The sequence below is a fragment of the Nocardiopsis sp. JB363 genome (genome assembly GCF_900143625.1).
Classification (GTDB): domain Bacteria; phylum Actinomycetota; class Actinomycetes; order Streptosporangiales; family Streptosporangiaceae; genus Nocardiopsis.
In genome coordinates, this window is the sequence record NZ_FRFF01000131.1 from 1 (window position 1) to 115343 (window position 115343).

Below are 115343 nucleotides of genomic sequence, written 5' to 3' on the forward strand. Positions count from 1 at the left end.
CGGGGAAGGAGGGAAACCCACCCCCACCCCGCCCAACAACCGGAAGGCTCTCGACCCCAGGCGCCCCCACCAACAACCCGACACCCGCCACGGTGACCAAGGCGGCGGCTTCAGTTCCTTCGGTCTTCTCGACACCGGAAATGACACTGTGTACCACTCCCTGCGTATCGGAGAGCGTGATCCGGGTGGTGAGGGACAGGAAGAGTACGTCGAGCCCCCTGAGCTTTCCCTCTTATGGGTACCTGAGCAGACCAACCTGATCCCGTTGTGCTTTCCGGCTCCGCCGCTGGATGTGGAGACCGTGAATTTACAGGCCGGGGTGTTCGGCACCTTGGAGGGCCCGCCGTTAGGGTGAGGCCCTTGGCAGGCTAGGACCCGGGCATGAAGGCCCATCACGCCTCCATGCTCGGGGCTCACGCGTGGCCGATGGAGTTCACGCGACCTGCTTCATCGGCCGGTGTCACCATCGATCAACTCACGGAGGATGTCGAGGTGACCGGCGTGACGACCGGTTTCCTCGATCATGTGCACCAGGGCCCACCTCATCGACGGCGCGGACCCGCCCGAGTGGGCCGGCTCCTCAAGGTCCGTACAGGCGCCGATGGCTCGATTCGCGGTGGCTATGACATCGCGGTATCCCTGAAGGACGCTCTCCGTGCTCTTGCGCTGATCGGCGTGGAAGGTGGCCGCCCAGTCATGGGGCTGCTCACCGAGGAAGAGTCGGCGTTCGACATGGGTCAGGTGTTCGATGAGACCGAGCAGGTTCGTGCCGGAGGCGACCCCTGGGACACGCACCCACTGCTCGGGAGCGTTCGCCACCTTCCCCAGGGCACTCTCTCGCAGGTAGTCCAGGAAACCGGTGAGGACCTCCTTCTCACCCGGGCCGGTCATGGGCGGCGGCCGGTCACGTCGACGATTCAAGTCAGGCATTGTGTCCGGCCACCACCACGTTGTCGATCACGCGTGCGGTCCGACCCTCTGGTCCTTGGGCGGTCCGGGAGCGTCGCTCGCACACGAGCGGCGACCAGTCGCCTCCCAGGTCGAGCGAACGCCACAGCTCCTCTGGCGTCGGATGGTCCTGACACTGCTCCCACGACCAGGGCGCACTGGAACCATGGTCGATGACGATCAGCAGCCCACCCTCGGTCACCGATTCCGACACCTGGCGCAGGATGGTGTCGCGGTCGATGTCCGCCAGGGTGTGGAAGTAGTTGGCGTAGACCAGGTCCCACGCCTTGGGCTCGGGCAGTGAGAGGGCCAGGTCGTGGTGCCGCGTGCGCAGGCGATCCGCCAGACCGGTGCGGCGGGCACGTTCGTTCAGCGTGGTCAGCGCCTGTTCTGAGATGTCGACGGCGGTGACTCGCCATCCCCTGGCGGCGAGCCAGAGCGCGTCTCCACCACGGCCGCAGGCGAGTTCGAGCGCCCTACGAGTGCCCGTGGTCGGTGGTACGAGAGTCGGATCCTCCATGAGCGCGGTGAAGGCCGGGCTCGGTCCGGGGCTCGGTGAGGAAGGATCCTCCTCGCGGTACCGGCCTTCCCAGAACTCACGGTCGGACGAAAGCGGTGCGGTTTCTGATTCCATGTCGCCATGTTGGGCGTCTCCGACCCTCGGAAGCACACCTTTGTGCAGATATGCAACGAACCCGTCCGCGCGAAGCCGACCGTTCAGTCCTCGTGCAGGTGGACGCGTTCGCCCTGGGCGCCGAAGACCACCAGGACCTCGGCGGATTCCCGTTCGGCGGGGTTACCGATCCAGTGCGGCGTACGGGTGTCGAACTCGACGGCCTCTCCGGCCTCCACCAGGAAATCCTGCTCACTGCCCAGAACCAGGCGGACGCTTCCCGAGAGCACGTAGAACCACTCGTGCCCTTCGTGTGTGCGCATCCTGGGCGCAGCGAGGGACCTGGCGGGTGGGTAGACGACCTTGTAGGCCTGGACCCCGCCGGCACGCCGGATGAGGGGGATGAACGTGAGACCGAACCGGCGTACCGGGTGCAGGTGTACGCGCGGATCGCCCACGCGGGGCGCGTCGACGAGTTCATCGATCGGGACCCGGTAGACCCGCGAGAGTGGCAGCAGCTGACCCAGGTTCGGCTGGACTCGGCCGGTCTCCAGGCGCGAGAGGGTGCTGGGGGTGATGTCGGTCCGTTGCGCCAGTGCGGTCAGGGTCAGCCCCGCCTGCTTGCGAAGGGCCCGCAACCGCGCGCCCACGGCGTCGAGCACCGCCCGGTCTTCGGCGTCGTGGTGCGCCGGTTCCCGACTCATGCTTCAGACGCCCAGAACCGTGGTTCCGCGTCCACGGTGGGCAGGTCGGCCGAGGCCAGCAGAGCCGGCTTCTCCGCGTCCGTGGATCCGGCGTCCGGGTGGTACACGACGAGTTGCAGGGTCTCGGCCCCGCCGATGCTCAACCGCTCCCGGTTGAGGCTGAGTTCCCCCACCTGCGGGTGATCGAAGCGGAGCTTGGTCCCGCGCTGCCCTCGCACTTCGTGGCGGGCCCAGAGATCACGGAAACGGGGACTGGCCAGGGACAGCTCTCCGGTCAGCTCGATGAAGCGAGGGTCGTCGATGTCACCGCCCACGACAGGACGGGGGTCGAGCGCACTGGCGAGCATGGCGACCTCTTCACACCGCAGCTCGGGCACTCGCCGCGCTCCGTAGTCGGGGATACCAGCCTGCTCGGGCGTGACCAGTTCGCGCCGAGCACGCAGGAACGCGCCCAGGGGATTCGATGTCTCGCTCATAGGTCCAGCCTAGAAAATTTCAGAGCGAAGAGAGGGGGTCCTGCCACACCCCAGACTCCGCGAGGCTCTGTTTCCAGAGCGTGACCGTTCCTAGTGTTCCCAACGAAGCGAACGGAACAGCTACTCCAAGGGGACGAACATGACGGTCACACTGATCACCGGGGCCAACAAGGGCATCGGTTTCGAGACGGCACGGCAGCTTCAGGCGGCGGGGCACACCATCTACATCGGGCTCGTGACGTCGAGCGAGGGGAGAAGGCCGCCGCCGAGCTCGGCGCACGCTTCGTCCGACCCGACGTGACCGACGATGCTTCGGTGGCAGCGGCACTGGCCACCATCGACTCGGCCGAGGGGCGGCTCGACGTCCTGGTGAACAACGCGGGCATCCTGCCGACCGGAGACCCGGACGGCCCCAAGGCCCTGCTGGCCTTCGACACCAACGCGGCGGGGGTCGTGCGCGTCACGGAGGCTGCGCTGCCCCTGCTGCGCCGGTCGTCGAACCCCACCGTGGTGAACATTTCGAGCAGCGCCGGATCCTTCTGGGCGGTGACCAACCCGGATCGGCCGGAGTTCGCCCTGCCGATCGCGCTCTACTCCGCGTCCAAGGTCGCGGTCACCATGTTGACCGTCCAATACGCCAAGGTCCACCCCGGCATCAAGTTCAACGCGCTGGAGCCCGGCACCACCGCGACGGACATGACCGCGGCCTTCGGGATCGGGAGGCCGGTGGAGGAGAGCGCCGAGGTCGTGGTGCGCATGGCGACCCTCGGCCCGGACGGCCCGACCGGAACCCTCCAGGACGAGTCAGGGGAGTTGCCCTGGTAATCGCCCAGCAGAACCGGCACGTGTGGCCACCGGAGCGGAACACCCCACCGACATGGGCTTGGACCGGAAGGTGTCGAAGTTCGGTCCATCCCCACGTGCATGGGGCTCACGTTTTGGACGAGGCCTGGGTTGCCGCCCGGGCCGGTCCATCCCCACGTGCGTGGGGCTCACTTCCAAGGGTCCCACGCTGTGTGGTTCGACGACGGTCCATCCCCACGTGCGTGGGGCTCACACCGCGAAATCCGCAGCGACGCGGCCGACCTCCGGTCCATCCCCACGTGCGTGGGGCTCACGGCGGCGAGCGGGTGGGTGCGCACGATGTCGCCGGTCCATCCCCACGTGCGTGGGGCTCACGTTGTTGCTGGTGCTCTCGGACATGCAAACCTCGGTCCATCCCCACGTGCGTGGGGCTCACTCCTTCGTGGCGGCCAGCTCGGTAGCGCGCGCCGGTCCATCCCCACGTGCGTGGGGCTCACTACTGGAAGTTCACGATGGACGACAATCCGGCCGGTCCATCCCCACGTGCGTGGGGCTCACCCCCTGGGACACCTACTAGGAGGACCCGTGGACGGTCCATCCCCACGTGCGTGGGGCTCACCGTTTGATCACACGGTCCGGCTCGAACGTCAACGGTCCATCCCCACGTGCGTGGGGCTCACTCCGCGTGCCCCATCCGCTCATCCATCAACACCGGTCCATCCCCACGTGCGTGGGGCTCACGGGTGTCTGCGGGCTCGGCTCGCAGACACCCCCGGTCCATCCCCACGTGCGTGGGGCTCACCTCCCGGGGCCGTCCCATGCACCGCCCAGCGCCGGTCCATCCCCACGTGCGTGGGGCTCACCCGCGCTGGTGACCGTCGCCCTGGTCGGGCTGCGGTCCATCCCCACGTGCGTGGGGCTCACGTGGGCTTGACCCAGTCGGCCGGGCGGTTCGCCGGTCCATCCCCACGTGCGTGGGGCTCACAGTTAACGACCTGCAACAACGCGGCATGTTATCTCCGCGTTATGTTCAGATCAGGCCGAGTTCCGAGCCGGGGTCACCTCTTCGACGCCGTCATGATCCCATATACCGATCCCTGACCAACGACACACAGAACCAGGTCACCGAGGGACTCGGGACAGCGCGGGTCAGGTCCGGGGTGGAACGGCGTGGGGGAAGTCCAATTCTTGGAGGGCGGTGCGCAACCGCTCGGCCGCCGCTTCCAGAACGTTCCGGTCCTCTTCCACCTCCACCGTGGTGAAGTCGAAATCGGACAGGTCCCAGACCGGGGCCACGTGGACGTGCATGTGCGGGACCTCGAAGCCCGCGATCACCATCCCGGCACGAGGGGCGTCCCAGGCCGCGCGTACACCCTGACCGATGGCCTGGGCCACCTCCATGCACTTGGCCAGGAGCGCGGGCTCGATAGCGGTCCAATGATCGACCTCGGCACGGGGGACGACCAGAGTGTGGCCCGGGCGGAGCGGGGCGATGGACAGGAAGGCCACGACCTCCGGATCCTTCCAGACGAAGTGCCCGGGTAGGTCACCGGCGATGATCTTCGAAAAGAGGGTCGGCATGGGAAGGCCCTTCTTGTCCGCGAGTGGCGTCCTCAAGGTTCTATCAGGGACCTCGGTCGATCAATCGAGTCCGATCCCGTGTTCGTCGACCAACGGTTGCAGCCACGCTTGGAACTCTCGGTCCGGGCGCACTTCCCACATACTCGGAACGGTGACGTCGAACTCCGACTCGACCCAGGCACGGAACAGAGCGTGGGCCTCCTTCGCCTCCTGTCCCTCGGCGTCGTCCTCATCATCGAACGCGTCCGGTTCGGCGCCGAAGGCATGGTCGACGAATTCCCGGTACCCGATCGCGACCAGCTTCAGGAAGTCGACGGGGTCGTCCGCGAGGCGGATCCCTTCGCCGCCTTCCGAGGAAAGCGCCACGAAGCGAGGCGCACCTGAGTCGTCGAACCAGAGCAGGGCGAGGCCGCCAGAGCCGTCGGTCTCCGCGAGCGGGATGAGGCGCTCGGCGCCGGGCGCCTCGGGGTCGAGCCACCCACGAACCGACAAACCCGCCGAGAACACCGGACCGAGTTGGAACTCTCCCGGATAGGGCGTGAGGAACGGGTCTCCCCCGGCGTCCTCACCTCCCCACCCCTGCGACTCCATGAACGACCACGCACGACCGAGTTGCTCGGGGAGGACGACACCGGGCGGGAGGGTCGCGGCCAGGCGCCCCTCGACGGCCGAAACCTGTGGAGCTTCGCCCGTCAAGTCGAAGACCGCGTCCTCCACGGCGGCGCGGGAAAGGACCAGGAAGGTCAACATGAACCGCAGTTCCTTGTCGCCTTGACCACTGATCAGGGCGACGTAGCGGTCTCCCCGTCGCCAGACCAGGACGGTCGTGTGGTTGAGCGTGGTGAGGACGACGTCCAGGACCGTGCAAGCGTGGGGGTCGTCCGAGACCTGGATGACGGTGGGTTCGCCCCAGGCCTCACGTGCTGCTCGCTCCATCGTGTTCGCCACCGGCTCGGCCTGTTCCAGCATTGCGGTGTGAAACTCACCGGTGGAGTCATCGAAGAAGTCCGGGCTGCGGAGCAACTCGATCTCGTGCAGGTCGACGTCATCGCTGGACGTGATGCTGATGTCGCCGATGCGGTGTTCGAAGGGGGTGTCGGCGTCGGTGTGCCAAGGTTCCACCAGCATCAGCTCGACCGCCTCGATCGCCTGTTCGGGGGAGGCGTCGGCGAACTCCTCGAACAAGTGCTCCTCCACGGCATCCTCGTTCCGTTCTCCCCTCTGGGGAAAGCCCTTCGTCGGCACCGTTCGTCCTTCCGGTTCTGCGTGGCCACGACCGTGGGAACCCTTGATGGAACCCGTGATCACGGCCCGGGTCCATCGACGATATCCGTGCCCGTGTCACCAGAGCCCGTCTCCCCTAGGCGCGGGGTCCTCGACGTCATGGCGACAAGGTCAACACCAGCTTGCCCACGTGACGACGTTCGTTCAGGGCGGCCTGGGCCCGATGCACCTCTGCGAGGGGGTATGTGCTGGCCACCACCGGGCTGACCGCCCCTTGACGGGCCAGGTCCACCAACCGACGAAAATGTGCCGGAGTGTGCATGCTGGAACCGATGAGGCGCAGTCTTCGCGTATAGATCCTTCGCACGTCCACCCGGGCTTCGTTGCCGCCCAACGCTCCACCGATCACCCATCGCCCACCGAGGCGCAGTCGGTCCATCCCCTCCGTGATGCCGTGGCCGCCGACGACGTCGAGCACCGCGTCGACACCTTCGGGTACCTGTTCCCACACACCCGTCGTGCCGCGATCCAATACCGTCCCGGCGCCGGCTTCACGAACCGATGCCAGCTTCGAGGAACTGCTGATGGCGATGACGTGGGCTCCCCGGGCCACGGCCAGCTGGACCAGGGCCAGGCCCAGGCCGCCGGAGGCGCCGGTGACCACGACCGTTTCACCTGCTTGCACTCCCCCTCGCTCCAACATCCCCAGAGCGGTTCCGTAGGAGGTCGGCAGACAGGCCAGTTCGACATCGCCGAGTGGGGAGTCCTGGACGAGGTGGACCCGATCCGCGGCCACCACCGTGTACTCGGCGTAGCCGCCGTCGCGTTCGCTGCCGAGCAGACCCACGGGTTCGGCGTGCTCACCGGGACCGTCATAGAGGGCCGGGTCCACCAGAACCCGTGCGCCGAGCAAGCCGGAGTCGACACCCTCACCGGTCAGCGCGACGGTGCCCGCGATGTCGGCCCCTTGAATCCTCGGGAAGTCGATCGCTCCGAGCCATCCGGCGCGGGCCATCGGTTCACCCGGCAGGCCGTAGGAGCCCTCCCGGGTCCACACATCGGTGTTGTTCAACGCAGCCGCGCCCACACGCACCAGGACCTCACCCGTTCCCGGCGTCGGGACCCGCACACGGGCCAACTCCAGGGCTTCGGGTCCGCCGTGTCTCAGCAGTCGAGCCGCGAGCATGGTCTCGGGGACGGTCATGAATTCGCCTTTCGTCGCGAGCGCACAGGTCCGTGACCTCCACATTCCCTATTCCAGGTCCCCGACTCCAGGGAATCCGGGATTACGGTGACGCGGGGCGTGTGATACGACGGATACACGTCGAAACACGGTTCGAGGAGGTGGTGGTGATGGGTCTGTACGCCTAGCCACTCGCCCGGAGGTTCCGGAATCACGAGTGGCGGGTTCCGAAAGGAACGAGATGTCCCGTACGGACAAGACCAAACCACTGTGGGTACGCCGGCGTGAACACGCTCCGTCGGCGATGCACGACCACCGATGGGGTGACTGCGACCTACCGCCCGCCCCGACCCGCGAGGAACCGACGACCCGCTGCCGGTGGGAGCACCCCGATTCCATGCTCTTTCGTCGCGGATGCTGCGCCGGGTGCCACAAGCGTGGATGCACCACCGAGTGGCAGGCCTTCAACAAGGAAGGCAACCGCAAGCGCCGCCACCGGGACCGGCTCCTGACCCTCCGTTCGGTGCACGAGGCCAACACCCGTTAGACGTTCCAGGACGCCCTCACGGTACTTCGCCGTGGGGGCGTCTCGTTTTCACTCGGACGTCATGGTCTGTCGGTTCACCGCCCCGTAGCATGTGCCCCGCGATCACCCCCGCTCGGAAGGACCCACATGCCCCTCAGGACCGCCGCTGTCGCCGCCGTGGCCCTTCTCGCCATCCCGTTTGCGCCCGCTGGACCCGCAGCCGCCGATGACACCTACTCCAGTTACGCCGAACTCGCCGCCAACGAGACCGAGGGCACCGACTACCGGCGTTCCACCCGTGAGGGCGGCACCGACGTCGCCCACATCGCCATCCACGGCGGCGGTATCGAACGTCCCACCACCGAACTCGCCGACCACGCCGCGCAATCCGGTGACCACGCCTTCGCCACGTTCGAGGGCATCAAGTCGACCGGCAACAGCATCCTGCACATCACCTCCACCCGCTTCGACGAGCCCATGACCGTCGACATCGTCGCCGACTCCGACTACACCGTCTCCTGGCACGGAGCCGCCGGGGACGAGTCCCTCACCTACGTGGGCGGTCTGGACACCGACCTGCGTGACGCGGTGCGCGAGGAACTGCGCGAGGCCGGGTTCGAGGTCCCCGGTACCATTCCCGATCACCTCAAGGGCGAGAGCCCCGACAACATCACCAACCGCAACACGAGTGGTGAAGGAGTCCAGCTCGAACTCACCCGTGGCCAGCGCGACGAGCTCATGATCGACCGCACCCCCACCGACGCCTTCGACGACTACGTCGCCGCCGTCGAACGGGCCGTTGCCCAGCGCTGACCCGATTCACGGCTGTCCGGTCACTCGCCCACCAACGGCTTGCCGAAGACGGAAGGTCGGAGTTCGCGCGGGCTCCTGCTGTCACTGGCTTCGACACAAAAGCGCCGGTCAAGGGTGGTCGAGGGCCGGGCGGGCGGCGGGCGCGGTGACGGTGGCGTGGTTGTCGCCGGTGAGCATCGCGACCCGGTAGCCCGCACCGCGCAGCCAGGACGACGGCGGTTCTGTCGGCTGAACCCGCCGTCCCGGGTGCCGTTCGTGATCGGCGCGACCCACGAGGCCTTCTCGCTCCTCTACATCGTGCTCCATGTTCTTGGATCGAGCCCGACCGCGTACACGTCTTCGCCTCAGAACTCCTCGTACGTGGCGGGGTCCTGACCCGCCAGGCGACCGTCCGGACGTCCCAAGGCCGTGATCGCCGCGACCTCGGTATCGGTGAGCGTGACATCGAGCGCGCCAAGGTTCTCGACTTGACGTTCGTCGGCTGCGGCTTTCGGCAGCGGGATGGCGCCACGCGCGATCTGCCAGGCGAGCACCACCTGCCCGGGTGTGGCGCCATGGTCCCGGGCGATCGCGCCGACGTCGTCACGATCGAGCAGGTCGTTGCCGCGCCCGAGCGGACTCCACGCCTGGGTGAGGATGCCGCGCTCGGAGTCGTAGGCGAGCTGCTCGCTCTGGGGGAAGTACGGGTGCAGCTCGATCTGGTTGACGTCGGGTAGTACGCCGGTGCGCTGCTGAAGGGTTTCGAGATGTTCGGGCAGGAAGTTGCAGACGCCGATCGCGCGGACGAGGCCACGCTCTCGCGCTTCGATCAGTGCCTCCCACGCCTGCACGTACAGTCCCTGCTTCGGATTCGGCCAGTGGACGAGGTAGAGGTCGAGGTGGTCGAGCCCGGTCCGGTAGACGCTCTCCTCGATCGTGCGTACGGCCGTGTCATACTCGTGGTGCCGACCCGGGAGCTTCGAGGTGACGATCAGGTTGTCGCGGTCGACGCCCGATGCACGAACAGCACGGCCCACCGTGCCCTCGTTCTCGTAGTTGAAGGCCGAGTCGAGCAGGGTGTACCCGTTGGCGATCGCACGGGAGATCCCGTCGACGCCTTCCGTTCCGTTGAGCTTGTACGTACCGAACCCGATCTCCGGCAGTTTGAGGCCCGAGTGCGAGGTGTGCGTGTTGGTCATGCGTCCCCCTGTTCCTGGTCGTGTCCTGTGTATCGGGCGTTACCCACCACGGCACGGTTCAGGCCTCACCCGGTGTGGCGGGACCCGGGGCTAACACCGGTGACACTGCCTCGTAGAACCGGCACAGCGGCCCGTCCCCACGGGCACCTCTCCTTCGACCGACCCGAATGGAACTCCTTCATCGAGACCATCCGTCCCACCGACCGATGAGTGTGGGGCGGTGGGCGACCTTCCACCCACCACCCCACGACCCCTACTCGATCACTACACCTCGGCCTCGACCTTGGGGCGGTCGCGGAACGCCACCCCCGTATAAACCGCGGTCCCCAACGCCACCGCTGCCAGCAGCACGAACCCGAAGGCGTACGCCCCCGACGCCTGGAACACCACGCCCATGACCAGCGGCGGGAAGTACCCACCGAGCCCACCGGCCGCGCCCACGAGCCCGGTGACGGTACCCACCCGGGCCGGTTCCACCAACTGCGCGACCAGGGCGAACACGCCTCCGGTGCCCAACCCAAGGAAGGCCGCCATCAGCACGAACACCGTCCCGGCCGCCAGCTCGGCCGGTGGGTGGAAGACCAGCGCGCCCGCCATGAGCGTGGTCCCGACGAAGGACACCATGCACACCCGCACAGGGCCGACCTTGTCGGAGAGGATGCCGCCCGCCGGCCTGGCCACGACGGCCACCAGGGCGAATCCGGCGGCGCGCAGGCCCGCCTCGGTCTGGGCGAACCCGTAGGCGTTGTGCAGCAGGGTCGGCAGGTAGGTGGAGAAGGCCACGAACCCGCCGAAGGCCACCGCGTACAGCAGGATGTTCTGCCAGGTCGCCCGCAACCCGAGGGCTCCGCGCAGACGCGGCATCAGCGGATCGGTGGAGGGCTCCCACCCGGGCGGGTTACGGCACACCACCAGCACGAGCACACCCATGAGCACCAGCGCCACGGCCATGAACACGTGTGTGCCCAACAACCCGATCTTCCCCGCCAGGTAGGGGGTGAGGAACGCCGACAGCGCCGTTCCGCCCATGCCCGCGCCGAACACACCGGTGGCGAACCCGCGCTTCTCGGCGGAGTGCCAGCGGCTGACGAACGGCACACCGACGGCGAAGGAGGTTCCCGCGATCCCCAGGAAGAACCCCAGCACCAGCAGCATCGGGTAGGAGTCCCCGACGAAGCCGAGCAGCAACACCGGCACCACCGAGACGAAGGCGACCGCCGCCATCATCACCCGGCCACCGTAGCGATCGGTCAAAGCCCCGACGGGGATCCTGCCCACGGCCCCGATCAGCACCGGAAAGGCGATGAGCGCGGAGGTCTCGGTGGGGCTCAGGTCCAGGCGCGCGGCGTAGTCGGGTGCCAGGGGCGCGATCAGGTTCCACGCCCAGAACATGAGCGCGAACGCCGCCGTGGCCAGGACGAGGTTGGTTCTGGCTCCGCTGTTCATGGCATCCGGCTCCCGTCCTCGACGTTCTCCCACCCGCGACGCCCGCGGCGTTCACCCATCCGGGTGTCCCGTGATCGGTACAACACGTAGGGCCGCCACAGGTAGCCGAGCGGCGCGCTGAACACGTGCACCAGCCGGGTGAACGGCCACAGCGCGAACAGCGCGAGGGCGGAGAGCGTGTGCGCCTGGAAGGTGAGCGGCGCGGCGGCCATCAGGGCCGGGTCCGGGTCCAGGACGAACAGCCCGCGGAACCAGATCGACACCCCTTCCCGGTAGTCGTAGTGGCCGATGACGTTGCCGACGATGGTGTTGGCCATGCCGGTGACGATCACCAGCCCGAGCCCCACGTACATGAGCTTGTCCATCCGGCTGGTGGCCCGGAAGACCGGTCCGACCAGGCGTCGGCGCAGGATGAGCAGGGTGAGTCCCACGACCACCGCGATCCCGGCGACCAGGCCGAGGCCGACGGCCATGACGTGGTAGAGCTCGTCGGTGACGCCCACGGCCGCGGTCCACGACTTGGGGATGAGCAGGCCCACGACGTGGCCGCCGATGACGGCGAGCATGCCGAAGTGGAACAGGGGGCTGCCCCAGCGCAGCAGCCGGCTCTCGTACAGCTGGGTGGACAGGGTGGTCCAGCCGAACTTGTCGTAGCGGTAGCGCCAGTAGTGGCCGACGAGGAAGACCGCCATGCAGGCGTAGGGGACGATGACCCACAACACCGTTTCGAGTGCGGTGTTCACGAGTGCACGCTCCTGGTTTCCGGAGGTGGGAAGGGGGCGAGACCGACTTCTTCGACGGGTGGCCCCTGGGCCACGAGTCGGGCGACCTTGTCGTCGATTCGGTCGGTCTTGGGCGGCAGAGTGGCGTTGATCGCCGTGACCGCGCCGGTGTAGAGGGAGTCGGCGTCGCGCAGGGCCAGGTGCAGCAGTTCCAGCCCGGCCCGGTACCGGTTCAGCAGACGCGTGCCGCCGACGGGGTCGACCGTGGCGGCGAACTCCAGGACCACGCACAGGTGGTCGGGGAGTTCGTCCTCGTCGAGGAGGAAACCGGCCCTGCGGTAGGCGTTGGAGAACGACAGCAGGGCGGCGCCGCGGTTACGGGTGTCCCCGTGCGCGTAGTAGGTCAGGTGCAGGCACGAACGCCGGTGCAGGTCGAAGGTGCCGACGTAGGTTTCGGCGAGTTCGGGCGGCGGTGTGGCGGCGAGCCACTCGATCACCCCGATCAGGTCCGCGCGCGGCGGGTCGGGCAGTTCCTCGGCCGCTTGTCGCAGCATCGGCAGGTCGGCCAGGAGCCGCTCGTCGGGGTGGGCCAGCACCAGGGCGGCGATCCTGTGGGTCAGGGCGCGTTGTCGGTCGGTGATGGGGTGGCGTCTGAGCGCCTTGAACAGGCTCATGTGTGTTCCCCCGACCGCCGGACCGAGGGCATCGGCAGCGCCACCTTGCCTCCGGTGAGCGGGCCGCCCTTGTCCGGTCCGCCGGCGCCGGGGCCGCCCATGCCGGGTCCGCCCTCGGTGTCCAGGCTGCATCCGGTGGCGAAGGCCTCCAGGGAGTGCGCCTGTTCGGTGTGCGCGGGCGGGATGACGTAGCGGTCCTCGTACTTGGCCAGTGCGAGCAGCCGGTACATGTCGTACACGCTCTCGCCGTCCATGCCCACGGCCTGGGGGATGCGCTCGTCGGTGTCACGTCCCAGGTTGATGTCGCGCATGTAGGAACGCATCGCGGCCAGGCGGCGCAGCGAGTCGGTGACGGGTCCGGTGTCTCCGGCGGTGAAGAGTTCGGCCAGGTACTCGATGGGGATGCGCAGGCTCTCGATGGCCGCGAAGAGGTTGTCGCGGCTCTCGGCGTCCTGGCCCGTCTCGGACACGGCGTCCACGACCGGGGACAGCGGCGGGATGTACCAGACCATGGGCATGGTGCGGTATTCCGGGTGCAGGGGCAGCGCCACCTTGTACTCGTTGATGAGCGAGTAGATGGGCGAGCGTTGGGCCGCCTCGATCCAGTCGCGCGGGATGCCCTCCTTCTCGGCGGCGCGGACGACCTCGGGGTCGTTGGGATCCAGGATCAGTTCGCGTTGGGCGTCGAGGAGGTCATGGTCGTCCTCCACCGAGGCGGCGGGCAGGACGGCGTCCATGTCGTAGAAGACCAGGCCCAGGTAGCGCAGCCGTCCCACGCACGTCTCGGCGCACACCGTGGGCATGCCGACCTCGATGCGGGGGTAGCAGAACGTACATTTCTCGGCCTTGCCGGTGCGGTGGTTGAAGTAGATCTTCTTGTAGGGGCAGGCGGTCACGCACTTGCGCCAGCCCCGGCAGGTGTCCTGGTCCACGAGCACGATGCCGTCCTCGCTGCGCTTGTAGATCGCCCCGGCGGGGCAGGCGGCGGCGCAGGAGGGGTTGAGGCAGTGTTCGCAGATGCGCGGCAGGTAGAACATGAAGGACTGCTCGAATTCGAGCTTGACCTTGTCGGAGACCTTGCGCAGGACGGGGTCGTTCTGGGCGAGTTCGGGGCCGCCGGCGAGGTTGTCGTCCCAGTTGGCGCTCCATTGGATGGCCATGTCGCGGCCGCTGATGAGGGATTTGGGCCGGGCGACCGGCGTGTGCTCCTGGAGCGGGGCGTTGGTGAGCGTCTGGTAGTCGTAGGTCCAGGGCTCGTAGTAGTCGTCGATGCCGGGCATCGTGGGGTTGGCGAAGATCGTGGTGAGGTTCTTCAGCCGCCCGCCCGAACGCAGGGACAGGCGTCCGTTGGGTTTGCGGACCCAGCCGCCCTTCCATTTCTCCTGGTCCTCGTAGGTGCGAGGGTAGCCCTGCCCGGGCCGGGTCTCGACGTTGTTGAACCACACGTACTCCATGCCGGCACGGTTGGTCCAGGTCTGCTTGCAGGTGACCGAACAGGTGTGGCACCCGATGCACTTGTCGAGGTTCATCACCATGGCCATCTGAGCCATCAGCTTCATTTGTGCTCCTCCCCCGTTCCGATCGACCGCATCAGTACTGCACCTCTTGCGAGCGCCGACGGATGACGGTCACCTCGTCGCGCTGGTTACCGGTGGGGCCGATGTAGTTGAAGGCGTAGCTGAACTGGGCGTAGCCACCGATGAGGTGGGTGGGCTTGACCAGCAGCCGGGTGATCGAGTTGTGGATGCCGCCGCGTTTGCCGGAGGTCTCGGCGCGGGGGACGTCGATGAGCCGGTCCTGGGCGTGGTGCATGTACACGGTCCCCTCCGGCATGCGGTGGGAGACGATGGCGCGGGCCACGACCACGCCGTTGCGGTTGACCGCCTCGATCCACTCGTTGTCGCGCACGCCGATCTTGTCGGCGTCGGCGCCGCTCATCCAGATGGCGGGGCCACCGCGGGACAGGCTGAGCATCAGCAGGTTGTCCTGGTACTCGGAGTGGATGGACCACTTGTTGTGCGGGGTCAGGTAGCGCACGGTCACGCCGAGTTCGCCGTTGTCCCCGATCTCGGGCTCTTCGAAGAGCCGGTGCATGTTCAGGGGCGGCCGGTACACGGGCAGGTTCTCGCCGGCCTCGGTGATCCAGTCGTGGTCGAGGAAGAAGTGCTGGCGTCCGGTGAGGGTGTGCCAGGGCTTCTTGCGTTCGACGTTGATGGTGAACGGCGAGTATCGGCGTCCGCCGCTTTCGCTGCCCGACCACTCGGGTGAGGTGAGTACCGACACCGGTGCGACCTGCACGTCGGCGAAGGTGATCTGTTTGCCCTCGCTCTCGGCGGACAGGTCGGCCAGTTCGGTGCCCACGCGCTTCTCCAGGGTGCGGAACCCCTGGGTGGCCAGGCGTCCGTTGGTGGTGCCCGAGAACGCCAGGATCGCTTCGCACATCTGGGAGTCGCGTTTGAGCGCGGGGCGTCCGTCGGCCGGCCCGCCGCGCACGGTGCCGTTGACCCGGCCCAGGTAGTCGATCTCCTTGTCGACGTTGTAGGTGATGCCCTTGGTGGTCACGCCGAGCTTGTCCGCGAGCGGGCCCAGCGCGCCGAGTTTGGCGGCGATCGCGGTGTAGTCGCGTTCGACCTCCACGAGCTTGGGCATGGTCACGCCGGGGATGGGCTCGCACTCACCGAACTTCCAGTCGCGGACGGTGCCGTTGGGGGTGGCCATCGCGTCGGGGGTGTCGTGGGTCAGCGGCACGGCGACCACGTCCCGTCGCGTGCCCAGGTGGTCGACGGCCAGTTCGCTGAAGCTGCGGGCCAGCCCGTGGAAGGCGTCGAAGTCGGTGCGGGCCTGCCAGGGCGGGGAGATGGCCGGGTTGAACGGGTGCACGAACGGGTGCATGTCCGTGGAGTTCAGGTCGTGTTTCTCGTACCAGGTGGCGGCCGGGAGCACCACGTCGGAGAAGACGGTGGTGCTGGTCATCCGGAAGTCCAGGGACAGCAGCAGGTCGAGTTTGCCCTCGGGTGCCTCCTCCCGCCAGTGCACGTCCCGGGGGCGTTGGCCCTCCGGTGCCTCCTCGGCCCGCAGAGAGGAGTCGGTGCCGAGCAGGTGCTTGAGGAAGTACTCGTTGCCCTTGGCGGAGCTGCCCAGCAGGTTGGCCCGCCACACGGTCAGGACCCGGGGCGCGTTGTTGGGCGCGTCGGGGTCCTCGCAGGCGAAGCGCATCCTCCCTTCCTTGAGTTCGCGGGGCACGTACTCGTTGACGGGGAGTCCGGCCTCGCGTGCGTCGTCGACCAGGTCCAGGGGGTTGCGATCGAAGGTCGGGTAGGAGGGCATCCACCCCATGCGCGCGGACTGGGCGATGACGTCGGCGGTGCTCATGCCCTCGAACAGGCCCTTGCCGAGTCCCGAGGAGACCTGGTCGGCGCTGAACCGGTCGTAGCGGTACTGGTCGCTGTGCAGGTACCAGAACGCGGTCTGCACCATGTGGCGGGGCGGACGCGACCAGTCCCCGGCCGAGGCCATCTGGTTGTAGCCGGTGAGGGGGCGGGTCTTCTCCTGGCCGACGTAGTGCGCCCAGCCGCCGCCGTTGACGCCCTGGCAGCCGGTGAGTGTGGTCAGGGTGAGGAAGGCGCGGTAGATGGTGTCGGAGTGGAACCAGTGGTTGGTGCCGGCGCCCATGATGATCATGGAGCGGCCCTTGGACTCCTCGGCGTTGGCGGCGAACTCGCGGCCGATCCTCTCGGCGCGGGCGGCCGGGACACCGGTGAAGGTCTCCTGCCAGGCCGGGGTGCCCGGCTCGTCGGGGTCGTCGTAGCCGGTCGGCCAGGTGCCGGGCAGGCCCTCGCGACCCACGCCGTACTGGGCGAGCAGCAGGTCGAAGACGGTGGTGACCAGGTGTCCGCCGACCCGGCGCACGGGTACGCCGCGGCGTGAGGGCGGGGCGTCCTCGGTGTCGAAGCGGGCCAGGTGGACCTCGACCGCCTCGCTCCCCTGGTCCTCGTACAGGGTGAGTCGGGGCTTGGTGTCACCGAGTTCGAGGTTCCACTTGCCCTCGCCCTCCTCGCCGTAGCGGAAGCCCAGCGAACCGTTGGGGACCACCGGCTCACCGGTCTCCTCGTCCAGCAGGACCGTCTTGAACGCGGTGTTCTCACCTTCCCGTCCCAGGTCCTGGGCGGTGAGGAACTTGCCGGCGCGGTAACCGTCGTCGGTCTCCTCCAGGCGCACCAGGAACGGCAGGTCGGTGTAGCGACGCACGTAGTCGTCGAAGTAGGGGGTGGTGCGCTCCACGAAGAACTCGCGCAGCACCACGTGTCCCATGGCCATGGCCAGGGCGCCGTCGCTGCCGGGTCGGGCGGCCAGCCACTCGTCGGCGAACTTGGTGTTGTCCGCGTAGTCCGGGGAGACCACGACGACCTTCTGGCCCCGGTAGCGGGCCTCGGCCATCCAGTGCGCGTCCGGGGTACGGGTGACCGGGACGTTGGAGCCCCACATGATGAGGTAGCCGGCGTTCCACCAGTCACCGGACTCGGGCACGTCGGTCTGGTCGCCGAACACCTGTGGGGAGGCGACGGGAAGGTCGGCGTAGAAGTCGTAGAACGAGAGCATCGAGCCGCCGATGAGCCCGTAGAAGCGGGAGCCGATCGCTTGGGAGACCATCGACATCGCCGGGATCGGGGAGAAACCGGCGACCCGGTCGGGGCCGTGTTCGGCGATGGTGTGCACGTGGGCGGCGGCCGTGATCTCCAGGGCCTCCTCCCAGCTCGCGCGCACCAGTCCGCCCTTGCCGCGGGCGCGCTTGTAGCGGGCGGCGCGTTCGGGGTCGCCGACGATGTCGGCCCAGGCCAGGACCGGGTCGCCGAGGCGCTCGCGGGCCTCGCGGTACATCTCCAGCAGCACACCGCGTACGTACGGGTAGCGCACGCGGGTCGGCGAGTAGGTGTACCAGGAGAAGGCGGCGCCGCGAGGGCAGCCTCGGGGCTCGTACTCGGGGCTGTCCGGGCCCACCGACGGGTAGTCGGTCTGTTGTCCCTCCCAGGTGATGATCCCGTCCTTGACGTAGACCTTCCAGGAGCAGGAGCCGGTGCAGTTCACACCGTGGGTGGAGCGCACCACCTTGTCGTGGCTCCAGCGGTCCCGGTAGAAGACGTCGGCGTCGCGGCCGCCGACGCGGTGGACGGTACGAAGGTCCTCGGACACCTCTTGGGGGCGGAAGAACCTGCGGGTGCGCAGGAGTGCGTCGGAGACCGGACCGTCCATACCGGGTGCGGGCCCGGTTTCGGGGTTTTCGCGCGGATTGTAGCGGGTCACTACTGAGGTCCTCTCTCCTTCGACGGCCGTTGACGACCGTCTCGGTGACCTGTTGCCCTTCCCACCCCACCAGTGGCTGTGGCAGTGGGGCCAAAGTCGTGAGTCCGGAATAGTCCCGCGAAGGTCTGTACTGGTGGGAGGACTTTGGTCCCGCCCCATCGCACGTGCATCCGCACACCCACGTGCTTTTTCACCGTCTACGTTGTATTTACAATCGGGACCGTGTAAACACAAGATGTGAACGACCACAGGCACCAAGGGCGAACGTCCGCCGGCAGCACGGGGATCGATCCCGGCGAGCATCGGGTCCTCGCCGACCCCAGCCGGGTCGCCGTTCTCCAGACCCTGCGCCGGTCCGACCGTCCGATGGACGTTCGGGAGATCGCCGAGGTGGTCGGGTTGCACACCAACACCGTGCGATCGCACCTGGCGCTGTTGACCGACCGGGGGTTGGTCCTGGCCGCCCCCGAGGACCGTGACCGGCCCGGACGCCCGCGCACCCTGTACACCCCGGCCGACGACGATGACCGGCGCGACTACCGGATGCTCGCCGAGGCGTTGGTCGCCCATCTGTCCGCCATGGACGGCGATCAGGCCGAAGCCGCGGTGCGGGCCGGCCAGGGCCAGGGAGAACGGCTGGTCGACTCCCGGGGGCCGCGCCCTCCCGTGGACGCCGACACCGCCCTCGCCGTGCTGACCGACTTCCTGCGCGAGACCGGGTTCCGGCCCCGTCCCTCCCCCGACGGCACCCGCGTCGACCTGCACCACTGTCCCTTCCGCGAGCTGGCCGAGGCCGCACCGGACGTGGTCTGCGGGGTCCACCTGGGCATGATGCGCGGTGCCCTGCGACGCATGCGCGCACCCCTGGAGACCGTGCGGCTGCGCCCCTTCGCCACCCCGGGACACTGCGTGGCCGAACTACGCGAAACGGAGGTGGAGGACCCTCCCGGGAGCTGAACCGCACTCCCCGACGTCTCTCATCCTCGAAGAAACGGCCCCCTTTTCCGTGCCGCCGGGAGCTCATCGCCCACCGTGCCCCGGAGCACACGCCCCCTGGGCCGGAACCGGCCGGCCGCGCACGCGGCCGTCCCCTGTTCGGAAACGGAGCCGTCATGCCCGCCACGTTCGTGCGTATCGAACGCCCCGACCGGCCACCGCCGCTGCCACGACAGGTGTCCTGGCACGCCCGCGCCAACGCGATCGCCCTGGTCTGGGCGTTGCTCGCGGTGTGCGCCGCCGCGTCCGCCGGCCCGCTCGGTCTGCCCTCCTGGTTGCCGGTGCACCTGTTCCTGCTCGGAACGGTCACCAACGCGATCATCACCTGGACCGAGCACTTCACGGTCGCGCTGCTGCGCCTGCCCGCGACCTCGGACCGCCATCAGGGCGTCCGGCTGGCCGTGCTCAACACCGGCGTCGTGGTCCTGGTGGTCGGAGCGACCGCCGCTCTGACGCCCTTCGCCGTGGTGGGGGCGGTGGCCCTCCTGGGTGTGGTCGTGGTGCACACCCTGGCCTTGGCGCGTGCCTCCCGCGGCGCGCTGGCCGGAAGGTTCGCCCACATCGGCGCCTGGTACACGGCGGCCGGCGCCTCCTTCGTACTGGGGGCCGCGCTCGGCACGATGATGCTGTTCGACGCCGCCGGGCCCGAGGTCCAGCAACGGTCGTTGGCGGCGCACGTCCACCTCAACCTGTGGGGCTGGGTCGGTCTGGCGGTGATCGGCAGCCTGTTCACCCTGTGGCCGACCATCCTGCGCACCCGCATCGTGGAGGGGGCGGGCATGGTGGCCCGCCGCGCCCTGGTCCCCGTCCTGGTGGGGTTGGTGGCGGGTGCCGTCGGGCTCGCCACCGGTATGCGATGGGTGGCTCTGGCCGGGATCGTGGTGTACGCGGCCGGGGTCCTGGTCTGCCTGGTACCCCTGGTACGCACCGGGCTGCGCAAACGACCGACGGGGGCCGCGGCCTGGTCGGTCGCCGCGTCCCTGGTCTGGTTGCTCGCCGCGCTGGTGGTGGACGTCCACACCTTGGCCGTACACGCCCCGCACGAGGTCCACGCCGTCCTGCAACCGCTGCTGCCGTTGTTCCTGGTGGGCTTCACCGGCCAGGTCCTCTTGGGGTCCCTGACCTACCTGCTTCCGGTGGTGTTGGGCGGCGGCCCCCGAGCGGTCAAGGCCAATACCGCCCTGTTGGGCCGAGGGTGGCCGGTCCGCCTGGCCACGCTCAACCTCGGTCTACCGCTGACCCTGGCCCCGGACCCGTGGGGCACCGCGGCGTGGGCGCTGGTGCTCGCGTCCGCCGCGACCTTCGTGCTGCTCGCCGCGGTGGCCGTCCTGCGCGCCTGGGAGGTGACCGCCTCCCCCGGGCTGGTGGGGACCGGGCTGGGCGCCGCGCTGACCGCGCTGGCGTTGGTGTTCGCCCTCGGTGTTCCCACCGACGAGGAATCCGCCGTCACCCCCACCGGTCGGACGAGCACCGTGGACGTGGCGCTCGGGGACATGGTGGTCGAACCGGGCACCGTCACCGTCGACCCCGGCGACGCACTCGTGTTGGAGGTGACCAACGAGGACGCCCAACCGCACGACCTGCGCATGGAGAACGGAACGCGCACCCCCGTGCTCGCGCCCGGGGAGAGCGCCACCCTGGAGGTGGGGGTGGTGGACGGTCCGTTGCGAGGGTGGTGCTCGGTGATGGGACACCGCGCCTCGGGCATGGAGATGACCGTGACCACCACCGGCGACGACCTTCCCCTCGCCGAACACGGCGAGGACGCCGGGCACGGGGAACACGGCACGGACTCCGCCGGGCTCACCGGGGAGCGGCTCGACCTGTCCGGGGAGTTCACCCGGGGCTGGGAGCCCGTCGACGCCGAACTGGACCCGGCCCCCGACACCGACGAGCACGAGGTCGAGATCCGGGTGAGCGAGTCCGAACAGGAGGTTGCGCCCGGTGTTCGACGACCGGTGTGGACCTTCGGCGACACGGCGCCCGGGCCCGTCCTACGAGGCCGGGTCGGTGACGTCTTCGACGTCACCCTGATCAACGACGGCACGATCGGGCACAGCATCGACTTCCACGCCGGGTCGCTGGCCCCGGACGAACCCATGCGCACCATCGCCCCGGGCGAGGAACTCACCTACCGGTTCACCGCCGACAAGGCCGGAGCGTGGCTGTACCACTGCTCGACCGCACCGATGAGCCACCACCTGGCCAACGGCATGTACGGGGCGGTGATCATCGATCCGCCCGACCTGGCCGAGGTCGACCGCGAGTACGTGCTGGTCCAGGGCGAGCTGTACCCGGGTGAGCCCGGTGACGCCGAGCAGACCGCGCGCATCCATGCCGGGCTGCCACAGGGGTGGATGTTCAACGGTGCCGCCATGGGCTACGACCACGCGCCGTTGGCGGCGCGGGTCGACGAACGTGTGCGGGTGTGGGTGGTGACCGCCGGTCCGGTGGGCGGCACCTCCTTCCACGTGGTCGGGTCGCGCTTCGACACCGTCTACAAGGAGGGCGCCTACCTGCTGCGCCCCGAGGACGACGGTGGCTCCCAGACACTCGATCTGGGGACGGCCCAGGGTGGTTTCGTCGAGACGACCTTCCCCGAGGCGGGGCACTACCCCTTCGTCGATCACGACCTGCGCCACGCCGAGGGCGGCGCCCACGGACACTTCGAGGTGGAGGAACCCTGATGGAGGAAGCGGTCTGGGCAGGGGTGCGTTTTCTACACGTGCTCTCGGCCATGTTGTGGGTGGGCGGACAGCTCACCGTGTCCCTGGTGGTCATGCCCCTGGCCCGACGGACCCTGGAAGGCGAACATCGATCCACGGTGCTCAGGGCGATCGGTAAACGCTTCGGGTCCCTCACGGCGGGGTTCTTCCTGCCGGTCCAACTGGGCACGGGGATCGCCCTGGCCTGGGGGGCCGGGGTGACCTGGGCCTCCCTGCTCGAACCCGGATACGGCCGGGTGCTGGCGGCGAAGTTGGTGCTGTTCTGCGTGGTGATGGTCGCGGCGACGCTGCACGGCGCGACCACCCGCACCAGGCCGCGCCTGGCCCGGACCATGGCGATGACGAGCCTGGTGACCTCGGTCGGCGTGGTCCTGCTGGCCACCCTGCTGCCGAGGATCTGACCGGGTGGAGCCCCGGCCCGATCCGGGTCGGGGCCTCTGAGCGTGCGGCGGGCCGAGTAACGGCGCCCTCCGCACGGCGGCCGGTTCCCGCGCGTGGCGGTCCTACTCGTCGTCGGTGGAGGCCACCGCGTGGACGACCACGTAGCCACCGGATTGCGGCTCCGGCACCTTCTCGTCGAGCCGGACGGCCTCATCGGACCGCAGGGTCTCCAACAGACGCTCGACGTCGTCCTCCTGGCCACGTAGCCGGAGTTTGACCCTGGACATGGTCCCCTCGATTCCCGAAGTGATGCGTGGACGGTGGGTGTCACGGGCGCTGACCCGCGCCCGTGACACCAGTGTAGAAAACAACCTACCGAATAGATAGGAAAATCGCCCGCTCCGGCGTGTGCTCGGCGAACACGCGGACACGAAGGCCCGTACTCAGGGACATGACCGCACGTGACCACGCGCGGAGGTCGGGCGCGGATGGTGGCCGGCGCCAACCGGGGCTCACCGCCGAACAGGCCACCAGGAACGACCAGATCGGCTTGTCTCACGATCTGCGCAATGGAAGCAGAGAACGGAATCGGAAGCGAGGGAGTGGTTCCAGCAGCCCGATGAGACTGACCCGGTCGCTGGAAAACCCATCGCTTCCCCAACGGTTCCCCCGTAATGTGCTCCTCCCCGGGCCGGGCCGAGACCCCGGAGGGGGCCACCACGGCTTTCCCGAATTCGGACGAGAAACGCGAAGAGCCCGTAGGGCCGGCGACAGGATTTCCATCGCTCGCGGATCAGGACTTTCCCGGGGGCGGCCATGAAAGAAGTATCCGCAGTCGCCCAGGAGGAGAGATGTCGAACGCCCGGGTCCGGGGCACGGTCGCCCGTCACCTCGACGAGGAAGAGCAGGCGTGAGCGCGGATACGAGCCTCCTGCCGCCCCCGGCGACACGGTGGGTGATCCCCGCCCTGGTCCGGTATTCCTTCTCCGTGGCACCGGGCATGGCCACCCTGACCACGGTGACGGCCGTCCTCGCCGGAGCGGCCCCGGTGGGTATCACCATCGGAATCGGCGGGCTGGTGGACGGTCTCACCTCCGCCATCGGCCAAGGGATCGGCACCCCCGCGGCGCAGGAGTGCTACCGCTGGGTCGCCCTCATCGTCGCGCTGTTCTTCCTCACCCATATCACCGAGTCGGCACGGACGGCTCTGGGTCGGGCCCTCGGCCGCCGGGTCACCGGTCGGCTGGGCGAGCGCGTGATGATGGCCGCCTCGGAGCCGACGACCGTCGGCCACCTCGAGAATCCGGCCTACCAGGACCGGATCGGGCGGGCACGGGGCAACGGAACCATCGACATGCCTCCCGGCGAAGCGGTCTTCGGCTTCTCGACCAAGGCCTCGTTGTGGGTGACCGGCGTCGGCTCCGCGGCTCTGCTCACCCAGATCACCTGGGGGCTGGGGCTCATCGTCTTCGCCATCTTCGTCGTGCTCCACTTCCGACTGGTCCGGAACTACCGGATCGCCGTCATCGAGACCGTGAACCAGACGAAGAAGCTCCGTCGTACGTCCTACCTGCGGGACGTACCCACAACGCCGGGAACGGCCCGGGAAGTGCGGCTCTTCGGCCTCACGGCCTTCTTCCGCGACGCCTACCACTCGGAGTGGCGCGTGAACATGACGGAGGTCTGGCGGCGGCGGCGTGAGCATCGCTTGTTCGTCGTCGTGTTCGTCGTGGTCACCGGCGTCACGGTCGCCTCGGTCTTCTACTACCTGGCGTACCGGGCGGCCACCGGAGGCACGACGGTGGGCGATCTGGCGCTCGGTGGCCTCGCCCTCCGGGCTCTTCTCCAGGTGCTCCGTTCGGACGAGGACGACCTCCGCACCAGCTTCGGGGCGAAGGCGGCCGCCGAGGCGTTCGCCTTTCCGGTCGTGGTGCCGCCGGACGAGCCGGACCCCGGTCCCTGGACCGTGCCGGTCTCGACCGTCTCCTGTGAGGGTCTGCGCTTCCGCTACGGCGGCGCCGCGGATGATGTGCTGCACGGCATCGACCTGGAAATCCCCGCTGGTCAGTCACTCGCCATCGTCGGACTCAACGGGGCCGGCAAGACGACGCTGGCCCGGCTTCTCGCCGGCCTGGACGCTCCGAGCGGGGGCTCCGTGCGCGTCGGTGGGACCCCGGTCCAGGACCCCGACCGCAGGAGCTGGCAGCGTCAGGTGGTCGCCGTCTTCCAGGACTTCGGTCGCTATGAGCTGACCGTGCGGGACAACATCGCCTTCGGTTCCCTGGCTCATGCGGACGACGAGGAGGGCCTGCGCGCCGTGGCGCGGCAGGCCGGGTTGTCGAAGTTCATCGAAGGACTTCCGAAAGGCTGGGACACGGTGATGTCCAGTGGGTACACGGGCGGGGTCGACGCGTCGGGCGGTGAGTGGCAACGCATCGCCATCGCCCGAGCGCTGTTCGGCCTGCGGCACGGCGCACGGCTCCTGATCATGGACGAGCCGGCCGCGAGCCTCGACGCTCGCGCCGAGGCTCAGCTCTACGACACGTTCCACGAGCTCACGGCAGGAGCCACCACCGTCGCGATCTCCCATCGGTTCGCGACCGTGCGTAAGGCGGAACGGGTGATCGTGCTCGATCAGGGCCGGATCGTCGAGGACGGCGCACACGAGGATCTGATCAGCGCCGACGGCCGGTACGCCGAGCTGTTCCGCCTGCAAGCGAAGCGTTTCGAGGAGGCAACGTCGTGATCGGCGCCCTACGTTTCGCCCTCACGACCGGACCCCGTATCGACCGGTTCCGTTCCCTGATCGTGGTGGCGGTGGCGATTCTCGAACAGGCCACCGGGATCGGTATCGCGGTGGCGATCGGACTGTTCAGCCAGATGGCGAGCGGGAATTCGACCAGCGGCCTGGTGGTACTCGCGCTGTGTGTGGCGGTCTTCGTCATGCTCACCCAGGGCACCTTCATCGCGGGCTACTTCACCCGTCTCCGTTTGCAGGAGGAGATCCAGAACGAGGTCGAGCGTCGGTTCATCGACGTGGTCGGCACGACGCCGACGGTGGAGGTCCACGAGCGTTCGAGCCGCTCCGACAAGGCCGCGATGGTCCGCGGTGCCCGGGGCGAGATCGGTCCGGGCTTCGACCGGCTGATGTGGCTGGCCGGGGCAGCGCTGGCCCTGATCGTCTCGGCCGTCCTGATGGCCTCGGTCGTTCCCGTCCTGGCCGTACTGCCGCTTTTCGCCATCCCCGCGGTGCTGGCCACCCGAGCGGCGGACAAGAAACGCGGGCGAGCCGTGGAGCGTGCCACGCCCCGGACCCGGCTGGCCGGTCATCTGTTCACCCTCGCCACAACCGCCGCCCCGGGTCGCGAGACCCGCCTCTTCGGGCTGGCGGGCGAACTGCGGCGCAGACACCGAGAAGAGTGGGACTCCGGGGGTCAGGGCATCGCCCGGGCCGATCGGATGGCCCGAGTACCGGTCGCGCTGGCCTGGCTGCTCTTCGTACTGGCGTACGCGGTCGGCGTCGTCCTGATGGTGCGGGCCGGTCTGGCCGGCGAAGCCCCGCTCGGCCTCATCGTCGCGGCCGTCGCCGTCAGCAGCCAGATCACCGGCCAGGTGCAGAGCTTGCTGAACCTGTCTTTCTGGACGCTGGAGTCGCTCCGGGCGACCCGGGCGTTCCTCGACGTGGTGGAGGACGGCTCCGCGGAGCGGGCGGCCCTCGTACCGACCACGCCGGTGACAGTGCCCGCCCGGCTCGATCGCGGCATCAAGGTGGAAGGGCTCGGCTTCCAGTACTGGAATCGCGATCGGCCCGCCCTGAGCGACATCGACCTCGAACTCCCGGCCGGCGCCGTGGTGGCCCTGGTCGGCGAGAACGGCGCGGGCAAGTCGACGTTCGTCAAGATGCTCAGCGGTCTCTACCGGCCCGATGAAGGACGCGTCCTGGTGGACGGAACCGATCTCGCGCGGTTCGCCCCGGAGGAGTGGAGCGCCCGGATCACGGCGGCCTTCCAGGACCCGGTGCACATCGAGATGTCCCTGCGGGACTCGATCGGGCTGGGCCGGCTCGACCAACGCGAAGACCCCGAACGGATCATGGCGGCGCTGCGGACGGCCGGCGGTGACAAACTCCTCGCTTCGCTGCCCGAGGGCCTGGACACACGGCTCGGGCGAAAATCGTGGGACGGCAAGGGACTGTCCGGCGGCCAGTGGCAGACGGTCGCCAACGCCCGGGCGGCGATGCGCCAAGCTCCACTACTGCGCGTCCTGGACGAACCCACCGCCAGCCTCGACGCCCGGGCCGAGGAATGGCTGTTCCAGCAGTACACCGACCTGAGTCGCCAAGAAGGTGGCGTGACCGTCCTCGTCACGCACCGCTTCACGACCGCTCGGGCGGCCGATCTCATCGTGGTCCTGGACGGCGGCAGGGTCGTCGAAACCGGCACCCACGACACGTTGAGCCGGGCCGACGGACTCTACGCCGAACTGTTCCGCCTTCAGGCCCGGTACTTCGTCTGACCGCAGGTGCCGGAACCGTAGCGACACGTGAGGTAGCTGTCCATGTCGCGTCCGGCGGGGCGCGCGGAACGAGGTGGGTCCGAGCGGGACGGCCTTCCTCAGGCCGAGGCGGTGGAGGCCTCCTCCGAGTCGGTCTCGTCACCTCCGGTTTCGCGCCGGGGCGTGACGATCTCCAGGGGGACACCGAGTTCGCGGACCGCCCGCGCCGAGGCGTCCGGAAGACGGTCGTCGGTGATCACCGAGGTGAACCCGGTGAGCGGTGCGACCTTGAACGTGCCGAAGGCGCCGTACTTGTCGGCGCCCGCCACCAGGACCGAGGACGAGGCCGCGGCCATGGCCGCGCGTTTGACCGCCACCTTCGAGCGGGAGGGGGTGGTCGAGCCACGGTGGAGGTCCCATGAGCTCGTCGAGACGAAGGCGACGTCGATGTTGAACTCGGCGACCATGTCGGCGGCGATGTCACCGATCGAGGACCGGTTCTCGCGGTCGATCTGACCCCCGACCAGGTACAGGGTCACGTCGGGGTGGTCGGTGAGGGAGGCCGCGGTGGTGAGGTCGTTGGTGATGACGGTCAGTCCGGTGACGTGCCACAACAGCGGCACGAGCTGACCCAGGGTGGTGCCCGCGTCCAGGTAGACGGTCTGGCCCTGCCCCACGAGTTCCGCCGCCGCGTGCGCCATGGCCCGCTTCTCCGCCAGGTCCACCCGGGACTTGTCCCGGTAGGAGGGTTCGGAGCGCACCTGTGAGGCCAGTTCGACCCCGCCGGGGACCGAGCGGACCTTGCCCTCCTCCTCCAGCGTCATGATGTCGCGGCGCACCGTCATGTGTGAGACGTCGAGGATCTCGCACAGCTCTCTGACGCTCAGCACGCCCGTGCCGCGCAGCTCACGTAGGAGCAGGTCACGCCGTTGCGCCGGGATCATCGTCCTCCTTCGGGTCTGTTCACACCCATCATGGTACCGATAGTTCCCAGATGATCCCACCTGTGATTATTATTGACTCATATGTTCCGTTAGTGTTAAAACTCTGCTCATTGCCTTCGCGACCCCGGCGCACCACGTGCCACTCGTGAGGTGAGAGAAGGAGAACCATGGAAGGCACCGACGCCACCTCCCCGCCGCCCTCCCCCGTGCGGTACGCGCTCACCGGAGCACGGGGCGGGTTCGCGCGCACGCTGCTGGCACAGACCACGCGCATCGAACGGCTGCGCCCCGCGATCCTGTGCGACCTCGACACCACCGGGACCATCGACCTGTGCGTGGAGCTGGGCTATGACCGCTCCGACCTGCGGGTGTGCGCCACCCCCGAAGAGGTCGCCGCCCTGGCCCCGGACCGGATCGCGGTCGTCGCCGACGTCGCCCTGCTCGCCCGGGCCGATCACGACGTGCTCGTCGAGGCCACCGGTAACCCGCGAGTGGGCACCGAGGCCGCACGCGGGGCCATCGAGACCGGACGCCACGTGGTCATGGTCTCCAAGGAGGTCGACTCCGTCGCGGGCATCGCCCTGGCCGACCTCGCCCGCGAACACGACGTGGTGTACACCCCCGGCATCGGCGACCAGCCGGCCAACCTCATCGAGTGGTACGAGCGCGCCCTACGGCTCGGGCTCGACGTCGTGGCGATCGGCAAGTCCGGCGAGTACGACCTGGTTTTCGACCCCGCCACCGGGCGGGTGCGCCAACTCGACCAGGAGATCGAGGCCCCCGAACTGGCCGACCTGTCGACCCTGGGCGAGGACGTTCGGGCGACCCTGGCCGCGCGCGCCCGCGCCGTGGCCGACCTCAAGCGTTCGGCCGCCGCCGACTACTGCGAGATGGCGGTCGTGGCCGGCCACACCGGCCTGGTGCCGGACGTGGAGTCACTCCACTACCCCGTCGCCCGTGTCGCCGAACTGGCCGACGTCTACTCCCGCGAAGAGGACGGGGGCATCCTCACCGCCGACGGCGTGGTGGACGTCTTCAGCGTGCTGCGCCTGCCCGAGGAGGCGTCCTTCGCCGGTGGGGTCTTCGTCATCGTCCGCACCGGGGACCCCGTCACCTGGGAACTGCTCGCCCAGAAGGGGCACGTCGTCTCCCGTTCTGGGCGTTACGCCTGCATGTACCTGCCCTACCACTTCATGGGGGTCGAGACGCCGCTGAGCCTGCTGGACGCGGTCGACCACCACCGTGCGGCCGGTCGTCGCCACCCCGCCCCGCACGCGGTCCTGGCCGGGCGCGCCCGGGAGGCCCTGCGGGCGGGCACCCGACTCGACATGGGCGGGCACCACCACGAGGTCGAGGGTGTGGCCGCGGTCCTGCTGGACACCGCGCACGCCCCCCAGGACGTGGCCCCGCTGTACCTGGCGGCGCACGCCACCCTGGCCCGCGACGTCCCCTCCGGCGCCCTGATCGGGATCGACGACCTCGCCGACCCCGACACCACCCTCCTGCACGCGTGGCGCCACGCCCGCACCCGCATCAGCGATCGGAACCGATGACATGTCCGACCTCTCCACCCTCCTGGCGTTCCTGGCCGCCATCATCGTCCTGATCCTGCTCATCGCACGGTTCAAGGTCCATCCCGTGGCCACGCTGTTCATCGTGGTCGTGGCGCTCGGACTCGTCCTGGGCATGGGCGGTGCGGCCACCATCGAACTGGTCAAGGAGGGCTTCGGCAGCACCCTGGCCAGCGTCGGTCTACTGGTCATCTTCGGCTGTGTGCTCGGCAAGATGCTCGAACTGAGCGGCGCCGCCATGAAGATCACCGATACCGCGCTGCGCATGTTCGCCGAGAAGCGCGTCCCCTGGGCCATCGCCCTGGCCTCGACCGTCCTGGGCATCCCGCTCATCGCCGACACCGCGGTGGTCATGTTGATCCCGATCGTGTCCGCGCTGGCCTACCGCACGGGCATCTCGATGATGAGGCTGGGGCCGATCCTCTACCTCGGCGCCTACGTCATGACCTCGGTGGTGCCTCCCGGCCCCGGCCCCCTCGCGTCCGCCTCCCTGCTGGGGGTACCCATGGGCGAGGCCATCCTCTACGGACTCATGGTGGGCGTTCCCGGTGTGCTGGCCGCAACCCTCTACCTTTCCAGGATCAAGACCCACGTGGCGCCCAAGCCCGAGTTCGTCGAACACCTGGTGAACGCCGGCGGTTCCGCCGGCGGCGGTGGCTCGGACGCCGCCGCGAGCGAGGGGACCGACACTCCCCGGGTGGGTCTGTTCGGCTCCCTGGTGCCGATCCTGGCCCCCATCGTCCTCATCGTCTTCGCCTCGTTGACCGCCCCGGTCCTGCCCGAGGGCTCCTGGATCACCGGCCTGGTGCTGTTCCTCGGTGAGCCGACCCTGGCCCTGTTCCTGGCCTGCCTGCTGGCCCTGCCGCTGTTCCGCGGCCGCTGGCGTGACAAGGAGACCCTGAACGACCTGTTCGAGTCCGGGCTGCGCATCGCCGCGATGCCCCTGGCCCTGACCGGTGTGGGCGGCGCGCTGGCCACCATCATCCGGGAGACCGGTGTGGCCGAGAGCGTGGCCGGGACCATCGAGAGCACCGGCCTGTCACCGATCATCATCCCGTTCCTGGTGGCCGCCGCCGTGTGCTCGATCACCGGTTCCAACATCCTCGGTGTGATGACCTCCGCGGCCATCATGCAGCCCCTGATCCCCTCTTTGGACCTGTCGCCCCTCGTGGTCTACCTGGCCTGCGCGACCGGTGCGCAGATCATGAAGCACGCGAACTCCTCGGGCTTTTGGGTCACCACCACCCTGTCCAACATGACGGTGGGCCAGGGCATCCGTTCCATCGGGATCGCCTCGCTGATCTCGGGTGTGACCGGGTTCGCCGTGCTCTACGCCATGATCGCGCTCGGCGTCGTCTGATCCGCCCTCCCCTTCGACCGCTCCCCGCCCGGGCCACCGTGCCGCGCGGCACGGGAGCGGTCGTCACCACTGTAAGAACCGACCACAGGAGGACCCCATGGCTACCCTCGGCGTGATCGCCGACGATCTCACCGGAGCGACCGACATCGCGATCACTCTCACGACGGCCGGTTTCCGCACCACCGTCGTCCTGGGCGACGAGGGCACCGTCGGGACGATCCCCGTCCCCGACGGGACCGACGCTGTGGTGGTGGCGCTGAAGTCGCGCACCGTACCCGTGGACGAGGCCGTCAAGGTCTCCCTGGACGCGTTGGCCGCGCTGCGGCGTGCCGGTTGCGAACGGTTCTACGTCAAGTACTGCTCCACCTTCGACTCGACCCCGCGGGGCAACATCGGCCCCGTCTGCGAGGCGGTGCTCGACGCGCTCGACGAACCGTTGACGGTGGTCGCCCCGGCGTTCCCCGCCAACGGGCGCACCGTCTACCGCGGTCACCTCTTCGTGGGCGACGACCCCCTCGACGAGTCACCGATGCGCCACCACCCGTTGACCCCCATGACCGACTCCAGCCTGCCGCGGCTCCTGGCCCCACAGGTGAGCGGGGGAAGCGATGAGGTCGCGCTCGTGCCCTGGCCCGTGGTGGACCGGGGGGTCGACGCGGTGCGCACCGCCCTGGAACAGGCCCGGGCGGCGGGCGCCCGGTTCGTGGTGGTCGACGCCCTGAACGAGGCCGACCTGGACACCCTGGCCCGAGCGAGCGAACACCTGAGCGTGCTCACCGGGGGAAGCGCCCTTGCCGCGGGGCTGCGTGGCCCCCGGACCTCGGGTCCACGCGCCATCAGCCTGCCCGACGGGCCGCGCGTGGTGCTCTCCGGCAGCGCCTCCCGGGCCACCCAGGGGCAGGTGCGCCACGCGCTCGCCCACGGTGACGGTCACCGACTCCTCCCCTCCGAGCTGCGCGCCGACTTCGACGGAGAGGTCTCTCGGATCGTGGGCCGGGCCCTGGAGGGTGGTTCGGCGCCGTTCGTGGTCTACGCGACCGCCGCGCCCGAGCACGTCGTGGACACCGCGGACGCCCCGTTGATGGAGGAGGCCCTGGCCCTGGTCGCGAAGCGGCTGGTCGGGGCGGGGGTGCGTTCCCTTCTCGTCGCGGGCGGTGAAACCAGCGGCGCCGTGGTGCGAAGCCTGGGTGTGGGCCCGCTGGCGTTGGGTCCGGAGGTGGATCCCGGTGTGGCGTGGATGCTCGCCGAACGGGGCGACGACGTCCTGCACCTGATGCTCAAGTCCGGCAACTTCGGTGCCGAGGACCTTTTCGTACGCGCGTGGAAGGCGGGACGGTGAAGCTTCGTTCAGAGGAGGCCGCCGAGGAACTGTGCGCGGTGGGCCGACGCGCCGTCGAATCGGGGCTGAGCCCGGGGTCGTCGGGGAACGTGTCGGTGCGCGTCGGCGACCGGATCCTGATGAGCCCCACCGGGGTCTCCCTCGGCGACCTGGGGCCGAGCGGGCTGTCCGTGCTGGACGAACGCGGGAGGCACCTGGAGGGGCCATCGCCCTCCAAGGAGTTCCCCCTGCACCTGGCGATGTACGACAGGGTCCAGGGATCGGGGGCGGTGCTGCACCTGCACTCACCGCACACCACCGCGGCCTCCTGCCTGCCCGCCTGGTCGACGACCTCGGCCCTGCCGCCGATCACCCCCTACCTGGTGATGCGGGTCGGTCAGGCCCCCCTGGTCCCCTACGCCGCACCGGGCAGTGACCGGTTGGCCGAGAACGTGGCCGGGTTGCCCGGTCGGTTCCGCGCCGCGTTGTTGGCCAACCACGGTTCGTTGGTGGCGGCCGACGACGCGGCCGGCGCCCTGGAGGGGGCCGTGGAGCTGGAGGAGGCCTCGCGCATCGTGGTGGCGCTTCAGGGCCGGGAGTTCTCGGTCCTGTCCGCCGAGGACGTGCGGGAACTGACCCTGCGCTACGGGACCACCTGGGACCTGTGAGCGTTGACCGTCCTCGAACCCGGCCCGGGTTCGAGGACGGGACCGGACGCGGTCCCCGGGGCACCGAGCGCAATCCCCACGTGCGCGATCATGGTGTTCATCGTGCGGTGGGCAAGCGATAGACGGACACGTGGGAAGGGGACTCTGCGACGAAGGCGCCGCCACGCCAGTCCGCGTGACGGGATTCGAGGGCGAAGCCGGCGATGTGCGCCATGAGGTCGAGTTCGGCCAGTCGGTCCACGGCCGGGCCGAGTACCTCGGGGGCGAACATGCCCTCATCGGGGGTGTCGTAGTCGGCCGCGGCCTCGGCGTCCCACACGTTCTCGCTCTCGTCCATGCCGGCACGTTAACCCCGGGCCCTGGCCCGGAGCCACCGGTTTTCACGGAGCGGCGCCGTGGTCGAGACACCTGTCGCCCGCGCCACCGGGACTCGAATTCCTCTATTCACCACTGGTTCAGCATGAATCAGTCTCGTGGCGTGAACCTCCCAGCGTTCCCCCCGCGCCCGCTCCGGATAGGTCATGCGTCGCCGACACCGGCACCCGACGCGGGCGTGCCCGGTCATGAGCGACGGTGTGGAGGCTGCCGTACCCTCGAAAGACCTCATCCCCGGTCGGAGGAACGCGCACACGATCCGGGATGGGCATGTCGCGGCACGGGCGAGAGCAAGGATGGTCCATGAACATGAGCACCGAGGAGGGGACCACGGTGTCCGCGGCCCCACGAGCCGGAGAGGTGCGCTCGGTGGCACGCGCCGGACTCCTCCTCAACGCGGTGGTCGACGCTCCTCGGGGGCTCAGCCTCACCGAGTTGGCCGGTACCACCGAACTCAACATCAGCACGGTGCACCGACTGTTGCGCACCCTGTGTTCGGAGGGTCTGTTGTGCAGGGATCCGGACAGCGAACGGTTCCTGCCCGGTCCGCTGCTGATGCGTCTGGCCCGCCGTTCCCTGTCCTCGGCCGGTCTGCCCGAGGCGGCCGACGCGCTGCGCGGTCTGGTCGAGGCCACGGGTGAGACCGCGAGTCTGGGGGTGCGCCGTGCGGGGGAAACGGTCGTCCTCCTGAGCCTGCCCTCCCCGGAACCGTTCCGCTATGACGGCCGGCCCGGACTGCGTCGACCCCTGTGGGGCTCCGCGATGGGGCTGGTGATCCTCGCCTTCGGCGACCGTCCGCTGGAGGATGTGGCCCGGGAGTGGGAGCCGCACCTTCCCGAAGGTGAGAAGGCCGCGGCCGCGCTGCACAGCGAGCTGTTGACCACCCAGTTCCGTGGTTTCGCCGTCGTGGACGACCCGCTGTCGCCGGGTCTACGGGCCGTCGCCGCTCCCGTCATCACCGACGGTCGTGTCCGGACCGCGGTCGAGGTCCAGGGGCCCGCCGCCCGGTTGGAGGGTCCGCGACTGGAGCAGGCGGGGACCGCTCTGCGGGACGCCGCGCTCCTCCTTCAGGATCTGCCCATATCGCTCGCCCTCATCGAGGGCTGAGACCCACCGCACATCAAGCCCCACGTGGACCGGCCCACGTGGGGCTTTCGCGTGCCGAAACCCCACTGAGCAGGCGCTTTCGGTAAGTGAAAGCCTCTTTCGTTAAATGAAATCCACTGTTGACAGGCGCGGAACACGCCTTATACCTTCTATTTCGACCGATTAAGTAGAGATTGTTCCGGAGGCGCTCGTGAGCACGAACGACACGCTGCTGATCTCTCCCAACCACCCGGTGTTCGACCTTCCGGAGATCGTGGCCATCGAGCACGGCCTCTTCGCCCGGCACGGTCTGCGCGTGGACTTCGCCCGGGCGGACGAATCCGCCTACGACCCCTCCGAGCGCGACCCCATCGCCCGCCGCAAGGAGGCGCTGTTCGAGTCGGAGAGCGCGGACGTCTACAACCTGTGCGAGTGGGGCGGCATCGACCGCCTGGAACGCGGCCACCGCTCCGGCAGGATCGACCACCTGCGCCCCGCCGTCGTCGCCCAGGCCCTGGTGAGCTTCGATCCCACGCTCAACGAGCCGCACGACCTGGGCGGCGTCCCGGTCGCCGTCAACGAGTTCACGGGCTCCCACTACACCGCCCTTCACCTGCTGGGCAACACGCTCGCCCGACAGGAGATCGTCGTGCGGCACGTGGGATCACCCCACCTGCGACTGCGAGCGCTGCGTTCGGGCGACTTCCGGGCGGCGATGCTCATGGAGCCCTTCCTCAGCGTCGCCCTCAAGGAGGGGGCCCACCTCCTGGGCAGCTACTTCTACCGGGGCTCCCAGGTGGTCGCCCCGCACCTGGGACAGGAGGGCCGCGACGCCTACATCGTGGCCGTGAACGAGGCCGTCGACCTGATCCACGAGCTCCCCTGGCACGAATCGGCCCGCCACATCGTGCGCGAGGTCGAAGGGGAACTCGACCCGGAGGAACTCGGCCGCTCGTACATGCGCTACACGCACGCTCGGCCCTTCGCCCCCAAACGCTTCCACGAGAGCTACGCGTGGATGAAGTCCTGGGGGTTGACCGAGGGCCGCAATGACCACCGCTCGCTGCTCGGAACGGGTTGAACACCCACCCCACCGACCCGTCCGTCCCTTGCCCGATGGAGACCACCATGCCCACCCTGAACCGCCGCTCGCTGATCCGTGCCGGATTCCTCTCCGCCGCCGTCTTAGGAGCCGCCCCCTTGCTCGGCGCCTGCTCGGGCTCCCTCGAACGGCCCAAGGTCCAGGACAGCGAGGTGGGAACCGCGAGCGCGGTCCTACGACCGATCGCGGAACGTTTCGGGCTGGACGAGGGACTCGACCTGGAGTACATCGCCGGCACCGGGCCCGGAGACGTCCAGAACAAGCTCCTGTCCGGGGCGTTGGACGTGTCGAGCTTCGGCCCGATCGGCGCGGCCGTCTCCGCCGGGGCCGACGCGGACGTGGTGCTGTTCAGTCCGGGACTCAACAACCACGTGCGGTGGCTGGTGGCGGAGAACAGTTCCTACCGAACCCCGCAGGACCTTCGGGGCAAGGCCATCGCCACACCCCCCAACAACAGCGACGCCTACCGTTCCGCCCAGCTGGCCGCCGCCGTGAACGGGACCGACTTCGAGGCCGATCACACGATCCACCAGGGCGCCGTACTGAACGGTCTGGCCCTGTTCGAACGCGGCGACGTCGAGGCGATCGTCACCATCGAACCCAACGCCACCCGTCTGGTGGCCCAAGGCGCCCGCCAGATCGCCACCGTGGACGAACTGTGGCGCCAGGGCAGCGGGCAGTCCGAACCCCTGGTGCTCAACGCCCAAGGCGCCCTGCGTTCCTGGGTGGAGGAGAACCGGGAAGCCGCCACGGCGATCGACGACCTGCGCCGCGAGGTACACCGACACATCCACGACGAACCGCAACTGCTGGCCGAGCTGCACGAGTCCTACGGCATCGGTGCGGACGAACCGGACGCCATCGCCCTGTTGCCGGAGCGACTGCTCGACACCTACCCCTTGGAATGGGGCGAGACCACCTTCGCCAACTTCCAGGCCCAGTTGGACAAGGCCGTGGAGCTGGGCATCATCGACTCCCCGCCCGAACAGGAGCTCTTCGTGGACCTGGGGGCCGACCGATGAGCGTGCAGACGCAGGCGCCCGAGCGGAAGAACCCCGGGCAACGACCCCACCGCCCACCGCCACGGCGGCGCGCGGACCCACGGGCCCTCCGATGGCGGGGACCGGCCGCCGCAGCGTCCTTCCTGGTCCTGCTCGTGGGCGGCTGGCAGGTGATGGCCCTGTCCATGGACAGCGTCCTGGTGCCGGGGGTGGATCAGATCGGCGCGGAGATCGTGCGGCTGCTCGGCGAACCACGGTTCTACTCCGACCTGGGAGTGACCTTCCAACGCGTGGCCCTGGGTTTCGCCCTGGCCTTCGTCGCCGCCCTGTTCGTCGGCATCGCCATGGGACGTTCGCCCCTGGCCCGACGCTTCTTCGAGCCGGCGGTGCTGATCGGTCTGACCGTGCCCGGTCTGGTGTGGGCGCTGCTGTGCGTGATCTGGTTCGGCGTGGACCTGATCAACCCGGTCATGGCGGTCGCGCTCTCCTCCGCCCCGGCCCTGACCCTGAGCATCTACCAGGGCACCCGGGCCACCGACGCCCAACTCCTGGAGATGGCGCACGTCTACCGCTTCTCCACCTACGACCGGCTACGGAACCTGTGGCTCCCCTCCCTGGCCCCCGCCCTGTTCGGAGGCGCCCGGTTGGGCCTGTCGCTGGCGTGGAAGGTCATCGTCCTCGTGGAGATCTTCGGTATGTCCAGCGGGGTGGGCGCCAGTATCAACGGCGAGTTCGCCGCCCAGAACGTGGCCGGCGTGCTGGCCTGGACGGTCCTGTTCGCACTCGTGATGGCCCTGTTGGAGTACGGCCTGCTCCAGGGACTGGAGAACCGGGCCGGACGATGGAGAAAGGTGTCCTCGGTATGAGCGCGACAGTGGAACTGCACCGTGTGGGAAAGTCCTTCACCGGTGTACGCGACCAACGGACCGAACACGTCTTCGAGGACTTCTCGCTGACGGTCGAACCCGGAGAACTGGTCGCCCTGGTGGGGGCCTCGGGAACGGGAAAGACCACCCTGCTGCACATGGTCGCCGGACTCGAACGACCCGACACCGGCGAAGTGAGGGCCACCGGGACCGGCGACATGGACGGCCGCCTCGGAGTGGTCTTCCAACAGCCCCGGCTCCTGGACTGGCTCTCCGTCCGCGCCAACGTCGAGATCGCCCTGCGCTCGGCCGGGCTGGACCCGGGACTGGCCGACAGGGCGCTGGAGGACGTGGGCCTGTCCGAGTACGGCGACAAGTATCCCTCGGTCCTCTCGGGAGGCCAGCGACAACGGGTGGCCGTCGCCCGAGCCTTCGCCATCGACCCCGCGGTGGTCCTGTTGGACGAGCCGTTCAGCGCCCTGGACGAACTGACCGGCCGCAGGCTGCGGCTGCTGTTGCAGGACCTGTGGACGCGCCAGAGCCGCGTCGGGCTGTTGGTCACCCACAGCCCGGCGGAGGCCGTCTTCCTGGCCGACCGCGTGCTGGTCCTGGCCGGGCGACCGGCGACGGTCGTACACGAGTACCGCGTGGACGCGCCTCGACCACGCACACCGGAGGACCCCGAACTCTTCGACCTGCATCGGCGTGTGGTCGCCGATCTCCTTTGACCCTCTTTCGCCTCTACGGACCCACGTACGTGCCGAAGGCATCGGCACACGACACGAAGGACACCACCATGCCCAAGAAGATCACCATGGAACTGCTGTCCCTGGTCTTCTCCCTGCCCCAACTCGTCGCCAAGGACGAGGGCTACTACGAGGACGAGGGGGTGGAGGTCTCCTTCGTCCCCAAGGGCTACGCCGACGCCGGCCTCTCCTACCTCGACGACCACGAACTGGTGAGCGCGTTCGGCACCACCAAGTCCAACTTCGAGAGCGGGGAGGCCGACCTCTACCGCGCCTGCGAGTGGGGACAGATCCGTCGGGCCGATGACACCTCCGTCGGCGGTCGTGTGGTGAGCAAGCGGGCGGCCGTGGGCAGCCAGGCCATCCTGGTGCGCCCGGACTCCCCCGACGTGCACCCCTCCGACCTGGCCGGCAAGTCCGTGGCCGTGAACTTCCACCACGGTTCGCACTACCTGGCGTTGCAGAGCCTGGAGGGTTTCCTGCCCCGTGAGGAGATCAAGGTGGTGCACGCGGGTGGCCCACAGCAACGCTTCGAGGCGCTGCGCGATGGCCGGGTGGACGCGGCGGCCCTGATGGAGCCCTGGATCACGGTCGCGGAAAAGCAGGGGTTCAAGCTCCTGTCGGAGGCCTTCTACATCGGCTCCGAGATCGCCGGTCCCGAGGTGGACGTCGAGACCTACGAGGCGGTCAACCGGGCCGTGGTGCGGGCCGTGCACAAGCTGAACGAGGACCCCCGCCCCTACCTGCACCACCTCATCGGAGAGGTGCCGCCGGAGATCCAGGAGCTCACCCCGGAGGACTTCCCGCTCAACCGTCTGCGTTTCGTCGAGCCCGCCCCGTACCCGCAGGACCAGTTCCAACGCACCTACGACTGGATGGTCGGCTGGGGGCTGATCAAGGACGAATCCGCCTTCGACAACCTCGTGAAGAACTTCGACATCGAGGTCTGAACCCCCGCTCATCGGCGCCCCGGCCCCGGCCGGGGCGCCTTCTTCAGGAAGGCGCCCAACGTTGCGTCGGACGCGGGTATGGCCCCTGTACGTGGGCGGGGCCCTGGGACCCTATGGCAGCACCATGGTCACACCGATCCTCCACGAGGTCGCCCAGGGCCTCGACTCCACACCGGAACTGGCGGCGAGCGCGGTGACCGCCTACATGGTCCCCTTCGCCGCCCTCATGCTCGTCTCGGGCACACTCGCCGAACGATGGGGGCGGCGCCGCACCATACAGGTCTCCCTCACCGTGTTCGTGCTGGCTTGTGCGCTGTGCGCGTTCTCCCCCACCATGGAGCTGTTCCTGGCGTCCCGGGTGTTGCAGGGCGCGACCAACGCCTTCACCACACCGTTGTTGATCGCCGCGATCACCGACTCCGTGCCCCACGACAGGCTCGGGCGTTCCATGGGGTGGTTCGCCGCCTGGCAGGCCATGGGCCAGGCCTTCAGCCCACTGATCAGTGGCGTGGCCGGGTTCGTGGACTGGCGTCTGTCCTTCGTGGCACCGGCGTTGTGCGCCATGGCGCTGATCCTGCTTCCACCCGACGAATCCGTCACCGGACGCCGCGCGACCGGCCGGGCGAGCTGGAGCTCCCTGCTCAATCGACGGTTGGCCCTGGCCTGCGCGTTGGCCTTCCTGTGCTACCTGGCGGCCGTCGGCCTCACGGTGCTCTCCGCTCTGCGCGCCGAGGACGTCTTCGGCCTGGGGCCCCTGGCGCGCGGACTGGTCGCCTCCTCCTTCGGGATCGCGGGACTGCTGCTGGCGGACTTCGTCGGACGCGCGCTCGACCGGCTCGGACCGATCACCCTCGGACTCATCGCGAACACCGTGCTGGCCGTGGGACTGGTCACGGCGGCGTTGGGGCCTTCGGTGGCCGCGATGACGGTGGGGGTCATCGCCGTGGGGGCGTCGGTCACGGCGATGCGGGCGACGGTGAACTCGGTGGCCGCCACCAGCACCGCCGACAACCGGGCGGGGGCGACCTCGCTCGCGCTGTCCTTCCAGTTCTTCGGCGGGGCCCTGGCCGCGGTGGTGTGGGTGCCCCTGTACGACCTGGCGCCCGGCGCGGGTTTCGCGGCCACGGCACTGGCGCCGCTGCTCGCGATCCTGCTACTGGTGGCGGTGTGGGGAGGCGCCGGGATTCGTGGGCCGCTCGGGTCCAGGGCCGAATCGCCGATCAGCCCGAAGACCCCCTAGATCAGCGACAACGGCGCGATCGAGGTGAGGGACACCGCCAAGGCGAAGTCGCGGGGTTCACCAGGGCAGGACGTCGGGGACCGGGTCGGCCCCGAGCACGTGCTGATCGCAGAACGCGAGCACCGCCTCGTTCCACACGCGGATGTTGGACGGGGTGAGCACCCAGTGGTTCTCGCCGGTCATCTGCAGGAACCGGTGCGGCAGCGTCTCCGGCGGGCCGTCCCAACCCGAGACCAGATCCCACCACATCCGCAACGCCTCACCGATCGGCACCCGGTAGTCCCGGTCCCCATGCGAGATCAACACCGGGGTCCTCACACGCGCCGCGCCGTTGTGCGGGGAGTTGACGCGGTACCACTCGGGATCGTCCTCCTCGTGGCCGTGCACGCGCATCTTCTTCGCCGCCGCGTCGGTGGTGCGGTGCTGCTGCTCCAGCGCCCACGGCCCGGCGTGGGTGACGATCGCCGAGAAGCGATCGGTGTGTCCAGCGATCCAGTTGGCCATGAAGCCGCCGAAGGACGCACCGAGGAGCGCGGTGCGGGAGGCGTCCAGTTCCGGGCGCTCCAGCACCTGGTCGAGCAGCGTCTCGCACTCTCGATAGACCACGTCCGGCCGCCTGGGCCAACCTCGATTCAGACCGGCGTTCCCGTAGCCGGTGGACATGGCGGGGTCGGGCATCAGCACGGCGTAGCCGCGGGCGACGGACAACCACGGGCACCACCGCCAACTCCACGCGTTGAAGGAGGTGTGCGGTCCGCCGTGGATCCACAACATCGTCGGAGCCCGAGCGGCCGAGGAAGCGCCTTCCGGCAGGCACAGCCACGCACCGACGCGCACACCGTCGACCTCGGTCCACACCCGTTCCAGATCGCCCGGCAACGCCGCCACCGAACCGGGCGCCGGGAGTTCGCGCGATTCACCCTCCGGCGTCGACCGCACCGGTCGCGGAGGCGTGGCGATGTCGGAACGCAGCGCGTACACGGAACCGTCCGGCGCCGGGGCCAGGGAGGAGAACACCGCTCCGTCCACCAGGGTCCGCACCCGTGCGGTGCGCGGGTCCACGGTGAGCACCGCGCCGGAGGAGTGCAGGTCACCGGCGACCAGGAGGGTTCCGTCGGGGCGCCACGCGTATTCGCGGATCGTGAGGTCACCGACGTCGACGCTCACCGGTGCGCCGTCCGACAGCGGGTGGATCCACAGGGAGCCGTAACCGGTGTCGGTGGGGGTGGAAATCGTCCACCGCGTCACCGCACAGTGGGCGCCGTCGGGAGAGAGCAGCGGGGAGCCGTACTCCTGGTCGTCGTCGGCCGCCAGCAGGGTGGTCCGTTTGTGGGTCACGGTGTCGATCAGGACGATGTCGGTGCGAGTCTGCCCACCCCGGACCCGTTCGGTCCAGGTCGTCACGACGGTGCGACCGTCCGCGGACAGATCGGCCGCGGCACCGTTCAGCGCCACGGTGTCGGCGTCTTCGGTCAGGTCGGTGATCTCACCGTCCGGGGAGACGAGCACCAGGCGTGGGCTGAGGTCGCCGAGCGCGTGGTCCCAGTGGCGGACCGGCATGCCGGTGTGCCAGATGGTGGACTGTCCGGCGTCCTTGCGCGCGCTACGGCGACCGGCGTCATCGGCCAGGCCCGCGCCGACCGTCACACTCGTCGTCGCCAGGATCGAACCGTCGTCCGCGACCCCGGCGACGTGCAGACCTCCGGCGGTTCGGGCGACCGGGCTCGCCTCCCCGTGCTCGGGCAGGAGCCAGATCGCCGTGATGTCGTCTCCCTGCCCGCCCTCGGGGTCCGGGCGCCCGGAGGTGAACAGCAACGAACCGTCGGGGGCGAACCGCGGCGCGCTCTCTCCGCGTTCGGAGAAGGTGAGTCTGCGGGCCGGGGTCAAGCCCTCCGGGTCGAGTTCCCACAGAGCCGACGCGAACCTCGAACCGGACTCGTCGGGCTCGGAGACGGCGGCGACCACCCGACCTCGGGGGCCGACCGACACGGCGGAGATTCGGGGGATCCGGACGAAGGCTTCGATGTCACTGAAGTCGGAGAACACCGCCTCACGTTATCGCGGGCGACCGTCTCGGAGATTGTCAGGGCATTGAGTACGCGCACTCACGCGGCCCGGGCCCCGGTTCGACCACTATGGGGGCATGAACGAGACCTCGACTCACACCCCTCACCGCCCCCGATCGGTCCCGGTTCTACAGACGGTCGCGCTGCTGGTGGGATCGGCGATCTCCACTTGGTGGCTGACCTACACCCGTCCCGAGGAGGTCGCCGCCGCCGAGGGTTTCCCCTTGCCGGAGGCCGATTACGCCATCGACCCGCTCACCCTCCCCGCCTGGGCCGAGACCCTCCTCGGGGTGGGCGCTCTGCTGCTCACCGTGGCGATGGCGATCCTGCTGGTGCGCGCGGTGGCCTGCGGTCGGCTCGCGCCTCGTTGGGGCCTGGTGATCCTGTTGCTGACCCCGATCCCGATGATGGGCGGCGTGTGGTGGATGATCGCCACCGCTCCGGGCATCGGGGCCAACATCGGTCTGGGCCTGGCCGCCATGACGTTCGGCCCGGCGACTCTGATCCTGCTCGTCGCCGCGGCCGTCACCGCGTTCCTGGCCCTGCGCGTCCGCTGACCGGCCCGGTGGCCGGGTCAGGGTGTGCGGGCCACCCCGCAGTACTGGTCGACCTCGGTGAGCGTATCGGTCTCGCTGTCGCAGGGGCGCCAGAGGTTCGCCGACACCACGCCCGGTTCCAGGAGTCCCAGCCCCTCGAAGAAGCCCTCGATCTCCTTCGGCGTGCGCAGGTGGTACGGGATCGCGGCGACCTCGTTCCACCGGCGGGCGGCCTCGATCATCGGTTCGCTGGTGGACGTGCCGTCGCACAAGGCCAGAAAACTTCCCGAGGGCAGCGCGTCGACGTAGTGCACCTCGCCCGAGCCCTCCGCGTCCAGGATCGTGCGGGCGTGGGCCAGGACCATGGGGTCGTTGTCGACGTAGACCACCCGGGATCCGGGGGCCACCGCGTGGGCGACCTCGTGGGTGTTGTCGAGGGGGAAGAACGCCTTCGCATCCTTCCGTTTCCACGCCCATGGAACAAGACCGCATCGGCGGACGGGGGTGCGGTCGAAGAAATTCTTCGGTGATGACCTGCTCCAACGAAAACAACCGACATAGGGACGAGTTCGTGGCCGGTGATCGGGTAGCCGCCTCGTGGGGTCTCGCAACCCCGCTCTGCGAGAAAGGACCCGGATGAAGCTCCCCCGAACCCTCAAGCGGATCGCGACCGCGGCCGCCGCCACCCTGTTCCTGAGCGTGCTCGCCCCCGCGGGCGCCTCGGCCGATGACCTGTCCGTCGCCGACCTGAACCTGCGCACACCCTTCGAATGCGGACAGGTCTGGAACGCCAACACCCGTACCAACCACAACCCGCTGCTGTCCGTCGACTTCCAACGCTCCGACGCCCAAGGGCAGAGCGTGCTCTCCAGCGCTTCGGGCACCGTGACCACGGTCGCCGACCTGGGCGATGAGAGCTATGGCCGTTACATCATCGTCGACCACGGCGACGGCGTCACGACCCTGTACGCCCACTTGCAGACCCAGTCGGTGGCGGTCGGCGACAGCGTCTCCACCGGCGCCGCGATCGGCACCGTGGGCAGCACCGGCGGCTCCACCGGACCGCACCTGCACTACGAACAGCGCGTCGGCGGCACGGTCGTCGAGGTCGTGCTCAACGGTGTGGAGATCTACTACTACGGCAACACCACGATCACCAGCAGCACCGGCTGCTGACATCTCCGGGCCGCCCCGTTCCCGATCCGGGAGCGGGGCGGTTCGTGTTCAGTCGGTCGCGACCAGGGTCAGGACGGCGCGAGCCTGGTCGAGCATCGCCCGGTCCAGGAACGTGCCATCGGCCAGGGCGATGGCCCCCACACCCGCGAGTTCGGCCTCGGTGACCTTCTGGACGACCTCGCGAGCCCGGTCGACCTCCCCCTGAGTGGGCAGGAACGCCTCCCGGATGACGGGCAGCTGGGCCGGATGGATCGCGGTACGGCCGCAAAAACCCAGGTCGCGCCCGACCGCGCAGGAGGCCGCCAGCCCTTCGGGATCGCGCACGTGCGGATGCGCCGACATGGTCGGCGGCGGCAGCCCCGCGGCGCGGGCGGCGACCACCACACGACCTCGGGCCCAGGTCAGGCCGGTGTCGTCGGAGACGCGCAGGTCCGAGCGCAGGTCCGCCTCGCCGAGGGCGATCGACGCCACGGCGGGCGCGGCCCCGGCCAGGTCGAAGGCGCGTTCCACCCCCAGCGCCGACTCGATCAGCAGGTGCAACTCCCGTCCGGGCAGCAGCGCGGCCAGGGTGCGCACCTGGTCGGGGGTCTCGACCTTGGGCACCCGCACTCCCACATGAGCGGGAAGTTCGGCCAGGGCCGCCACGTCGCCGGTGTGCCAGGGGGTGTCGGGGTGGTTGAGGCGCACCTGCACCGGTCTGTTCACCCGGGACAGCAGCCGGACGGCCTCGGTCCGTGCCCGGCCCTTGTGGGCCGGGGCCACCGCGTCCTCCAGGTCGACCAGGACGACGTCGGCGTCTCCGGCCAGGGCCTTGGCCACCCGGTCCGGGCGGTCGGCGGGGGTGTACAGCAGGGTGAGCGGTGGGGCCGGGGGTCGAGTGCGGTTCACACCTGACCCTCCTCACGCAGTTCGGCGACGCGGGCGGCGGAGAAGCCGAGTTCGGCCAGGACCTCGTCGGTGTCGGCGCCGTGGGCGCGGCCGGTGAACCCGATGACGCCGTCGTGCTCGGAGAGACGGAAGAGCGGCCCCTGCATCAGGGTCGGTCCCAGGTCGGGGTCCTCGATCCGGTGGACGGTGCCGAGCGCCTGGAACTGCGGGTCGTCGACGATGTCCGCCCCGTCGTAGACCGGGGCGACGGCCGCCTCGGCCCGTTCGAAGGCGGCCACGACCTCCTCACGGGTGTGCTCGGCGATCCAGGAGCCCACGGCCTCGTCGAGCTCGTCGGCGTGGCGGGCGCGTTCGGCCCCGGTGGCGAACCACGGTTCCTCGATCAGGTCGGGGCGGCCCACCAGGCGCACCACCCGTTCGGCGATCGACTGGGCGGAGGTGGAGACGGCCACCCAGCGACCGTCACGGGTGCGGTAGGTGTTGCGCGGGGCGTTGTTGACCGACCGGTTGCCGGTGCGCGGCTGGACCGTGCCGAGCCGGTCCCAACGGGTGATCTGCGGTCCCAGCATGGCCAGGACGGGTTCGATGATGGCGGTGTCCACGACCTGGCCGCGGCCGGTGTGCTCCCGGGCCGACAGGGCCACCATGACGGCGTAGGCGGTGGCCAGGGAGGCGATGCCGTCGGCCAGCCCGAAGGGCGGCAGGGTGGGCGGACCCTCGGGTTCGCCGGTCATGGCGGCGAACCCGCTCATGGCCTCGGCCAGGGTGCCGAAGCCCGGACGGGTGCGGTAGGGGCCGACCTGCCCGAACCCGCTCACCCGGGCCAACACCAGGCGGGGGTTGCGCGCCGCCAGTTCCGCGTAGCCCAGGTCCCAGCGTTCGAGGGTGCCGGGACGGAAGTTCTCGATCACCACGTCGGCCCGCTCGGCCAGGGCGAGGAACACCTCGCGCCCGCCGGGCCCGGACAGGTCCGCGGTGACGGTCCGTTTGTTGCGGCCCAGGGTCTTCCACCACAGGTTGACGCCGTCGGCGGCGGCCCCGTGGGTGCGCGCCGGGTCGGGTTTGGTGGGGTGTTCGACCTTGGTGACGTGCGCCCCCATGTCGCCCAGGTGTTGGGCGGCCATGGGGCCGGCGAAGAGCGTCGAGGCGTCGACGACGCGCAGCCCGGACAGGGCTCCGCGGTCGGGGTCGCGGGAGACGGTCACGCGGGTTCTCCCTCCTTTCGCGGCAGGTCCCAGGCACAGCGGAAGCCGACCGTGGCCGAGCGCGCCTGGCCCAGGCCCGGCAGTAGGAGTTTGACGCTGTGGTCGGGGGCCCGGCGGCCACCCTCGACGTACCAGTCGGATCCGTGGGCGTGGTGGTCGCTGCCGCCCTTGAGCATGACGAAGCGGGTGCGCCCGTCGCTGTGTTCGCTCTCGGTCCAGTTCCATACCGCGGGTTCGCCTCGGCGCAGTCCGCCCTGTTCACCGGCGAGCTGCCACTCGTCCTCGGTGGGCAGGCGTCCGCCTCGCCAGGCGCAGTAGGCGCGGGCGTCGTCGAGGTCGACGAAGGTCACCGGCTCCTCGTCGGCGGTCGGGTCGGGGCGGCCGTCGTCCCAGTGGTCGAGGAAGCGGTGCGCCACGCTCGGGGTGTGGCCGGTGGCGCCCAGGAACTCGGCGAACTCGGCGTTGGTGACCTCGGTGGCGGCCACCGCGACGGGCCGGTCGAGCTCTCCGTCGCGTTGGAGGGTGCGGGCGTCGTGCAGACGCGGGGAAAGCGGTTTCCACTCGTCGACGTAGGGTGCGCCCTGATACATGCCGGTCTCGCGACCCCGGTGGCGCACGGTCAGCACGTAGGGGCCGGCCGGGACGACGACCGCGTCCGATTCCGGTCCCGGACCGGTGCGCTCCAACGGCGGCGCCGGCGGGGTGAGTCGGTGGGCGAGACGGTGCGGAAAGCGCGCGTCGGGGGTGTGCGGTCGTTGGGCGAGCTCCTCCAACAGAGCGGGAAGCCACTCGGGCGCGGCCGTCCCCGGAGCCACGTGCAACAGCGCGGCCACCCCGTGGGCGGGCACGAGCGTGTGCCCGTCGGCGGCGAGCCGGCCGGCGCCGGTGAGGTCGAAGAAGGCCCCGTCCTCGATCCCGCCCTCGGCACCGCTCTCCGGCAGCACCGGACCGTCGTGATCGGTTCCGGAGACGTTGGCCAGGGTCCACAGAGTGAGACCGTCGCGCTCCCACCGGGAGGCGTACACCCCGGCCGGTTCCGCGTCGGGGTGCAGTGCGGTGAGCGGGGTCCACTCCCCCGCCAACAGCAGGTCGCCGGCGGCGCGTTGGACGGCGACCATGCGGGCCAGGGTGGTGGCGTCACGCGCCGACCAGCCCACCCACACGCCGAAGACCACCTCCCAGACCATGAGGCCGACGCCGTTGAGCCAGGCCGACCGCAGCTCCTCGGTGTGGTCCCGATGCCAGCGCCGCACGTGGTGCTGCATGTGGCGGCGCTCGTACCAGTGCGCGCGCAGCACACCGGGCACGGGAGAGTCGGCGAAGAACTGGGCCCAGGAAGCGGAGTGGTCCTGGATCCGTTCCACCGACAGTTTGGACTCCCCTTCCAGCACCACCCCGGGCCTGGCCGCTTCCAGCCGGGCCACCAGTTCGGGTTCGGCCTTCTTCAGGGTGTCGAGGAAGACGCCGTCGACCTCCAGGTCGGCCACGAGCGAGGCGAGTTCGGTGACGTCGTCGGCGCCGCGCCTGGTGCCCACGTCCCAGGGGTTGTAGTCGACGAACACGCGCACCCCCGCCGCGTGCAGGGTGGCGATCAGTCCGTCGGGGCCGGCCAGCCCGGGCACCTGGCGGTAGTGGTCCCACTGGTTGCGCTCGTCCAGGCCGATCACCGGGTAGGCGTGCCAGAGCACGAGGGCGTCGAGGCCGCCGAAGCGCGCCCGGGCGTCGGCCAGGAACCGCTCGGGGGTGAAGCGGTGTTCGGTGAAGGAGTAGAGCAGTTCGTCCCACAGCCACACCTGGGCGACCGTGTGGCAGCGGGCCGCCCAGGCCGCCTCGGGGCGCGAGTAGGCCGCGTCGTCGTAGTGGTGTCGCGTGCGGGCGTCCTCGCGCCAGGCGTGCAGTCGCGCCCGCCAGGCGGGGCGGTCTGCGGCCCGGTCGGGGGCGGCGAAGATCTTGGCGTCGTCGAGCTCGGCGAGGCGTTCGGAGGTCGGGTCCCCCTCCAGCGGCACCTCGGTGGGCCGATCGATGGGGCGCGGGACCAAGGGGTCGAAGGTGTAGGTCATGGGGTCCTCGGGGAGTTCGGATCGGGCTCGACGAGGGCGAGGGTGCGGGCGACGAGGTCGTCGATTCGGCGTTCCCCGCCGGGCAGTGAGGTGTCGATGCGCCCGTCCAACGGGTCGGTCCACTGCGCGCCGACGCGGTCGAAGCCGCGCAGGGCGCCCACCACGCCGCCGACCGTGGCCGCGGCCGAGTCGGTGTCCCAACCGGCGGTGACCGCCATCGACACGCTCGGGGTGAACTCGCCCTCGCCCTTGGCCAGGGCGTAGGCGATGGTGGCGGCGTTGTTGAGCACGTGCACCCAGTGCAGGTCGCCGTAGGCCGCGTGCAACCGGTCCAGGCCGGAACGGACGTCGCCATGGGAGGCCGCGTCCCGACCCAGGTCGACCGCCTCGACGACGCGGCTGCCCGGGGGCAGGACGGCACGGGCGGTGTCGAGGACGTCCTCGACCTTGTCGTGGGTCAGGGCGGACGCGGCCAGCGCCGCCGCCCACATCGCGCCGTACACGCCATCGCGGGTGTGGCTGAGTCGAGCGTCGGTCCAGGCCAGGCGGGCCGCGGCGCGCACGTCGCCGGGGTGGGTCCACCCGTACAGGTCCATTCGGATGAGGGCCCCGATCCATTCCCGGAAGGGGTTGTGGTGGGTCGCGGTCTCCGGGACGGGGCGGGCGTCGAGGATGTTGCGGTAGGCCGCGCGTTCGGCGGTGAACACACGGCCGGCGGGCATGAGGTCGAGCCACAGCGCGGCCACGTCGTCGGTGGTGAAGTCGCGCCCGTGCCGTTCCATCAGGATGAGGGCGAGCATGGGGTGGTTGAGGTCGTCGTCCTCGGGCATGCCGTCGATGTTCTCCTCCAGCGACGTGCCCGCGCTGCGCCGGTTCCAGGGCCACCGCCCGGCGACGTCGTCGGGCAGGCCGATGGCGGTGAACCAGCGGTCCAGGGGCCAGCGGCCGGTGGCGCGCAGGATCTCCTCGATGCCCTGGCGGGGGATCTTCTCCACCGGTTTGCCGAGCAGGCACCCGGCGGCGCGTCCGGCCCAGGCCCCGCGCACCCGCTCGGGCAGGTCGTGCGGGAGCGGTGCCCGGGCCGGAGCGGTGGGCAGCAGCGCCTCGACCTCCGACCATGAGTCGGGCAGGTCGGGGCCGGGCAGGTCGTCGAGTGCGTCGAGGAGGTCGCGGGCCAGCGCCCGCAGGCCGGGGCCGGCCGCCGTGGGCGCGGCCCCGCCCACGGCGGGGACCGGGTCGCCCCCGGCCGCCGTCCACGTCTCGCGGACGCCGGTGACGTCGCGCCCCTCGGCCTCGGACTGGACGAGTTCGTGGGCGAGCAGGTCCTCCGGTTGCGCCCAGGTGAGTCTCACGCGGGTCCACCCCCGGTTTCGAGGGTGTCCAGCACCCGCAGTCGGGCACGGGCGCGGTCACGGTCGGTCCGCAGGATGTCGGTGGCCGCCTCGGCCATGAGGCGGCCGGTCGCGCGGATGTCCATCCGGCTGGCCACCTCCACCGAGTCGACCCACTCCGAGGGAACCGCCGGCGTCCCACCGAGCCCGGCGCAGATCGCACCCGCCATGACCGCGATCGAGTCCGCGTCGCGCCCGTAGTTGACCGAGGCGAGCACCGACCCGCGGTAGTCGCCGCGGTGTCCCAGGAGCAGACCCAGTGCGGCCGGAAGTTCCTCGATCGCTTTGGTCCGCGAGGGCCGGCGCGCGTCCATGGACATGTTCCGGTACTCGGGTCCCACCGAATCGAAGGGCGCGACCGTCTTCCGGACGAGCCGGGCCAGGGCGCGTTCGCCCTCGTCGTCGGTGGGCGGGTCGCCGAAACCGCCCAAGGCCTTGACCACCGCCTCCAGGGCGGCCCTGGTCCCGTCGTGGGAGACCTCCAACGCCGTGGCGACGACGTCGTCCAGGGTCGCTCCGGGTGCGACGGCCGAGGCGACCATCGCGGCGAAGACCCCGGCCGCCTCGCGGCCGTAGCTGGACTGGTGTGCACCGGTGAGGTCGATCGCCTCGGCGTAGGCGGCGCGGGGATCACCCGGGTTGGCCAACCCGACCGGGGGCACGTACATGGCCGCCCCGCAGTTGACGACGTTGCCGACCCCTGCTTCACGGGGGTCGACGTGCCCGTAGTGCAGCCGGGCCACGATCCACTTCTCGGCGAGGAAGACCCTCTGCAACAGCAGGGCCGTCGACTCCAGTTCGGGGATCCAGCGCGGCTCGCCGATCATCAGCGGCACGAGGTCCTCCGCCATGGCGTAGGCGTCCAGGTGCTCGCGACGCTTGGCGTACACCTCGACCAGCGCCCGGGTCATGAGGGTGTCGTCGGTGATGTGTCCATCACCCTTGTGGTAGGGCGCGATCGGGCGGGCGTCGCGCCAGTTCTCGTACCACGGTCCGACGATCCCGGTGACCCTGCCACCGTGCCGTTCCTCGATCTGTTCGGGTGTCCATCCCTCTGTGGCGCCGCCCAAGGCGTCGCCCACCGCGGCGCCGGTGATGACGGCCACCGCCCGGTCCTGCAACCAGTCCACGGGTCACTTCCCTTCGTCAGTGGACGCCGTGCGCGTCCTCGGGATCGCTATTGGGTGATCTCGTCCCAACCCGTCTGGAGTTCCTCCCTCAGTTCGTCGGCGTCGATCTCCTCGGCCAGGAACCTCTGGTAGGCCGGGGTGGCGACGGTGTCCTTCCACTGCGGGTAGGCGTCCACGAACAGAAACGGCGAGGACTCCAGGTGGTCGGCGGACTCGAGGATGGCCTCCCACCCGGGCTCCTCGGCCAGGGAGGTGCCCATGATCTCGCGGGCGGACTCGGTCGCCGGGATGAGGGCGTCGGCCTCGTTGAGCTCGGCGAGGTTGTCGGTGGAGGCGAAGTATTCGAGGAATTCGGCGGACTCCTCGATGTGCTCGGAGTCGACGTTGACCGAGAGGGTCTGCGGGTTGGCCGCCTGCCACGGACCGGCCGGCCCCTCCAGCGGGGGCAGGACGACCCAGTCGAGGCCCTCGGGCGCGTCGGCTTCGATGTTGGCGGCCTGGAACGACCCTTGGACGGTCATGGCGATGTCCTCGGCGTAGAAGGAGGCGAGCACATCGGAGCCGGCCTGGGTCAGGCTGACGGGTTGGACGGACTCGTCGTCGTGGGCCATCTCCCCGACCAGTTCGGGCAGGGCCATCTCGCCCTCCTCCATGATCAGGCCCGCGTCGGATCCCGCACCGTCGAAGAAGGTGCCTCCGAAGGCCGGTGCCATGGACATGAACGCGGCCGTCGGACTCGACAGGCCCCAGCCCAGGCCGTACTGGTCACCCGAAGTGGTGGCCTGGGAGATCTCGCGTAGTTCTTCCCAGGTCATGGTCTCGCCCTCGGGCACCCGCACCCCGGCGTCCTCCAGCAGACCGCGGTTGGCGAAGACCACGTAGGACTGCAGTTCCGTCGGGTAGGCCACGACCTGTCCGTCGACGGTCACCGAGTCCAGGATCCCGGAGGGGATGTCCACGCGCATGGCGTCCGACATCAGGTCCGACAGGTCGGCGAGGTAGCCGTCGACCGCGAAGGGCACAATGCCCGCGGCCTCGTAGTGGATGATGTCCGGTGCGGCGCCGCCGTTGAACTGGGTGATGAGCTTGTCGTAGACACCGTCCCAGCCGGCGGGGACGATCTCGACCTGGACGTCGGGGTGGTCCTGGTTCCAGGACTCGACGATCTGTTCGGTGGCCTCGATGGCCGCGGGCTGGTCCGAGAGCGACTGGAATTCCAGCGTGACCGCACCACCGTCATCCCCGTCACCTCCTCCGCAGGCGGTGAGGAGCAACATCGTGGCCGGAATGGCCGCGATGGACGCGACTCGGGTGTTCATGGGGGGTCCTTTCCTCAAGGGGAGCGGGGTAGTGGGGGTCGGACGGGTGCGGCGGGTGGCTCAACCCTTGACCGCGCCGGCCATCAGGCCCCCGGTGAGCTTCTTCTGCAGGAGGGAGAAGAAGACGATGCTCGGGATGGCGGCCAGCACCGATCCCGCGGCGAGCGGGCCCAAGGCGACCTTGCCCTCACCACCGATGAACATCTTCAGCGTGATGGGCAGGGTGTAGTTCTCCGGTGACTGGAGCAGTACGAGGGCGAAGAAGAACTCGTTCCAGGAGGAGACGAAGGCGAACATGGCGGTGGCGACCAGGCCGGGCAGCAGCAGGGGCAGCACGATCCGGCGCAGGACTTCCAGTCGTCCCCCGCCGTCCATGGCTCCGGCTTCCTCCAGGTCGACCGGGATTCCGGTGACGTAGCCCTGGAGCATCCACAGCGCGAACGGCAGTGTGTAGGTGGTGTGCACCAGGACCAGGCCGACGAGGCTGTCGGTCAGGCCGATGGTCCGCAGCACCAGGAACAGGGGCAGGATGATGAGGATGACGGGGAAGACCTGACTGATCAGGATCCAGCCGATCCCGGACGCCCGGACCAGCCCCTTGAGTCGCGCCAGGACGTAGGCGGCGGGCAGGGAGATGAGGATGACCAGCGCCGTGGAGGAGAGGGCGACGAGCAGGCTGTTCCACGCCGAACGCACCAGGCCTTGGCGGGCCAGCGCCTGGACGTAGTTGTCGAAGTGCCATTCGCGGGGCAGCAGGCTCACGGTGAGCGAGTTGAGTTCGGCGGAGGTCTTGAGCGAGGCCGAGAGCAGCCACAGCAGCGGGAAGCCCAGGAAGAGGATGTAGCAGACCAGGGCCGCGTACTGGGCGGGTCGAACGAGAGAGCGCACGGTCATCTCACCTTGCCCTTGTCGTCCTGGCGGAACTGCGACCACAGGTAGAGGGCCAGGAGCAGGACCACCACGGTCACGAGCACCACGCCCATCGCGGCGGCGTAACCGATGTTGCGGTTCTTGAACGCCTCCAGGTAGGTGAAGAGCATCGGCAGCATGGTGCGGCCGCCGGGCCCTCCCTCGGTGAGGACGTAGACCAGCGAGAACGAGTTGAAGTTCCAGATGAAGTTGAGGGAGGTGATCGAGGCGATGATGGGACGCAGGCTCGGCAGGGTCACGTCCACGAAGCGGCGCCACGCGCTCGCCCCGTCCATGGAGGCGGCCTCGTGCAGTTCGTCGGGGATCTGTTGGAGTCCGGCGAGCAGTGTCACGGTGGTCTGGGGCATGCCCACCCAGACGCCGACGACGATGACGGCGGGCAGGGCCGTCGTGAAGTCTCCGAGCCAGTTGATGTCGCCCGGAAGGCCCACACCGTCCAGGACCGCGTTGAGCGGACCGGCGTTGGGCGAGTAGATCATCTGCCACATGATGGCCACGACCACCGGGGGCATCGCCCACGGGATCAGGGCCAGCACCCGGGTGAGCCCTTGGAGCCTCAGCCCCGAGTTCAGCAGCAGGGCCAGGCCCATGGCGGCGACCAGTTGGAGCAGGGTGACCGAGACCGCCCAGACCATGCCGATGCGGAACGACTCCCAGAAGAAGCCGTTATCGAACAACTTGGTGAAGTTCTCGAACCCGACCAGTTCGTAGTCGGGACTGCGCACCAGGCGGGCGTCGGTGAAGGCCAACGCCACGCCCATCACCAGCGGGGCGACACTGAGCACCAGGATCGGTAGCAGCGAGGGCATGACCAGCGCGGCCGCCTCACGACGGCGGTTGCGGGCCATGCCGCCGGGGCGAGGTCTCCGGTGGCCTGGGGTGCGGCGGCCGGTGGGCGGGCCGCCGGGCGAGGAGGTTCTCCCGCCCTTGGTGGGGTCCTTGGAGGACAGGGTTCTCACGGTGAGTCCAGGGAGAGGGGTTCGATGTCGTCGGGTAGGGCGGTGGGGTCGGTGGACTCCCGAACGACGAGCTCGGGCCCGACCTCGATCTGTCGTGTCCGCTCGTGGTGGCCCTCGGCCAGGCTCAGCATGATCCCGGCCGCGGCCCGTCCCCGCTCGGCCGAACCGAGGGAGACGCTGGTCAGGCTCGGCTGGAAGACCCGGCCGAACTCGGTGTCGTCCATACCGGTGACGGCCAGGTCACCGGGGACCGTCAGTCCGCGTTCGCGTGCGGCGCGGATGACGGCGATGGCCAGCAGGTCGTTGGCGGCCACCACCGCGTCGAGCGGACGCCCCTGGGTCTCGCCGGCCGCGAGCAGACGCCGGGCGGCGACCACTCCGGCCGCGACGGTGAAGTCCTCGGCGACCTCGACGGCCCCGCCCTGGTGCGCGGCGTCGAAGCCGCGCTGTCGTGCCTGACCGGGGGTGGTGTCGAGGGGACCGTTGAGGAAACCGATACGTCGCCGGCCGAGTTCGCGCAGGTGGTTCACGGCTCGGGCGATGCCGTCGGTCGAATCGGTGGAGACCGAGTCGAGGCCGTGTTCTCCGAGGGGACGACCGACGACCACGACGGGGACCTCCTGTTCCCGCAACGCCTGGATGAGGGCGTCGTCGGTGCGCAGTGGAACCAGGATCATCCCGTCGACGAAACCGCCGCTGAGGCTGCGGACCAGCTCGGTGGTGGAGGTCGTGGTGTCCCCCGTGGACATCACGACCACGCGGTACCCGTGCGGGGCCAGTACCTGATGGATGGCGGCCATCATCTCGACGTAGACGGGGTTGCCGATGTCGGCGACGGCGAAGGCCACCTGGAACGTCTTCTTCATCCGCAGCGAGCGCCCGATCGCGTCCGGGCTGTAGCCGAGTTCGGCGGCGGCCGCGCGGACGCGTTCGACCATGGCCGCGCTGGCTCCGCCGCCGTGCAGGGCGCGGGAAGTGGAGGACAGGGAGACCCCTGCCCGTTCCGCCACCTGGATCAGGGTCGCTCGCGAGGACGTCATGATGGCTCCAGTCGAACCGAGGGGGATCGGAAACGTTTCCAGCCGTGTCGGAACGCGACTCCGGAGGGGTTCTGGAAACGTTTCCGGGAAACCTACTGTCCTCGCCCGGAGACCGTCAAGTCAGACATCAGACCTCGGTCAGGCCCCGCGGACCAGACAGAAGGGGTGACCGGCCGGGTCCAGGAAGACCCGGAAATTGTCCGGGGCGGGCTGGAGGTCGGTCTTGCGGGCCCCGATCCCCAACACCCGCCGCTCTCCCTCGTCCAGGTCGGGGACGTCGAAGTCCAGGTGGAGCTGCTGGGGATGGGCGTCGCCGGGCCACTGCGGTGGCACGTGACCGGGAGCCTTCTGGAAGGCGATCGTGGCTCCGACCTCACTCGCGAGTTCGATCCAGCCATCGTCCTGCCACGGCTGGATCCGCCATCCGGTGATCGAGGCGTAGAACTCGGCCAGGGCGACGGGGTCGCGGCTGTCGATGGCGACCAGGCTGAACTTCGCGATCGGACTCATGGGAAGCGACGCTGTCACGGCGAGGCCACCCGGTCAATGGGTTTTTCGGCCCGGTGAACCTCATCGTTCTCCCGCACGTACCGCTCGGCCTGCCCTGGTGAGCACGACCGCTCAGCGCCGCCATGGCGATGAGCAGCAGCGCCGTCCCGCATAGCGACATCGACCCCGGATGCGATCACTCCTCGTAGTCCCCCTCGTCCGGGCTGGATCCGGGTGTCCGGGTTGTTGCGCCTGGTGGAAAGGTCGTCAACGCCGGTTGGAAGACCAAGCCCGAGCTCGGGATCCAGATCGGTTCCGGTGGCGACTCCGGCCAGGCCGAGCCGGCGAGCGAGGGCGAGAACCAGGAGCGGGAGCGGCGTTCGTTCCCGCTCCACCATTGTCCCGCACCTGTTCACCTGCGGGCCGGGGCGTCGGTGGACTACCGTCGGAGGGGAGAGAAGGGCGTTCGCTCTCCATGGGAGCGAGGGCCCGCACCCGAGCATTCATGGGACGAGCACATGCGGTTCCAGGTCTTCGGTCCGATGCGGATCCACGCCGATGGTCGGGCCACGACCGTCAGAGGGCGTCTACAGCGGGTATTGCTCGGGGTCCTGCTGTGCCGGGCCGGTGCCATGGTCCCCACCGACGTCCTGACCGAGGCGATGTGGGATGGACGGGACGCCGCGCGGGCCGCGTCCAACCTGCACATCCACGTGCACCGGCTGCGTCGGCTTCTGCCCGACCCCGAACGGTTGATCTCCGAACCCGGCGGCTACCGGCTCGCGGTCCACCCCGGGGAACTGGACGTCGACCACTTCGAGGCCCTCCTGGACGAGGGCATCACCCTGCGCCCGCAGGCGCCCGACCAGGCCGCCGAAGTACTGCGCCGGGCCCTGGACCTGTGGGACGGGCCGCCGTTCGAGGGGGTCGACGCCCCTCCCCTGGCGGACCGGACCCACCGGTTGGCGGAGCGGCGCCTGGTCGCCCTCCAAGAGCTGTACACCGCCGAACTGGCGCGCGGCCGACACTCCGCCGTGCTCGGCGAACTCGTCGAACAGGTGCGGCGCAACCCGCTCCACGAACACCTGCACGCCCTGCTGATGGTCGCCTACCAGCGTGACGGGCGCCCCGGCCGGGCCCTGTCCGCCTACCACGAGGCCCGTGGGGTCCTGTTGGCCGAACTCGGGCAGGAACCCGGTCCGGAGTTGCGCCGCGTCGAACAGCAGGTCCTGGCCGGGGGCACCGTCGACCTGGCCTCCCCCGGCGGCGGACGCACTCCCCCGGCTCAGCTACCGCACGACGCTCGCGGCTTCACCGGGCGCGAGAGCGAACTGGAACGGTTGGACGGACTGCTCACCGAACGACCACCGGTCCCGATCTGTGTGGTCTCCGGCAGCGGCGGGGTCGGCAAGACCACCCTGACCACGCGCTGGTCCCACCGGGCCCGGGACCGGTTCCCCGACGGACAGCTGTACGTGGACCTGCGCGGTTACGGTCCGCGTTCGCCGATGTCGGCCGAGGACGCGCTCGCCGTCTTCCTGCGCGGATTGGGGGTCGAGGCCGCCGCGATCCCCACCGGGGTGGACGAGCGGGCCGCCCACTTCCGTTCCCTGGTCGCCGGTCGACGAATCCTGGTCTTGTTGGACAACGCCCGCACCGCCGACCAGGTCCGGCCCCTGTTGCCGGGAGGATCGACCGCCCAGGTGCTGGTCACCAGCCGCAGCTCCCTGTCGGGGTTGGTGGCGCGCGAGGGCGCGCGGCGCATCGCCCTGGAACGACTCCCCCGGGCCGACGCCGTGGAGCTGTTGCGCACCCTGATCGGGACACGGGTGGAGGAGGAACGGGCGGCCGTCGCCGAACTGGTGGAGCGGTGCGCCCGGCTGCCGTTGGCGCTGCGGGTGGCCGCCGAACTGGTCAACTCCGGGCCTGGACGGAGCATCGAGGCGCTGACGGCGGAACTCGCCGACGCACAGCACACCCTGGACGTCCTCGACGCCGATGGCGACGAGAGCGCCTCGGTCCGAGCGGTGCTGTCCTGGTCCTACCGGCAGCTGCCGTGCGAGAGCGCCCGCGCCTTCCGCCTGCTCGGTGAGCATCCCGGCCACGACCTCGACCTGTACGCGGCGGCCGCCCTGACCGGGTCGGACCTGCCCGGGGCCCGGACGGTGGTGCGCTCCCTGCTCCGCGCCCACCTGCTGGAGGAGTCCGGACCGGGCCGGTACGGGATGCACGACCTGTTGCGCGCCTACTCCCTCGACCTGGGCCGCGAGCACGACACCCGGGCCGAACGCCGGACCGCCGCCGAGCATCTGTTCGAGCATTATCTGCACACCGTGTCGAGCGCGACGCGTGCCGCGCACGACCGGGCCGGGCCTGCCCTGGGACGGGCTCCGGCCCGGCCCGAGGTGGTCCGCGGGTTCGACACAGCCGACCAGGCGATCGGCTGGCTGGACGTCGAACGCGCCAATCTGGTGCGTGTCACCCGTTACGCCGCCCGGACCGGGTCGCTGCGCGAGGCGGTCGACCTGGCCGGATCACTGCGTCGGCACCTCAGCATGGGCGGCCACCACGACGAGGCGCTCGCGGTGCATCGCACCGCACTGGAGGCAGCGCGCCGGCTGGGCGATCTGACCGGGGAGGCGACCGCCAACCGCTGCCTGGGATCGGTGTACCGACGCTTGGGTCTGCTCGATCGGGCGACGACGTACATGCACCGCTCCTACGACTGCCTGACCCGCACCGACCAGGACCCGGAATCGGCGCTCCAACTCATCCAGCTCGGTGTCATGTGCGTGTTCCTGGGCCGCTACACCGAGGCGTTCGACCACCTGTACCGGGCACAGGAGCGCTCGGCCGGGCTGGGGACGGACGGCCGGTCCGGGCAGGTGGCCGCCCACACCTACCTGGGCCACTTGCTGCACATGCTGCGCCGCGACGAGGAGGCGCTGACCCACCTGTCCCAGGCCCTGGACCTGGCCGAAGGGGACGACTCGGGGCGACGCACCGACGCCGAGGTGGTCTCCGGTTGGGTGTACGGGACTCTGGGCGACGATCACCGTTCCCGACGGCACTTGGAGCTCGCCCGTTCCCTGGCGCGCGAGACCGGCAACCGGTTCGTCCAGGCCTGGGTGCACCCGCTGGCCCTGGTGTACTGGCGGGCGGGGATGCGCGCGGAGGCGTTCGCCTGCGCGGAGGAATGCCTGGCGGTGGCCTTGGAGCACCAGGAACGGCTCATCGAACCCAGCGCCCGCAACACCCTCGGTGAGCTGTACCGGCACGACGGACGGCCCCACGAGGGTCTGGCCCAGCACCACGCCGCGCTGGAGGCCGCCGAGACCGCCGGGATCCGCTACTGCGAGGCCAACGCCCACGCCGGGATCGGCGACGCCCACAAGCTGCTCGCCGAGCACGAGCCGGCGATCGACCACTGGAAGCGGGCGGTGACGCTGTTCGACCGGCTCGGGGTGCCCGCGGCGGAGGGCGTGCGATCCCGGATCGCCATCGGCTGAGCCACCCGCCGCACCGGTCCCTTCACCTCGTGCAAGCGGCGTGCAAGGTCACGGTCGCACCATGGCCGGATCCGGTGCCGACAGGGGCGCGCCGGAACCGCGAACGTCAGGGGAAGCGATGACCACGGACTACGCGTTCGATTCCGGCACCGACCTGGGCAAGGGGCAGCTCGACCTCCTGTCGGAGATGTTCGACGGGCTGAGCCGGGACTTCATCGGAGCGGTGTCCGCCCGGCCGGGACAGCGCTGCCTGGACCTGGGCGCGGGCAACGGTTCGCTCGCCCGGTGGATGGTCGAGCGGGTCGGCCCCACCGGTGAGGTGCACGCCGTCGACCTGGACACCACCCACCTCGACGCGCCCGGCGCCCACGTGCACCGGCACGACGTCAACGATGGACTGCCCGACGAAGGTCCCTTCGACCTGATCCACGCCCGCCTGCTGCTCCTCCACCTCGAACGTCGTCGAGAGATCCTGACCGAACTGGTGGGCGCGCTGGCCCCGGGCGGCCGGCTCGTGTTGGGCGAGTTCACCCACCCGCTCACCGTGCCGTTGGCCGCGCTCACCACCGCCGACGCGGAGCTCTTCGACAAGGTGGTGGGCCCCGGGCTCGGGAAGGTGGCGCCCAGCGCCGGACAGGACTATTCCTGGGGCCGCGGGATCGACTGGGCCATGACCGAAGAGGGACTGACCGAGGTGGACTCGATGGAGTACCACCACACCGCGCTGGGCGGTTCGACCGGGTGTCGGTTGTACGCCAACTACGCGGCGCAGATGGCGCCGCCGTTGCGCGCGCTCGGTGTCACCGACGAGGAGTTGCGCCGGCTCCACGAACTCCTGCACGACCCGCGGCTGCGCGTCCAGTTCTTCCCGTTCGTGTGCGTCCGGGGACGTAAACCAGGGGCCGACCCGGGACCGGTCCGGGAAGCGTGAAGGGGTGCCCGGATGAGCGGGACGGGCGCGAGGGTCACGCCGGCCACCGCTCGCACCCCGGAGGTCGGCGGCGGCACCCACGTGGTCCGAATCTCCGTACGGCCTGCCCTCGGGGTGGTGCCACCCCGAGGGCAGGCCCCGGTACGCGGTCAACGACTCAGGCCGAGGCGCGCGCCGCGTCCGTTCCGCTCCGTTCTTCGGAGGGCTCGACGGGTTCGGCGTCGGGGTCGCTTCGCAGGCGCCGCACCAGGGGGGCGAAGACCACGGCCACCAGGGCCAGGCAGCCGCCGACGAGGAACGCGTCCTGGGTGCCCTGGACCTGGGCGGCGACCGCGTCGGCCGTGCCCGCTGCGGCGGCACCGATCGACATGGCCGTCACCAGTACGGCCACACCGGCGGCGCCCGCGAGCTGCTGCAACGTGTTCATGATCGCGCTGCCGTGAGAGTAGAGCCTGCGCGGCAGCGAACCGAGGGCGAGCGTCATCAGTGGGGTCATGAGCATCGCCATACCGACGCAGAACACCACGTGCATGGCCACGACCACCGTGATGGAGGTCTGGGCCGTCAGGGTGCTCAGCCACCATTGTCCGGCGGCGAGCAGGACGGCGCCGGGGACGACCAGGGGCAGCGGTCCGACCCGGTCGTAGATCCGGCCGATGACGGGTGAGAGCACGCCTTGGATCAGCCCACCCGGAAGCAGGAGCAGGCCGGTGGTGAGCACGCTCAGCCCCAGGCCGACCTGGAGGTGGATCGGCAGCACCATGACGGTGCCGAGCATGGTCGCCATGCACACGGTCACGATGATCAGCGAGACGCGGAAGTTGCGCACGGCGAAGGGGCGCAGATCCAACAGTTCGCCGCCGGTGCGGGTCAGGGCGCGCTGGCGCAGGACGAACAGCACCAGGGCGACCACACCGACCACCAGGGCCACGAGCGGGACGACGCTTCCGTCGGCGAGCCCCTCGGCGGAGGCCAGACCGTAGACCAGACCGCCGAAACCGATGGCGGAGAGCAGGACCGAGAGCGTGTCCAGCGGCGCCTTCTCGGTCCGGTCGCTCAGGCGGATGAACGCCAGGCCGAGGGCGAGCGTGATCAGGGCCAGGACCAACATGAGACCGAACACCCAGCGCCACCCCAGGGCCTGGGTGATGGCCCCGGAGACGGTGGGACCGATGGCCGGGGCCACGGAGATGACCACGGAGTTCAGGCCCATGACGGTGCCGCGGTGGGCGACCGGCACCAGTCGCAGGGTGGTGGTCATCAGCAACGGCAGGATGATCGCGGTACCGCAGGCCTGGACCACGCGGGCGAGCAGCATCATGGCGAACCCGGAGGCGACCACGGCCAGCGCGGTGCCGGCGATGAACAATCCGATCGCGGTGAGGAACAGCGCGCGGGTGGTGAACCGGCGCAGCAGGAAGCCGGTGGTCGGGATGACCACGGCCATGGTGAGCATGAATCCGGTGGTGAGCCACTGCACCGTGGTGGCGCCGACCCCGAAGTCGTTCATGAGCTGGGGCAACACCACGCTGAGGACGGTCTCGTTGAGGATCATCAGCAGCGCGGAGATCGCCAGCACGGTGATGACGGGTGTCACCCGGTCCTGCCTTGTTCCGGCGGGATCGGGTGCGTCGTGGTCCGGGAGCCGTTCCCGGTCGTCGGCCTGGGTCATGAGGGCCTTCCTTGTGTGACTACAGCCCTCATCATGTCACTTTGTGCCATGTTGGCAGACCATGACAGGATGGTTTGTGGGCAGCGTCACCGCACGTGAACACGTGCTAGGAAGGAACCCATGAACGACGACGTCCCCCAGGACCTGCGCTCACGGCGCCGCCTCGACACCCGCCAGGAGATCCACCGCGCGGCACTCGAACTCTTCGAGGAACGAGGGGTCAGGGAGACCACCGTCCAGCAGATCGCCGAACGCTCGGGGGTCTCCTCCCGCACCTTCTTCCGGCACTTCGCCACCAAGGAGCAGGCCGGCCTCCCGGGCCAGCTGCGTCTGCTCCGGGCGATCGAGACCTTGGAGGTCACCGGCACGGATCCCGACACCGTGCTGCGCGACGTCGAGGCGGTATTGGAGGGGGTGATGGGTCGCGAACACGACCCCGAGCGGGAGGAACACCGCAGGGTCGCGCGACTGCTGTCCGGGGACTCCGAGCTCAGGGCTCTGGCCGCCGCCCAGGAACGGGGGCTGGCCACGCGCCTGCGCGAGCGCCTCACCGGGCAGCTGGACGGGCCGGACCCCACCACCGTGCTGCTGGTGGTGGAGGTGGCCGTGGCGGTGTGGAGCACCTGTTGGGAGCGTTGGGGCGAACTGGCCGCGCAGGGCCGCGAGGAGGACCCGGTGGAGTTGTACCGTCGATGCCGGTCGGAGCTGCGCCGTATCGTCGGCTGAGCCCCGACCACGGCACCGGTTCGTCAGGGGCGGGTTCGTCGGGAGCGGGTGCGTCAGGAGCGGTGGACGGTGAGGCTGTCGGCGGCCGCGGAAGCGGACTCGGCGCTCACCGACCCGGTGCGCGCGAACTCGCCCCACACCTGCCGCACCGCGCGGCCACGCCGGTCGAGTTCCGCCCAGGAGGTGCGGCCGACCAGGCTCGCCCGTTCCCAGGCCTTGCGCGTGCCCAGCAGCAACGGGAGGTCGGTGATGTGCGCTGCCCCGAACGGGCTCCCCTCCGGCCGCCAGGTGAAGGTGTAGCGCACCGCCCGGCCGCCGGCCCGACGATGGCGGCGCGCGAAGCCCCGCACGGGCCCGGTGTAGATGACCCAGGTGGTGAGGCGCACCAAGGCCCGGCGCAGGGTGGAGCCGATCACCGGCAGCTCGGACATCCTCTTGATCGGGGGCAGGAACTCGGCGAACAGGCCGGTCTCCTCACTGGTGGCGCCGACGAGCACGTCGATCCGGGGCGCCGCCTCGCGCCAGGCGCGGGTACGGAGGGACTCGGGGGGCAAGGGATCGTGCCCGTAACGCGTCCCGAACGGCATGGCGCTGGGCAGCCCGAAGCCCCTGCCGGCCTCGACCGCCTTCTCCTGCCGGGCGAGCATGTCGCGGGTGTCCGTCTCCGGGGTGAGGGCGCCCACCACCCCGGCCATCGCCTCGTACATGCGGTCGCGTCGGCTGAGGATTCCCAGCGGGGCGCTCTGCACGATCGCGCGCCGGAACAGCCCTTCGGCGCCGCGGCTGATCATCAGGTGGGCGACGGCGTCACCACCGGCGGACTGCCCGAAGAGGGTGACCTGGTCGGGGTCGCCGCCGAACGAGGCGATGTTGGCGGCCACCCAACGCAGCGCCGCCACCTGATCGAGCAGGCCGAGGTTGGCGGGGGCGACACCGGGCAGACGCAGGTAGCCCAGGACACCGAGTCGGAAGGTGACCGACACGACGATGACCCGTTGTTCGCGCACCAGCCGGGCCGGGTCGAAGATCGCCAGGTCGCCGGAGCCGGTGACGTAGGAACCGCCGTGGAACCAGACCAGGACGGGCGGACGCTCGTCCTCGGCCAGGTCGACGGGGACGGTCACGGACAGGTGGTGGCAGTTCTCGTCCTGGCGGCCGGTCGGGATGCCCTCGACCGCCCCGGAGACCACCCGGGAGGTCAGCTGTGGGGAGGCGGGCGCGGCCTCGGTGGCCTCGAAGGGTTCGGTGAAGGGCGGGACCGGCGTGGGAGCCCTGAACCGTTCGGCCCGCGCGTAGGGGATGCCGAGGAACCGAAGGACCCCGCCGCGTACCTTCCCCACGATCGGGCCCGCGGGGGTGTCCAGGTGGTGGTGTTCGTCCCTGGAGACGGAGGTGGATTCGGTCATGGCAGCTCCTGCGTTCGCCCAGGGTCCGTGGTCGGACCTTCGGTCACCCGAACGACGGTACCCGCCAGGGTCGGTCGGGTCTCGCCGGCAGCGCGGGGCCGTTCGGGCCTCGTGCGGCCGGCGCTTCGAGAAGGCCGCGTCCAAAAGGAGCGTCCACTGCGCCAAACCGAGATCGGACGGCCGGAGAGAGATCGGACCGCGGAACCGACCAGGGGAACATGCGAGAGGCCCTGACCAACCTCCGGTTGCTCCGGAACTTCATCGTGGAGCACTTGACCGAACAGCTCGACGCCTATGACCAGGTGATCCGTCTCCTCGCGGAAGAGCCGGGCGAGAGAGCTCAGGGCCACACCCTCGCGTGTTCGGCGCCACTCTCCTCTGTCGCTCCCATGCTGGTGAACGCGCGTAGACTCCTTCGGGTCGCCCTGTCGCCAGGGCCCATGGCCGTCCCCCGCTTCGGCGTCGCAGTGACGGCTTTCTCTATACCCGAACCGCCCTTCGGCGTGCCCGGTTCCTTTCTCCGACCGAGGAGACTCCTCTTCTTCATGTCCTCCACCCAGCGCACACGTGTGCGTGAAACCGGGCGCCGACCCGACCCCTGGGTCATCGGTATCTCCGGTGGACTGTTGGTCCTGTTCGTCGTGTTCGCCCTGACCCGGCCCACCATCGTGAACACCGCGGTCGACGCGGCCTTCGCCTGGTCGACCCGCTGGTTCGGTGCGTACTGGCAGGTCCTGCTCCTGGCCACCCTGGTGGTCGCCACCATCCTGGCGTTCTCCCGATACGGACGCGTGCGGATGGGCGGCCCCGTCACCCCCGAGTTCGGTTGGTTCCGGTGGGTGGCGATGGTCCTGACCACGCTGCTGGCCGCCGGCGGGGTGTTCTGGGCCGCCGCCGAACCGCTGGCCCACTACGTCGACCCGCCGCCGCAGTACGCCGACGTCTCCGGTGGCCTGGACGGCGCCGCGATCGCGTTGGCGCAGACCTTCACCCACTGGGGTTTCGTCGGTTGGGCGATCGGCGGTTCGCTGGCCACCCTGGTGATGATGCGCGGGGTGGAGAAGGGTCTGCCGCTGCGGCCGCGCACCCTGCTCTGGCCGCTTCTGGGCGAGAAGGTGCGTACCCACTGGCTGGGCACTGTCGCCGACATCAGCTGTGTACTGGCGGTGGTCGCCGGAACGGTCGGCCCGATCGGCTTCCTGGGCCTGCAGATGTCCTACATCGGCACCGAGATGTTCGGGTTGGACTCCGGGTACGGGACCCAGGTGGCGCTCATCGGGGGACTGACCTTGATCGCCACGGTCTCGGTGCTCAGCGGGGTGGACCGCGGTATCCAGTTGCTGAGCCGGATCAACGTCTGGGCGGCGCTGGTGCTCATCGTCTCGATCGTGGGACTGGCCTCCCTGCCCTACGTCATCGACCTGTTCCTGCAGGCGAGCGCGGTGCACGTACGCGAGTTCGTGCCCATGTCGCTGTACCGCGGCGACGACGCCTGGCTGGGGTACTGGACGCTGTTCTTCTTCGGTTGGTTCATCGGGTTCGGGCCCTTGATGGCGATCTTCATCGCGCGGGTCTCGAAGGGCCGCACGATCCGGGAGATCTACGTGGGCGCCACCGTGCTGCCCTCCGTGGTGACCATGGTGTGGTTCACCGCTCTGGGCGGTACCGGCCTGTGGCTGGAACAGCGCGACCCGGGGGTGATCTCCGGCCCCTACACCGAGCACGGTCTGGCCGCCGCCGCCCTGTCCATCGTCCAGGCGCTGCCGTTCAGTTCGGTTCTGGCGGTGATCATGATCGTGGTGACGCTGATCTTCTTCGCCGCCACGCTGGACGCGATGTCCTACGCCGTTTCGGCGTCGAGCATGCGCGAGGGCGAACCGCACGCCGTGGTGCGGGCGTTCTGGTGTGTGGGCATGGGCGCCACCGCGGTGGTGCTGTTGACCGTCGGCGACAACGGGGTGCAGGCGTTGCAGTCCGTCATCGTGGTCACCGCGGTACCGGCGGGCCTGGTGCTGTTGCCGCCCCTGTGGGGCGCCCCGCGTCTGGCCCGGGAGATGGCCGTCGAGCAGGGGATCGTCACGTCGATCGAGCCGCGGCGGGTCGAGGAACCCGAACGGGAGCCGGTCGGCTGACCGGCGGAGGACCAAGGAGGACGCCAGGAAGCGGGGGCCGCGGCGAGCGGCACCCGCCGCGGCCACCGCTTCCGGAACCCGTCCCTAGGCTCGACGGCCGGTGAGGGCGAGCAGGCGGGTCTGTGGATCGGCGTCCTCCCCGACCGGGACCGGGTCGGCGAACAGCCCGCTCGCCGCCAACTCCTTTTCCTGTCCCTTCATCCACGTGAGCAGTTCGGCGACCAGATCCGGGTCGAGATTCTCGTCCGCCCCGATGGCACGGGCCAGATCCCACGCGTGCACGGCCAGGTCGAAGGTCATCTGCCACAGGTACAACTCGGCCGGAGACTCCCCGAAGGACAGGTGGACCCGCTGTTCGAGGGCGGACGGGGCGAGCCATGCCGTGCGGGACTCACGGGCCGCCACCGACCAGGTGGCGATCGGTTCCTCCCCGAGGTTGTCGCCGTCGAACCGGTCTCCCACGTCCTCGGTCCGAGCCCCGTCCAACAGGTGGGGCACCCACAGCTGCTCGGTGGTCAGGTGGTCGACCAGGTCGTGCACGTCCCAGTCCGAGCACGGTGTGGGCAGGGCCCAGTCGGTGAGCCGTACCGCCTTCACTCGGCGGTCGAACTCCTCCATCGCGGTGCCGTGCAGATCGATCAGCGGTGTCACAGGGCCTCTTCCCGGGTTTCGGTGTTCTCGCCGAGGCGGCCTACCCGGTGGCGGGCTGGTCCACACCGGTCCGCCCTCTACCCGTAACGCTCACCTGTCAGACTGGGTCGCCACGAGGAGCGAAGGCCGACCGACAAGGAAGACATGCAACGCGGTTACGACATCGTCCTGTTCGGCGCGACCGGGTACACCGGCGCGCTGACCGCCGAGTACCTGGCGGAGAACGCACCCCGCGAGCTGCGGTGGGCGTTGGCCGGGCGCAACACCGACAAGTTGGAGGCCGTGCGGGCCGAGTTGGCCGAGATCGATCCGGACCGGCCCACCCCGGACCTGCTGCTCGCCGACGTCGACGACACCGCTTCCATCCGTACCCTGGCCGCCTCGGCCCGGGTGGTCATCACCACGGTCGGCCCCTACGCGGAGTACGGCGAACCCCTGGTCGCGGCGTGCGCGGCCGAGGGCACCGACTACGTGGACCTGTGCGGTGAACCGGCGTTCGTGGACCGCATGTACGTGCGCCACCACGCCACCGCACAGAGCACGGGCGCGCGGATCGTGCACGCCTGCGGGTTCGACTCCGTCCCCTACGACCTGGGGGTGCTGTTCACCGTCGGGCGATTGCCCGAAGGCGTGCCCCTGCACGTGGAGGGGTTCGTCCGCGCGCAGGGCAACGCCTCGGGCGGCACGCTGCGTTCGGCGGTGGGCGCCTTCTCCGACCCCGTGGGCATGATGGCCGCCGCACGGGACCGCCGGGCGATGGAGGGCTCGCCCGAGGGCCGCAGGGTGCGCATCGACCGGAGCGGGATCCCCCGCACCCGGTTGGCCCGGGGGTGGACGCTGCCGATCCCCAGCCTGGACCCGCAGGTGGTGGTGCGTTCGGCGGCGGCCCTGGAGCGTTACGGCCCCGACTTCAGCTACGGGCACTACGGGGCGTTCCGCCGGTTGGCCGCCGCGGTGGGCGCGGCCGGCGGTGCCGCCGGGGTGATGGCGGCGGCCCAGGTGCCGGCGTTGCGGGAGCGGTTGTTGTCGCTGCGCTCCCCCGGTGAGGGTCCCAACGAGGAACAGTTGGCCGGCGGTTGGTTCACCGTGCACTTCGTGGGTTCGGGTGGCGGCCGTCGCGTGCACACGCTGGTGTCGGGTGGCGAGCCCGGGTACGGGGCGACCTCGGGGATGCTCGCCGAATCCGCGCTGTGCCTGTGGCGGGACGAGCTGCCCGAGACCTCCGGGCAGGTGACCACGGCGGTGGCGATGGGCGAGGCGCTCATCGAACGCCTGCCCCGGGCCGGGGTGGGGTTCGAGGTGCTCCGGACCTTCGAGGACTGAGGGGATTCCAGGCCTGAGGGGATTCTCGCGACGGTGAGAGCGCGCACGGTGAGCACCGTGCGCGCTCTTTCGTTGGGGGTCTTGTGCTCGCTGTGCGTTCCGCGCAGCATGTACGGGTCACCGGCCGGCCACGGCCATCGCCGAGCACACGCCACCGGCCTTGTCCCGGACCACCACGTCGTACCCCCGAACGCGAGCGGCACGACCACCTTCGTCGTCGAACGCCCCACCGACCACCGGTGCGAACCGGCTCGCCCTTCCTGCCGCGTACCGCCACTCCCCTCTCCGCGCAGCCCCTCCCCGCAGACCATCGAGGGGCGCGCCAGGCGAAAGGTCGCCCCATGGAACCCCAGCTCCTGGCAGCCCTGCTCATCGGGGTCGCCGTCGTCGTCGCGGTGATCCTGTGGACCCGCCTCGACGCCTTCATCGGGCTCCTCACCGGAGCCCTGGTCACCGGTCTGATCGCCGGTCTGGCCCCCGCCGAGGTCCTCGCCATGGTCACCGGCGGTTTCGGCAGCACACTGGCCGGGATCGGCATCGTCATCGCCCTGGGCGTGATGATCGGCAAGGTGCTGGAGGAGAGCGGTGGCGCCGACGCCTTGGCCAAGGCGTTCGTGCGCCTGGCCAGCAAGGGGCGCGAGGACGTGGCCATGGCCGCGACCGGGGCCGTGGTCTCGGTACCGGTCTTCTGCGACTCCGGGTTCGTGATTTTGCACCCGTTGGCCAGGTCCTTGGCCCGTAAGTACGGCAAACCGCTGGTGGTGGTCAGTCTGGCCCTGGCGGGCGGGCTGTCGGTGACCCACCACATGGTGCCGCCCACGCCGGGCCCGTTGGCCGCGGTCGGTCTGCTGGGCGCGGACATGGGATTGGTCATCGTGGCGGGGACGTTGTTCTCGCTGGTACTGCTGCCCGTGGTGGTCGTCTACACCCGTGTGGTCGGGCCCGGGTTGGAGCGCCACCTGGATCCGACCCTGGTCGCCGCCCAGGGCGGAGGTTCGGGTGGAGCGGGTTCCGAGGGGACCGGGATCATGGTCGACGGGCGCGACATCGCCGATGAGCCGGATGACCCGGGGATCGGCGCGTTCAGGGCGAGTGTTCCGCTGCTGTTGCCGTTGGTGCTCATCATCGCCAACACCGTCACCACGGCCGCGGCGGAGGGCACCCGTCTCGCCCAGGTGTTCGGTGTGGTGGGCGAGCCCGCAGTGGCCCTGCTCATCGGGTTGGTCATCGCCGTGTACCTGCTGCCGCCGCGCGGGACCCGGCGCACCACGGTGGTGGGCTGGCTGACCACGGCCGCCGCCTCGGCCGGGATGATCGTGTTCATCACCGGGGCGGGTGGGGCATTCGGTGAGGTGCTGCGCGGCTCCGGGGTGGGCGAGGCGCTGGCCGAGGCGGTCTCCGGCTGGGCGGTGCCGATGTTCCTGCTCCCGTTCATCATCGCCGGCTTCGTCCGGGTCGCCCAGGGTTCGGGGACGGTCGCCATCATCACCTCCGCCACCCTGAGCGCTCCCATCGTGGAGGCCGCGGGGATGAGCCCGACCCTGGCGGTGCTGTCGGCCTGCGCGGGTTCGATCGTCTTCTCCTACTTCAACGATTCCTATTTCTGGGTGGTCACGCGGTTCACCGGGCTGTCCGGTGTGCCGGCGCTGAAGATGTGGAGTGGGATGACCACGACCCTGTGGTTGGCGTCGCTGCCGCTGCTGGGTGTGGCCGCCCTGATCCTGGGCTGAGACCGTTCCCGAGCCGGTGCGGAATCCGATCCGAAGGGGGGTGCGCGTGGCCGAGGTACTGGTGGTCGCCGACGACCTGACCGGGGCGAACGCGACCGGGGCCCGCTTCGCCCGCCTGGGGATGCGAGTGGGCACCATCGCGCCCGCCCGGGTGCGCGAGGTCCTGACGGCCTACGACGTGATCGTGGCGAACACGGGTAGCCGGCAGTCGTCGGCGGAGGAGGCGGCGGCGCGGGTGGGGTCGGTGGTAGCGGCGGCCTGGCCGGTCGCGCTGGTGGTCAAGCGGACCGACACCACGTTGCGCGGCAACGTCGGCGCCGAGGTGGACGCCGCCTGGGGTGCGGTGCGCGCACGTGTGCCCTCGACGGTGCCGGTGCGGGCGCTGTTCGTGCCGGCCTTCCCCGCGTCGGGGCGGGTGACCGTGGACGGGCGCCAACTCCTGGACGGGGTCCCGCTGGAACGCACCGAACTGGCCGTGGACCCGCTCGACCCGATGACCACCAGCGACGTGGTGGCGATCCTGCGTCGACAGAGCCGGGCAGCGGTGCGGCACGTCCCGTTGCGCCACGTCACCGGGACCGGCCTGGTCGACGCCCTGCGCGCCGGCGACGAGCCGGTGGTGCTGTGCGACGCGCTGACCGAGGAGCACCTGGTCGCCATCGCGCGGGCCGCCGCCGAGGCGCACCGTCGGGACGGCACGGTGTGGGTGTCGGTGGATCCCGGTCCCGCCGGTGCGTTGCTGGCCGAGGCGTCGGGACTGCACGACCGTCGTGGGGCGGGCGCTCCGGGACCGCTGCTGGCGGTGGTGGGCAGCGCCACCGCGTCGACCCGCCGTCAACTGGAGGTGGTGGCCGGCACCGCACCGGTCCGGTTCGTCGACGTGGACGCCGCACGGTTCTGCGCCGACCCCGGTCACCGGTCGGAGGTCGTCGGTTCCCTGGCGGCGGCTCTGACGGGGGCGCGTTTCCCGGAAGTCGTGGTGGTGCGCACCACCACGGCGGCCACCGACGTGGCCGAGCTGCCGGAGCGGGCGCGGCGGGACCTTCCGGCCCTGCTCGCCGAAGTCGTGGCCCGGGCGATCGAGGACGCCGGGCACACGCCCGCCCCGGACGGCACCCCGCGTTCTCGCCCCGGTGGGCTGTTCACCACTGGTGGGGAGATCACCACCGCCGTCCTGGACGCCTTGGACGTGCGGGTGTTCGAGGTACGCGGTGAGGTGCTGCCGTTGGCCGTGCACGGTGTCCTGGACGGCGGCCCGTTGGACGGGGTGCCGGTGGTGACCAAGGGCGGTTTGGTGGGCGATGACTCCGCCCTGCGTTCCTGTCTCGAACAACTCCGCGAGAGCGCGCGCGAGCGGCCGTTGCGGGTACGTACCGAGGTGTCCGAACCGGATGCCCGCGGTGGAACACGGGCGGAACGTTCCGGCACCCACGTGTCCCGCTCCGAAGCCGGGGTTCACCGGGATGGACCCGGCCCGACCCACGACCCCGAACCCCCTACCCATCCGACTGACATGGAAGGAAGGCGATCATGAGCGAACGTCCCCTGCTGGCGATCAGCGTCGGCGACCCGGTCGGGATCGGCCCCGAGATCACCGTCCGCACCCTGGCCGAACTCGGCGGCTCGGCGCCCGCGCGGGGGGTGGTGGTGGCCGATCCCGCGGTGCTGCGTCGAGCCGCCGCGGTGTGCTCCCTGGACGTGCGGGTGCGCGCGGTGGACCTGGAGGCGCTGCCCCCGGAAGAGTGCGGGGTGATCGACTGCCTGGACATCGGGGCGCTCGGGGAGACCGAACTCCCTTGGGGGAAGGTGGACGAGCGGGCCGGCCGGGCGGCGGTGCGGGCGGTCACGGTGGCCACCGAGGCGGCCATGGCGAGGAGGGTCGACGGGATCGTCACGGGCCCCATCAACAAGGAGGCCATCTGGGCGGCGGGCAGTGAACATCTGGGGCACACCGAGATGCTCGGGGCCCTGACCGGCACCGAGCGGCAGAACACCATGTTCCTGGTGCGCGGCAAGAGCATCTTCTTCGCCACCCGACACCTGTCTCTGCGGGAGGCCCTGGACCGGATCGGGGTGGAACAGCAGGGCGCGGCGATCGAGGAGGCGTTGACCGCGCTGCGGGTGTTCGGGCACGACGAACCGCACCTGGCGGTGGCGGCGCTCAACCCGCACGGGGGCGAGAACGGGGCGTTCGGCGATGAGGAGATCGCGCACATCGCCCCGGCGGTGGAACGGGCCCGCGCGGCGGGGGCGCGGGTCACCGGACCGGTCCCGGCGGACTCGGTCTTCCACCAGTTGCTCACCGGGCGGTTCGACGGGGTGCTCTCGCAGTACCACGACCAAGGGCACATCGCCGCGAAGACCGTCGACTTCGACGGCACGATCTCGGTGACGGTGGGGTTGCCGATCCTGCGCACCTCGGTGGACCACGGCACCGCCTTCGACATCGCCGGGCAGGGGGTGGCCGACCCGGGCACGATGCGTTCGGCGTTCCTGCACGGCGCCGAACTGTCCCGCTACGCCCACCGGATCCGCGCCGAGTACGGCGGCTGAACCGGCCGGGGGCGGGCCCCGGACCCACCGACTCACGACCTCCGAGGAATTCCGGAGACCGCGCGGCACGCCAGGGTGAGCGCTACGGCGTCCTCGATGACCGCGCCCTCCCAGGCCGGGCGGGACTCGCTCCACCAGGAACGCCACCGCACCCCCACCACGGCGCCCACCGGAGCGGCCGCCGCGGCGACGACGGCGGCCGGGAGCACGGGACCGCCCAGGTGTCGGGCGAGCAGAGCCCCGCCCCAGGCTCCACCGAGCACGCGCGACAGCAGGGCCGGCGCCGCCGTGCGGGGCGGGATGCCCGGCGCCTTGTCCACCGCGAACTCACCGGCGATGGTCAGCGCCAACAGACCGCGTCGCGACGTTCGTTCCTCGCGGGCCCACAGCGGTGCGCAGGGGCCCAGGGTGCTGCGCGCACCCGCGGCCAGCCCCAGGGCCAGGGAACGCGACAGGATCCGGGATGTGCTCATGATCGCCTCCTCGACGTGGCTGCGGCGAGTATCGCACCGATCCCCGCACCGGCACCGAACGACGTGCGGGGCACCTGTGTCCCGGGCATGGAGCGGTTCGATCCGCAAGGCAGAGCCTGACACCCGCGGTCCGAAAGCGGGGCGACCGCTGGGAACGGGCCCGGGTCAGGGGTCCACGTGCAGGGCGTGGACGCCCTCGGTGGTGGCCAGGACGATGACATCGTCGGGGGCCGCCACCAGGTCCTCCAGTTCACCCGGCCAGGTCCCCGGGACCTCCGTCACCGGTTGCCCCGGTCGGTCCAGCCATCGCACCCGCAGGTGGTCCAGGTACCAGCCGCCCAGCCCTTCGGGGCGGGCGTCCTCCTCCTGGTAGACGGCGACCGCCTCACCGGCCCACTCCACCAGCGAGGTCAGGGTGCGCGGACCGCCGAGTTCGGCGACCAGCTCCAGGTCGGGCAGGGAGTGCACGCGCCCGGCGACCGCGAGCAGAGAGCGCCCGCCCACGCGGGCGGCCACCGTCTCGGAGTCGGCGTGGCTCTCCACCTCGCCCAGGTATTCGCCGTCCTCCAGGCGGTAGACCCGCTCGCGGGGGTGCTCGTAGTCGGCGAGGATGACCGGGTCGAACCCCGGATCCTGACCGGGCGCCACCAGGTAGTCTCCGGCGAACGACATCCGTTCGCCACGGGCCTCGTGGCCGGGTCTGGAGTCGGCCAGGTCCGGCACGGTCGCCCCGGTGTAGGGGTCCACCGCCCACCATCGGGTGCCGCCGTCGCCGTCCTCACCGAAGAGGAAGACCACCGCCTCCTTGTCCACCACCCGCAGGGCGACGTCGTCGGGCCACCGCTCCCCCGGCTCGGCCAGGTCGGTCTCCAGCAACGGACTGCCGGTGCGGGGGTCGCGCACGCTCACCGACCGGCGCGAGGCCTGGACCAGGACGGTGCCCGGCCAGTCCTCGCCCTCGGGGGCCACCGCCAGGTTGACCGGTCCCTGGGCCTCGAAGGCGGTGCCCAGGGGACGCAGCGAACGGGCGTCGAAGGCCCGCGCCTCGTAGCGTGACTTGCGCGGATCGGTGCTGAGGTCCACGTCGCCGTGCACGAGGACCGTCCGGTCCGCCAGGAACAGGCGCGGAAACCGCAACCCCCTGCGCCACAGCCGTTCCGCGCGCACGAGTCGCCCTCCCCGTCGTCCCTGGGTACTTCCACGCCAACACGACGTTATCTGTTGCGGCGAGGGGCCGTCCTCCCCTTGGGGAAGACGGCCCCGACGACCGGACCACATCGCTCGTTCGGTAACGGTACCGGAAGCGGGGCGGTCTTCCCCGGGGAGAGCCGCCCCGTCGTGCGTCTCCCGATCGAGTCGCTCCAGGAGGTACCGGAATCGTCTGGAACGCGGCTGGGAACTCTGACAGACTCCGGGCCATCGGTGGTGAGCGAAGGAGGCACGGGACGTGGTTCAGGTGAGTGTGTGCGCGGCCGAGGACTTGGAACGCACCGAGGTGCTGGAGCTGTACGGGGCGGTCGGTTGGACCGCCTACACCGAGGCGCCCGAGGTGCTGATACGGGCGTTGGGCGGGTCGCACCGGCTGGTCGTCGCGCGCCGGGAGGGTCACCTCGTGGGCTTGGCCCGATCGATTTCGGACGGCGCCACGGTGGTCCACGTCCAGGACGTACTGGTCCACCCCGACGAACAGCGCACCGGCCTGGGTCGGCGGCTGATGGACGAATTGTTCGCCGGGTACGAGGGCGTCCGACAGCGGCTGCTGCTCACCGATGACGAGGACGGCCAACGCGCCTTCTACGAGGCGTTGGGTTTCGTGGCGGCACACGACCACCGGCCACCGCTGCGGTCCTTCGTACGGTTCGACTGAGCCCTCGGTCCAGGCCGGCGCGTTCGGGCTCCGGGTGGAGACGGGCGCCCGTGAGCGATCGGGGGTCGAGAAGGACTCTTGGGCAAAGACGGCGGGCCGACTCCCGAAGGAGTCGGCCCGCCGAACCGTCCCAGGTGCTAGCGCGGCAGACGCTCGGCCAGCCAGGCCTCGACATCGGCCGAGGAACGCGGCAGACCGGCCGACATGACGGTGCGGCCCTCCTCGGTGACCAGGACGTCGTCCTCGATGCGCACGCCGATGCCGCGCAGCTCCTCGGGGACGGTCAGGTCGTCGGGCTGGAAGTACAGGCCCGGCTCGACGGTGAGCACCATGCCCGCCTTCAGGTCGCCGTACAGGTGCGTCTCCTGGCGGGAGACCGCGCAGTCGTGCACGTCCAGACCGAGCATGTGGCCGGTGCCGTGCAGGGTGTAGCGGCGCTGCAGGCCCAGCTCCAGGACGCGCTCGACCGGACCCTCCAGCAGGCCCCACTCGACCAGGCCCTCGGCCAGCACGCGCTGGGAGGCCTCGTGGAAGGCGGTGAAGGGCTTGCCCGGAGCGACGGCGGCGATACCGGCCTCCTGGGCCGCGTACACCAGGTCGTAGACCTTGCGCTGCAGGTCGGTGAAGGTGCCCGAGACCGGCATGGTGCGGGTGACGTCGGCGGTGTAGAGGGTGGTGGTCTCCACGCCGGCGTCCAGCAGCAGCAGGTCGCCCTCGCGCACGGGGCCGTCGTTGCGGGTCCAGTGCAGGGTGGTGGCGTTGGCGCCGGAGGCGGCGATGGTGCCGTAGCCGACGTCGTTGCCCTCCACACGGGCCCGCAGGAAGAAGGTGCCCTCGACGTAGCGCTCGGAGGTGTCCTTGGCCTGCGGCAGCGCCTTGGCCACGTCACCGAAGCCGCGCGTGGTGGCGTCCACGGCCAGCTGAAGCTGGGCGACCTCCCACTCGTCCTTGACCAGGCGGTGGTCGGCCAGGGCGACGCCCAGGTCCTCGTCGAGCTTGACGGACTTGGCGCGGGACTCCTCGTCGGTGTCGGCGCGCAGCTCGTCCACGACGGTGTCGAGTTCGGTGTCGTGGCCGCGCACGATGCGCGTGGTGACGGCGTCGTCGGCGCGCAGGGCCGCGGGCAGGGTGCGCACGTCGGCGGTGGCCACGCCCAGCAGGACGGCGGCCTCCTCCAGGCTGTTGCGACGGCCGGTCCACAGCTCGCCGTAGCCACCGAGCCAGAACTCACCGTTGTCGCGGTTGGAGCGCGGCTTGAGGTAGAGCGTCACCTCGTGGCCGCCGCCCGCCTTCGGGGTGAGCACGAGGCAGTTGCCGTCGGTGGTGTCACCGGTCAGGTAGGCGTAGTTCGTGGCGGCACGGAAGGGGTACTCGGTGTCGTTGGAGCGGGTCAGGAGCTGACCGGAGGGGATGACCAGGCGGTCGCCGGGGAAGGCGGCGCCGAGCGTCTCGCGGCGGCGAGCGGTGTGCTCGGCCTGCTCGATCGGCTCCAGGTCGCGCATCTCGGTGTCGGCCCAACCGGTGCTCATCCACCCGGCGAGCTCGTCGGAGACCGACTGCGCCTGGCCGTTCTTGCGTGGACTGAACACGGGGGCGTCCGTCTCGGCCTGGGGGCGCTGCTGCTCGCTCACTTCGTGACTCTCCTCGTCGAGTTCGTCGAAAGGGTGGAAAGCGGTGACCTGGCCGCCGGCTGCGGCCGCCCCTCCATCGTAGAGGGCGGGGAGGGGCCGTGCCCGCCCGGGGACATAGCGCTCCCCATAACGTCCGCGCCCCTCGCCGGGGTCAGGCGTACAGGTCGTGGGCGAAGGGGACGGCCTTGGGGTAGGGCAGGTCATCGATGGTGGTCGGGTCCACCCACCGGTAGCCGATCCGTTCGTACAGGGCCACGGCCTCGGGCTGGGAGGGCCCGGTGAAGAGCATCACGGAGCTGTAGCCGAGGTCGCGCGCGGCGTCCTCCAACGCGGTCATGATGAGCCGGCCCAGACCCTTGCGGCGGTGTCGCGCGGAGGTCCAGATCCGTTTGAACTCGACCGTGCCCGGCGTTCCGTCCGGCGCCGGACGGTAGGGACGCAGCGCGCCACCGGCGACGATCTCACCGTTCGACTCGGCCAGGACCAGGCGACCCAAGGGCGCGACGAAGTCGGTGACGGGGTAGCGGCCCAGTTCGTTGGCGGCGCCCTCGGCTCCGTAGCGTTCGGTGTACTCGCCCAGGAGACCGTCGAGCAACCCTTGGACGCGGGGGTCGTCGTGCTCCACCCGCAGCATCCGCACCCGCCCGAGTTCGAGCCCGGTGGTCTCGGTCCGTGCCGTCTCGGTCCGCGCCGTCTCGGTCCGCGCCGTCTCGGTCATGGTGATTCCCCTCCCCCACGTTCACACCCACGCGATCCGGGAACGGTTCCCGACTCGGCGTGGGCGTCGCCATCGTCCGCCGGAATACTACGGCCCGGCATCGGCGGCCCGGTTGTCGTGTTACGCACAGATGAGCCCCCGCTTGCCCCGTTCTCACATGGGTCTGGTTAGTGTGTGCCCATGTCAGTCACCGAACGCATCCTGCTGGGACCGGGGCCGAGCAACCCCTACCCCGAGGCGACCCTGGGCCTGGCCGCCCCTCTCCTCGGGCACCTCGACCCGGAGTTCGTCGCCATGTTGGAACGCGCCTGTGGACGGCTGCGTTCCCTGTGGGGCACCGAGAACCCGCTCACACTACCGCTCTCGGGCACCGGTTCCCTGGGCATGGAGGCGGCCTTCGCCAACACCGTGCGCCCCGGCGACCAGGTGGTCGTCGCCGTCAACGGGCTGTTCGGTGAACGCATGTGCGAGGTCGCCTCGCGCTACGGCGCGCACGTGATCCGCGTGGACCACGAGTGGGGCCGTCCCGTGGACACCCAGCGGGTGCTGGACGCGCACCCCGCGCCCGCCCTGGTCGCGGCGGTGCACGCCGAGACCTCCACCGGTGTGGTCAGCGACATCGGCGCCCTGGGCCGGGCACTGCGCGAGCGCTCCGAGGAGACCCTGCTGCTGGCCGACTGCGTCACCTCCCTGGGCGGCATGCCCATGGACCTGGACGAGTGGCGGGTCGACATCGCCTACTCCGGCACCCAGAAGTGTCTGGGCGTGGCTCCGGGGCTGGCGCCCTTCACCTTCTCCGAACGCGCTTGGGAACAGCGGGTCCCCTCCCCTCCGGTCTGGTACCTGGATCTGGGGTTGCTCGGCGCGTACGTGCGCGGCGGACCGGGCGGTCGCGCCTACCACCACACCGCCCCCACCGCGATGGTGGCCTCCTTGGACGCGGCGCTCGCCCGCATCGAGGAGGAGGGTATGGAGGCCGTGGCCGCCCGCCACGCGACGGCCGGCGCGCGCCTGCGCGAGGGCCTGCAGGAGATGGGGCTGGAACTGTTCGCCGAGGAGGGCCACCGTCTGTCGCAGTTGACGTCGGTGCGGGTCCCCGAGGGCGTGGATTCGGGCAAGGTTCGTGAGCGACTGCTGCGCGAGTACGACCTGGAGATCGGCGCGGGTGTGGGCCCCTACGCGTCGACGGTGTGGCGGATCGGGCTGATGGGCCACAACGCCCGTCTGGACCGGGTCGAGCTGGTGCTGGCGGCGCTGCGCCGCGTCCTGGGCCGCTAGGTACCTTGCCGGGTCGCGGACCGCGACGCCTTCCCCGGGCGTCGACGGCCCTGACCCTGTTCGGCTATTCGGCGTTGGGACCGTAACGGTTGTCGTGGTCGCGGGGGTCGTCCGGGTCGGCGATGTTGCCCAGTGTCATGGCGATCGGCGGTAGGACCGAGGCCACCGCGCCCATCGCCACCGCCCATCCGGTCCCGAAGAGGTAATAGACGGGCACGGACCCGGCGAACAGCACCAGGCACGTTCCCATGAGGAGCCCGTACCACAGCTTCCTGCGTTTGATGAGATCACCCCCGAGCGTCACCGATCGGGCCTTGACCTCAGACTATCCACTCTGGTCGGCGCCCTCGGGGGCCTCCGCGCCCACGCGACGCGCGGTGGCCAGGGCCGGCCGCGGTGGGCTGAACCGGGTCAGCGAACGCAACGCGCCGGCGCCGTTCTCCATCCGGTATCCGGCGTCCAGCAGACGCTGTTTGGCCTCCTCGGCGCTGAGCACGGTGGCCTCGTCGAAGATCCTGTTGTAGAAGCGCTCGGGCACCCGGTTGAGCCCGGAACGCAACAGGCTCAGGCTCGCGGTGGCGGCGGTGGCCGCGCCGGGGGTCTGGGGGATCATCCCGTAGGCACGACGCGCCCAGGCCGGCAGGGTCGTGTAGGCCAGGGCTCCCACCGGGAACCACAGCGGTTTGAGCGGGGCCAGCCAGGCCAGCCGTTCGGGCACCTTGGGCCACATCAGGAAGCGGACCGCTTGTCGGGCCTCTTCGGTGACCCGGAGTTCGGGGCGCACGGCCGCCAGGTAGCGGCGCATGTCGGCGACGCTGCGCGGCACGTCGTCGCGGGACAGCCCCACGTAGGCGGCGGTGCGCGACTGTTCGTCCAGGTAGCGGTCCATCTCGGCGGGGCTCAGGTCCAGCCCGGAGCGCACCGTGGTCTCCAGGTAGGACGACACCTCCGCGCAGTGCACCCACACCAACAGGTCGTGCTGGTCGACCCGGTGCGGGCGCCCGGTGGCGGGATCGGTGAAGCTCAGGGCGCGGTGCACGCGCCGCACGTGTTCGCCCAGGGTGTCGGCCTCGGTGTGACTGCCGTAGGTGGTGACCGCGATGAAGTGGGCGGTGCGCAGCAGGCGGCCGGTGGGGTCGCTTCGAAAGTCCGATCGCTGCCACACCCCCTGCATGGCGATCGGGTGCAGGGCCTGGAGCATCAGGGCGCGCACACCGGCCACCCACATCGACCGGTCCAGGTGTACGCGCCAGGTGACGCTCTCGGGGGCGGCGACCGTCGGGTGCATCCACTCTCCTCCGGGTAGGCGCGAAGGGGGTCCGCGCCGGGTTCGGACGGTGCGGCGGGGTTCCCACGATACGAGAGCCTGCCCGGTCCGTCCCGCTATGGGGGCGTTCCCACCGATCCGTGACGTACACACGATCGAACCGGGAACCCGCCCAGGGACGGCCGGGTCCCCGGTTCGGGTTCAGCCGACCTGGGCGCGCAGGAACGCCAGGACCGCCTGGACCCGACGGTGCACCCCGTCGTCGGGTGGCAGGTCCAGCTTGGCCAGGATGTTGCCCACGTGTTTGCCCACGGCGGCGTCGCTGACCACGAGCTTGCGCGCGATGGCCCCGTTGGAGTGCCCCTCCGCCATCAGCTCGATCACCTCGCGTTCGCGGGCGGTCAGCCGCTGCAGCGGGTCGGCGCTGCGGCGCAGCAGCTGGCGCACCACCTCGGGATCGACGAAGGTGGCGCCCTCGACCACGTTGCGCAGCACCGAAGCGAACTCGCGAACGTCGCCCACCCGCTGCTTGAGCAGGTAGCCGACCCCCTCCCCCTCACCCGAGTCCAACAGTTCGGTGGCGTAGCTCAGCTCCACGTACTGGCTGAGCGCCACCACGGCCAGGCCCGGGTGGGTGCGGCGCAGTCGCACCGCGGCGCGCAGCCCCTCGTCGGTGAAGTCGGGGGGCATGCGGATGTCGGTGACGACCAGCCCGGGTCGGTGTTCGTCGACGGCCGCGATCAGTTCCTCGGCGTCGCCGACGGCGGCCACCACGGGGAAGCCGAAGCGTTCGAGCACCCCCACCAGGCCCTCGCGCAGCAGCACGCCGTCCTCGGCGAGCACGGTCGGTACCTGGGTCACCTCTGGGTCTCCGGTTGGTCGGTCGTACAAGGCAGCTCCACTCGGATCCGTGTCGGCCCTCCTACGGGGCTGGACAGGTCCATTGTGCCGCCCATGACGGCGACCCTGTCGGCCATGCCGGTCAGGCCGCTGCCGCGCGAGGGGTCGGCGCCACCGGGTCCGTAGTCGGTGACCTCCACCGTGAGCACGTCCCCGCGAGGCTCTTCCCGCAGGTCGGCGTGGACGGTGACGGCGTTGGCCTCGGTGTGCTTGTAGGCGTTGGTGAGGGCTTCGGCCACCACGAAGTAGGCGGTGCCCTCCACGTGCGGGGGTTGGCGTCGTGGCAGATCGGCGTTGACGGTGACCGGAACCGGACAGTGATCGGCGAGTTCGGCCAGGGCGGAGGGCAGGCCGCGGTCGGTGAGCACGCGTGGGTGGATGCCGCGCACCAGTTCGCGGATCTCGTCGATGAGTTCGTCGGCCTTGGCCTGGGCGGCCACCACCCGCTGATCGGCGGGTGAGTCCTCGTCCAGGTCCACGCGGGCCATGCCCAGGTCCATGCTGAGCGCCACGAGCCGTTGCTGCGCGCCATCGTGCAGGTCGCGTTCGATGCGGCGGCGTTCGTACTCGAAGGCGTTGACCAGACGGGCGCGGGACTCGGTGACCTGGCCCAGTTCGGCGTAGAGTTCCTCCTTGGGCGGGCCGACCAGCAGGGCCCGGGCGACGACCCCGTGTCCGTAGGACAGCAGGCCGCAGCCGTACAGCAGTGGGACCGCCAACAGGGGTGAGACCAGGGCGAAGGGCAGGGCCTCCTGGCTGGTGTAGAGCTGGAACGGGCCCATGCTCAGCGGCGCCTCCCCCGGGACGGTGAGGATGAGTGGACCCGCCGCGAGGACGATCATGGTGGCCAGCAGGAACCCGACCAGGGACAGGGTGACGACGAACAGGACGAGCATCACCGCCGCGTAGGCCACCTCGCGCCAGGTCGCGGCCTCGGTGTAGCGGGTGCGGACCCATCCCCACAGGCCCGCGGGCGGATCACGGTGTCCGCTGCCCGCCGGGCCGGGCAGGACCAGCCGGAGCCGGCGCCGTTCCAGCGCTCCGAGCGGGATGGCGATGAGCGGGCCGAAGCACAGCACCATCACCAGTCCGATGAGCAGGAGCGTCACCGAAACGAAGGTCTTCCCCTTGATGATCGTGGCCAGGCCCACGAGCAGCGGTGAATACAGCGGCATCGAGACCATCGCGAGGACCCCGCCGACCACGATGGTCGTCAGGGTGTAGGCCAGGACCCGCCAGGCCCAGCCGCTGATCAGGTAGCGCGGGCCGGCCAGGGCCCGGGGCAGAGTGGTGGTTCGGGCGTCGGGGACGCTTCGGGAGCTCATGATGCCAACGCTAGGCCGCGGAGCGGGCCCGGGAACATCCGCCGGACCCGTCGATTCGCGGTAGGGACGGCCCTACCGTCGTGGTCCGGCCCGGCCGACGGCGTAGCAGTTCAGACCGGTAGGATGGGCCGACGTGAGCGCGAAACCCGTCATCCCCGATGTCCTGGCCGCCCGCTACGCTTCGGCGGAGCTGACCCGGCTGTGGTCCCCCGAGTACAAGGTGGTCGCCGAACGGCGGCTGTGGCTGGCCGTGCTGCGCGCCCAGGCGCGCCTGGGCGTGGACGTGCCGGCCGGTGTGGTCGAGGACTACGAGAAGGTCCTGGAACAGGTCGACCTGGCCTCCATCGCCGAGCGTGAGCGCGTCACCCGGCACGACGTCAAGGCCCGGATCGAGGAGTTCAACGCCCTCGCCGGCCACGAGCACGTGCACAAGGGCATGACCTCGCGCGACCTGACCGAGAACGTCGAGCAGTTGCAGGTGCGCGACAGCCTGCTGCTGGTGCGCGGCCGCGTGGTCGCGTTGCTGTCCAGGTTGGGGCGGCTCTCCGCGGAGTACGGCGAGACCGTCATGGCCGGCCGTTCGCACAACGTGGCCGCGCAGGCGACCACGCTCGGCAAGCGATTCGCCTCGATCACCGACGAGGTGTTGGTGGCGTACGGGCGGTTGGAGGAGCTCATCGCCCGCTACCCGCTGCGCGGGATCAAGGGCCCGGTCGGGACCGCCCAGGACATGTTGGACCTGCTCGGCGGCGACCGCGAGGCGCTGACCTCCCTGGAGAACGAGGTGGCCGCCCACCTGGGGTTCGAGCGGCGGTTCACCAGCGTGGGCCAGGTGTACCCGCGCTCCTTGGACTTCGAGGTGCTGACCGCGCTGGTGCAGTTGGCCGCCGGACCCTCCTCGCTGGCCAAGACCATCCGTTTGATGGCCGGACACGAGCTGGTCACCGAGGGCTTCGCCGAGGGCCAGGTCGGCTCGTCGGCGATGCCGCACAAGATGAACACGCGTTCGTGCGAGCGGGTCAACGGGCTGACCGTGATCCTGCGCGGGTACGCGTCCATGACCGGTGAGCTGGCCGGCGATCAGTGGAACGAGGGCGACGTGTCGTGCTCGGTGGTGCGCCGGGTGGCGCTGCCGGACGCGTTCTTCGCCTTCGACGGGCTGGTGGAGACCATGCTGACGGTGCTGGACGAGTTCGGCGCCTTCCCCGCGGTGATCTCCGCGGAGCTGGACCGCTACCTGCCGTTCCTGGCCACCACCAAGATGCTGATGGCGGCGGTGCGCGCCGGTGTGGGGCGCGAGAGCGCCCACGAGCTCATCAAGGAGCACGCGGTGGGTTCCGCGTTGGCGATGCGTCAGGAGGGTGTGGGCAACCGGCTGCTGGACCGGCTGGCCGAGGACGAACGCTTCCCGTTGGACCGGGCCGCCCTGGACACCCTGCTGGCCGACCGGATCACGTTCACCGGCGCCGCCGCCGACCAGGTCGCCGACGTGGTGGCGCGAGTGGACGCCGTATTGGCCGAGCACCCCGAGGCCACCGCGTACGCGCCGGGGTCGATCCTGTAGTCGCCGCTCGATGTCGAGAGGGGGTCCGAGGCCTTGTGCCTCGGGCCCCTCTTTCGTGGGATCGGGCGTTCGTGTCTTCGGGATATGGCGCTTTTCACTCGCGCTAACAGTGGGTTTGAAAGTTAACACCTATTACGGTTGAGGGTGTCGGACCACCCCTCGCTAGGAGACCCCCATGATCGACCCGACCTCCTTCGGGACCGCCGTCCTGGTTCTGGGCGTGCTCGCCGCCATGATCATCGCCTTCGGGCTCGCCGCCCTGTCCGACATGGCGCTGCGTCGCCGTGAGGACCGCGCCACCAAGGGTCCCACCGGCGACTGAGCCTCCAGAAGTGGCACGTCCGCACTCGGTCCGAACCCCGTCTCATTCGGTGGCGGACGGGAAACGCCAATCGCCCTCCTCAACCTGCCGTTCCTCCGCGCTCAGGTCGACATCGGCCTCCGCGAAGACCTCGCGGACCCGCCGCTCCATGTCCTCGGACATGTAGTGGTGGCTCAGGTCCAACCGGGCCAGATCACGGAAGATCGGGGCGCCGATCAGCACTTCGGCGCCCTCGTCGGTGAGCGTGCCCATCGACAGGTCCAGGGAACGCAACCGGCCCACCACGGGAGCCTCCGCCAAGGCGCGCACCCACAGGTCGGTGTCCTCGGCGTTGCGAAGCCCCAGGTGGAGCAGGCGCGGGAACGCCTCGCCCGACAGGATGCGGGCCAGGTCTCGCGGGTAGGTGTCGCCCCGATATTGTCCGACCCCCAGCCACAGTTCCAGGTGCTCCAGCTCGGGCAGGTCGGAGCCGTCGATGCCGCGGGCGACGCGCGCGGGCAGGCCACCGGTCTGCACGGTGAGGGTGCGCAGCGCGTCGTGGCGTCCGATGTCCAACCCCAGATGGCTGCCCGGGTTGAGGTAGGGGTCGCCGGTGCCGCGCACGGCGAACTCGGTCAGGTTCGGGTAGGCGGCCAGGACCGGGGCCAGGTCCGGCTGATGGATCCAGGAGAGTTCGGCCTCCTCGGAGATGAGGTCGCCGATGAACAGTGCCCTGAGCCCGGGGAACCGGTCCGCGTGCTCCAGGAGCGCGTCACGGGCGGGGGCGCCGGGTTCGTCCAACTCGGAATCGCCCGCGGCTCCGATCACGATGGCCTTCACCGCGGTGGTGTCCGCCGCGGTCACGAAGGAACCGAAGTGGTCGGCGAACTCCTCCTCGGGTTCGAAGGACTCGACCTGGAACCGCCACGCGTAGGCCTCGGGGGTACGAAGGGCCGCGTTCTGCGTTTCGGTGTCCACGTGGTCACGTTCGTACCGGGGGGTCGAGGCCGAAAGCTCCTGCGCGGACGCGTAGTCGAATACCGGCAGGCCGCCGAACTCGGTGAGGTGTTCGAAGAACATGGGCCACTCCTGGTGCAGATGTTCAAGGTGTGGGCCATGTTTAGCACCGCGAGGTGACGAAACCCGGAAAACGCACGATTCGAGCACCGACGTTCAGGTGGCGCTCCCCCGGAACCGGACACCACGAAGGCATCGGAACCTCTTGGCGTCAGGCCCGTTGGTTTGCCCGACGCGGACACGGCCCCATCCCCGCGTGCGCGGGGAGCAGAGGTGGTGCAGGTGCTTTTCCAGGTCGGGCAGGGGTCCATCCCCGCGTGCGCGGGGAGCAGCGCGCGGCGCTTCTTGCTGCGGGGGCGGGGGGTGGTCCATCCCCGCGTGCGCGGGGAGCAGTGCATCGGCAAGCTCTCGGCCTCACCGTCCGAGGGTCCATCCCCGCGTGCGCGGGGAGCAGTGGTAGTCGGGGAAGCGGGTGCGGGGGTCCTTGGGTCCATCCCCGCGTGCGCGGGGAGCAGGGTGAACGGCCCCTACCTGGACGGTAGGGGCCGGGTCCATCCCCGCGTGCGCGGGGAGCAGCCGCGCATCATGAGGCACACCGCCGCCTCATGGGGTCCATCCCCGCGTGCGCGGGGAGCAGGTCATCTCGATCATCGCGGGGTCAGAAGCCGGGGGTCCATCCCCGCGTGCGCGGGGAGCAGGCCGGGGCCCGGTGGGTGCCCGCTGGTGCGTGGGGTCCATCCCCGCGTGCGCGGGGAGCAGGGGGTCGCCGACCCGAACGGGGGCACCGTCGCGGGTCCATCCCCGCGTGCGCGGGGAGCAGATGCTCCTCCTTGCCTGCCGGTTCGAGGAGCTGGGTCCATCCCCGCGTGCGCGGGGAGCAGCATGAGGTTCCTTTTCTGTTCGTTGTTCATGGGGGTCCATCCCCGCGTGCGCGGGGAGCAGCCGCGGGCAGCGCGGGCCCGGTTGGCTTCACTGGGTCCATCCCCGCGTGCGCGGGGAGCAGGCACCGTCGGGCACCTTGCGCTTGCCGGTCTCGGGTCCATCCCCGCGTGCGCGGGGAGCAGCTGGTGGGAGCCATCCGCCTGCCCGGTGGCGCGGGTCCATCCCCGCGTGCGCGGGGAGCAGGTCGGTCAGGGTCTGGCCCCGGCGGACGTCGGGGGTCCATCCCCGCGTGCGCGGGGAGCAGGCGGCGATGATGGCGGCCGCGCCACCTCCGCCGGGTCCATCCCCGCGTGCGCGGGGAGCAGATTTGGGCCCCGACCGTGGCCCCGGGGCCGGTGGGTCCATCCCCGCGTGCGCGGGGAGCAGGCCAACAGTTCGGCTCAGGGCATGCACCAGATGGGTCCATCCCCGCGTGCGCGGGGAGCAGGACCCGTTCCTCGCGGTGCTCAGCTTGGTGGAGGGTCCATCCCCGCGTGCGCGGGGAGCAGTCTCGCTGACCTGCAGCTTCACCCGGAGAACAGGCTCGAATCTGCAACTAGTTGAGAGTTGGACATTGATCCACTTTCCGGACAAAACTCACAAGCGAGCCACTCAAGCAAGTGCCCCTGCGGCCAGCGATCGACCAAAGGAAACACCTCCTACACCCGCTCAACGATAGCGAGGCAAAGGGATCCAGGCATCCACGAGCCTTCCGGAATTTTAGTTCAAAACTCGAAGCATCGCATGGTTTATTTCGAGGCTCAAACCGAACGCTAGAATTCCGGCCATGGACGACGGACTCCTCGCACGTGCGGTGCGGGCCAACCACGAGCTGTTCCTGCTGACCAGTGACCGCATGGCCGCCACCTTCGCGGACCTGGAAATCACCTCCTCGACGGCCTCGCTCCTGCTGGAGATCGACCCGAAACAGGAACCGCCGACCATGAAGGCTCTGGCGGGTCGGCTCTACTGCAACGCCCCCAACCTCACCTTCCTCATCGACCAACTCGTCGCCCGCGGCATGGTCGAGCGCGTGCGGGCCACAAAGGACCGGCGCCAACGCGCGGCCGTGCTCACCGAGAAGGGTGCGCGCACACGCGCGACCCTGATGGACGTCGCGCTCGCCACCTCCCCCTTGCGGCATCTGACCACCGAGGAGCGAACAGCGGTGTCGTCCATCCTGGAGGGCGCCCTCACACGCGCCAAGGCCTCTCCTGCCGAGGACGATCCCCTGACCACGGTCGACAGCACCCGGTGACCCACTCCCCGCGAGTCGGTGCCGCCATATCCACACCCGAAAAGTATTTCGAGTATCGAAGCATCATGCTAGCGTCAGTGCTTCGACACTCGAACCACTGGAGGATTCCGTGCGAGACGGCTATCGCGGCATCACCGCACTCGTCACCGGCGCGTCGAAGGGGCTGGGGCGAGAGCTCGCGCTGGAGCTGGCCCGGAGGGGTGCTCGACCGGTACTGCTGGCCCGCTCGGCGGATCGGCTGCGGGAACTCGCCGCGCAGATCAGCGAACAGCACGGCGGAGCCGAAACCGAGGTGATCGTCGCCGACCTCGCCGCACCGGAGGGACCGAAACAGGTCCTACGAGAGCTGCACCAACGCGGCCTGAGCGTGGACCTGCTGGTCAACAACGCCGGTATCGGCAGTGCGGGCCCGTTCCTGGACCGCCCGCTCGAACCGCAACTGCGTTCCGTCGACGTCAACATCGGCGGCCTGCTCACCCTCACTCACGCGATCGGGGCCGAACTGGTCGCCCACGGCTCCGGCGGCATCATCAACGTGTCCTCCACCGCGGCCTTCCAACCCATGCCCTACCAGGCCGGTTACGCCGCGAGCAAGGCGTTCGTGCTCTCCTTCAGCGAGTCGCTGGCCGAGGAACTGCGCGGTACCGGTGTCCACGTCATGGCCGCGCATCCCGGCGCGATCGCGACCGGTTTCTTCGACGGCACCTCCATGACGATCCCCCCGACCGCCGACGCACCGGTCTCCGTCGCGGCCGGCATCCTCGACGACTACGCCCGGCGGCGCGCGGTGTCCTACCCGGGCCGGAGCGTCTTCAGGGCCATGACCTGGGCTTCACGTCTGCTGCCGCGCACCGTCGCCGTGCGGGTGGCCGGTGCGTTCAACCGGCGGCTGCACCTGCACGAGGTCGTCGACCTCGTCTAGGTCATCTCCGGGAAGGACCACCACGACCGACCTCGAAAAACGGTGTGCCTCGTCGACGGATGGTCGTGAGGGAACCTCTCGTGGGGAGAGGCCCTGAGCCGAGAAGGCGGGTGCTTCCCTCGGGCCGGCCCGGTGGTTTCGACGGTCGACCCGAGAGAGGGGCCGGGCTCGGATCAGCGGGGCCGAGACCATGACGCGCCTTCCTCACGTGGTGCGGCCGGCCTGACGGGGGCGTACCCGTCTGCGCCGGCCGCACCGGTGGGCCCACCCATGTTTCCCCACACGCGCCCCGGCCCCTCTATCCGTCCTCGGGCAGGGTGAGGGCACCGTCGGCCAGGCGCGCGCGGGCACGGTGGTGTCGCTTCTCCACCGGCAGGATCGTCGTCGCCCCGGGCAATCCCATGGCCGGCGCTCCGACGTACATACTCTCGGCCCGTTCGACGATAAAGGTCTCGTGCCAGATCCCGACGGCGTCGGGGTGCTTCCTCGCCATCGCGTTGAACCTCGTCCACGCCGGGCGGTGGCTCAGCGAACCCGCGGAGGCGTAGTCGTAGAGCCTGTCGATCGAGGACCAGTACTGCACGGCGTACGGTCCCTTGCCGTTGAACAGCAGCTCGTAGCCGAGCAGGCCCGAATCCGGGTCCTCGGAGAGCTCGGCCAGCATCGGCCGCATGACTCGCAGGACCGGGAACCACAGGTCGGGACGCCACCACCGGTTGAGCGTCATGCCGATGTGGAAGACCACCAGCTCCCCGTCATGTCGATGGGTCACGCGACCCGACACGATCTTCGCCATGATTCCCTCCGATTATTGGATAGCTTCACTATCTAAATTAGCTTGTGCGACTATCCAAGGCAAGGAGGTTTCAGCATGCGCATGGCAGAGTTGTCCGCCGAGGCCGGCGTGCCCGTCCCCACGATCAAGTACTACCTGCGGGAAGGGCTGCTGCCCCAGGGCGTGCGGACATCGGCGACCCAGGCCCGCTACGGGGACTCGCACATCCGTCGACTCAGGGTGATCCGGGCGTTGGTCGACGCCGGGGTGAGCGTGGCCGGCGTACGCAAGGTGCTCGCCACCCTCGACGAGCCACCGCACGAGGTGGCCGACCTGCTCGGCGCCGCGCACGCGGCGGTCGCTCCGCGGGGGGACGATGGGATCCCGCTCGCCGATGCCCGACTACTCGCCGAACGTCTCGGCTTCCGCCCCGGGGCCTGCGAACCCGAGCGCCTCGCGGATGTCGCACGAGCGCTCGATTCCCTGAACAGGGCCGGCTTCGAGATCCCCCCGGACGTCATGACCGCCTACCTGGAGGGCGTGCGGACCATCGCGAGGGCCGAGATCGCCGGCGTTCCGGTCGACACCCCCGAGGAGGCGGTCCGGTACGTGGTACTGGGCACGGCCCTGGCCGAACCGCTCCTGCTCGCGCTGCGCCGCATGGCCGAACAGTTCGCCGCCGTCGAGCGCTTCCCCTCCGACACCTGACCGACCCGGCGGCCCGGAGGCCCGGTGCCGCGCCGGAACGGCCCGGGAGGCCCTACGCCGCGAGGGTCGCGCCGCGTAGGGCCCATGAGGTTCGAACCCGGAGCCGACCTGGGTCAGAACCCGCGCCCCTCAGTGCGTCAACGTCGACCAGGTGAACCCGCCCCCCAGCAGGGTCGCGGCCACCGGCATCGTCCGCAATTCCTCCGTGGAGCACGACAGGGGATCCCGCTCCACCACCACCAGGTCCGCGGGTTCGCCCGCCACGACGCCGGTCCGTCCCCTGGTGCTCGCGGCCAGAGCCGACTCGACGCCGATCCGCTGCTCCGGATGCCACGGCTCGCGGCCCTCGCGGCTGCGCGAGACGGCCGCGGAGATCGCGATCCAAGGGTCCAGCGGAGAAACGGGAGCGTCGGACCCCAATCGGAGCGTCGCGCCCGCACGCTGCAACGACGCGATGGCGAAGGCGCGCGCGGTGCGGCCGGGCCAGTGCAGTTCGGCCACGTCCCTGTCGTCCATGGCGTGTTCGGGCTGCACGCTCGCGATCAGGCCCAACTCGCCGAAGCGAGCGAAGTCCTCCTCCCGGACCAGCTGGGCGTGTTCGACGGCCCCGGTCATCGCGAGCTCCTCGAAGGCGTCCAACACCCCCGTGTTCGCGCGGTCGCCGATGGCGTGGATCGCCGCGGCGATACCCGCTCCCTTGGCCCTGGCCATCAGTTCCCGCAGGGTGTCCAACGGAACGCTCTCCATCCCGCAGGCGTGGGGGTGGGCGCCGTCCATGCCGGGGTAGGGGTCCCAACACCACGCGGTCCGGGTGTTCAGGGAACCGTCGACCACGACCTTGAGCGGGCCCATGGTGATGAGCCCTCGTGGGTCGAGGGGGTCCCCGGTGCGCACACCCCGGGTGATCGCGTCCTCCAGCCGTTGGGGCCATACCGACACCTCCACCCGCAGTGAGTCGACGCCCCGTGCCACCCGTTCGGGCCAGAGCCTGAGGTTGTCCGTGTTCTCGAACTCCACGATCCCGACCACGCCGCGGCGGGCCGCGGCTCGGGCGGCTTCGCGGTAGTCGTCGGTGGACAGATCGGCCGGGGACTGGATCCGGTCCAGCGCCCCGAACCACTCACCCTCCCGGACCAGACCGGTCGGCTCCTCCGGGGTCAGCGTGAGCAGCCGGGCCGCGGCGGTGTTCAGCCAGGCGCAGTGCAGGTCCTTGCTGACCAACACGACGGGGATCTCGGACGCGACCTCGTTCAACGCCTCCAACGAGGGGCTGTCCGGCCACGTGCCGTCCTGGAACCCGTAGCCGACGATCGGCGCGGGGTCCGCCGAACGTGAGGCGCGAGCCGTCGCGACCGCCCGCCGAACACGGTCCAGGCACTGGGCCGCGCTGGCCGTTCCGGACAGGTCGAGACGGCGCCGTTGGACCGTCCACTGTGCGAAGTGCACGTGGTGGTCCCACATGCCGGGCATCACGAAACGGCCCTCCACGTCGGTGGTCTCCGTGCCGTGACCGGCACCGGAGGCCGCCGGGAGGACCGCTTCGATCTCGCCGCGATTCAGCCGGATGTCATAGGTGCCCTCGTGTCCGGGGATGGACGCGTTGACCAACGTCCTGTGTTCGCCTTGTGTCATGTTCGCGCCCTTCGTCATCGCCGTGTACTCGCGTCTTCGGGTGCGCCCGCCGGCCGCCCCTGGGGATGTTCCATACCGTTGACCCGTGCCATCCGGGCGGCCAACGCCGGGTTGTTGTAGGGCCCAGGCTCGACCAGGTGGCCGATGATCTTATTGATGGATTCCTCGGGTTTGTCCTGGTTCATCTTCTCCTTCGCCTCGACGCGGTCCACCCGCAGGCGGAACCCCACCGTCCCGGTGACGATCCGGTGTGCGTACTCGCTGTTCTCGGCGGTGGCGTGCAGCAGGTGCGGGTCCGGCAGCACTCGTTCGAAATGGGCGACGAGGCGGTCCAGCACCCGCAGGTTCTCCTCATCGCCGAGGATCTCCGGGACTCCGTGCAGGTGGGCGACGGCGAAGTTCCAGGTGGGGACGTTGGGGCGGTAGCCGTACCAGGACGGCGAGATGTACCCGTGCGGTCCCTGGACGATGGCGAGCATCGCGTGGTGTCCAAGCCGGTGCTTGGTCTCGTCGGGCCGCCCCACGTGGCTGAGCAGGACGATGCCCTCGGCCTCCTCGTCCAGCAGCACCGGGTAGTGCGAGGCCACGATCCCGTGGTCGGGTACCGAGGACACGAAGGTGCACCAGGGGTTCTCCCGGATGAGGTCCTTGATCGTGTCCGTGTCGTCGAGCGCGTAGTCGCGGTTGTCCCTCATCGGCTCGCCCCCGCCTCGTTCACCGGGCTCGGGGCCGAGGCCCTTTCGAGTCCGTTCCAGGCCAGGTCGGCGAGGGCAGCGGCGTGAAGACCGAGTACCCCGTCATCGAACCGCGCCCCCTCCGAGTGCATCGGCGCCGCCACCTCCGGCGGCACGCCCTCGGGCAGCGCTCCGAGGAAGACCAGCGTTCCGGGAACCCTTTGGAGCACGTAGGAGAAGTCCTCCGAGGCCATGGCCGGTTCCGCCAACGTCACCACACGCTCGGGTCCATGGACCTCCGACAGCCTGGTGACGACCTCCGCGGTCTCGTGGGCGTCGTTCACCGTGGCCGGGTAGGACGGGACGAACTCGACCGTGGCCGCACAACCGTGGGCCTTGGCCAGGCCTCGAAGGAGCTCCGGGAGTTCGTCGCGCAGCAGCGCGAGCGTCCCCTCGGAGAAGTGGCGCATGTTGGCCTCCATGCTCACCGATCGGGCCAGCACATTGCCCGCGCTCGAATCGCTGGAGAGGGGGCCGATGGTGATCACCGCCGGGTCGCCGGCCGGGATACGGCGCGCGGCGAAGCTCTGGACCGCCAGGATCGCCTGGGCGGCGACCGGAACCGGGTCCACGGCCAGGTGGGGCATGGCCGCGTGGCCGCCGGTGCCCTCGAAACGGATGCGCAGGGTGCTGACCCCGGCCATGATCGGTCCGCTCCTGGTGACGAAGCGCCCGTAGGGGGTCGTGGCGTCCACGTGGATCGCGTAGGCCGCGACCGGTCGTTCGCCGGCGGCGTCGAGGACTCCCTCGTCGATCATGATCCTGCCGCCGCCGAAGCCCTCCTCCCCGGGCTGGAACATGAAGATCACCGTTCCGGGTAGCTCGTCCCGGCGTCCGTGGAGCAGTTCGGCCGCGCCGACCAGCCCGGCCACGTGCAGGTCGTGCCCGCAGGCGTGCATGGCCCCGTTGGTGGCGGCGAAGTCCAGTCCCGTCGCCTCCTCGACGGGGAGCGCGTCCATGTCGCCGCGCAGCAGCACCACCGGACCCCCGGCGTCACCGGCGGCGCCTCCGCGCAGGACGGCGACGACCGAACTCAGGGACGTGCCGGTGACGATCTCCAGGTCCAGCCCTTCCAGGGCGTCGAGCACGGCCCTTTGTGTCTCGGGCAGGTGCAGACCCACCTCCGGTCGGGAGTGCAGACTCCGGCGCAGCGTACGCAGCTCGGGCAGGAGTGTCTCGGCGGCGGGGGTGAAGGGGTTCCTCGTCACCGCCGGTTCGGGGCCGCCGGTCTTCTCCGGGGCGGGGCGATGGGTCATGGTGTCACGTGCTCCTCGAAGGTCATACGTTCGCCCAGTACCGGGACAGCGCTGAGGAGCTGCCGGGTGTAAGGGTCCTCGGGACCGTCCAGTAGTGGTTCGGTGGGTCCGGACTCGACGATGACCCCGCCGCACATGACGTGGATCTCGTCGCTCATGTAGCGGACCACGGCCAGGTTGTGCGAGATGAAGAGGATCGAGAGTCCCAGGTCCTGTTGGAGTTCGCGCAGGAGGTTCAACACGGTGCCCTGCACGGAGACGTCCAGCGCCGAGGTCACCTCGTCCGCGATCAGCACCTGTGGTTCCCCTGCCAGGGCCCGCGCGATGGTGATGCGCTGGCGCTGCCCTCCGGAGAACGCTCCGGGCAGGTCACCGGCGCGGTCCGGATGGACGCGCACCCGTTCGAGCAGCTCGCGTACGCGGTGGTGCCGCTCCGCGCGAGTCCACTTGCGCCCCGTGGCCAGGGTGGCCTCGGCGATCGAATCGCCGACGGACATCCGGGGATCGAGGGCGGAGTAGGGGTCCTGGAAGATCAGCTGGACACCGCGGCGGGCCTCCCGGGCCCGCCTGCCCCGTCCGACCGCGCTGACCCCGTCGACCAGGATGTCTCCCCCGCTGATCGGGGCCAGGCCCACGACGGCGTTGGCGATCGATGACTTCCCCGAGCCCGACTCGCCCACCAGTCCGATGGTGCGCCCGGGCGCCAGACTCAACGACACGTCCATGACCACGGGCCGTGTTCCGTATCGGATGCTCAGATTCTCCAACGCGAGAGCCGTCACAGCGGACTCTCCTCTCCTGCTCTGACGGCGCCGGACACCGCGCCCACCTCCGGCGTCCCGGCGTCCTGTTCTCCCGGGCCCGATCGGTCGTCGATCACCGGCAGGGGCCGGGTGCGGTCGGAACGCATGTCGGGAAGGCAGGCGATGAGCCCTCGGGTGTAGGGGTGCCTCGCCTCCTCGCGAATACGTCGTGCGTCGAGGTTCTCGACCACCTCACCGTCCTTCATCACCACCACCCGGTCACAGAACCCCGAGACCAGGGCGACGTCGTGGGAGATGAGGACGATGGCGGTGTCGGTGGCCCGCTGGGCCCGGTGCAGCACGTCGAGCACCTGTTTTTGCACGGTGACGTCCAGGGCGGTCGTGGGTTCGTCCGCGATGATCAGCCGGGGGCCGGCGGTGAGCGCCATGCCGATCATGGCGCGTTGGCGCATACCTCCGGAGAACTCGTGCGGGTAGTCCTTCAACCGCCGACGTGGTTCGGCGATACCGACGGCGTCGAGTCCCGACTCCGCCCGCTGTCGGGCCTCCTCGCGGCTCATGCCGAGGTGGGTCCGCGAGACCTCGGTCAGTTGGCGCCCGATCCTCAGGGCAGGGTTCAGCGAGGTCAACGGGTCCTGGAAGACGATGCCCAGTTCCGTTCCCAGGCGTTTGCCCTCCTTTCGTGAGAGCGGCGTGCCCAGGTCGATGTCGTCGAAGCGGCGGGTGCGCGCCTTCACGATCGCCCTGTCGTCCGACAATCCGGCCAGGGCCATGGCGGTCAGGGACTTCCCGGAGCCGGACTCGCCCACGATGCCGACGATCTCTCCGGGTCTCACGGACAGGTTCACACCACGGACGCGTTCCACGAATCCGCCCTCGCCGTCGGGGAAGGAGACGCTCAGGTCGGTGACCTGCGCCAGCGCGGTCCCATCACCGCCCGGGTCGACCCCGCCCACCGGCGGGGCGACGGCGGCGGCGTCGGATCGGGTCTTCCTCCCCGGCCCGCGTGGGAACAAGGACGCCCGGCCGGCCGCCGCCACACCGCGCAGCCCTTGCCCGGGGCGGTCGGCGAGCGCCTCGGCGATCATCGTGAAGACGAGTCCGGCGAAGACGATGGCGACGCCGGGACCGATGGCGGCCATGGGGTTGGTGTAGATGTGCCCGATGCCCTCGTTGATCAGCCGCCCCCAGTCGTAGGCGGGGGCCTGTACGCCCAGCCCCAGGAAGGACAGTCCGGCGAAGGAGAGAAGCGTGACGCTCGCGGAAGCGGACACCTGCACCAGCAAGGGGTTGGCGATGTTGGGCAGGATGTGCCGGAAGAGGACCCCGAGGGGCCCCACCCCGACCACCCTGGCCGCACGCACGTAGTCCTGTCCGGAGACCGAGGAGGCCAGGTTGTAGACGAGCCTGGTGAGGTTGGGGATCCCGGCCAGGCCGATGGCGAACATCGCCCCGGTGGCCGTGGCACCCCAGATGACGGTGAAGAACAGGACCAGCAGCAGCCAGGGGAAGGCCAGCAGCATGTCCATGAGCCAGATGAGGATTCGTCTGGGGTACTTCGGCAGGATGCTCGCGGTCAGGCCGACGATCACACCGCCGGTGACGCCGATGGCGGTGGCTCCCAGTGTGAGCAGCAAGGACATCCGGGTGGCCACCATGACCCGGGCGAAGATGTCGCGTCCCAGGTCGTCGGTGCCGAAGAGGAACTCCGCCCCGGCGGGCGTCCACCGGTCGGGCACCGAACGCGCCGTGGCGGCCTCCCCCCAGATTCCGGGGCCGGCGAAGGCGATCACCATGAGGACGGCGGTGCCCAGGATCGCGGTCAGACCCGCCGGGCCGACAAATCTCTTCATGCTCATCCCTCCGAGATCGAGGTGCGCGGATCGACGGTGATCAGGATGAGGTCCACCAGGAGGTTCACTCCCAGGACCATCAGGGCGAAGACGAGCACGACCCCTTGGATCATCGGATAGTCCTTGGTCTGCACGGCCGAGATCAGCGTGGTCCCCATACCGGGGACGGCGAAGACCGTCTCGATGATCACGGTCCCGGCGGTGAGCCCGGAGAGCAGCAGGCCTCCCACGGTCAACGTCGCGGTGACGATGTTCGGCAACGCGTGCCGGAAGAGGACGATGCGCTGAGGCAGTCGCTTGGCCTTCGCGGTGGTCATGTAGGTGGAGTCCAGGACCTTGATCATCTCCACCTGGACGATGCGGGCCAGGTACGCCATCGGTCCCAGGGACAGGCCGAGCACCGGCAGCACCAGGGAACCCGGGTCGCCCCAGCCCGCGGGCGGAAGGACCGCCAACCAGACGCTGAACACGGCGATGAGGATGGCCGAGAGCAGGAAGTCGGGGATGGCGATGAGCACCCCGAGCCCACCGGAGATGACCGGGTTGGCGGACCCGCCCTTGGTGGAACGGGCGATGAGCGCCGCCCCCATGCCCAGGGGCAGGGCCCCCACGAGCGCCACCGCGAAGCCGAGCGTGGCCAGGGTGAGGGTCGTGGGGAACCGCGAGGTGATCACCTCGGCGACGTCCTGCCGGGACTGGATGGAGGTCCCCAGGTCGCCCCGGAACAAGCCCCCCACGTAGTCGGTGAACTGCTGGGGCAGGGGTTTGTCGAGCCCGAGGTCGGCCCTGGTGTTCTCCACCAGCCCCACCGGCGCGGTGGGCCCCAGGGCGGCGCGTACCGCGTCCCCCGGCACCAGGTGCACCACGAAGAAGCTCGCCAGCACGACGATCAGCAGTGAGGCGACCAGGCGTCCGCTCCGGCGGATCGCGAAGGATCCGCGCAGGGAGAGCCGGTCGTTGAACCGCGCGATGGCGGCCACGGGGGCCATGGGCCGATGTGTTCTCGGTGCGGTGCCCATGGCGTTACTCGGTCATCCGGATGGAGGGCGCCTGGATGTAGGAGGTCTCCTCGAACACCGCGCCGTTCATGAAGGTGGACAGCAACGTTCCGGCCACGGGGAAGGTGTGGAAGTTCTCCACCAGCGCCTTCTCGGCGTCCTCCCAGTATCCGCAGGCCTCGTCCGGAGAGGCGGAGAAGGTCTTCTCGGCGATCTCGTCGTATTCGTCGCCGGCGGTGGCCATGAAGTTCAGGCCTCCTTCGTCGGGTGTGTCGCCTCCATAGAAGGCGTCCTGGAGGGTGGGGTTACCGGAGGAGATCTGGATCCAGCCGGTGTCCCAGTCGAAGGTTTCGTAGAGGCGTTCGGACCACCCGGCTCCGTCCAGGGCCCGCAGGTCCGTCTGAACGCCGATCTCCAGCCAGTACTCGCGCAACAGTTCGGCGGCCGGGGCGTGCGTCTCGCTGCCGGCGTCGTAGACGAAGACGATCTCCAAGGGCTCTCCGTCGCGGTGGCGCAGGCCGTCGTCGCCGAGTTCCCAGCCCGCCTCGTCGAGCAGCTCACCGGCACGGTCCGGGTCGTGCCCGGGGGCGTCCCAGAGTGGCCCGTCCTCGGGGACGCAGAGGAAGGGCGACTCCGTGATCAGGGAGTCGAGTTCGACCGGGTGGCCGCCGCTGACGACCTCGGCCGCCTCATCGTGGTCGATGCCGGTCACCAACGCCTCGCGGACCAGTGGATCGTGGGTGGGACGGTCGTCCCGCTCGTTGAAGAGCATCTGACCGATGGGGTTGACGACCCCCGTGTAGTCGTATCCGGCGGCCTCGACGCGGGCACGGTCGGCCCCGGTGATCCGTGCCGCGTTGAGCTCCCCGGAGATCAACAGGTTGGTCCGGGTGGACTCGTCGGTGATGACCTGGACCTCCAGTCCGTCGGGGATGCCCTCGGTCTGCGAGGTCAGCCCGCCCGGCCCCCAGTCGTAGTCCTCCCGTGTGGTGTAGACGAAACGGTCGGGAAGGGCCTCGGTGAGCTCGTAGAGACCGGTGCCGTTGGAGACCCCTTGGAGGCTGTCGGGGTCCTCGATCCCCGCCGCGCACACCATCTCCACGGTTCCGACCTTGCTCAGGAGGAAGGGGTCCGGGCCCGGGGCGGTGACCTCCAGGGAGAGTCCGTCGCCCTCGGCCTCCAGGCCCACCGGAACGAGCGAGTCGGTGTGCACGGAGGTGTTGTCCGGGTTCGCGTGGTATTCGAGGTTCGCGGCGGCCACCTCGGCGTCGAAGTCCGTGCCGTCGTGACAGGTGACGCCCGGCTTCAGCTCCAGGGTGACCGATCCCCCGTCCTCGCCCTCCTGCCATGACTCGGCCAGCCAGGGCTCGAACTCGCCGTCCTCGTCGATGTAGACCATGGACTCGTAGGCGTAGGTGACGACCTGGCGTTCCTGGGGCTGGCTCCCGGTCATGGGGATGGTGTCGTTCACCTCCCCGGTCACCGCGGCGGTGAAGGTCCCCCCGGAGACGAGCTCCGCGTTCTCCTCACCACCCCCGGGCCCTCCGCAGGCGGTGAGACAGAGGGTTCCGGCGCTCAGCAGCGCGGTGGCTCCGATGATCTTTCTGGTACGCATAATCGGTACTTTCTCTTCAATGTTCCAGAGGCGCTGTTCCGACGAGACGGGTGGGTGCGAGCGGGTGTCCGCCCGGGAGATCAGGCCGGTGTCGGGTTTTTGGACCCCAGTCGGGCCAACGGCCCCGCGGCCTTGACCGAGACTCGAACGGTCTGTTGGGCGCTGTAGGAGATGGGGGTTTCGAGGATGTCGACGACCTCCACCCTCAGCGGGTCCGCGCCCGCTTCGATGGCGCGCTCGACGGCCGCTCGTGAGGCCTTGGCGACCGCTTCGTCGCGGTCCTCATAGGTCCCGATCTCCTGGGCCCGGCCACCCACCAGGGACATGGCGGCCCCGACCGCGTTGGCCACGTCCCCGTGTTCGGGCCGCAGGACGGTTCCGGCTCCGGGAAGTTCGGCCGGGACCAGGAACGCGCCGCCGCCGACGACCACCAGCGGCATGTCGAGCTTTCCGTGCGAGAGCCGCTCCACGGACTCCTGGAGCCACTCGTGGGCCCGGCCCAGTGCCGCCTCCAGTACGCGGCCCACGTCCTGGGGGACGTCGAGGCTCCACTCGTTGGCGATCGCCGTGTCGTGCCCTGCGTGTACGACCGCGTCCGTGAGGGTGGCGGTCTCCCCGCCGAAGGTGAGCGCGGCGGTCTGCAGCCGGTGGCCGACGGAGCCCGGGCCGACGCGTCCGGTCTGGGTGTCGACGTGGGTACCGCCGCCGACTCCGATGCTGAGCACGTCCGGCATGCGGAAGTTGGTGCGTACTCCCCCGATCTCTCGGGGCAGGGTCGACTCACGGGGGAACCCGCCGACGACCACGCCCAGGTCACTGGTGGTTCCGCCGACGTCGATGACGATGGCGTTCTCCGCTCCGGAGAGGAAGGCCGCCCCCCGGATGGAGTTGGCCGGGCCGGAACCGATGGTCAGCACCGGGAAGCGCGCCGCGAAGTCCAGGGCCATGAGGGTGCCGTCGTTCTGCGCGAAGTACACGGCGGCGTCGGTGAGGTCCTGTTCCTCCACCACGGTCAGCAGGGCGTCGGCCACCCCCCGGGCGATCCCGTAGAGCGCCGCGTTGAGGACGGTGGCGTTCTCGCGTTCGAGCAGGCCGATGGCGCCGATGTCCTGGCTGAGCGAGACCGGGGTGTCCTGGCCCAGGTGTTCGCGGACGATCTCCCCGACCCGCGCCTCCTGTTCCGGGAAGGACGGGCTGAAGATCCCGCACACGGCGACGGCGTCGACCGGTTGTTCGAGACCGGACAGGAAGTCCTTGACGGCTCGGGGATCCAGCGGCGAGATGGGCATGCCGTCCACCATGTGGCCGCCGGGCAGCACGGCCGAGCCCGCCAGGACACTGTCCCGCAGGTCCTGGGGCCAACCGGTCAAGGGCGGGAAGCCGGTGGCGGCCGGTGCTCCGAGGCGGATGACGGCCACTCGGCCCAGCCCCCGGCGGCCCACGATGGCGTTGGTCGCGTGGGTGGTGCCCATCATGACGCGGGCGACCTCGCCTCGTCGGTCCCCCAGGGTCTCCAGGACGGCGGCGATCGCGGCGCGGATGCCGCCGGTCACGTCGTCCGTGGTCGGCTGCTTGGTGTGGGCGATCACCCGGTTGGACGCGTCCAGGACGACGGCGTCGGTGTTGGTGCCGCCGACGTCCACTCCGAGCGACAGGTCGCCGTGGTCGGGGGAACGGGGTTCGGTACTCACGATTTCGGCCTTCACGCGTTCGCTCCCGACGTGCTCGGTTCTTCGTTCTGCTCCGTCGAGGGCCGGGAAATGGCCCCCGCTTCGAACGGCACGTAGTCGATGTCGTAGCCGAAGGCGCGGGGCCCGGCGATGTCGAGTCCGCGTTCGGTACGCCAGAGGGGGTCGCAGGCCCAGGCCAGCACCGACACCCGCTGGCCGAAGCGCAGGAGTTCGGTGGAGATCGCGTGGCCGGTCTCGCTGTCCACCAGGGTGACCAGGTCGGGCACGCTGACCAGGATCTCTCCGTCTTCCAGCACGACCAGGTTCTCGTTCTGCAGCTCCACCCTGAGCAACCGGTCCCGCTCGGTCCCGGTACCGGAGATCGTCACCGAGCCGCGGACGAATCCCCCTTCGGTACGGCGTGAGACGTCGATGATCTTCCCGTTGATCAGCACGTCGGCCCGCAGGGTCCGGGCGAGCGCGTGAACCGGCTCCTCCGCTTCGAGCATGGCGTGGCCGACCTCGATGGCCCGGCTGACCGTTCCCTCGATGACGGCTCCGGGGACGTCCTTCGCGTCGAGCAGCGAGGCGCCCAGGCACAGGGAACCGCTGGCGACGGAGAAGGCCCGGACGTGGCGCTCCAGCCATGTGGCGTCGACGGTGCGCATCACGATCACGTTCCCGACCACGTCCGAGAGGACGGTGGTGTCGCGGGGCACGCCCGCCACGTTCATGGCCACCATCGTGGCCTCGGGGAACGCCCGTCCCATGCCGTCGGCGTCGAGGACGTCGAGCCCCAACTGGGCCGCCCAGCCGACCGGGCCCACACCGTTGGTGCCGCCGATCTCCGTGGCCATCACCGCGGTGATCCTGCGGCCCGCGACCCGCTCCGCCTCGCGCAGCAGGGTCTCGGGCTGTTCCGCCGAGGGGAGCATCTCGATCCCCACCGTCGGGGCCCCGATGCCGGCCATCACGATGACCATGTCGTCGTCGGTCAGTTCCTCGACCGTGCGAAGCCGCACGGGACCGTGTTTGCTCAGTGCGTCCGCGACACCGAACTGCGAAGTGGTGACGGCCCCGCCGCCGCCGGTTCCGAAGATGGCGGCCCCGGCTGCCAGGGCCGCGACATCATCGGAGGATATGTTTCTTGTCATATTCGGAGCCTAGACAGACCCCGCTCAAAAACAATGTCCTGATGGCACAGGAAAGTTGGGTACTTTGGGCTGATGGCACACATCGGCATCGAGCACATCCTTCGACAATCCTCCAGAATGGGAATCGAAGCGGTGGCGGGACCGCGGAAGGGGCGCAGGATCTCGCGCGTGGAGATCGCCGACATCGGTTCCATCGGCTCCCTTCCGGCCGGGACCCTGGTGATCGCCGACGTGTCCGAGCCGCCTTCGGCCTACCGGATCGACATCGCGATCCGCCAGGCCAGCGCCCAGGAGCTGGCGGGGCTCGTCTTCCCCGCGGAACTGTCCCCGGCCCTGACCTCCCAGGACCTGGCCGAACGTGGGGGGATCCCGGTGCTGCGGGCCCCGGGCCAGAAGGCCTCCGATCTGGCCGTGGCGATAGACCGCATGGTCAACAGCGAGGCCTCCGACGTCCTGACGCGGACACGGTTCGCGCTGGACAGGGTGCGAGAGGCCGCCGAGGGACCGCCGGAGGGCCGGGTGGCGGCGGTGCTCACCGCGGCGGGACGAGCACTCGGCGGAAAGGTCGAACTGAGGACGGACCCCCAGGTCGGCTGGACGGAGGAAACGGCCGTGTTCGTCGGCGAGGCGCCACGCGGCAGGCTGGTCTTCGAAGTCGACGACCAGGACGGCTACGCGGGGGACGACGCCGCGCGCCTGGCCCTGCCCGGTATCGCCTCCGTGGTGTCCAAGGTGCTGCTCAGGGAGGTGCAGCGCCGTTTCGCTCCCCGGCAGACCTCCGCCGAACTCATCGCGCAACTGGTGGTGGCCGAGTCCTCCCGGGTCGACTCATTGGCCGATCAGGCCTATCAGCTCGGCTTCCCGCTCCAGCTCTCGCACGTGGTGGCCTGGCTCGAATTCACCGACCCCGGGGACACCAGCCAACTTCCGCCGCGCGCCTTGCAGTCCGCGCTCGAACTCCACGCGCTCGAACTCTTCGAGCACCGCGACGAGCTCTGGCACATCGCCTTCATCCGCGATGACGCGTTGATCGTCTCCTCGGAGAACCCCGGCAGGGGCGACCAGCAGCGCAGGCTCCGCGAGGTCGCGGCGGGCATCGCCGACCACGCCCGGATCCTGGCCGGCGGCCGCTGGGAATCGACCGTGGGGCTGGGCGCCCCGCAGGTGGGGGCGTCCGGTCTGCGACAGTCCGCCTCCGAGGCGAGGATCGCCGCCGAGACGGCCGTGGCCTCCGGCCGGATCGGGCATATCGAGGTCACCGACGTCACCGGCCTCAAACGCGTCCTACTCGACTTCTACGCCTCCCCCACCAGCCGCAAGCTGCTGGAGGACCTGCTGCACCCGCTGGGCTCCACGAACCCGCACCGGACCGAGACGGCGGTCAGGACACTGCTGGCCTATCTGAGCCATCGGAACTCTCCGGCGAAGGCCGCTCGGGAGCTCCAGCTGCACCCCAACGCGGTCAGCTACCGGATCCGCAAGATCACGAAGGATCTTCAACTGGACCTCGACGATCCCGACACCCGCTTCGCCGTGGAACTCGCCTGCCGGGTCCGTCTCCTGAGCGCCGAGCGACGCTGAGGGGTGTTCGTTCCGCGTCGGTGCGCGGCCCGGGACATCGCCGAGGCGATGTCCCGGGCGGAACCGCACGTGTACCCGGGGGTGGGGTGCTCCTTCCCACCGGTCCCGACCTCGGCCCTCGTTCGTGTCCGGGAGCGGACGGCCCTCCTGGCCGAACCCCGAATGGAGTCGACACGACGGCACCTGGGACGTCCCATGGCGGGGCGTCCCAGGCGCCGTTCGACTTTCCCCTACCAGTGGACGGTGGCCTTGGCCGCGAGGTGCCCGTGGTCGTCCACCGCCACCACCCGGGCCTCGTCCTTCCCGTCCGTCACACCCACCGTGATCTCGCGGTCCACGAAGAGCGGGGCGGTCGCGGTGAACGAGTAGCGGGCGGGTGTCCTCTCGTGGCCTCGACCATCACCGTCGTGGCCCATGGCGGCGTCCAGCATCAGCAGCCGGGTGAGCGGACCGTGCACGAGCAGGTCCGCCAGTCCCTCTTCCCGTTGGGCCCAGTCCCGGTCGTAGTGCACGCGATGCGTGTTGAAGGTGATCGCCGAGAAGCGGAAGAGACGCCGGGAGTCCGGTGTGTGCCGGTAGGACCGCTCCCCCACCTCCTCCACCTCGCGCGGTGGCGCCGGTGGGGCACCCTCCTCAAGGAACACGTCGTGCCAGGTGCTCTCGACGGCCGGTTCTCCGTCCACGAAGTACCGTCGCTCGATGTCGGCGAAGACGAGCTTTCCGTTCCTGCCGCTCTTCTCCGTGACGCGTCCGGCCCGCACCCGCTGTTCGACGGTGTCGCCCAACCGGATCGGGCGGTGGAAGACGGTGTCCTCACCGGCGTACATCCTGCGTGGCAGATCGATCTCGGGCAGCACGTCGTCGCTCGGCGTGCCATCGGGGCGGAGCCCGTCCATGGTGGAGGAGAAGGGGAAGTACAACCCCTCCCACCCCGGGGGCAGCGGATCGCCGAGGGAAAGCTCGGGGAGCCCGGGGGCGAAGGTGCCCCGGTAGTTCTCCGCCGGAGCGAGATCCACGCGCTGGATACGCGTCACTTCACCGTCGCCCATCAGACGGTTCTGTTCTTCTTCAGCACGGCGATCTCCTCCGGGGAGTAACCGGCGACGACGGACAGCACCCGGTCGGTGTGCTCACCGAGCCGGTTGGCCGTCCTCTCCGTTTCGGCGGGGGTCTCGCTCAGCTTGATCGGCTGACCGAACATCCTCAGCCGACCCAGGTCTCCGTAGTCCGCCTCCACGATCATGTCCCGCTCGGCCGTACCGGGGTCCTCGACGACGTCGGCGACGGTGCGCAGCGCCGTCAGCGGGACGATGTCTCCGGCCAGTTCCTCCAATTCGGCCTGGGTACGGCCCTGGAACCAGGAGTCGATCAGCGGCTTGACCTTCCTGTCGTAGACCTCCTCGTCGAAGCGTTTGCGCATGGTGTCGATCTCCGGGTCCTCGGCGGCCTCGGGGGTGCCGAACAACTCGCAGGTGACCCGCCACAGCTTGTCCGTGTACCCGGCGAAGAACACCTGGCCGTCGGCGCAGTCGAAGAGTCCGTAGGGGCGCACCCACGCGTGCTCGTTGCCGGCCGGTTCGGCGACCTTGCCGTTGACGGTGTAATCGACCACGGCCGTCTCGGTGAGGGCGATGATGCTGTCCACCTGGGCGATGTCGACCTTCTGCCCGAGCCCGCCACGCTCGACGTGCCGGATCGCGGCCAGGGTGCCGATGACGGCGAAGAGCGCGGCCGACAGGTCTCCGATCGTGGTGCCCACCCGGACCGGGGCCGTTCCGGGGTATCCGTTCATGGACCACAGGCCGCCGGCCGCCTGGGCCGTACTGTCGAAGGCCGGTCGGCGACTCCGGGAACCCGTGTGCCCGTAGCCGGAGATGGCCGTGTACACGAGCGCCGGGTTGATCTCCTTGAGCACCTCGTAGCCCACACCGAGCTTCTCCATGGTGCCGGGCCGGAAGTTCTCCAGCAGCACGTCCGCCTTGGCCACGAGGTCCTTGAGGACCTTCTTGCCCTGCTCGCCCGAGAGGTCGATGGTCAGGCCGAGCTTGCCTCGGTTGTACTGGCCGTAGTAGCCGCTGAACTCCTCCGTGTCGGCGCCCTCGGCCCCCTCATCGCCCTCGACGTCTCCCGGAGCGGTCAGGTACGGGGGGAAACCGCGGGAGACGTCGGGATCATTGGGGTTCTCGATCTTGATGACCGTGGCTCCCATGTCGGCGAGGATCTGGGCGGCGTAGGGCCCGGCCAGCACGCGCGACAGGTCCAGCACCACGATCCCGTCGAGCGCTCCGTCTCCACCGCCCAACTGACGGATGATCTCCTGCGTGTCGTTCATAGCGATCTCACTCCCTGTCGTCGGGCTGTGTGCGGGTCCGGGCCGAGGTTCGACCTCGGTGGACGTCTCCCGCACGGGTCAAGCGGAGGTTCCCCGCAACTCGCCCAGTACCTCGCGCGCGTACTCCTGCCGGATGCGTCCGGCCTCGACCAGTCGGGCGGCCACCTCCGAGACCTCCTGTCCCTCCGCGCCGGCGGTGGCCGCGAGGGTGCGGGCGTGCAGGGCCATGTGTCCGCGTTGGATCCCCTCCGCGGCCAGGGCCCGACAGGCGGCCAGGTTCTGCACGAGTCCCACCGCGGCGATGACCTCGCCGAGTTCCACGGCTGAGTCGACCCCCAGGATCCTGATCGCGGCCCTGGCGGTGGGGTGCGCTCGTGTGGCGCCGCCGACCAGACCCACGGCCAGGGGCACCTCCAGTGTGCCCACCAGGTTCCCGGCCGTGTTCCTCTCGAAGCGCGAGAGCGCCGTGTAGCGGCCGTCCCTCACCGCGTGGGAGTGGCATCCGGCCTCGACCGCGCGGGTGTCGTTCCCGGTGGCGAGCACGACGGCGGAGATGCCGTTCATGATGCCCTTGTTGTGCGTCGCGGCCCGGTAAGGGTCCGCGGAGGCGAAGTCACTGGCCAAAACGATGTCGTCGACCACCTGGGAGCCGCCCAGCAGTTCGGCGTCGAACTCACCGCGCACCCGCACGAGCCGTCGGTCGGCCTTGTTGCTGAGGATGCGCAGCAGCGACCTGCCACCGGAGAGCTCGGCCAGGCGGGGAGCCAGCGCCTCGGCCATCGTGTTGACGGCGTTGGCCCCCATCGCGTCGCGGACGTCCACGATCAGGTGCACGATGAGGTGGGTCCCCGAGGCCGTGGGGACCATGCGGACCTCCACGGAGCGGGCCCCGCCGCCCAACTCCACCAGGACGGGGTCCTGCTCGTTGGCCTGGGCGAGGATCTCCTCCTCGACCTCCAGGATCCTGAACCGGGCCTCCTCCGGGTTGGGCACGTCCACGAGCTGGACCTGGGAGATCATCACCGGACCGGAGGTGGAGGCCCTCAACCCGCCGAGCCCTCGGGCCATCCGGGCCGCGTTGGACGCCGCGGCCACCACGCTCGGTTCCTCGATGGCCATGGGGACGAGGTGGTCGCGACCGTTGACGGTCAGGTTGGTCGCGATCCCCAACGGAACGCCGAAGACTCCGATGGCGTTCTCGATCATCTGGTCGGCCTGCTCGAAGACGAGGCCGCTCTGGGGCTCGAAGACCTCGGCGTCCACTCCGGAATCCTCGGTGACCCGGGTACGGCGCTCCTGGACACTGAGTTCCCGGAGCCCTGGGATACGACTGTTGACGGGCAAGAATCCACCTCCTGGCGCACGGTGCCCGACGAGTCGCCGGGCCTCCTTCTCACACTCAGTGGCGAGAATATGGTCGCCCCGTGTCGCGCAGCATGGTTCTGAAATACATGAAAAGCGCGAATCACTGTGTCGAGAGTCCATGCCGGCCTCATGCGGCTCCCCCGGTGAATCGCTCCCGCAGTTCGTCCATGCGCACCGCCAGGGAGATCCGGAAGTAGTTCTCGTCCTCCCGCCATCCGTCACCGAGGACCCGGTCCAGCCGTTCCAGTCGCTGGAGGATCGTGTTGACGTGGAAGTTGAGGGCGCGCGCGGTCCGGGTGGGACCGGCCCCGTGGTGGACGAAGGCCCTCAGGGTACGGAGCAGTTCCGTTCCCCGTTCGGCGTCGTACCGCTTGACCTCCCCCAGGGACCGGTGGAGGAAGTGCGTCATCCCGGGGGCGTCGGTGTCGAAGATGGCCGCGTAGGGGATGTAGTCGCTCGTCTCGGCGAGGACGTCGGAGACCCTGAGCGCCTCCAACAGGCGCACGGTCTTCTTCACGAGGGGGAACTGGACGCCCTGTTCCCCCTCGGGCGGGAGCACGCCGAGCACTCCGCCCATGACGTGTTGGGCGACCCCGCTTCGGATCTCCTCGGCCCTGCTCTCCAGCCCGGGCCTGCCCAGGACGACGACGAGCCCCTGGTGCTCCCCCACCAGCGACCGTGCGGGGGCCAGCGACACCGCGAGCCGCACGGCGCGACCGCGCTGTCCGGTCGGGACGGAGAGCGCGAGCAGGGAGGTGAGGTCCACGGTCTCCATGCCCCGTTGCCTGCCCCGGGCGATGGCGTCCTGGCGCCGTTCCTCGTCCTCCGAGAGCAGGTCGGCGATGAGTTCGGTGTGCACGCGGTACTCCGTCTCGGCCACGGCCTCCTGTGAGAGCAGCAGCAACGCGCACACCTGCGCCGCTCGTTCGACGGTGCGGGCGTCCACGTCGGTGAGGGGGAAACCGCCCCGGCCGAGGAGGACCGTGCCCAGGTGCCGCTCTCCGGCCGCGAACACCACCACGCCCTCCACGGGCCCCTCGTCCACGAGCTCGACGAGGCGTCCCGACTCGGTGCTGCGGCGCAGCGCCCGGACCATCTCCTCGTCCTGGGGTATGTCGACCTCGGCCAGCCCGTCCCCCGCCTCGGCCAGGGGGTTCCCCGCCTGGTCGTACAGCGCCACGGGCCTGGCGAGTTCCTCGGACAGGGTGGTCGCCACCGTGCCGAAGTCACCGCCGGTCAGGACGGCCTCCACCAGCTTCCGGTGCACGCTGTGGGCCCTGTCCCGCTGGATCATGTGTTCGGTCAGTCGCGAGAGCGCCCGGCGGGACTCGTCCTCGGCGCGCTGGAGGCTGCGCAGTGTCCGGGCGGTCTGCAGGACCACCGAACCGTGGTCGGCCAGCGCGGTCAGCAGCGCGGTGTCCTCGGGGGTGAACTCGTGCTCCTCCCGGGTGGCGACGAAGAGCACCCCGAGGGCCTCGTCGTCCGCCAGCATGGGAACCCCGAGCATGGAGACGATGCCCTCCGCCCGCACCGCCGTGTCGATCCCGGCCTCTCTGCGGTCCGCCTCGAAGTCCGCGTACCTGGGCACCGAGCCCCCGGACCTGCGTTCCACCACGAGGCTGGCCAGCCCCTTGCCCGGGGGCACCCGCAGCGCCTGGAAGTCCGACGAGACGGAGCCGATCGTATGGCGAACGAACAGTTCGCGGGTCCTCGGGTCGTATTCGGACAGGTAGGTGAGGTCGCTGCCCATCATCTGGTGGGCGCGGTCGACGATCTTCTCCAGCAGCACGTCCCCGTCCCGCTCGGCGGCGAGTTCACGGGCGCTGGAGAACAGCGCGCCCAACTCGTGCTCCCGTCGACGCAGGCGCGCCAGTTCGCGTCTGTTCCTGGTGATCCTCTCGGAGAGGTCCCGCCCGGTGCGCTCGTCCAGCCCGAGGTGGGGCAGGGCCCGCAACGCGTCGGCCGCGTTCCCGTGGTGGGTGTCGGTGATGGAGGTGACGAGCATCGACACGGCCTCGTCCCTGGACAAGGGCTGTTCTCCGCGAGACCGATCGGTCTGGGCCGGGTTCTCCACGAACACCTCCGCGGTGCCACATCAGGATGGGATGAAGACTCATAAATCGAGCCGATCAACGTAGGGAAGACACATATCACGGATGTGACGGCCGCCACTAATTTGGTTGATGGCCCGATGGGACTCAAGCGCCCTCGCCATCGCTCCGTGCGCCTTCCCTGGCCGCACGACAATCACAAGGGAGAGTGGTATGGCCGTCTCGCACGACATCGACCGCGCCGGTCTCGACTCGCGTCAACAGCGGCGCAGGGCCGTCATCGGCAGTTCCGTGGGTACCGTCATCGAGTGGTACGACTTCACGCTGTACGGTCTCGCCGCGGCGCTGATCTTCGCCCCGCTCTTCTTCGGCGGGAGCGATCTCGCGGGTACCCTCGGCGCCTTCGCCACCTTCGCCGTGGGCTTCATGGCCCGTCCCCTGGGTGGTCTGTTGCTCTCCCACTATGGTGACAAGCTCGGACGCAAGGGAACGCTGCTGGTCACCCTGGTGATCATGGGCAGCGCCACGACGCTCATCGGTGTCCTGCCCACCTACGAGTCGATCGGCCTGTGGGCTCCGGTCCTGCTGATCGTCCTCAGGATCTTCCAGGGGGCCGGGGCCGGCGCGGAGTTCGCCGGGGCCATGACCATGGCCAGCGAGTCCTCGGCGACGGGAAGACGTGCCTTCACCGCCGGTTTCCCGGGTGCCTCCGTCTACGTGGGGATGGCCCTGGCCACCAGCACCTTCGCCGTCCTGACCTGGCTGATGTCCGATGAGGTGTTCCTGGCCTGGGGCTGGCGCCTGCCGTTCCTGGCCAGCGTGGCGATCGTCGCCATCGCGCTGTACTTCCGGTTCCGGGTGACGGAGACCGCGGCCTTCAAGGCCACCGAGAAGAACGACGACGTCAGCACCGCGCCCATCGTGGAGGCGGTGCGCGGCCACTGGCGCTTCCTCTTGGCGGGCATGGCCCTCTTCGTCTTCACGCTCCCCTGGGTCTACATCGTGCAGACCTTCGCCGTCTCGTACACCACCGGGACCTTAAACGTGGACTCCACGCACACGCTGATCGGCCTGCTCGTGGCCATGCTGCTCACCATCCCGGCGACCCTGGCTGCGGGAGCCCTGGCGGACCGGATCGGTCGCAAGCCCCTCCTCATGGGGGCGGCCATCTTCGGTGTCGTCTTCGCCTTCCCCATGTTCATGCTCTACCAGACGGAGAACTCCCTCCTCGTGGCCGTGGGGCTCATCCTCGGTCTCGCGGTCATCCAGGGAGCCACCATCGGTGTCTCCGCGGCGATGATCGCCGAGATCTTCCCCACCCGTATGCGCTGGAGCGGGATCGCGCTCTCCCGAGAGCTCCCCGCGGCCGTCGCGGCGGGCACCGCGCCCATGGTGGCCACCTGGCTGGTGGCGGTGGGTGGAGGAACCCCGTGGCTGGTGGCGGGCTACCTGGTCGTACTGAGCCTCATCGGTGTGGTCGGCATCTGGTACCTGCCCGAGACGCTGGTGAAGGCGCCCACGGTCGAGGAGAACCCGGAGGAGGAGTTCTCCCAGGGCGAGGTCGAGGAGACCCGGCTCGGCGGGCAGCGCGTCCACGACCACGGGTGACCCGTGTGGCCGCTCATCGGGGGATCCCCAGGCCGTGGTCGGCGAGGAGCAGATTCGCCGACCCGGCGGCCCGCTCAAGGTGTTCTTCGATACGTGCCCGGGGGCCACCGACGGACAGGGCGGCCACCACGTTGCCGGCCACCACGACCCCGACGGCCACGGCCGCCACGTCGGTGACGGACTCTCCGATGTTGGTCGCGTATCCGCGCCGTGCGGTCAGCGCGATCTCGGCCTCGACCGCTTCAGCCGGGACATCCGTGTGGCCCGGTGCCTCGGTGGCCTCGACCCCCGGAGCGCCGTAGGCGAGAAGGATCTTTCCGGAGCTGGAGGGCCACAGGCTCCTGCGTGTGCGCAGCACGGGGGAATAGGCGATGGGATGTTCGGAGGGCACGGTGTGCACGTAGGAGAGTTCCGATCCCACCGGAACGGCCAGTGTCACGGTCTCCCCGGTGCCGCGGGCCAATTCGCGCATGACCGGTTCGACGAGTTCGACGACGGAGGTCGAGCGCGAGGCGAGCAGCGCGTGCGCGCCGAGCCCCAGGACGTACCTACCGCCCTCGGGAACCTCCACCAGGTAGCCCTCGTCGACGAGCCCTCGGACGAAGTCGTAGATGGAGGAGCGGGGTGAGCGCGACTCCTCCACCAACTCTTGGAGGCTCGCCCCGCGCTCGCTCCGAACGACGTGTTCGAGGATCCCCACCACCCGGCTGACGGTGCGATGCCTGCCTACCACCGCCGCGTCACCTCCTCACGGTCGGCGTCGACCGACGTGGCCGGCCGCACGGGCCGCAGGGGAGAGTCGGAGAAGGAGATGTTCGGCGTCGTCCGGAGATAGGAGTGCCCCAGGGGATGCCGGATCTGCTGAACGGTTCCCCGTTCCCTCAGATAGTCGTCCTCCACCAGGGATTCGATGGTCCTGACCGGCTGCACGGGGACCCCTACCGACCCGCATTCGTCGAGGATCTCCCGTGTGGTCCGCTCGGCCGCGTAGTCGGCGATGATGGCCTGCACGTCCTCCATGTCGTCGTTCCGTTCCTGGTTGGTGGCGAACGGAACGTTCTCGGCGTCGCGGTCCACCCCGGCGATCCGGAGGAAGTCACTCCAGTTGCGGTCCGAGTACGGCAGGACGCAGACCCAACCGTCCAGGCATCGGTGCGGTCTGCGGCTGGGCGCCAACGTCCTGTGCCAGCCCGCGGGGCCCCGGGGCGGGATGAAGGAGAAGTCGTTGAGCTGCTCGGCGAGGTTGAAGTCGACCATCACGTCCACCATGGGGACGTCCACCCATTGGCCCCGCCCGTGCGTGTCCCGATGGTGCAGCGCCGCCAGGACGGAGTAGACGATGGTCAGGGCACAGACCTTGTCCGCCATCACGTAGGGGGCGTATCGCGGCCGGCCCCCGGACTTCGAGTAGATGTCGCACACCCCGGAGGCCGCCTGGACGGTGTCGTCGTAGGCGGGTGTATCGGCCATGGCCGAGTCACCGGCATAGCCCTGCGCGGTGCACAGGATCGCCCGCGGGTTGAGCGCTCGTACGGACTCCCAGTCCAGGCCGAATCTGCGGCGTCGGGCCGGCAGATGGTTGGTCACGATGATGTCCGCCGACCCCAGGATCCCGCGGAGTTCCGCCAGGCCCTCCTCGGTGCTCATGTCGATCGCGATGTTGTACTTGCCATCGCCCAGGGAGTGGGCCGCTCCGCTCATCCCGGGTGCGACGCGTGCGCCGATGTGCCGCACCACGTCTCCGCGGGGCGGTTCCACCTTGACGACGGTCGCGCCCAGTTTCGCCAGCAGCCTGCCGGCCATCGGTGCCATCACCACGCTGGAGATCTCCGCGACCCGCACACCGGCCAGCGGACCGGCCCCCGTCCCTGGATCCAGATCCACGTCGTCTCCCCCGCCCTCGGCGCCTCATCCGCATATCCGTTGCGTTAGCCGTATATGCAACTATCAGTCCGGTGGGAGCCGCTGTCAAGGAGTCGTCGCACGGCACTCGAACGTCGGGATCAGCGGACCACCGAACTGAGCAGCAGACTCGTCTCGCTGTTGACCACACCGTTGATCCCGCGCATCCGGCGCGGCAACTCGTCGAAGTCACGGAGGTTCTCACAGGAGATCTCCGCGACCAGGTCCCACCCGCCATTGGTGGTGTGCAGCGCCATGATCTCGGGGAATCCCCGCAACTCGGCGATCACGTGGTCGGTGGTCCGCCCCACCACTTCGATGAACGAGATCGCCCGCACCTCCCCCGTCGCACGGTGGTCGCGCACCCGCACGCCGACCCCACGATCACGCCCTGGGACTTGAGTTTCTCGATCCTGTTGGTCACCGTGGCCCACGAGTCGGTCCGCGTGGTCGGTCGCCAAGCGACCGACCACGCGGACCGCACTGTTCTCGGGGGACACTCCCGCCATCCGTCTCTTCTCGTCCCGGTACGTGTACGCGGTCGGCGCCCCTCCCGGATCGGTGATCAGACGGGGTCGGCCTCGATCACGCGGAAATCGGTTCCGGCGACCCGGTCGGAGACCGTACGCAACCGGAGACCGGAGGTCTCCAGGAGCACGGTGAAGTCCGCGAGGGTACGTTCGACGCCTCCGGCGGTCAGAACCAGCATGTTCAGGTCGCTCAGCGCGCTCTCCAAGGCCATCTCCGCGCCCGGGTCCGCGCGTTCGGACAGGACCGGTTCGACCAGGAGCAGGCGACTTCCCTCGCCCATCGCGGAGCGGCAGTTGCGGAGGATCCGTACACAGGACTCCTCGCTCCAGTTGTGCACCACGCTCTTGAGCAGGTAGGCGTCCGCTCCCGGAGGCACCCCCTCGAAGAAGTCTCCCTCGACCACCTCGCAGCGACCGCTCAGTCCGCGTTCCTCGATGAGGGCACGGGCCTGCTCGGCGACCTGAGGCGTTTCGAGTACCACCCCTCGCGCCCGGGGGTTCTCCGACAGGATCCGGCTGAGCAGGGTCCCGTCGCCGCCGCCGACGTCGACGATGGTCCGGTAGTCGCCGAAGCCGTGAGCGGCGGCGATGCGCGGGGCCTCGAACCGAGCGTTCTCGGCCATGGCACCGCCGAAGAGCGCGGCGTAGTCGGGATGGGCGCCCACGTAGTCGTAGAAGGACGACCCGTGCACCTCGTCGAAGGCCGCCCGGCCGGTCTCGATGCTGTGGGTCAGGTGCAGCCATGAGTCCCAGAACTCTCCACCGGTGAAGAGTCGGGAGATCATGCGCAGCGAGTGGTCCCGATCCTCGGTCAGGAAGCGTCCCAGGGGCGCCAGTCCGAAACGTCCCGGCTCGGGCTCGGAGAGGAGCTCCAGGGTGACCAGCGCCCGCACGAGTCTGCGGAGCGAGGGGGTGTGCGTGCCGGTGGCCCCCGCCAGGTCGTCGATGTCGCGGTGCTTGTCGCGAAGGAGGTCGGGCAGGCGCAGTTCGACCGCCGTCCTGATGATCTGCGAGCCCATGTACCCATAGGCCATCCGGACGACGGCGGCCCTTGAGGACGCCTCGGTCTCAGCGTGGTCAGCGGTGCGATTCATGGGTTCTCCCGGAGTAGGAGGTCGACGACCTCGGCGAAGGAGTCCGTGATGTCCCCGGCGCCGGAGGCCAGGAGTTCGGCTTCCTCGCCCACCCCGTAGGTCACCCCGATGGTGGCCATGCCCGCCGCGCGGCCCATGCGAATGTCACCGACGGTGTCTCCGACGACGGTGCACCGTTCCGGGTCGGTGTCGAGCAGCCCGGCGGCGTGCAGGGCCATCTCCGGGTCGGGTTTTCCCGTGGCCACCATGTCGTCGCCCACCAGGGCCTCGATCAGGTCGGCGATGTCCGTGGCGCGGACGGTCTTGCGTGCCCCGTCCAGGGTCTTGGACGTGGCCACCGCGGTCCGCGTGCCCCGCCCTCGCAGCCGGTCCAGTCCTTCACGGACGCCGGGGTAGAGGAGATCCCCTCGCCTTTCCCGCACGTAGGCGCCGAACCGCTCGCGGTACAGGGTCTTGGCCTTGACGATGTCGGGGTGCTCGGGTTCGAGGCCCATCAGTTGGGCCAGGTTCTGTTCCAAGGGCTTGCCGACGGTCGCGCGGATCTCGGCGTCGGGGAGTTCGTGCCCCATCTCCCGCAGGAGGTCGCTCGTGATCCGGGTGATGGCCGCGGGGCTGTCGACCAGTGTTCCGTCCAGGTCGAAGATGACCGCTCGTGCGCTCACGCTCCCGCCTCCTCCACGCTCATGGCGACGGCCAACTGCCCGGAGAGTCGGGCGTTGCTGACCAGGACGGCCTTGGTGGCCCTTCCACTGCGTCCGCCGGTCGCCTTCACCACGGCCTTCATGAGGAAGGGACTGAGGGCGTTGCCGGTCACACCCGTCCGCTCGGCCTCGGCCAGCGCCTCGGTGACGGCGGTGTCGATCTCCTGGGGGTCGAGGGCCTCCTCCTCGGGGATCGGCGCGGTGAGCAGCACCGTTCCGTCCCCGTTGAGGTCCCAGTGCAGGCGGGCCGCGCGGGCGACCGTTTCCATGTCGTCCACCCTGGTGACGGGGATCCCCGATGAGCGGGCGTAGAAGGCGGGGAACTCGTCGTACCGGTATCCCAGGAGCGGGACCCCCGCGGTCTCCAGGTACTCGACCGTCAGCGGCAGGTCGAGGATGCTCTTGGCACCCGCGCAGACGACCACCACCCTGGTCCGGGTGAACTGGAGCAGGTCCGCGGAGATGTCGAAGGTGCGCTGGGCGTCGCGGTGGACGCCTCCGATCCCCGCGGTCGAAAAGACCGGGATACCGGCGAGCCGGGCGATCACGATGGTCGAGGCCACGGTCGTGGCCCCGTGGGCGCCGCGGGCGAGCGCGAGGCCGAGGTCACGGCTGCTGACCTTGGCGATGTCGTCGGAGCGTCCGAAGAGGTCGATCTGCTTGTCGTCCATACCGACGACGAACTCGCCGTCGATGATCCCGATGGTGGCGGGTACGGCACCGGCGTCCCGTACGGCCGACTCGATGGCCTGGGCGATCTCGACGTTGAGCGGGTAGTCGGGGCCGTGAGCGATGAGCGAGGACTCCAGGGCCACGACAGGACGCCCGTCGGCCTGCGCGGCACGGACCTCCTCGTTGACTTTGAGTGGGGGGGCCATGTCTTTGCTCCTTCGCTTCTCACCTGTGGTGGGGGGCACTGGGTTTCAGCGTGCCGCCCGGTCATGGGCGGCACATCACGTGTTCGCGTGAGCCGCCCGACCCCGTGGTGGGGCCGGGCGCGCGGTCAGGTACGTGCGGACGCGGAGTCGCTGATCTCCTCCGGCGTGGGTGGGGCCCCGGGCTCCGGTTGGGCGGCGCGGGGCAGCAGGGGGACCAGGATCAGGGCGATCAAGAAGGCCCCGGCGTTGTACCAGAGCGTCGTGGCGGCGGCGTCGGAGAACGCCTCACCGCGGTTCGGTCCCGCGGGGTCTCCGGTGGCGAGCCAGAAGAAGAGCACGCCGACCACGGCCACACCCATGGCCGTGCCGAGCTGCATGACGGCGTTGGCGACGCCGGACCCGGCTCCGGCGTTCTCCTCCCCTACGTCGGCCAGTACGACACTGGCCAGGATGGGAACGCACATGCCCATTCCCAAGCCGGTGACGAGTACCGGTAGCGCGACCTGCCACCAGGTCGCGGCCGGACCGATGACGGACAGGACGCCGATCAGGGCGAGCACGCCGAGCAGCATGACCGCCACGCCTATACCGATCACACGGCGCCCGTGGGTGGTGGAGTAGGCCTGGGCGACCCCGGACATCAGGGTGATGCCGACGGGCCAGCTGACCACGGCGACGGCGGTGAGCATCGGTGTCCAGCCCTGGCCGAGTTGGAGGTTGTAGGTCAGGACGAGGAAGAGTGAGGCCAGGCCGGAGAAGAGAACGAACATCACGACTGCCCCGGCCGTGAAGGAACGGTGGGTGAAAAGGGACGGCGGCACCAGTGCCGAACCCGTGGTGCGGTCCCTGTTCCTCTGGTGC

At 69.9% G+C, this 115343-nt stretch carries 98 protein-coding genes, 2 pseudogenes and 2 CRISPR repeat arrays (1 of these 102 running past the window's edge); of the genes and pseudogenes, 38 read left to right on the plus strand and 62 right to left on the minus strand.

The genetic code is table 11. The features are described from left to right. Positions 1-447: 447 nt before the first annotated feature. The 4 genes from BQ8420_RS32365 to BQ8420_RS19155 form a co-directional block, all read right to left on the minus strand. Complete coding sequence (locus BQ8420_RS32365) at positions 448-930, minus strand: DinB family protein (RefSeq protein ID WP_200815993.1); 483 nt, start codon at positions 928-930, stop codon at positions 448-450. Then, positions 923-1582: a cyclopropane-fatty-acyl-phospholipid synthase family protein gene (locus BQ8420_RS32370; protein WP_200815994.1), complete on the minus strand. Its 660-nt coding sequence runs from the start codon at positions 1580-1582 to the stop codon at positions 923-925. Before BQ8420_RS32370 ends, BQ8420_RS32365 begins: the two co-directional genes overlap by 8 nt. 83 nt (positions 1583-1665) lie before the next feature. Continuing rightward, positions 1666-2265, minus strand: coding sequence for a helix-turn-helix domain-containing protein (locus BQ8420_RS19150; RefSeq protein WP_087100513.1), 600 nt, complete (start codon positions 2263-2265; stop codon positions 1666-1668). Further along, positions 2262-2741, minus strand: coding sequence for a hypothetical protein (locus tag BQ8420_RS19155; RefSeq protein WP_087100514.1), 480 nt, complete (start codon positions 2739-2741; stop codon positions 2262-2264). The genes BQ8420_RS19150 and BQ8420_RS19155 overlap by 4 nt, the downstream gene beginning before the upstream one ends. A gap of 93 nt (positions 2742-2834) precedes the next feature. Between BQ8420_RS19155 and BQ8420_RS19160 the strand changes: the two genes are divergently transcribed. Further along, complete coding sequence (locus BQ8420_RS19160) at positions 2835-3566, plus strand: SDR family NAD(P)-dependent oxidoreductase (protein WP_235006368.1); 732 nt, start codon at positions 2835-2837, stop codon at positions 3564-3566. An 81-nt stretch (positions 3567-3647) separates the two neighbouring features. After that, a CRISPR array of direct repeats spans positions 3648-4530; the repeat unit is 29 nt; unit sequence CGGTCCATCCCCACGTGCGTGGGGCTCAC. 164 nt (positions 4531-4694) lie between these two features. Here the strand turns inward: BQ8420_RS19160 and BQ8420_RS19165 are convergent. The 3 genes from BQ8420_RS19165 to BQ8420_RS19175 form a co-directional block, all read right to left on the minus strand. Then, entirely contained in the window at positions 4695-5126 is a 432-nt protein-coding gene (locus tag BQ8420_RS19165) for an HIT family protein (RefSeq protein ID WP_087100515.1), read from the minus strand. Between the two features lie 60 nt (positions 5127-5186). Beyond that, on the minus strand, positions 5187-6323 hold the full coding sequence (locus tag BQ8420_RS19170; RefSeq protein WP_143847424.1) for a hypothetical protein: 1137 nt from the start codon (positions 6321-6323) through the stop codon (positions 5187-5189). A 184-nt stretch (positions 6324-6507) separates the two neighbouring features. Next, positions 6508-7554 carry a zinc-binding dehydrogenase gene (locus BQ8420_RS19175; protein ID WP_087100517.1) on the minus strand — a complete coding sequence of 349 codons (1047 nt, stop codon included), beginning with the start codon at positions 7552-7554 and terminating at the stop codon, positions 6508-6510. Positions 7555-7774: 220 nt separating this feature from the next. Here BQ8420_RS19175 and BQ8420_RS19180 point away from each other — a divergent pair, with 220 nt between their 5' ends. Both BQ8420_RS19180 and BQ8420_RS19185 read left to right on the plus strand, forming a co-directional pair. Further along, the gene (locus BQ8420_RS19180; protein WP_087100518.1) at positions 7775-8080 is read left to right on the plus strand and encodes a hypothetical protein; all 306 of its coding nucleotides are present in this window, start codon (positions 7775-7777) and stop codon (positions 8078-8080) included. A 126-nt stretch (positions 8081-8206) separates the two neighbouring features. Beyond that, entirely contained in the window at positions 8207-8872 is a 666-nt protein-coding gene (locus BQ8420_RS19185; RefSeq protein WP_087100519.1) for a poly-gamma-glutamate hydrolase family protein, read from the plus strand. Positions 8873-8980: 108 nt separating this feature from the next. On the opposite strand, the gene BQ8420_RS31510 is transcribed toward BQ8420_RS19185, so the two are convergent. From BQ8420_RS31510 to BQ8420_RS19215, 7 genes are all read right to left on the minus strand, one after another. Next, positions 8981-9178, minus strand: coding sequence for a hypothetical protein (locus BQ8420_RS31510; RefSeq protein WP_143847426.1), 198 nt, complete (start codon positions 9176-9178; stop codon positions 8981-8983). 38 nt (positions 9179-9216) lie between these two features. Next, positions 9217-10050, minus strand: coding sequence for an aldo/keto reductase (locus BQ8420_RS19190; RefSeq protein WP_087100520.1), 834 nt, complete (start codon positions 10048-10050; stop codon positions 9217-9219). Between the two features lie 264 nt (positions 10051-10314). Next, positions 10315-11496: an MFS transporter gene (locus tag BQ8420_RS19195; RefSeq protein WP_087100521.1), complete on the minus strand. Its 1182-nt coding sequence runs from the start codon at positions 11494-11496 to the stop codon at positions 10315-10317. Continuing rightward, the gene (narI, locus tag BQ8420_RS19200; RefSeq protein ID WP_087100522.1) at positions 11493-12239 is read right to left on the minus strand and encodes a respiratory nitrate reductase subunit gamma; all 747 of its coding nucleotides are present in this window, start codon (positions 12237-12239) and stop codon (positions 11493-11495) included. The genes BQ8420_RS19195 and narI overlap by 4 nt, the downstream gene beginning before the upstream one ends. Then, entirely contained in the window at positions 12236-12892 is a 657-nt protein-coding gene (gene narJ / locus BQ8420_RS19205) for a nitrate reductase molybdenum cofactor assembly chaperone (RefSeq protein WP_087100523.1), read from the minus strand. The genes narI and narJ overlap by 4 nt, the downstream gene beginning before the upstream one ends. Then, a complete protein-coding gene (gene narH / locus BQ8420_RS19210) occupies positions 12889-14451 on the minus strand; it encodes a nitrate reductase subunit beta (protein ID WP_087100524.1) in 1563 nt (520 codons plus the stop codon). Before narH ends, narJ begins: the two co-directional genes overlap by 4 nt. A gap of 31 nt (positions 14452-14482) precedes the next feature. After that, positions 14483-18142 carry a nitrate reductase subunit alpha gene (locus BQ8420_RS19215; RefSeq protein ID WP_087100625.1) on the minus strand — a complete coding sequence of 1220 codons (3660 nt, stop codon included), beginning with the start codon at positions 18140-18142 and terminating at the stop codon, positions 14483-14485. Positions 18143-18430: 288 nt separating this feature from the next. On the opposite strand from BQ8420_RS19215, the gene BQ8420_RS19220 reads away from it, so the two are divergent. The 3 genes from BQ8420_RS19220 (at position 18431) to BQ8420_RS19230 (ending at position 22316) form a co-directional block, all read left to right on the plus strand. Then, a complete protein-coding gene (locus BQ8420_RS19220) occupies positions 18431-19150 on the plus strand; it encodes a metalloregulator ArsR/SmtB family transcription factor (RefSeq protein WP_087100525.1) in 720 nt (239 codons plus the stop codon). Positions 19151-19305: 155 nt separating this feature from the next. After that, complete coding sequence (locus tag BQ8420_RS19225; protein ID WP_087100526.1) at positions 19306-21876, plus strand: multicopper oxidase domain-containing protein; 2571 nt, start codon at positions 19306-19308, stop codon at positions 21874-21876. Beyond that, complete coding sequence (locus BQ8420_RS19230; protein WP_087100527.1) at positions 21876-22316, plus strand: hypothetical protein; 441 nt, start codon at positions 21876-21878, stop codon at positions 22314-22316. The genes BQ8420_RS19225 and BQ8420_RS19230 overlap by 1 nt, the downstream gene beginning before the upstream one ends. Positions 22317-22418: 102 nt before the next feature. Here the strand turns inward: BQ8420_RS19230 and BQ8420_RS32020 are convergent, their stop codons facing one another. Beyond that, positions 22419-22583 carry a hypothetical protein gene (locus BQ8420_RS32020; protein WP_160049361.1) on the minus strand — a complete coding sequence of 55 codons (165 nt, stop codon included), beginning with the start codon at positions 22581-22583 and terminating at the stop codon, positions 22419-22421. Positions 22584-23206: 623 nt separating this feature from the next. On the opposite strand from BQ8420_RS32020, the gene BQ8420_RS19235 reads away from it, so the two are divergent. Together BQ8420_RS19235 and BQ8420_RS19240 are read left to right on the plus strand one after the other, a co-directional pair. Then, positions 23207-25042, plus strand: a complete 1836-nt coding sequence (locus BQ8420_RS19235; protein ID WP_087100528.1) for an ABC transporter ATP-binding protein — start codon at positions 23207-23209, stop codon at positions 25040-25042. Beyond that, positions 25039-26811 carry an ABC transporter ATP-binding protein gene (locus tag BQ8420_RS19240; RefSeq protein ID WP_087100529.1) on the plus strand — a complete coding sequence of 591 codons (1773 nt, stop codon included), beginning with the start codon at positions 25039-25041 and terminating at the stop codon, positions 26809-26811. The genes BQ8420_RS19235 and BQ8420_RS19240 overlap by 4 nt, the downstream gene beginning before the upstream one ends. 98 nt (positions 26812-26909) lie before the next feature. Here BQ8420_RS19240 and BQ8420_RS19245 read toward each other — a convergent pair whose 3' ends face one another. Beyond that, positions 26910-27734, minus strand: coding sequence for a DeoR/GlpR family DNA-binding transcription regulator (locus tag BQ8420_RS19245; protein WP_087100530.1), 825 nt, complete (start codon positions 27732-27734; stop codon positions 26910-26912). A 167-nt stretch (positions 27735-27901) separates the two neighbouring features. Between BQ8420_RS19245 and BQ8420_RS19250 the strand changes: the two genes are divergently transcribed. The 4 genes from BQ8420_RS19250 to BQ8420_RS19265 all read left to right on the plus strand — a co-directional run bounded on the left by BQ8420_RS19250 (position 27902) and on the right by BQ8420_RS19265 (position 32651). Further along, positions 27902-29287: a homoserine dehydrogenase gene (locus BQ8420_RS19250; RefSeq protein WP_087100531.1), complete on the plus strand. Its 1386-nt coding sequence runs from the start codon at positions 27902-27904 to the stop codon at positions 29285-29287. 1 nt (position 29288) lies between these two features. Further along, the gene (locus BQ8420_RS19255) at positions 29289-30665 is read left to right on the plus strand and encodes a GntP family permease (RefSeq protein WP_087100532.1); all 1377 of its coding nucleotides are present in this window, start codon (positions 29289-29291) and stop codon (positions 30663-30665) included. Between the two features lie 97 nt (positions 30666-30762). After that, on the plus strand, positions 30763-32004 hold the full coding sequence (otnK, locus tag BQ8420_RS19260; RefSeq protein WP_087100533.1) for a 3-oxo-tetronate kinase: 1242 nt from the start codon (positions 30763-30765) through the stop codon (positions 32002-32004). Beyond that, positions 32001-32651 (plus strand): class II aldolase/adducin family protein, encoded by a 651-nt coding sequence (locus tag BQ8420_RS19265; protein ID WP_087100534.1) that lies wholly within the window; start codon positions 32001-32003, stop codon positions 32649-32651. Before otnK ends, BQ8420_RS19265 begins: the two co-directional genes overlap by 4 nt. Before the next feature lie 97 nt (positions 32652-32748). Here BQ8420_RS19265 and BQ8420_RS32850 read toward each other — a convergent pair whose 3' ends face one another. Continuing rightward, positions 32749-32988, minus strand: coding sequence for a hypothetical protein (locus BQ8420_RS32850; RefSeq protein ID WP_087100535.1), 240 nt, complete (start codon positions 32986-32988; stop codon positions 32749-32751). 341 nt (positions 32989-33329) lie between these two features. Between BQ8420_RS32850 and BQ8420_RS19275 the strand changes: the two genes are divergently transcribed. From BQ8420_RS19275 to BQ8420_RS19305, 7 genes are all read left to right on the plus strand, one after another. Beyond that, positions 33330-34133 (plus strand): IclR family transcriptional regulator, encoded by an 804-nt coding sequence (locus BQ8420_RS19275; protein ID WP_160049363.1) that lies wholly within the window; start codon positions 33330-33332, stop codon positions 34131-34133. 190 nt (positions 34134-34323) lie between these two features. Then, the gene (locus BQ8420_RS19280; RefSeq protein ID WP_087100537.1) at positions 34324-35193 is read left to right on the plus strand and encodes a nitrate ABC transporter substrate-binding protein; all 870 of its coding nucleotides are present in this window, start codon (positions 34324-34326) and stop codon (positions 35191-35193) included. A gap of 47 nt (positions 35194-35240) precedes the next feature. After that, positions 35241-36236, plus strand: coding sequence for an ABC transporter substrate-binding protein (locus BQ8420_RS19285; protein WP_160049365.1), 996 nt, complete (start codon positions 35241-35243; stop codon positions 36234-36236). Further along, positions 36233-37081, plus strand: a complete 849-nt coding sequence (locus tag BQ8420_RS19290) for an ABC transporter permease (protein ID WP_200815995.1) — start codon at positions 36233-36235, stop codon at positions 37079-37081. Before BQ8420_RS19285 ends, BQ8420_RS19290 begins: the two co-directional genes overlap by 4 nt. Next, complete coding sequence (locus tag BQ8420_RS19295) at positions 37078-37809, plus strand: ABC transporter ATP-binding protein (protein WP_087100539.1); 732 nt, start codon at positions 37078-37080, stop codon at positions 37807-37809. The genes BQ8420_RS19290 and BQ8420_RS19295 overlap by 4 nt, the downstream gene beginning before the upstream one ends. Before the next feature lie 68 nt (positions 37810-37877). Continuing rightward, entirely contained in the window at positions 37878-38777 is a 900-nt protein-coding gene (locus BQ8420_RS19300) for an ABC transporter substrate-binding protein (protein ID WP_087100627.1), read from the plus strand. Positions 38778-38868: 91 nt separating this feature from the next. Further along, positions 38869-40017, plus strand: coding sequence for an MFS transporter (locus BQ8420_RS19305; RefSeq protein WP_255404890.1), 1149 nt, complete (start codon positions 38869-38871; stop codon positions 40015-40017). 57 nt (positions 40018-40074) lie between these two features. Here the strand turns inward: BQ8420_RS19305 and BQ8420_RS19310 are convergent, their stop codons facing one another. After that, complete coding sequence (locus BQ8420_RS19310; protein WP_235006370.1) at positions 40075-42063, minus strand: prolyl oligopeptidase family serine peptidase; 1989 nt, start codon at positions 42061-42063, stop codon at positions 40075-40077. Between the two features lie 97 nt (positions 42064-42160). Here BQ8420_RS19310 and BQ8420_RS19315 point away from each other — a divergent pair, with 97 nt between their 5' ends. After that, positions 42161-42640, plus strand: coding sequence for a hypothetical protein (locus tag BQ8420_RS19315; protein WP_087100540.1), 480 nt, complete (start codon positions 42161-42163; stop codon positions 42638-42640). 17 nt (positions 42641-42657) lie between these two features. Here BQ8420_RS19315 and BQ8420_RS19320 read toward each other — a convergent pair. Further along, a pseudogene (locus BQ8420_RS19320) lies at positions 42658-43053 on the minus strand (SAM-dependent methyltransferase); the annotation flags it as partial. Positions 43054-43255: 202 nt separating this feature from the next. Here BQ8420_RS19320 and BQ8420_RS19325 point away from each other — a divergent pair. Continuing rightward, entirely contained in the window at positions 43256-43795 is a 540-nt protein-coding gene (locus BQ8420_RS19325; RefSeq protein ID WP_087100542.1) for a M23 family metallopeptidase, read from the plus strand. A 48-nt stretch (positions 43796-43843) separates the two neighbouring features. Here the strand turns inward: BQ8420_RS19325 and BQ8420_RS19330 are convergent, their stop codons facing one another. From BQ8420_RS19330 to BQ8420_RS19375, 10 genes are all read right to left on the minus strand, one after another. Beyond that, positions 43844-44683, minus strand: coding sequence for a CoA ester lyase (locus BQ8420_RS19330; protein WP_087100543.1), 840 nt, complete (start codon positions 44681-44683; stop codon positions 43844-43846). Next, positions 44680-45888 carry a CaiB/BaiF CoA-transferase family protein gene (locus BQ8420_RS19335; protein ID WP_087100544.1) on the minus strand — a complete coding sequence of 403 codons (1209 nt, stop codon included), beginning with the start codon at positions 45886-45888 and terminating at the stop codon, positions 44680-44682. The genes BQ8420_RS19330 and BQ8420_RS19335 overlap by 4 nt, the downstream gene beginning before the upstream one ends. Continuing rightward, positions 45885-47948 (minus strand): SUMF1/EgtB/PvdO family nonheme iron enzyme, encoded by a 2064-nt coding sequence (locus BQ8420_RS19340; RefSeq protein WP_087100545.1) that lies wholly within the window; start codon positions 47946-47948, stop codon positions 45885-45887. The genes BQ8420_RS19335 and BQ8420_RS19340 overlap by 4 nt, the downstream gene beginning before the upstream one ends. Then, positions 47945-49300: an ADP-ribosylglycohydrolase family protein gene (locus BQ8420_RS19345; protein WP_087100546.1), complete on the minus strand. Its 1356-nt coding sequence runs from the start codon at positions 49298-49300 to the stop codon at positions 47945-47947. Before BQ8420_RS19345 ends, BQ8420_RS19340 begins: the two co-directional genes overlap by 4 nt. Beyond that, positions 49297-50469 (minus strand): ADP-ribosylglycohydrolase family protein, encoded by a 1173-nt coding sequence (locus tag BQ8420_RS19350; RefSeq protein WP_087100547.1) that lies wholly within the window; start codon positions 50467-50469, stop codon positions 49297-49299. The genes BQ8420_RS19345 and BQ8420_RS19350 overlap by 4 nt, the downstream gene beginning before the upstream one ends. A 47-nt stretch (positions 50470-50516) precedes the next feature. After that, the gene (locus tag BQ8420_RS19355; protein ID WP_087100548.1) at positions 50517-51788 is read right to left on the minus strand and encodes an ABC transporter substrate-binding protein; all 1272 of its coding nucleotides are present in this window, start codon (positions 51786-51788) and stop codon (positions 50517-50519) included. A gap of 60 nt (positions 51789-51848) precedes the next feature. Then, positions 51849-52676 (minus strand): carbohydrate ABC transporter permease, encoded by an 828-nt coding sequence (locus BQ8420_RS19360; protein WP_087100630.1) that lies wholly within the window; start codon positions 52674-52676, stop codon positions 51849-51851. A 2-nt stretch (positions 52677-52678) separates the two neighbouring features. After that, positions 52679-53677: a carbohydrate ABC transporter permease gene (locus tag BQ8420_RS19365; protein ID WP_235006371.1), complete on the minus strand. Its 999-nt coding sequence runs from the start codon at positions 53675-53677 to the stop codon at positions 52679-52681. Beyond that, positions 53674-54717: a LacI family DNA-binding transcriptional regulator gene (locus tag BQ8420_RS19370; protein ID WP_087100550.1), complete on the minus strand. Its 1044-nt coding sequence runs from the start codon at positions 54715-54717 to the stop codon at positions 53674-53676. Before BQ8420_RS19370 ends, BQ8420_RS19365 begins: the two co-directional genes overlap by 4 nt. 138 nt (positions 54718-54855) lie before the next feature. Then, complete coding sequence (locus tag BQ8420_RS19375) at positions 54856-55227, minus strand: VOC family protein (protein WP_087100551.1); 372 nt, start codon at positions 55225-55227, stop codon at positions 54856-54858. 497 nt (positions 55228-55724) lie between these two features. Here BQ8420_RS19375 and BQ8420_RS19380 point away from each other — a divergent pair, with 497 nt between their 5' ends. Then, entirely contained in the window at positions 55725-58715 is a 2991-nt protein-coding gene (locus BQ8420_RS19380; RefSeq protein ID WP_087100552.1) for a BTAD domain-containing putative transcriptional regulator, read from the plus strand. A 118-nt stretch (positions 58716-58833) separates the two neighbouring features. Next, positions 58834-59646, plus strand: a complete 813-nt coding sequence (locus BQ8420_RS19385; RefSeq protein ID WP_160049367.1) for a class I SAM-dependent methyltransferase — start codon at positions 58834-58836, stop codon at positions 59644-59646. 157 nt (positions 59647-59803) lie between these two features. On the opposite strand, the gene BQ8420_RS19390 is transcribed toward BQ8420_RS19385, so the two are convergent. Then, positions 59804-61318: an MDR family MFS transporter gene (locus tag BQ8420_RS19390; protein ID WP_087100554.1), complete on the minus strand. Its 1515-nt coding sequence runs from the start codon at positions 61316-61318 to the stop codon at positions 59804-59806. Positions 61319-61438: 120 nt separating this feature from the next. On the opposite strand from BQ8420_RS19390, the gene BQ8420_RS19395 reads away from it, so the two are divergent. Next, complete coding sequence (locus BQ8420_RS19395; RefSeq protein ID WP_087100555.1) at positions 61439-62044, plus strand: TetR/AcrR family transcriptional regulator; 606 nt, start codon at positions 61439-61441, stop codon at positions 62042-62044. A 53-nt stretch (positions 62045-62097) separates the two neighbouring features. On the opposite strand, the gene BQ8420_RS19400 is transcribed toward BQ8420_RS19395, so the two are convergent. Then, complete coding sequence (locus tag BQ8420_RS19400) at positions 62098-63450, minus strand: carboxylesterase family protein (RefSeq protein ID WP_087100556.1); 1353 nt, start codon at positions 63448-63450, stop codon at positions 62098-62100. A 545-nt stretch (positions 63451-63995) separates the two neighbouring features. Here BQ8420_RS19400 and BQ8420_RS19405 point away from each other — a divergent pair. Continuing rightward, positions 63996-65582 carry a BCCT family transporter gene (locus tag BQ8420_RS19405; protein ID WP_087100631.1) on the plus strand — a complete coding sequence of 529 codons (1587 nt, stop codon included), beginning with the start codon at positions 63996-63998 and terminating at the stop codon, positions 65580-65582. Positions 65583-65666: 84 nt separating this feature from the next. Here the strand turns inward: BQ8420_RS19405 and BQ8420_RS19410 are convergent, their stop codons facing one another. Next, entirely contained in the window at positions 65667-66233 is a 567-nt protein-coding gene (locus BQ8420_RS19410) for a TIGR03086 family metal-binding protein (protein WP_087100557.1), read from the minus strand. 144 nt (positions 66234-66377) lie between these two features. Between BQ8420_RS19410 and BQ8420_RS19415 the strand changes: the two genes are divergently transcribed. The 4 genes from BQ8420_RS19415 to pdxA all read left to right on the plus strand — a co-directional run bounded on the left by BQ8420_RS19415 (position 66378) and on the right by pdxA (position 71839). Beyond that, positions 66378-67556 carry a trans-acting enoyl reductase family protein gene (locus tag BQ8420_RS19415; RefSeq protein WP_087100558.1) on the plus strand — a complete coding sequence of 393 codons (1179 nt, stop codon included), beginning with the start codon at positions 66378-66380 and terminating at the stop codon, positions 67554-67556. Between the two features lie 341 nt (positions 67557-67897). Further along, on the plus strand, positions 67898-69286 hold the full coding sequence (locus BQ8420_RS19420; RefSeq protein WP_087100559.1) for a GntP family permease: 1389 nt from the start codon (positions 67898-67900) through the stop codon (positions 69284-69286). Positions 69287-69332: 46 nt separating this feature from the next. Then, on the plus strand, positions 69333-70820 hold the full coding sequence (locus BQ8420_RS19425; RefSeq protein ID WP_087100632.1) for a four-carbon acid sugar kinase family protein: 1488 nt from the start codon (positions 69333-69335) through the stop codon (positions 70818-70820). Continuing rightward, positions 70817-71839 carry a 4-hydroxythreonine-4-phosphate dehydrogenase PdxA gene (gene pdxA, locus BQ8420_RS19430; protein ID WP_200815996.1) on the plus strand — a complete coding sequence of 341 codons (1023 nt, stop codon included), beginning with the start codon at positions 70817-70819 and terminating at the stop codon, positions 71837-71839. The genes BQ8420_RS19425 and pdxA overlap by 4 nt, the downstream gene beginning before the upstream one ends. A gap of 32 nt (positions 71840-71871) precedes the next feature. On the opposite strand, the gene BQ8420_RS19435 is transcribed toward pdxA, so the two are convergent. Beyond that, positions 71872-72312 (minus strand): hypothetical protein, encoded by a 441-nt coding sequence (locus BQ8420_RS19435; RefSeq protein ID WP_087100560.1) that lies wholly within the window; start codon positions 72310-72312, stop codon positions 71872-71874. Between the two features lie 165 nt (positions 72313-72477). Beyond that, on the minus strand, positions 72478-73479 hold the full coding sequence (locus tag BQ8420_RS19440; protein ID WP_087100561.1) for a hypothetical protein: 1002 nt from the start codon (positions 73477-73479) through the stop codon (positions 72478-72480). 280 nt (positions 73480-73759) lie between these two features. On the opposite strand from BQ8420_RS19440, the gene BQ8420_RS19445 reads away from it, so the two are divergent. Further along, complete coding sequence (locus tag BQ8420_RS19445) at positions 73760-74179, plus strand: GNAT family N-acetyltransferase (RefSeq protein ID WP_087100562.1); 420 nt, start codon at positions 73760-73762, stop codon at positions 74177-74179. 137 nt (positions 74180-74316) lie between these two features. Here BQ8420_RS19445 and BQ8420_RS19450 read toward each other — a convergent pair whose 3' ends face one another. Further along, a complete protein-coding gene (locus tag BQ8420_RS19450) occupies positions 74317-75810 on the minus strand; it encodes an aminopeptidase P family protein (protein ID WP_087100563.1) in 1494 nt (497 codons plus the stop codon). A gap of 151 nt (positions 75811-75961) precedes the next feature. Next, entirely contained in the window at positions 75962-76528 is a 567-nt protein-coding gene (locus BQ8420_RS19455; RefSeq protein WP_087100564.1) for a GNAT family N-acetyltransferase, read from the minus strand. A 180-nt stretch (positions 76529-76708) separates the two neighbouring features. Here BQ8420_RS19455 and BQ8420_RS19460 point away from each other — a divergent pair, with 180 nt between their 5' ends. Next, positions 76709-77806, plus strand: a complete 1098-nt coding sequence (locus BQ8420_RS19460; protein WP_087100565.1) for an alanine--glyoxylate aminotransferase family protein — start codon at positions 76709-76711, stop codon at positions 77804-77806. 64 nt (positions 77807-77870) lie between these two features. Here BQ8420_RS19460 and BQ8420_RS19465 read toward each other — a convergent pair whose 3' ends face one another. The 4 genes from BQ8420_RS19465 to BQ8420_RS19480 form a co-directional block, all read right to left on the minus strand. Continuing rightward, on the minus strand, positions 77871-78089 hold the full coding sequence (locus tag BQ8420_RS19465) for a DUF3099 domain-containing protein (protein WP_087100634.1): 219 nt from the start codon (positions 78087-78089) through the stop codon (positions 77871-77873). 42 nt (positions 78090-78131) lie between these two features. After that, on the minus strand, positions 78132-79094 hold the full coding sequence (locus BQ8420_RS19470; RefSeq protein WP_087100566.1) for an oxygenase MpaB family protein: 963 nt from the start codon (positions 79092-79094) through the stop codon (positions 78132-78134). 180 nt (positions 79095-79274) lie between these two features. Further along, positions 79275-79934, minus strand: coding sequence for a response regulator transcription factor (locus BQ8420_RS19475; protein ID WP_235006372.1), 660 nt, complete (start codon positions 79932-79934; stop codon positions 79275-79277). Further along, on the minus strand, positions 79931-81298 hold the full coding sequence (locus BQ8420_RS19480) for a sensor domain-containing protein (RefSeq protein WP_087100568.1): 1368 nt from the start codon (positions 81296-81298) through the stop codon (positions 79931-79933). The genes BQ8420_RS19475 and BQ8420_RS19480 overlap by 4 nt, the downstream gene beginning before the upstream one ends. Before the next feature lie 133 nt (positions 81299-81431). Between BQ8420_RS19480 and purB the strand changes: the two genes are divergently transcribed. Together purB and BQ8420_RS32380 are read left to right on the plus strand one after the other, a co-directional pair. Further along, positions 81432-82862 (plus strand): adenylosuccinate lyase, encoded by a 1431-nt coding sequence (purB, locus tag BQ8420_RS19485; RefSeq protein WP_087100569.1) that lies wholly within the window; start codon positions 81432-81434, stop codon positions 82860-82862. Positions 82863-83037: 175 nt separating this feature from the next. Continuing rightward, positions 83038-83184: a hypothetical protein gene (locus BQ8420_RS32380; RefSeq protein WP_200815997.1), complete on the plus strand. Its 147-nt coding sequence runs from the start codon at positions 83038-83040 to the stop codon at positions 83182-83184. A 105-nt stretch (positions 83185-83289) separates the two neighbouring features. On the opposite strand, the pseudogene BQ8420_RS19490 reads toward BQ8420_RS32380, so the two are convergent. Next, positions 83290-84243 (minus strand): annotated as a pseudogene (locus BQ8420_RS19490) (STM4015 family protein); the annotation flags it as partial. Positions 84244-84422: 179 nt separating this feature from the next. Beyond that, a CRISPR array of direct repeats spans positions 84423-85610; the repeat unit is 29 nt; unit sequence GGGTCCATCCCCGCGTGCGCGGGGAGCAG. Positions 85611-85888: 278 nt separating this feature from the next. Between BQ8420_RS19490 and BQ8420_RS19495 the strand changes: the two are divergent. Together BQ8420_RS19495 and BQ8420_RS19500 are read left to right on the plus strand one after the other, a co-directional pair. Further along, entirely contained in the window at positions 85889-86359 is a 471-nt protein-coding gene (locus tag BQ8420_RS19495) for a MarR family winged helix-turn-helix transcriptional regulator (protein ID WP_087100571.1), read from the plus strand. 109 nt (positions 86360-86468) lie between these two features. After that, positions 86469-87281 carry an SDR family oxidoreductase gene (locus BQ8420_RS19500; protein WP_087100572.1) on the plus strand — a complete coding sequence of 271 codons (813 nt, stop codon included), beginning with the start codon at positions 86469-86471 and terminating at the stop codon, positions 87279-87281. Between the two features lie 298 nt (positions 87282-87579). On the opposite strand, the gene BQ8420_RS19505 is transcribed toward BQ8420_RS19500, so the two are convergent. Further along, positions 87580-88077 carry a DUF4188 domain-containing protein gene (locus BQ8420_RS19505; RefSeq protein ID WP_087100573.1) on the minus strand — a complete coding sequence of 166 codons (498 nt, stop codon included), beginning with the start codon at positions 88075-88077 and terminating at the stop codon, positions 87580-87582. 75 nt (positions 88078-88152) lie between these two features. On the opposite strand from BQ8420_RS19505, the gene BQ8420_RS19510 reads away from it, so the two are divergent. Further along, positions 88153-88764 carry a MerR family transcriptional regulator gene (locus BQ8420_RS19510; protein ID WP_087100574.1) on the plus strand — a complete coding sequence of 204 codons (612 nt, stop codon included), beginning with the start codon at positions 88153-88155 and terminating at the stop codon, positions 88762-88764. A 129-nt stretch (positions 88765-88893) separates the two neighbouring features. Here the strand turns inward: BQ8420_RS19510 and BQ8420_RS19515 are convergent, their stop codons facing one another. From BQ8420_RS19515 to BQ8420_RS19555, 9 genes are all read right to left on the minus strand, one after another. Then, positions 88894-90396 carry an amidohydrolase gene (locus tag BQ8420_RS19515; RefSeq protein ID WP_087100575.1) on the minus strand — a complete coding sequence of 501 codons (1503 nt, stop codon included), beginning with the start codon at positions 90394-90396 and terminating at the stop codon, positions 88894-88896. Between the two features lie 14 nt (positions 90397-90410). Further along, complete coding sequence (locus BQ8420_RS19520) at positions 90411-91091, minus strand: FMN-binding negative transcriptional regulator (RefSeq protein ID WP_087100576.1); 681 nt, start codon at positions 91089-91091, stop codon at positions 90411-90413. Next, a complete protein-coding gene (locus BQ8420_RS19525; protein WP_200815998.1) occupies positions 91088-92386 on the minus strand; it encodes a M20 family metallopeptidase in 1299 nt (432 codons plus the stop codon). Before BQ8420_RS19525 ends, BQ8420_RS19520 begins: the two co-directional genes overlap by 4 nt. After that, complete coding sequence (locus tag BQ8420_RS19530) at positions 92383-93168, minus strand: ABC transporter ATP-binding protein (RefSeq protein WP_235006373.1); 786 nt, start codon at positions 93166-93168, stop codon at positions 92383-92385. Before BQ8420_RS19530 ends, BQ8420_RS19525 begins: the two co-directional genes overlap by 4 nt. After that, complete coding sequence (locus BQ8420_RS19535) at positions 93165-95003, minus strand: dipeptide/oligopeptide/nickel ABC transporter permease/ATP-binding protein (protein WP_160049369.1); 1839 nt, start codon at positions 95001-95003, stop codon at positions 93165-93167. Before BQ8420_RS19535 ends, BQ8420_RS19530 begins: the two co-directional genes overlap by 4 nt. A gap of 2 nt (positions 95004-95005) precedes the next feature. Next, a complete protein-coding gene (locus tag BQ8420_RS19540; protein ID WP_087100578.1) occupies positions 95006-95992 on the minus strand; it encodes an ABC transporter permease in 987 nt (328 codons plus the stop codon). 34 nt (positions 95993-96026) lie between these two features. After that, positions 96027-97616, minus strand: coding sequence for an ABC transporter substrate-binding protein (locus BQ8420_RS19545; RefSeq protein WP_087100579.1), 1590 nt, complete (start codon positions 97614-97616; stop codon positions 96027-96029). Between the two features lie 80 nt (positions 97617-97696). Next, entirely contained in the window at positions 97697-99307 is a 1611-nt protein-coding gene (locus BQ8420_RS19550; RefSeq protein ID WP_087100637.1) for a hydantoinase/oxoprolinase N-terminal domain-containing protein, read from the minus strand. An 11-nt stretch (positions 99308-99318) separates the two neighbouring features. Then, positions 99319-100440: a DUF917 domain-containing protein gene (locus tag BQ8420_RS19555; RefSeq protein ID WP_087100580.1), complete on the minus strand. Its 1122-nt coding sequence runs from the start codon at positions 100438-100440 to the stop codon at positions 99319-99321. A gap of 117 nt (positions 100441-100557) precedes the next feature. Between BQ8420_RS19555 and BQ8420_RS19560 the strand changes: the two genes are divergently transcribed. Beyond that, positions 100558-102021, plus strand: a complete 1464-nt coding sequence (locus tag BQ8420_RS19560; protein WP_160049371.1) for a CdaR family transcriptional regulator — start codon at positions 100558-100560, stop codon at positions 102019-102021. Positions 102022-102251: 230 nt separating this feature from the next. Here BQ8420_RS19560 and BQ8420_RS19565 read toward each other — a convergent pair whose 3' ends face one another. The 4 genes from BQ8420_RS19565 to BQ8420_RS19580 form a co-directional block, all read right to left on the minus strand. Continuing rightward, positions 102252-103070, minus strand: a complete 819-nt coding sequence (locus BQ8420_RS19565) for a MaoC family dehydratase N-terminal domain-containing protein (RefSeq protein ID WP_087100582.1) — start codon at positions 103068-103070, stop codon at positions 102252-102254. After that, a complete protein-coding gene (locus BQ8420_RS19570) occupies positions 103070-104353 on the minus strand; it encodes a CaiB/BaiF CoA-transferase family protein (RefSeq protein ID WP_087100583.1) in 1284 nt (427 codons plus the stop codon). The genes BQ8420_RS19565 and BQ8420_RS19570 overlap by 1 nt, the downstream gene beginning before the upstream one ends. A gap of 78 nt (positions 104354-104431) precedes the next feature. Continuing rightward, a complete protein-coding gene (locus BQ8420_RS19575) occupies positions 104432-105697 on the minus strand; it encodes a hydroxymethylglutaryl-CoA reductase, degradative (protein ID WP_087100584.1) in 1266 nt (421 codons plus the stop codon). A gap of 148 nt (positions 105698-105845) precedes the next feature. Further along, positions 105846-107747 (minus strand): GAF domain-containing protein, encoded by a 1902-nt coding sequence (locus tag BQ8420_RS19580; RefSeq protein WP_200815999.1) that lies wholly within the window; start codon positions 107745-107747, stop codon positions 105846-105848. Between the two features lie 235 nt (positions 107748-107982). On the opposite strand from BQ8420_RS19580, the gene BQ8420_RS19585 reads away from it, so the two are divergent. Then, positions 107983-109377, plus strand: coding sequence for an MFS transporter (locus BQ8420_RS19585; protein ID WP_087100585.1), 1395 nt, complete (start codon positions 107983-107985; stop codon positions 109375-109377). Between the two features lie 13 nt (positions 109378-109390). Here BQ8420_RS19585 and BQ8420_RS19590 read toward each other — a convergent pair whose 3' ends face one another. From BQ8420_RS19590 to BQ8420_RS19620, 7 genes are all read right to left on the minus strand, one after another. Continuing rightward, positions 109391-110110: an IclR family transcriptional regulator gene (locus tag BQ8420_RS19590; RefSeq protein WP_087100586.1), complete on the minus strand. Its 720-nt coding sequence runs from the start codon at positions 110108-110110 to the stop codon at positions 109391-109393. After that, positions 110104-111261: a CaiB/BaiF CoA-transferase family protein gene (locus BQ8420_RS19595; protein WP_087100587.1), complete on the minus strand. Its 1158-nt coding sequence runs from the start codon at positions 111259-111261 to the stop codon at positions 110104-110106. The genes BQ8420_RS19590 and BQ8420_RS19595 overlap by 7 nt, the downstream gene beginning before the upstream one ends. 119 nt (positions 111262-111380) lie before the next feature. After that, positions 111381-111788: an Lrp/AsnC family transcriptional regulator gene (locus tag BQ8420_RS19600; RefSeq protein WP_087100588.1), complete on the minus strand. Its 408-nt coding sequence runs from the start codon at positions 111786-111788 to the stop codon at positions 111381-111383. 56 nt (positions 111789-111844) lie between these two features. Continuing rightward, positions 111845-112903: a methyltransferase gene (locus tag BQ8420_RS19605; RefSeq protein WP_087100589.1), complete on the minus strand. Its 1059-nt coding sequence runs from the start codon at positions 112901-112903 to the stop codon at positions 111845-111847. Next, complete coding sequence (locus tag BQ8420_RS19610) at positions 112900-113565, minus strand: HAD family hydrolase (protein ID WP_087100590.1); 666 nt, start codon at positions 113563-113565, stop codon at positions 112900-112902. Before BQ8420_RS19610 ends, BQ8420_RS19605 begins: the two co-directional genes overlap by 4 nt. After that, a complete protein-coding gene (locus tag BQ8420_RS19615; protein WP_087100591.1) occupies positions 113562-114482 on the minus strand; it encodes a pseudouridine-5'-phosphate glycosidase in 921 nt (306 codons plus the stop codon). Before BQ8420_RS19615 ends, BQ8420_RS19610 begins: the two co-directional genes overlap by 4 nt. Before the next feature lie 125 nt (positions 114483-114607). Further along, positions 114608-115343 carry the end of an MFS transporter gene (locus tag BQ8420_RS19620; protein WP_200816000.1) on the minus strand. The gene runs 761 nt beyond the window's last position, so 736 of the gene's 1497 nt are visible here — the last part of the coding sequence; the start codon falls outside the window, past its right edge; the stop codon is at positions 114608-114610.

What these genes read in the sequence shown, in the direction of transcription:
- otnK (WP_087100533.1), top strand. Translation starts at nt 30,763, where the DNA reads ATGGCTACCCTCGGCGTGATCGCCGACGATCTCACCGGAGCGACCGAC.
- BQ8420_RS19525 (WP_200815998.1), bottom strand. Translation starts at nt 92,386, where the DNA reads ATGACCCATCGCCCCGCCCCGGAGAAGACCGGCGGCCCCGAACCGGCG.
- BQ8420_RS19515 (WP_087100575.1), bottom strand. Translation starts at nt 90,396, where the DNA reads ATGACACAAGGCGAACACAGGACGTTGGTCAACGCGTCCATCCCCGGA.
- BQ8420_RS19460 (WP_087100565.1), top strand. Translation starts at nt 76,709, where the DNA reads ATGTCAGTCACCGAACGCATCCTGCTGGGACCGGGGCCGAGCAACCCC.
- BQ8420_RS32365 (WP_200815993.1), bottom strand. Translation starts at nt 930, where the DNA reads ATGCCTGACTTGAATCGTCGACGTGACCGGCCGCCGCCCATGACCGGC.
- BQ8420_RS19195 (WP_087100521.1), bottom strand. Translation starts at nt 11,496, where the DNA reads ATGAACAGCGGAGCCAGAACCAACCTCGTCCTGGCCACGGCGGCGTTC.
- BQ8420_RS19385 (WP_160049367.1), top strand. Translation starts at nt 58,834, where the DNA reads ATGACCACGGACTACGCGTTCGATTCCGGCACCGACCTGGGCAAGGGG.
- BQ8420_RS32380 (WP_200815997.1), top strand. Translation starts at nt 83,038, where the DNA reads ATGATCGACCCGACCTCCTTCGGGACCGCCGTCCTGGTTCTGGGCGTG.
- BQ8420_RS19290 (WP_200815995.1), top strand. Translation starts at nt 36,233, where the DNA reads ATGAGCGTGCAGACGCAGGCGCCCGAGCGGAAGAACCCCGGGCAACGA.
- BQ8420_RS19300 (WP_087100627.1), top strand. Translation starts at nt 37,878, where the DNA reads ATGCCCAAGAAGATCACCATGGAACTGCTGTCCCTGGTCTTCTCCCTG.
- BQ8420_RS19585 (WP_087100585.1), top strand. Translation starts at nt 107,983, where the DNA reads ATGGCCGTCTCGCACGACATCGACCGCGCCGGTCTCGACTCGCGTCAA.
- narH (WP_087100524.1), bottom strand. Translation starts at nt 14,451, where the DNA reads ATGAAGCTGATGGCTCAGATGGCCATGGTGATGAACCTCGACAAGTGC.
- BQ8420_RS19150 (WP_087100513.1), bottom strand. Translation starts at nt 2,265, where the DNA reads ATGAGTCGGGAACCGGCGCACCACGACGCCGAAGACCGGGCGGTGCTC.
- pdxA (WP_200815996.1), top strand. Translation starts at nt 70,817, where the DNA reads ATGAGCGAACGTCCCCTGCTGGCGATCAGCGTCGGCGACCCGGTCGGG.
- BQ8420_RS19505 (WP_087100573.1), bottom strand. Translation starts at nt 88,077, where the DNA reads ATGGCGAAGATCGTGTCGGGTCGCGTGACCCATCGACATGACGGGGAG.
- BQ8420_RS19225 (WP_087100526.1), top strand. Translation starts at nt 19,306, where the DNA reads ATGCCCGCCACGTTCGTGCGTATCGAACGCCCCGACCGGCCACCGCCG.
- BQ8420_RS19175 (WP_087100517.1), bottom strand. Translation starts at nt 7,554, where the DNA reads ATGACCGTCCCCGAGACCATGCTCGCGGCTCGACTGCTGAGACACGGC.
- BQ8420_RS19285 (WP_160049365.1), top strand. Translation starts at nt 35,241, where the DNA reads ATGCCCACCCTGAACCGCCGCTCGCTGATCCGTGCCGGATTCCTCTCC.
- BQ8420_RS19245 (WP_087100530.1), bottom strand. Translation starts at nt 27,734, where the DNA reads ATGATCCCGGCGCAACGGCGTGACCTGCTCCTACGTGAGCTGCGCGGC.
- BQ8420_RS19545 (WP_087100579.1), bottom strand. Translation starts at nt 97,616, where the DNA reads ATGCGTACCAGAAAGATCATCGGAGCCACCGCGCTGCTGAGCGCCGGA.
- BQ8420_RS19540 (WP_087100578.1), bottom strand. Translation starts at nt 95,992, where the DNA reads ATGGCCCCCGTGGCCGCCATCGCGCGGTTCAACGACCGGCTCTCCCTG.
- BQ8420_RS19455 (WP_087100564.1), bottom strand. Translation starts at nt 76,528, where the DNA reads ATGACCGAGACGGCGCGGACCGAGACGGCGCGGACCGAGACGGCACGG.
- BQ8420_RS19495 (WP_087100571.1), top strand. Translation starts at nt 85,889, where the DNA reads ATGGACGACGGACTCCTCGCACGTGCGGTGCGGGCCAACCACGAGCTG.
- BQ8420_RS19535 (WP_160049369.1), bottom strand. Translation starts at nt 95,003, where the DNA reads ATGAAGAGATTTGTCGGCCCGGCGGGTCTGACCGCGATCCTGGGCACC.
- BQ8420_RS19570 (WP_087100583.1), bottom strand. Translation starts at nt 104,353, where the DNA reads ATGAACGACACGCAGGAGATCATCCGTCAGTTGGGCGGTGGAGACGGA.
- BQ8420_RS19255 (WP_087100532.1), top strand. Translation starts at nt 29,289, where the DNA reads ATGTCCGACCTCTCCACCCTCCTGGCGTTCCTGGCCGCCATCATCGTC.
- BQ8420_RS19470 (WP_087100566.1), bottom strand. Translation starts at nt 79,094, where the DNA reads ATGCACCCGACGGTCGCCGCCCCCGAGAGCGTCACCTGGCGCGTACAC.
- BQ8420_RS19555 (WP_087100580.1), bottom strand. Translation starts at nt 100,440, where the DNA reads ATGACAAGAAACATATCCTCCGATGATGTCGCGGCCCTGGCAGCCGGG.
- BQ8420_RS19510 (WP_087100574.1), top strand. Translation starts at nt 88,153, where the DNA reads ATGCGCATGGCAGAGTTGTCCGCCGAGGCCGGCGTGCCCGTCCCCACG.
- BQ8420_RS31510 (WP_143847426.1), bottom strand. Translation starts at nt 9,178, where the DNA reads ATGGAGCACGATGTAGAGGAGCGAGAAGGCCTCGTGGGTCGCGCCGAT.
- BQ8420_RS19395 (WP_087100555.1), top strand. Translation starts at nt 61,439, where the DNA reads ATGAACGACGACGTCCCCCAGGACCTGCGCTCACGGCGCCGCCTCGAC.
- BQ8420_RS19355 (WP_087100548.1), bottom strand. Translation starts at nt 51,788, where the DNA reads ATGAACACCCGAGTCGCGTCCATCGCGGCCATTCCGGCCACGATGTTG.
- BQ8420_RS19325 (WP_087100542.1), top strand. Translation starts at nt 43,256, where the DNA reads ATGAAGCTCCCCCGAACCCTCAAGCGGATCGCGACCGCGGCCGCCGCC.
- BQ8420_RS19605 (WP_087100589.1), bottom strand. Translation starts at nt 112,903, where the DNA reads ATGAATCGCACCGCTGACCACGCTGAGACCGAGGCGTCCTCAAGGGCC.
- BQ8420_RS19295 (WP_087100539.1), top strand. Translation starts at nt 37,078, where the DNA reads ATGAGCGCGACAGTGGAACTGCACCGTGTGGGAAAGTCCTTCACCGGT.
- BQ8420_RS19370 (WP_087100550.1), bottom strand. Translation starts at nt 54,717, where the DNA reads ATGACGTCCTCGCGAGCGACCCTGATCCAGGTGGCGGAACGGGCAGGG.
- BQ8420_RS19615 (WP_087100591.1), bottom strand. Translation starts at nt 114,482, where the DNA reads ATGGCCCCCCCACTCAAAGTCAACGAGGAGGTCCGTGCCGCGCAGGCC.
- BQ8420_RS19435 (WP_087100560.1), bottom strand. Translation starts at nt 72,312, where the DNA reads ATGAGCACATCCCGGATCCTGTCGCGTTCCCTGGCCCTGGGGCTGGCC.
- BQ8420_RS19390 (WP_087100554.1), bottom strand. Translation starts at nt 61,318, where the DNA reads ATGACCCAGGCCGACGACCGGGAACGGCTCCCGGACCACGACGCACCC.
- BQ8420_RS19375 (WP_087100551.1), bottom strand. Translation starts at nt 55,227, where the DNA reads ATGAGTCCGATCGCGAAGTTCAGCCTGGTCGCCATCGACAGCCGCGAC.
- BQ8420_RS19155 (WP_087100514.1), bottom strand. Translation starts at nt 2,741, where the DNA reads ATGAGCGAGACATCGAATCCCCTGGGCGCGTTCCTGCGTGCTCGGCGC.
- BQ8420_RS19405 (WP_087100631.1), top strand. Translation starts at nt 63,996, where the DNA reads ATGTCCTCCACCCAGCGCACACGTGTGCGTGAAACCGGGCGCCGACCC.
- BQ8420_RS19190 (WP_087100520.1), bottom strand. Translation starts at nt 10,050, where the DNA reads ATGACCAACACGCACACCTCGCACTCGGGCCTCAAACTGCCGGAGATC.
- BQ8420_RS19315 (WP_087100540.1), top strand. Translation starts at nt 42,161, where the DNA reads ATGAACGAGACCTCGACTCACACCCCTCACCGCCCCCGATCGGTCCCG.
- BQ8420_RS19185 (WP_087100519.1), top strand. Translation starts at nt 8,207, where the DNA reads ATGCCCCTCAGGACCGCCGCTGTCGCCGCCGTGGCCCTTCTCGCCATC.
- BQ8420_RS32020 (WP_160049361.1), bottom strand. Translation starts at nt 22,583, where the DNA reads ATGTCCAGGGTCAAACTCCGGCTACGTGGCCAGGAGGACGACGTCGAG.
- BQ8420_RS19230 (WP_087100527.1), top strand. Translation starts at nt 21,876, where the DNA reads ATGGAGGAAGCGGTCTGGGCAGGGGTGCGTTTTCTACACGTGCTCTCG.
- BQ8420_RS19250 (WP_087100531.1), top strand. Translation starts at nt 27,902, where the DNA reads ATGGAAGGCACCGACGCCACCTCCCCGCCGCCCTCCCCCGTGCGGTAC.
- BQ8420_RS19400 (WP_087100556.1), bottom strand. Translation starts at nt 63,450, where the DNA reads ATGACCGAATCCACCTCCGTCTCCAGGGACGAACACCACCACCTGGAC.
- BQ8420_RS32850 (WP_087100535.1), bottom strand. Translation starts at nt 32,988, where the DNA reads ATGGACGAGAGCGAGAACGTGTGGGACGCCGAGGCCGCGGCCGACTAC.
- BQ8420_RS19415 (WP_087100558.1), top strand. Translation starts at nt 66,378, where the DNA reads ATGCAACGCGGTTACGACATCGTCCTGTTCGGCGCGACCGGGTACACC.
- BQ8420_RS19480 (WP_087100568.1), bottom strand. Translation starts at nt 81,298, where the DNA reads ATGAGCTCCCGAAGCGTCCCCGACGCCCGAACCACCACTCTGCCCCGG.
- BQ8420_RS19215 (WP_087100625.1), bottom strand. Translation starts at nt 18,142, where the DNA reads ATGGACGGTCCGGTCTCCGACGCACTCCTGCGCACCCGCAGGTTCTTC.
- BQ8420_RS19165 (WP_087100515.1), bottom strand. Translation starts at nt 5,126, where the DNA reads ATGCCGACCCTCTTTTCGAAGATCATCGCCGGTGACCTACCCGGGCAC.
- narJ (WP_087100523.1), bottom strand. Translation starts at nt 12,892, where the DNA reads ATGAGCCTGTTCAAGGCGCTCAGACGCCACCCCATCACCGACCGACAA.
- BQ8420_RS19565 (WP_087100582.1), bottom strand. Translation starts at nt 103,070, where the DNA reads ATGGGCGACGGTGAAGTGACGCGTATCCAGCGCGTGGATCTCGCTCCG.
- BQ8420_RS32370 (WP_200815994.1), bottom strand. Translation starts at nt 1,582, where the DNA reads ATGGAATCAGAAACCGCACCGCTTTCGTCCGACCGTGAGTTCTGGGAA.
- BQ8420_RS19275 (WP_160049363.1), top strand. Translation starts at nt 33,330, where the DNA reads ATGAACATGAGCACCGAGGAGGGGACCACGGTGTCCGCGGCCCCACGA.
- BQ8420_RS19380 (WP_087100552.1), top strand. Translation starts at nt 55,725, where the DNA reads ATGCGGTTCCAGGTCTTCGGTCCGATGCGGATCCACGCCGATGGTCGG.
- BQ8420_RS19340 (WP_087100545.1), bottom strand. Translation starts at nt 47,948, where the DNA reads ATGACCTACACCTTCGACCCCTTGGTCCCGCGCCCCATCGATCGGCCC.
- BQ8420_RS19560 (WP_160049371.1), top strand. Translation starts at nt 100,558, where the DNA reads ATGGGAATCGAAGCGGTGGCGGGACCGCGGAAGGGGCGCAGGATCTCG.
- BQ8420_RS19600 (WP_087100588.1), bottom strand. Translation starts at nt 111,788, where the DNA reads ATGGCGGGAGTGTCCCCCGAGAACAGTGCGGTCCGCGTGGTCGGTCGC.
- BQ8420_RS19520 (WP_087100576.1), bottom strand. Translation starts at nt 91,091, where the DNA reads ATGAGGGACAACCGCGACTACGCGCTCGACGACACGGACACGATCAAG.
- BQ8420_RS19420 (WP_087100559.1), top strand. Translation starts at nt 67,898, where the DNA reads ATGGAACCCCAGCTCCTGGCAGCCCTGCTCATCGGGGTCGCCGTCGTC.
- BQ8420_RS19180 (WP_087100518.1), top strand. Translation starts at nt 7,775, where the DNA reads ATGTCCCGTACGGACAAGACCAAACCACTGTGGGTACGCCGGCGTGAA.